This is a genomic window from Alkalinema sp. FACHB-956, assembly GCF_014697025.1.
Taxonomy (GTDB): Bacteria; Cyanobacteriota; Cyanobacteriia; order Leptolyngbyales; family Leptolyngbyaceae; genus Alkalinema.
Window position 1 is genome coordinate 1 of record NZ_JACJRC010000022.1, and the last position, 90224, is coordinate 90224.

The following is a 90224-nucleotide window of genomic DNA, read 5'->3' on the forward strand; positions in this document are numbered from 1 at the left end:
GGCGACAGTCTTTACACAGATAATTTTGTTTACCTCTTTGTTTACCGTTCTTACTGATACTAGTGGAGCCACATTCGGGACATTGCATCGGTTTTATCCTCTTTTCATATCCCTATTATGCAACGCCCAGTTTCCCAATCTGCCCCGCAACAAGCACCACCACAAACCATAATTGTTCAAGCTGCCCCCTCTGACAGAGAAGCGATAAAGGAAGTCGAAACAGAAAGAGAACCTGACAAGCCTGTTAAAAAGCCTGTTAAAAATACAGGTAATACTAATGCAACGATCGTTGGTCAGCCTGGGAGTAAGAATATTCGGTCGGGTCCAGGAACTGTATATGATTCAAAGCATATTGCTTATCCGGGCGATCGAGTCCGTGTTTTAGAGCGGAGTATTGATTCTGGTGGTTACACCTGGTACAAAGTCTATTTTCCAGAATCTGGTGCTGATGGATGGATTGCAGGTCAATTATTGAGTATTGATTAATTTAAATTGTCAATTCATTTTTAGCCCCTTTATTATCCATGGTGTGATGAACCGCCCCACAACTCGCCAGCAGAAGCCAAATTCAGGCAATCCAATTCAAACCTTTGGTATGTTTTTACAAAAACATATTAAGTTCATCCTAATTATGGTTTGTAGTGCAACAGTCATTACTGTACTTGGAATGAATGGTCTTCGTTCTGATGTGTCAAGTAGTATTCCTCAGCCAAGTTCACAAGTAACTTCTGTTACTTCTCAACAACCATTGAGAATTGAGCATAATCAGAATAGCTCTGCTCAAGCTCCGGCAGTAAGTTTCGAAAAAATGGTAAAGCCGTCTTCTCCAAAAGGGACGATCGTTCAACCATCATCACCTATTTTTCCTGTTCAGCAGGCTTCACCAGAAATTCCCGTGACTTCTCAAGTTCGAACAAAATTTGGACATTTCCCCTATCAGGAAGCCGACCCAAGTCGTCTGGTAAATGCTGGAAAGTTTGTTCGAGAAAATTATGAACGCTCGGAACTACTCGACCAAGAGGCTTATGAGGCTTTTCAACAAATGAAAGCTGCAGCAGCTTCTCAAGGAGTTTACCTAATGATTATTTCGGGATTTCGTAGCATCACAGATCAAGCTGCTCTATTTGAGAGACAAATTGCTAGAAGAGGAAGTGAATCTGAGGCGGCAAGATCGAGTGCGCCTCCTGGATATAGTGAACATCATACAGGCTATGCTTTAGATATTGCAGATCAGCAGTCAGACACTGATCTTAAAGTTGCTTTTCAAGAAACAGCTGCTTATCAATGGCTAGTTACCAATGCCTATAAGTATCAATTTGAACAGTCATTTCCACTCAATAATCGACAGGGTATAAATTTTGAGCCATGGCATTGGCGATACATCGGACCACCCAGAGCCTCACAAATCTTTGCTGCTGCTAGACAAGCTTCTTAGTACAGTAGCAAAGTGTTTAAGGGGTTGCTATAAGGAGAGAGTCTCATGTACTAGAGAGATGGTTGAAAAGCACATGGCTAGGTTTGCTGACTGACTCGCACGCCAGTTAACAAGGCCCCACATCGTCATCGAACTCTACAGATTGGCCAAAACGGCTACAACCAGATCTGCCTCTAGCCACTCCTGCGATCGACTTCTGGAGAAAATTGCCAAATATTACAGGATTGCAAAATTTTGAAATACGGTTGACAGAACCTTCGTTTGTCCGTAGGCTTGTTTCTCATAGCTGAGTACAACCGTGTTAAACACCCCGATGGAATCAGCTTAAGCTCCCGAAAATTAAGGCGCTACCCAATGTTGATTGAGGCCAACAAAGGGCAGCTAAACCCCCAAGCTGGTATAAGCAGCTGGGCGGTCTGACACGGATTGTAACATTCGATCGGGCCACCCTACTTGTCCTGCGCAAAAGGGTGGCTTTAATTTTTGGGGTTTCTTCCCGTCCCTACAATCAGGAGAAATCCCATGGTCATTAACTTTAATGGAGTCGATCGTGTAATCGATCCCGATCGTAAACCGTTGCAATTTTATCTCTTCGGCACTCGCGAAGAAGTCCAGTCTACAATCAACCAATTGCATGTCCTGCGATTTAGCGATCGAGTTCGTTGGAGTCCACCCGTTCCAGTGGTGGGTTCGGATTGGCAGTACGTCAGCATGATGGAGCGCGATCGATCGGCAGAGTAAGGGCGATCGATCAATTGTCCCGAGGGTTGTCTAAAAACCGGGATTTTTAGAAAATCCCGGTTTTTGAAGAGACACCTTTAGGTTCTAAAGCTGCAAAAAGCGCCTTGCCGCCCAACCCCGCGTTCCCCCGTAGGCCACAGGTACCCAGACTTCCCCATTGGCCGCAAACCGCTGCCCCGCCGTCACATTCACCCGTTGTCCACAGGGAACCGTCCCCAACACCCGCGTCAACCCCGCACTCTGGCGAATATTCACCACCCGAATCGGCTGGGGACACAGCACCAGCACCCCCCGCCTAGGCGTCGATTGCGCCACGATCGGCGTTGCAGAAGGAGCCGTATTCGTTACCGGCCTAGTTTCATTCTTCGCAGATTCCCCATAGGGTGGCACCGAAAAGGTAAACTTCGGCAACTCCAGATTGAGCTTGGTAAAATCAGGATGCCCCACAATCCCCCAAGCCGCAATGCCTAACAGCGTCCCATAGGCCGCTCTATCAAATCCATCCAACTTCTTCTTAGGTGTGACAGGCGGAAATAAAAGTGCGAGAATCGAGCCAATCGTTGGTAATTTCAATGCCCCCATCGTAGTTTCTCCCAATCACTCTAGCTAACTTGATCTAACGCATCCCATTTCCAGGAACCCCATCCCAACTAACCCTATCAAACCGGCCTCCTATCCTGCCTGATTGAAATCACGGAACCATGACCCTACTGCAAGTCCTCGGAGCCACCTTAATTTTTATTGTGTGTCCCTTGCTGGCCTTCCTGCCGGACTGTAACCAATTGCAAGATGGGTTTAAAATTCTACTTAAAATTATAAAAGGATTGGCGATCGTCGGTCTTTCCAAAGTCTTCTTTCCCGCCAACCCCGAATGGGACATGATCGCCCTAGCCGCCTACGCCTTTGGTCGGTACGGGCGTCAGCAGCCCACGGAACTCACCACCCTCTTAGCCGGATTGGGTCTACATCACCCGATCGCTGCTGCCTTTGTCATTCCCTTAACCTTCGTCGGGACAACCCTGTTTCGGTCTCCCCAACAAAGTCGCTGGGTGGCCTTAGCATTGATGATTGTGATGAACGCCGCCTTTCAACCGCGCAACTCTGCCCTCCTCGTGATGACGATCGTGATGGCAGGCGTAGTCAGTTGGGGCGATCAAAAACGAACCGAAACCCTCACCAAAACCGCCAAGAAAACTGAATATCGAGCCTTTCGCCCCGCAGGCACGATCGCCACCTTAGACGATGCCCTCAAACTCCCCAAAGCCGGACACCTAGCCACCGCCCTCGCCTCCCTCAAACGGGCTAGCTTACCGATCGTCTCCGGTTGGGTGCTGTATCCCGGCGACGATCCAGATCCCCTATTCCAACTACTGCAACCTTCCCGCCGAGAACCCGTTATCATCCGGGTTTCCGCCGTTGAGCAACCCAACTTAGATTACAATCTCGAAATTACTAGCATCAATGCCTTTTGGGACGCGATCGTGCAATGTTTTGAAGCCCAACGCAACAGTACCGTTGCCCTCGTCGTTCAACCCAAACTGTGGCCAATTTTTTACGGAACTGCTAGCCCAATCGCCCCAGATACCGCCACCCTAGAAGTCACCGTCTATTCCGAAGGTGCAGCGCCTACAACCCATCAACTCCAGCCCCTTGCTTCAGAAGATGCAACCACTTGGACAAGCCGTTCGATCGCCGAGGACATTCCCCCCAAGCTCTTGCAAGAAGTTGCAAGCCTCAGCGATCGCGCCTTCCAGGTATTCCATCAAGCCTCCGCCAAATTTCCCAGCAAACCCGCGATCGTAGAATGGAGTCACGATGGAGAACGGTTATGGATTACCGGAATTCGATTTGAACTTAAATCACCTTGACCATCAACCCTAACAACACTTGAATCTTCACTTTAACAACAATAGCGAAAGCACAACTGCCTCTACTCCATCAATGAATCGGGATCAAGCCCTTGCGATAGTAGATAAGCCGTAAGCTGCTCTAACTTGCGTTGGGCGGCTGCTTTCTCCTGACGTTCAGCTTGTAACTGCGATCGTAATTCATTAGCAATCATCTCAGGTGTCACTTCTGCCTGCCCCTGGATATCATACCAAGTCAAAATCTCCTGCTCAATTCCGCCAATCATCTGCCGCGATCGGCCAATCCCTAAACCCACTTCCGGCATCCAATAGGGTTCACCCATTTGCAGGTGATAGGCCCCATCAATTAATTTGTAAACCTCAAAGGGTTGATGCCCATCCCGCTGCCAAAACTCAGGATTGTAGATCAGATAATACAACACACCCAAGTTTGCATAAATCTCTCGCTTTTCGTCATATTCTCCCCCCGGACGATGCGACACCATCTGCAACACAAAGCTAGGCACCACATCATTCTCTTCCCAGGTCGCATAGCTACGGCGTGATTTACCACCCTTCTTCCGTTCCACACCCAAACTCAAAAAACCATCCGGCACGATCGGAACTTTGGGGCTAACCCCAGTCGTGTGATAGATCGCCATATCTACCCCAAAAAACCAGTCCATACGACTGGCCCAAAGATTCGTTAGTAGAAATAGAAGCAAATTCGGCAATAAATTCTGATCTTCGTTATCCACAGGGGTATCATCTGAGCAGGGTAACTCTTCGGTCGAAGGCAACGGGGATCTGTAGTTGGACGTAAGCATGGCAAACCAACTCCCGAAGTGAGATGTGATACTCCCAGCATAGAACAATGCAAAAATTCGGTACCGCCCCTCAAACAAACTCTAAAACAAACTCAGTTGCGAAGGCGTTTCGTCAGCCATTAAATTCCACGGTAATGGCGGCACTTCCAGCCCTGCCTGTTCCAACATCGCCTGAAACCGTCGCGCATTCCGGGGTGAATGATCTTCCAACGGACAATGGACAAAGAAATAGGTTTGTTTCCCCTGCGCCACCCAATTCGCAACAATATCAACCCACTCTGCAAAATAATCTAGATTATTCTCAAGAACGGGATGGCTAATGTAACGGACAAAGCTAAAGGGAGCAGTCACGATCGGATCTAGGGGAACATCCGGCTTTTTATTTTGGGAATACTGTTGCGGATTATCCGTCGCACGGTAAATTGCCCGAGTATCCAACAACACTCGCCCAACTTGATGATGGGTCAATAACTCATTCAGCCGATCGCGATAACTCGCTTGAAACCAGCCGATATGCCGTACTTCCACCGCCAACGGAGCTGCCGTCGCAGCCTGCCAGCCTTGAATGAATAACTCTAAATCTTTGTAATAGGCCGGACTATAGCTCGGTGGCAATTGCAGAAACATCACCCCTAACCGATCGCCCAATCCCTGCATCAATGCCAAAAACCGCAAGGCATCCGGCAAATGCGGCAACAAATTGCCCTCGTGCGTCACCGTTTTAGGCAACTTCGGAAAAAATAGAAATCCTTCCGGCGTCTCCGCCGCCCAGCGCTTCACCGTATCCCGATCGGGGATGGAATAAAAGGTCGTATTCCCTTCCACGATCGAAAACCGTCGGCTATACAACTTCAGAAAATCCCGCGCCGCTGCCTTCGCCGGAAACAACTCCCCCAACCACCCCTTATAGCCCCAAATTGCCAACCCCAGGGAAAAACTCATCTCTTGCCCACCCAACCTTAACTGCACCCGAGCATCTGTCCGCCAGTTTAGCGCACCCGCTTCCTCAGTCTATCAAGCACACCTCAGACACACTGTAATCCATTCGTTCATCACCCGCATCCCCTACCGATCCTCTGCCGCCCGCGATCGGCTAGCATAGACGCAGCAATCTCTGGAACCGAAGCGCATGTCACAGGCAGAACAAGAAACCAAAGCATTAATGGCAGAACTGAAAGCCCATGCTTGGATTTTGGGTGGCTTGGTCGGACTGATGTGGGCGATCGAATTTGCGGATCTGGCCCTGGGAGGCCGCCTAGAGTTATTAGGCATCCGGCCCCTGTCGCCTGCGGGCTTGCCCGGTATTTTCTTTGCCCCCTTTCTCCATGCTGGATTCCGCCACCTGATCAGCAATACCCTCCCCTTTCTGGTATTGGGCTGGTTGATTATGGCGCGGGATGTGCAGGAATTCATCGCCGTTTCGGTCATTGCAGCCCTAGCCAGCGGGATTGGGACGTGGCTCTTTGGCGTCCCAGGAACACTGCATATTGGAGCCAGTGGCGTCATTTTCGGTTACTTTGGCTATCTCATCCTCCGAGCCTGGTTTGAGCGCAGCCTCGGCTCTATCTTCATTGCGCTGGTCGTTTTCTCCCTCTTTGGCGGCATGATTTGGGGCATCTTACCCATCCAAATTGGTATTTCCTGGCAGGGGCATTTGTTTGGTCTCATCGGTGGGATTGTCGCGGCCCGCTTGATTTCCTGGATCAACGGGCAAGCCAAACCATTGTAACTAGCCCAATAACGAGCTAAAACTATCGCTGTAGCCCAGACAATTAGGACAATCTTATCTTCACGCGCCAGTCGCTAGATCCGCCTAAATCCCCCGATCTCCTTCGGAGAGGCTACGCCGAGAAAAAGGGGGCCTTTGAGTCAATCAAGCAAAAACTAGAAATTCTAGGAACTTTTCTCCGATTTCCTCCTGTTCCCCCCTTAATAAGTAGGGTGGTTTCATTTAGGGGGAGAAAAGCCATGAGTGAGTATGGAATAGACCTTGTGGAGCTGATTGGTGAGTGCACGAATGCCCTGTGGAATGGTACGGTAAGCTAATTGGCGCACAATGCTAATTACAAAACAGTTCAAGATTGCCCAGGTAATCGGAGCATTGCCCCCAGGCCGAGCAGAATCCTCTTCAAATAAGACATCTCGCACCCAATGGAGTCGATTTTCAATGCCCCAATGCTGTTGAATCTGGGTCAGAAAACGCTCTGCACTCAGGCAAAGACTGCTAATGTAGCCGCTTTGCTCGTGAAACGGTTTGCCCTCTCGCACGCCTGAGCGTTCTACCCAAATCAAACATTCTAGTCCCGCCCACTGGCGTTTCAACTGCATCGGTGCAGCGTAGACAGAGACCTGACGTTGCACTTGGCGATTGTGGGTGAGATCGACCTGATGGGCTTGAGATAAACAATTCCCCCGTTTCCGTAAGCGTTGAACTGTCCGATAAAGCGTCGGTTGATTCGCCTTGAGTCCAATTAGATAATGTTGCTGTTGCTCAGTGATGTGCTGGACTGTTTTTTTTGGCAATGGAGCGCATCTAACGTAAACATCACAGGCTGTCCAGCCAAGCTCTGAATCAACTGACGCACCACTTCAATCTCGCTGACCTGTTTATTATTCATGACCCGTAAACCCAGAACCACTCCACTTTGATGGGTGAAGGCAGCAACGGTGCAGACAAAATTCTGATACGACGCTTGGTAATCTTTTAAGGTACTTTTGATACTTTTGCCATCTAGCGCCACCCAGGTAGGTTCGCTCAGAGGAAAGGCCATCTGACTCCACTGATTAAACAAGGCCAGTAACGGTTCAAACTCGACATGCAACAAGACCCGCCGAAACGTGGAGTAGGACGGAATCCGGGTCTGACTCGGTAAGTCTAACAGCTCACAGAGGCCCGACCAGTGTTGCTGAGCAAAGTCTGCTAAGGGCCGATAGCCTCGATACCCACAGAGGGTTCCGAGCAAAATCAAGATCATGACGAGCCAGAGTTCATGGCGTTTGCCTTTATTTTTTCGGTAGTCTGGGATTTGTTTGAGTGCGTCGATGAGATTCAGGGTGGGAGGAGCAGTCATGATGAAACCTCAGGCAGCTCCTTCCAGTTTCATTTTTATACCCATAAATGAAACCACCCTACTGTTCCCCCCTTAATAAGGGGGGCTAGGGGGGATCGGATCTGTGGCATGGACGAATTAATTTGGATACCACTGTCCTAAATCCATGGGCTGTAGCAATATCCAGCCAGCAATCCACTAAACATTATTCCCTACATTACACAGCGAATTGCCTCCAGCATTGCCCTTGCTTTATTCAGCGTTTCTTCGTACTCACTTTCCGGCACAGAATCCGCAACCAGACCCGCACCCGCCTGCACGCTCACCCGATGCTGGCCATTCTCCATCGGCTGCACAATCATGGTACGAATCGCGATCGCGCTATTCAGTTGCCCCTCAAAATCGTAGTAACCATACACCCCGGAGTACACCCCCCGGCGGCAAGGCTCCAGATCATGGATAATTTGCATGGCCCGAATCTTGGGTGCACCACTCACCGTCCCCGCCGGGAAGCAAGCTTTCAGCAAATCCCACGCCGTTTTATCAGACCGTAAATCCCCAATCACATTACTCACAATGTGCATGACATGGGAATAGCGCTCAATGATCATCAATTCATCCACTTTAACGCTGCCGTTAATGCAAACGCGACCGAGATCATTGCGCCCTAAATCCACCAGCATCACATGTTCCGCAACTTCCTTCGGGTCGCTCAGTAAATCCTGTTCCAAGGCCAATTCTTCCTGGGGCGTTTTACCCCGCTTCCGCGTTCCCGCGATCGGACGTACCGTGGCAATTTTACGATCGCCCTCCGGCGCGTTTTCCGCCTTCACCATAATTTCTGGACTGGAACCAATAATCTGCCAATCGCCAAAATTAAAGTACGACATGTAGGGCGATGGATTGACCAGCCGCAACGATCGATACAAATTAAACGGATCGCCCGCATACTCCGTAGACAGCCGCTGGGAAATCACCACCTGGAAAATATCCCCCGCCTTAATATGCCCCTTAGCTTTCTCCACCGCCTGACAGAAATTTTCCTTCGTAAAATTGCTCGTAATGGCAATCTCTTGGGCGTTGCTTCTGGCGTTGTTCGGTTTCCAATCGAAACGTTTTGCTCGATCGGTAATAGGCGATTCTAATTTCCGCACCAATTCCTTCACCCGATCGCAGGCTTTGGCATAGGCTGTTTGTAAATCCGTATTCGGATCTCGCAAATCGGCATAGGCAATCGCCCACACCTTGCGCTTCACCTGATCAAAAATCAACAAGTTATCGATCTGCATCCACAACCCATCGGGCAAATCCCCTTCCTGGGGCGGATAAATCGTGACCGTGGGCTCAATCCAGTTAATTAACTCATACCCCCAAAAACCAAACAGTCCACCAATACCCGGTGGCAGTTCCGGCAACTTGACCGGGTGGAAGTCGGCCAACCCATTCGCCAAGGCAATAAACGGATCCCCGGTGAATTCATGCTGGGAGCCATCGCGATAGGTCTGCACGGTGCGATCGCCCCGCGCTTCCATAATCCACAGCGGATCGCAGCCCAAAAAGCTGTAGCGACCCACCGTTTCCCCGCCTTCCACCGATTCCAATAGAAAGTTGTAGGGGCGATCGCTACAGACCCGATACCAAGCAGAAACGGGCGTATCTAAATCCGCAACCCACTCTTGGTACACGGGAACAAAATTACCTTGCTGGGCTAACTTAGAAAACTGATTAAAGTCAGGAAAAATCATGGGGTTTCTACTCAAGATCGATGAGACGGCAGACAATGGAAACACAGATGGCTAGTTGTAGCGATAGGGCAAACTATTGGGCGGCATCCGCCCATCCCTTCCATCCGATCGTCCACAGATTCTGCATCACCCTAGTCATGATTGCTGGAGAATTCTACTCTAACGATTGTACGAGTTAACGTCCCAGTTCCCTGAAAAATCTTCCTGCTTCGCGGGATGTCCCTTGCAACCGACTCCATGCAGCAAACCCAATCCCAGCAGCAGCCCCAATCCCAACCCAGAAACCCTAATAAAACCTAATAAAAAATTGTGGAGACACCCTAAAAGAGCATCTCCACAATTATGCTGAGTCCAGCTAGTCAGGCTCTAGAAAGCAAATTACGGATCGATCGTCCGCTTGCCACTGAACTTCAGCGTAGAAGGGTTGGGGTTGGAACCGATGTTACGGGGTACATGGTTCACAATTTCCCGGCCAGCGTTCACCTTTTCAGGGAAGACGCCGTCAGCAGGGTGCAGGTATTGGATCTCACCATTGGGATAAACCCGGTAGATCTTGTAGTTGGTGATTTTAAACTTCGTCTTGAGTTGGGTCCCAAGCGCTAGGCAGTGCTCTTTGCGAGCGAGGTATACCAGGTTCTCACCCTCATGCATGGTTGCCGCACCACCCATGGGCATTTCGAACACTTGGGACTTTTTACTTTCCCAGGTGATGGCATACTTCTCTTCAACCTCAGCCTTGGTCAGCAGGCCGCCGGTGCTGCCCGGAAAGATGGGCGCTTTTCCAGTAAGCGTTTCTGACATGGTTCTCTCTCTAAGAACATTTTCCGCAATTCTACCTTTCAGACTTCCCTGGTTTAGCGAGTTCGTTGGGATCTGTAACAGTTGTTAATACCTATCCAGTTCCTAGGCCGCTTTGTCCTTCCATATAACCCTCCTAGGCCGATCGAAACCCCATTTTCCTTGGGATCCAGAGAACACTCTACAGAATGATCCTTAGGATTTATTAATCGTTTGGCAATCATCTGTAAAGGAGCCAGGTCGGGATTCAGGATCGATTGATCTGCCAGTCATCCCTAAGCGGCCCTTAGTCTTTGCTTAAACCTTCGTGACAAGGCCTATGACGAGCCCTGTGACAAGCTTTGTCATAAGCCTTGTCATCAGCTTCGGAATAGCTTCCATCAGCCTCGGTTAATAACCTCGGAGCCGCTTCACCAAGGTTTCCAGCCGATGCCGTGCTTGGGGCAATTTCTCAATGACCGTCGGACTGAGTTCCCGTGCCATGGGGATGGGCGATTCCAACGGATATTCGTTGCCATAGCCCAGCATTCCTACAGTGTTACGCATCCGATCGGCCAAAAAGAGGGCGATCGCGCGATAGAAGTGAGCAGCGAAGTCTCCATCCTCTTCCAGTTTGCGCTGCAATGACTCCCGAGGAATCGCAAAGACTAAGCTATCGCGCTCCGCAGTCACCGTCGCCATGGGGGGGCGGGCGTCTAGGAACGAGATTTCTCCCACCACATCCCCACTGGTCAGTTGAGACACCTCAATCCCTTGATGGGACTCGATCGTAACTTTGAGGAGACCGCTCAACACGATATAAAAGGCATCGACGGGGTGACCTTCTTCAATGAGCTGGGTGCCTGCTGGAAGCTGCTCCTTCCGCCCCACGTACAGCATCCAATCCATATCGCTATCACTCAATTCTCCCAACAAGAAGAATATTTTTCGCATAGGGCTGGCCGAGAAAGACAACTACGATGCGCGGCAAAAATTGCAGCAGAGGCAGAACATTATGGATCCTACCCAAGGGCTAAACCAACATCCTTCCGATGAATTTTCCGTAATCCAATGATAAATCCTCCGTACTTTTGTCCAATAGCCTTTCCCCCGTCAAGCCCCATGACTGGGTCTCTAGTTCAGAAATACCTAGTAGACAATTTGCGAGTCTTCATCCAGTATCAACAACAATCCTACGCTGCCCTAAGATAGGATCCCTAAGGTCATAAACCTATGACTTGCGACCATTGGTCTAGGACTCAGATCGGAAAGTTCGAGATCTGAAAGTTTAGGATCTGAAATTCTGAGTGGCAGCGTAGCGGGAAGCATCCAGCCCATTGATCACCCATTGATCATTAGATGATCAGTCAACTGGTGCCATCCTTGTTCTTAAAGTCTATCGAGGTTGAGACTGACGGGGGGCGATTACATAGAAAATCTTCTGATTTACTGAAAAGTCAACCCACGAGAATCCCACCCGTTCAGCCTCTGGCAAACGTCTAATGGCAAACGTCTAACCTCCATTGGCTAACGGCCCTTCGCAGTTAACGAATCGCGTAAAGATCGCTGCCACCTTTGAGGGAGAAATGTAAGGAGTGCGCTAAATCCTTGCTAGAGCGGGTTGTAAATAACAGCAACCCCAAAAGAGAAAGCCCCGCAGAAATCCCAAAAACACCACGATAGCCCACAAAATCAGCCAGTCCGCCCACTAGAGGTCCCGCCAGAAAAACCCCAAGATCAAACCCCGCAATACATAGGCTAAAAATCCGTCCCCGTTCCCCAGGATTCGATCGATCGGCCAACAGCGTGATTGTAATGGGGAGTAACGTACCTCCACCAATTCCTTCCAGGAGTCCGGCCAAGATAAACAGATCGTTCCGGGGAGCCAACCACAACATCAACATTGAAATGCAATAGCAAGCGAGTCCCAGGGTAATAAAGCGCCCTCGACCGTAGCGATCGCTATTCCTTCCGGCTAAAAATCGCATCAGGAAGCTGGTCATGGCAGCAGAGGTATAAAACGTACCTGCTGTGACCGTCAGTTGAGTTTCGCGCAGATACAAGGGCACGAAAATACTGAGAATGCCAAAGGCCATACCCACAATCAGCAGGGTCAGCGTCGGAATTCGCAGGCGATCGCTCCAGAGAATCTGCCAAAATGGTTGCCCCTGGGAAGTCGCCACAGCCCCAGCGGGATAGCCTTCGGAAATTACCGGGGCCGTCTCCAACACCGATGGTGGCACTTGAGGAGATGCCCCGGTAGGCTGAACTGACCTAGGTTGGGGCTGGGTCGCAGCAACGCCCCCAATACCCAGGCCAAAGATTAAACTCAAACCCGCGATCGCACTGGCAGCCAGAAAGCAAAGGCTATAGCCCCATTGATGCAGCAACCAATCACCCAACAACGGCCCCAACGCCATTCCAATCGGGGTCACCAAGGTCATGTAACCAATCACTTCCCCTCGGCTCTGGGGCGGGGCGATGTCCGTCACCAAGGTACTGTAGGCCGTAGTAAAGGCCGCAATACTCAGTCCATGAAACACCCGCACCAGCAAAAGGAGTTCCTTCGGCTGGGTCAGAAAATATCCCAATGGCGCGATCGTGGCCGCCACAATCCCAATGAGAAGGACTAATTTGCGGCCTCGATGATCGGCCAAATGTCCCATGTGCGGACGAAAGAGCAACAGTCCAACGGCAAATGCAGCCATCACAATACCTAGTTCTTGAGCCGTTGCCCCGTTATCACGGATGTACAACGGCAAGACGGGCAGGAGACTAGCCATGCACATCCAAAATAAAAGTCCACAGGCAAATAATGCACTCAGACTACGGCGAATAGAAGGCGAAAGCTGCGCAATAGCACCCATGGTCAAGCAATAGCACCCATCAGCAAAGGTTTCAGTCTAAAAGCTCAGAGAGTCAAGCAGTTCAGAGATTCAAACAGTTCAGAGGTTCAAACAGAAGTTCTAGGATAGCAACTTAACTTAACAGTTGACAGAATCCCGGATAAATTCGCTTGAATAGAAAAATGAGCAGCAGACTGAATCCTCGGGCAACCATCCCATGATCTGCCTAGAGGGCATGTCCAGCATGGAGGGTGTTTCTAGAAAGTCCGATGGAATGCATGGGAATCAATCAGAATCTAGACACAATTGAAGGCACGATCGAATTCGATCGCGATCGGGGATAACAATGCTGCCAGAAGCAATGCAGAAATCATATAGAAAGGATGCAGAAATAAGTCTCTCTTCAAAAGAATATTGCGATCGGCAATCCATTTCATACACCAAATTGATTCCATACAAAATAAGTCCAGGCCATGGAACCATGACCTGGACTCGGTTTTAATATTCTAGCCTTCTATAAAATACAGTTCCCGCGATACAGCTTAAGAACTGTACAGCGTAAGAACGACTTGGCCAGAGGTTTTCATCAGAAAAACTAAACTTTTTGCTATCTATTACTAGGTTAATGGGGAGAAAACGGGAATTGTTGAAATCTATACATAACTTTAGGAAAGTCGCAAATTTTCGTTACAAGTGACCAGGCTTGGCTCCCCGCTTGGCTTTGCGCTTCCAGCACCTATCTCCCCATCCCCTTAGGATTTGATTGGTACGAGAGGCCCTAAGGCCATCGTCTTGCTCCATCAATGACCCTTCTCAGCCGAGATAACCACTTTCACAATACCTTTGAAAATGTAGCCTACAATGCAATTTAGGCCGGAACGGTATCGCGAGAACAACTGCAAAGCGGAAGGTTTCGCCCCAGCGACTCTACTGATTACCCAATTCTTTGGAACGGTTAGATGCGGCGCGCACGGCTTCAATTAACGCCGATCGCAGTCCCTGTTTCTCCAACTGTGCAATTCCCGCGATCGTCGTTCCACCCGGACTCGTAACCCGATCCTTGAGTTCTCCCGGATGCAGTCCTGATTCTTGTAATAATTGCGCCGTGCCTAACACAGTTTGAATGGCTAATTGCAGCGCGATCGGTCGGGGCAATCCTGCAGCCACACCACCATCGGCCAAGGCTTCCACCACGAGGGCCACATAGCCTGGGCCAGACCCCGACAAACCCGTTACCGCATCCATGAGCGACTCTGGAATTTCAATCACACTCCCGACCGTCTCTAAAATGGTGCGAGCCCGTTCGACGTGGTGAGGTTGGCTATGCTGTCCTCGCGCGATCGCGGTGACGCCAGCACCCACCTGCGCGGGAGTATTGGGCATGGCCCGTAGGATGGGTTGCTCGGGAAAAGCGGCTTCTAATTGTGCGATCGAGGTTCCCGCTAGAATCGACAGCAGCACCGCCGATGTATGTGGCAAGGAGGCTGTCAGCTCAGTTGCAACCTGAAAAAAAATCTGGGGCTTAATCGCCAGCAAAACGACATCACTCGCGAGGGCCGCTTCGGAGTTCTTTGAAGTGACTTGAACCCCGTACTGACTTTGCAAAAAGCTGCGACGATCGCCATTCGGCTCACTGACCAAAATTTCGATCGGTTGATATACAGATTTCATAATGAGGCGGGATATGAGCGCCTCGCCCATTACCCCGCCTCCAATCATGCCTAATTTAACCAAGGTCGTTTCGCTGAATAACAACTCTAAGTAACTTCCAGAAGGAACTCCTGGCAAAGCAACTTAGCCGCTATTACTGTACCATGCGAACTTGTTCCGTAGCCCAAGTGGGAGCTGCTGTCGTTGCGGGACGAGCAGGCCGTGCCGGTTGGGGCTGAGGCACTTCATGAATCACGCCGGACTGAGTGCTCACTTGGACACAACTGGGGGTGAAGAGGAAGATGCTTTCACCAATGCGTTCTTGGTGACCATCGATCGCGTAGGTACCACCAGCCACAAAGTCTACCGCCCGTTGCGCTTGGTCAGGGTCCATAATGGTGAGATTGAGAACCACAGACTTACGTTCCCGGAGAGATTGGATCACCTGGGGCATTTCCTCAAAGGAACGGGGTTCCATCACAACCACCTCAGAGATTCCATTTGCGGCACCCGGCATACCAATTACATTACCCATAGGGACTGTTGCAGCAGAAGTAGTATTTGTCGTAGCAGATTCAGTACTGGTCAAAGAAGAACGATCGCGGAAACGACGACGAGAGCGAGCATCATCTTCTTGAGCAGAAGCTGTGTTTTCTTCTTGGTAGAGATCCTGGTACTCTTGCCCATCCATCTCGTCGTACTCGTACTCGTAATCCATGGATTCGTTAAAACCAACAAAGTCACGAAGCTTACCGAAGATACCCATTATTCACACTCCATTACAACCAGAAACCACAGGGACAACACTTCATCTATTAAATAGATGCAAAAGTCTGTATAGACAGATACATCAGAAACCAAAATTTAAGAGGGAATACCCAAAACATGGAACACACTGCATCTCAAATCAATGGCCAGACCCCAGATAATTCTTTAGATGCACACCTGACCTGATTGAGGAGTAGAGTATATCGCCGTTGAATACTTCAGATCGAGTCGTGCAGAACAAAACAACTGAGTATTTACCGTGCGTTAAAGTTATACCTTACCTCAGGGGTTTGATCAATCCGTTATATGCCCATTGACAATTTCTTGAAAACCTGAATTTTACAAGTTATCTAGAAAAGCTGATAAGCAAATTTAGGCCAATCATGGAACCAGGTCAAATCTGCGCAGTCAATTGCTTTACAAACAGCAACAAATGAGTAGCCACTTCACTCAGAGAGATGAAATGCAAGTGTACTAGCTTGGCCTCCTTGAAACAAAAAAATGAATGATAAGGTTCAACTGCATTTTTACCTTTAAGAACAACATTCAACAGCACTGTAATAATTTATTCAGAATGCCGTGAACCTTGGTCTTGCAAGGAATAGAAAGATAACGTTCAACTTACATTTACAACGTTCCTAACCCGGTTTATTGACAGGCTCATCATCTCTACCGGATAAGTGATCTGCCCATCAAGAAATCAATCTTGTTACAGCAGACGAGCTTGCAGAAACTCGAAAGCTGACGTTAAATCACTAAGCTGTGGGTTAATGATTTATTCGATCGCCGCTTGAGTAAATCATGAGGATTGTGACTTGCACAATTCCAAGGTATTGACTCAAAGGGGGAACACCAGTGCACTCCAGGAACCGGTTGGGCGTTGTGGACAACAATCTAGCACAAAAAATCTGAACGGTCTACTAGATATAGAGATTTTTTGGACTTTTTTCTGAAGAACACGCCAGGGGTAGCGCTATCAACGCAAAACGCAGGGTTAGGGCTGCTGTGATCGATTATCGAAGAGAATCCGACCAGGCCGAATCATTGTAGCGCCAGATGCGATCGCAAGTTGATAATCTTCAGACATTCCCATGGAAAGTTCCCGAAGATTGAGGCGCGGCCAAGCCTGCTGATTGATGGTGGTGGCCAAGTCACGGGCCTGTTGGAACAACCCGCACAAATCTGCTTCAGATAACCCCAGCGGCGGAATCACCATCAGTCCAGCAATATGAACCTGGTCTAGCTGGTTCAGTTGGGGCAGATCCGCCAGTAGTTGTTCCACGCTCCAGCCAGATTTATTGGGATCGGGTCGCAATTTAACTTGGAGACACAGGTGGGGGGGAGACGCTAATGCCCCCGCCAAACGATCGATCCGCTCCGCCAGCTTCAGGTTATCCACCGAATGAATCCATTGAAACCGTTCTAACGTTTTGGCCACTTTATTACTTTGCAAATGACCAATAAAATGCCAAGTCACATCCTGGAGGTCAGCCAATTCCGCTTGCTTTTGCACAGCTTCCTGTAACCGACTTTCCCCAAAGTGGCGAAGTCCTGCGGCATAGGCAGCTCGCATTTGTTCCACGGACGCTTGTTTGGTCACCGCAATGGTGGTGACATGGGCAGGAATGCTCTGCTGAAATTGGCAAATGTGATGGACAAGCAAGTCAAAGGCGATCGGCTCCATTCGGGTTGAACTATTGATTCGAGTTGAACTATTGATTCGGGTTGAACTATCTACATGACGAGGAGACGAGGAGACTGAATCGCACTCAGGGACTCAATCATAGGAGCCCTAGCGCAGCCAATCCCGGTGGAATCTTGACTGGGATGGAACGCTTCACTGAGATGGAAACTTCACTGAAAGGTTTGCCGATGAACAGCAACTAGCTGAGTATATTCTTGCGGAGTTCCTTGACGACGTAGCCATCGCATACGGTTCTCGACCAGAATTTTGGCATCTGCTCGACTGATAGAGTCAAATTGCAACCCGCCGGACCCGTTACTGACGATGAAAAAGAGTCTTTGAGCATACAAGGTCGTAAACAGTTCCTGGTGCTCTTCAATCAAACAGACTCGAAACAGCAAACCAAAGGTGGGATGGTTGAGATAGGATTCAATGCCCATTCAAGAATATTGTCGCGAAAGGATGAATACCGAGAAGACAGTTACAACCGTAACCGTTTTCGATTCGTTTTCGATTGAAAACTTAAACTTAAAAATTGTAAATAAAAAATGCGCGACTGCTCAGATAATTTCGCCGCTAGGCGGGAAATCACTGCTAGATGGGAGATCCAACACGACAACCGCACCATCACGACCCACTGCCAGCTTGCCTGCGATTACTTGAATCCCTTTAATCCATTAATCCACGGTGAGCCCAGTTTGGTGAACCCACCCGCAGAACCCATGCATCCCTCGGGGCGGCTGGAACGCGCTTGGCGCAATGATCCCCGGCTTGTTCACCAAGCTTAGTTTAACTTGTCGTAGGCGATAGCAAAAAGGCCAACAGTTCGCGATTCACCGTCTGAGGGGCTTCTTGCTGAATCCAATGGCCACAGTTAGGAACAAATTTGAGCTGGAAGGAAGCGCTTACCACTCGCCGTAAGTCCTCAGCCAACGATCGGCTTAACACCGCATCTTCATCACCCCAAAGCACCAAAGTCGGAGCGGTAATCGGCGGGGTTGCGGATCCCCAACCTTTGATCCAGGTCATCGGAGAGAGAAATTGGCGGTAATAACTGAGAGCGGCGGCGATCGCGCCGGGCTTTTGAAGGGCTGCTTCGTACATCCTCGTGTTTTCCTGCGTGAAGACCCCCTTGCGAACGGCCAGTCCTCGGAAAACATTCTGAACGAATTCCTGAAGATTATTTTGAATCACCCATTCCGGCAATCCAGGGATCTGAAAGGCAAAGAGGTACCAACTACGCTGCAACTGATCCAGATTGCGGGCCAGATAGGGCAAAAAGCGTTGGGGATGGGGAGCGCTCAATATGGCGAGGCGCTCCAGCGACTGGGGAAACTGCTGGGCAAAATTCCAGGCGATCGCGCCGCCCCAGTCATGGCCAATAACATGGGCACGGCCATATCCCAAGGTTTGAATCAATCCCTGGATATCTGCCGTTAAGGTCGCGAGATCATAACCACTGTCGGGTTTGTCCGAGTCGTTATAGCCCCGTAAATCAGGCACAACGACCCGAAAATGCTGAGCCAAGGCCGGGATTTGATATCGCCAGGAATACCAAAATTCAGGAAAGCCATGCAAAAGGACAACCAGTGGACCGTCTCCCTGTGTCACACAGTGAAGACGGATCCGATTAGTCTCAACAAATTGATGATGCCACACGAGATGATCCCAATAAACAACCCGTGCGATCGCCGTTAAGAAGACCTAAATAGCTGCTCCAATCAATTGAGGCTCGGCAGCCTGAAACGGAAACTTGATCAGGTCAGCCAATTCTTGAAGTTGGCTAATGGCTTCCGCCCCTTCCAGCTTCATAAGTTCCCGATCGTCTCGCATCTCTGTCCAAGTGATGCCATAGTCCGAAACCAGGAACCGAATTAAATGATTCTCTCCCAAGCTCACCATAAAGGAGGCACTATTCATTTCACCGCCGCAGGTATAGCAGGATGCTAGATAGCCGCGATTCTCGAGAACGATCGCCAGTGCTTGGAGGTTCATCACAAGATCCTGGACGAATTGACGATGTTGATCTGCAAGTCTTGTGAACACAGTGGGACTCCATTCACCACTAACAATTCTAAAACTTTTCTTAAGATTCTCACTCTAACCTGAGAACCAATCTATTGAACTCCGTGGATGAATAAAAGTAAGGTCAAAAATATTACAAACCCTAGTGTCCTACATCCTAACGCCATCCGGATAAAATGTGGCGTATTCAATGTAACAAACCCTCTGAAAGTCGCTCTGGATAACAACTAGAGAGATTCCAGCACCCTCCATTCTTTAGGTCAACAAGACTCGGTAGCTCTTGTCACCATCAATTCCTTCAATGAGCCCTATAGGAAATTGTGATGGGAATTGTGATGAACGATAGGGGCTGATGGAGGAGAGCGAGGCAATTATCCCAAGGCGAAAGCACCATCACGATCGAGCGTATTAGGACACCTGAAAAAGGGGTATACCGTCAAGCATACCCCCTAGGTTCTGAATTGATTACAGGATCGTGAGTAAATGACCGATTGATTACAGGATCGTGAGCTAAATAACCGTGAGCTAAATAACCGTGAGCTAAATAACCGTGAGTTCAGCTGCCTACTGCGAACCCAAAGGTTGAGGGCATTGCGCCCATTGCGCAGGACGACCAGACTAGTAACCCAACCTGCCACCAAACCAGCGACCCAACCAGACTATTGCAGACCCGTTAGCTGCCACCAACCAAAGGCTGGCCCAATAAAGCGAATCGTGACCCAACCTGCCACCAGGATCCCGATCCCGATCCAAGCACCGGTGATCGTAATCCGATTCAATTGTTCCGCTTGGGCCTTGGTTACAGGCAGCCAAGGCAAGAAGCGCTCTTCTTTCCCATAGTTTTCTCCAAGGGTTTCTTTACGTCGTTTTGAATCACCCATAGGTTTCCTTGCCATTACACTGAGGGTCTAATAGCTTTCTATTATCCCGCACTGCTTGACTTCGTCGAGTGCGGCAGAACGTTCGATCGTGCCCCCCTAAGCCCCCAGCGTGTCTTCGTCCCAAGGGGTTTCCAGGTAACTGATGCGAGCAAAGGGACTCAGAGCCGCTAACACCTGTTGCCCATAGCTACGGTGGAGAACTCGACTATCGAGCAATGCCACCAACCCTTGGGCATCTCGAATCGGGGAAATGGCCCGCTGAAGCTCCATCAGGGCCGTGGGCAGGAGATAGAGCCGAAACCAATCCTGACGATTTTTTTTGTAATAGTTAACCCGACCCGCAACCAAAGGATGTTCTAGGGAAGGAATGGGCAAGGTGGCGATCGCGATGCAGGTCGGCGTAGGTAAAGCCTGTTGATGGGTTTGCCAAAACTCCCAGCCACAAACCAAAATGCTGTATTCATCTAGGCTGGTGCGTTCGACTTGGACGCGCGAGCCAAATTCTGCGGCCAAGACCGATCCCACCTGGCTCCGCAGCGGTGTATCTCCTACAAGCACGACGGCAGGGCCTTGGGGAGCATGGCTCAGGAGGTAGCGTAATTCCTTCAGGAGGCTCGTTTGGAACTGGGGGGTGTTGGGCATTGGCATGCCGTCCGGTTGATAAAGCTGCACGATCGCATCCTGCCGATCGGGGGAGAACTTGAGGCAGGTTAAATCGCCCAAGCCTACGGTTTGACGATAGATCGTCGCTTCGGTTTCTAGATCCAGAGCGCTCCCAATTAACACCGTTGGCTGGGTCAGCCAGAGAGGATCCAAAAACGATCCCACTTCCGTAGGACTACTATGTAGAGAAAACGTCCCTTGGCTGCGGTGAATCGTGGCCCAAGTCAATCGGTGGCTCTGCTGCAATTGTTCAAACAAAAGCTGCCAGGGGGGGGGCACCATGGCTTGACTTCCTTTCGCCAGCTGATGGAGATCTTGAAGTAGCGATCGCTCCGGGTCATCCATCAAATAACACTCGTAGGGATTGGCAGGACGATGGAAAATCGCTCGAGTTAAGCCAACCCGAATATCGCGAATCGCATCCATTTGGCTGGGGATCGCTAACATTAAGCTGTCCCACTCAGTGGCCGGAAGGTGGCTAGTCAGCACTTGGCGAGTCCAGGTTTCCAAGTCATCCACCCCATCCATCACCGTGGAAATCCCTTGAGGAAATCGGCCTTCGTGGTAGAAGCGATCGCGCAACCAAGATTCTGGCGTGGTCAGCAAAATCCCCTCAAAGGTTCCCTGGGGCCAACGATCGCCGACTTGAATCGGTTTAGGTTGCGCAATCCACTGTTGCAGTCGAGGTAGCTCGACCCGCAGCAAGGGTTGATGTAAGCGTTCCGGCGTGACCAGGAGCACTGGGCCTTTCCAGAGCAGCAACGGCAACAGATAACTCAGCCGATAGGGAGCAGGAAAACCCGTCGTTGTTCCCGTTTGGATGAGGGCACTTCTCCCTAAGCGCAGGGCACGAGCAACTAACCGTGCCATCGTCAAATGATGTGCCCAGTGGGGTTCTCGCTGCTCTCGCAGAAAGGCTCGCAGTTGCTGATGAACCTCGGCTTCGATCACACAGTTGTACTTAATAGATTGAAAGAGTATTTGATCATTGTGGCACAGCGTCTAAGGAAACTACGCCATCCCACCTGAAAGCACCTCGATCGGGTCGGCCAGTTCTAACCAGTCTCCATTTCATTGGTCGGACTCATCCCATGGGCTTACCTTAACGCCGACTCCGACGGTTGCCAAAGGACGATCGCGATCGCGAAGTCCCAGATCCAAACGATCTCGATCGCTGGCTGCTGCCAAAACTACTGTCCGACCGTTTAGGTGTGGTTTGGCGGGACGGCTTCAGGTTGCTGGAACCGTAGCCGGAACCCGTTGAGCGATCGCGATTTTGCAGCGATCGATTGGGAGAACTGAAAGAATTATTGGGAGAATTGCTGCGTCCAGTACTGCGAAAAGCAGTGCGATTGCGGACAGCAACGGGATCCTGCTGATAGCGATCGCGGTAGTTGCGCACAGCATCATTGGCACTGGCTCCATAGCCCCCATACCCCGTCATTGCAATCCCCGGTTGATATTGGGGTGGCATGTAATGTTGCGGACGGAAGAGCATACTGCCGATCGCCTGCCCTGCCAAGTTACCCGCCAAGCTACCGGCAAAGGGACTCCAAAAATTCGATTCTTTTTGCACGACCACCGTTTCAGTACGCCCCGTATTGGGATTGGTTTGCTGTTCCGTCACACTGTGGATGTACTGGATTTGGAAGTCTTCCGTCAGGTAGAGCGCAGGTTGGCCATTTTCCACTTTGAGGAAACTTTTTTCACCCGCTTTCATTTGCTCATCCGTCAGCCGTGCCATGGGGACATTCTCCAGTTGCAACGCGGAGCCATACCCCTGAGGCGCATTCAGCACCATCAGTCCATAACGACCATCTACATCGTTATAGGTCGCCTGCTGCAAAGGATATTGACCATCCGGTAGCATTCGCTGGTTTTGCAGTGGGGGTTGGCTCGCGCCATTGGGATTTGCCGATCGCACTTGACTTGATTGATTCGTTGGTTGATTAGCCTGAGGCAGGGATTGGCTCGTATTAGCCTCACAACCGATCGTCATACTGCCAAACAAAACGATCAATGAGAAAAGGACAAGTCTACGAAACATGGGGTCCTCTGAAAAAGAATATGTTTAAAACAGGAAGGGCGATAGGAGATGAGATCCCTGGAACCAGCCACGTCTGCACAACTCAGAACAGTGGCAAACAGCACAAACTGATACACGCAAGCCTATGAGCACAAATTCATAGCGGAATCAATTCGGGAAATTGTTGCAAAACTTGATCTTCCGTCAGCTCATCCCCCATTTGGGCCGGTGAGAAATGAACTTGGATCGCCCGTAGACGATTCTGCTCGACTAAGTTCGTCAAACTAAGTAAGCCTTGTTTTAATGCATTCAAATCGGCGAGATCCGTTTCCAGATGCGGATCTTCCCCCTCAAAAGCGACGGTGATCATCACCACCAAATTGTGGCTAATGGGAAGGGACAAGGGGGTATCTGCGGCGGGTTCTTCTGGTGGCAAGTCACTCAAGTACCGTTGGGCTGAATCCATAAATAACTCGTTAACCAATTGTTCAGCTTCACCCTCGGACCAAAACACGTCACCCTCGTTGGCCGCAGCATACCAATAGGTCTGGTGTTGCAGTAGGCTCTGACAAATTTGGATTAAACCACTGCCTAAGGTGGCCAAATCCCCTTCTGCAAAGGCCGCATTTCGTCCTGCCTGGTTCAGTACACCCAGTAACGGGGTAACTTCTTGCCCTTTGAAGTGGATAAACAACCGACAGACCACCAGTCGATCGCGGCCAGTCAGGGAATTGAATCGATCGTGCCAGGAATTCATTGCAAAATTTACCGTACTAGTTAACGTACTGACTTAGCAGATTACTTATCGCGGATTACTTGTCGCGGATTATTTTCGATGGCCGTTGCTGCAATCAGCTTCATATCAAACTTCATATCAAACTTCATACCAGCAGTGTAGATCTCGCTTGAGGGAATGACCATAGCGGTTAAACGAACCAACCCTCTGAGCGGTTTAGCGACTCTGGGCCGGTTTCGAACTGGATTGCAGAACTGGATTGCAGAACTGGATTGAATTTTTTGTTCCAGGGTTTTAATAGCTTCCTACAAATCATGAACTTTTCTCAATGGGGTGCAAGGTTAGTGATATCTAGAGAAATACCGCCTTGAAATTGAGCCGATCGCCACTTCAGTGCTTCCTAGTCCCTTCTGGACGAACCATGGTGACATGGTGACTAACGCGAGGGGTGACGATGGCACATTTTCTTCATTCACTTCACCGACGTTCTTGGAACCTGTGTCCACTGACGCCCTACAGACTGATTTTCGATCGATGTATTCGGTGGTTGAGAGATTGATATGACGTTTTCACAGTTAAAGCGGTTGCTGGTAGGAGAATCGCTACCAACCAGTGCCCACGCAGAAGAGCGCTTAACCAAAGCCGCAGCCTTGGCAGTGCTATCTTCCGATGCCCTTTCCTCCGTGGCCTATGCGACCCAGGAAACCCTGTTGGTCTTAATGGCTGCGGGAAGCAGTCGCCACGTTTTGGGCTGGTCTCTGCCGATCGCCCTCGCGATCGTGATCTTGTTGATCATTGTCATGGTGTCCTACCGTCAAACCATTCGGGCCTACCCCAAGGGCGGGGGATCCTACATTGTGGCGCGGGAGAACTTGGGACTCTACCCCGGCCTGATTGCTGGAGCCTCATTAATGATTGACTACATTTTGACGGTGGCTGTCAGCGTCTCAGCGGGGATTGATAACTTGGTTTCCGCCTTACCTGCGCTACGGCCCCTGACCGTGGACTTATGTTTGATCTTTATTTTCCTGCTGATGATTGCCAATTTGCGGGGGGTGAAGGAGTCGGGGCGCATCTTCATGGTGCCCACCTATGCCTTTATTGGCAGTATTTTTCTGCTGCTAGGAATTGGATTTTTTAACCAACTCACTGGCAACATTACCCCCGTTCCCCCACCGGCGGAATCCATCCACCACATTGGCGAAGAATTGAGTTTATTCCTAGTCCTGCGGGCTTTCGCAGCGGGATGTACAGCCTTGACAGGGGTGGAAGCCATTTCCGACGGGGTGCTGGCCTTCAAACCACCGGAATGGAAAAATGCGCGACAAACCTTGTTGGCGCTGGGGATTATTCTCGGCATCATGTTTCTGGGCATCACCTACCTCGCAAACCTCTACCAAGTGGTTCCCGCAGACAAAGGCGAAACGGTGCTTTCCATTCTGAGTCGGCAAATTGTTGGAACCAATTTTCTGTACTACTTTATCGTCCTGTTCGCGACGCCAACCATCCTGTTACTGGCTGCCAACACCAGTTACGCAGACTTCCCTCGGCTTTGCTATTTTCTAGCACGGGACGGATTTTTGCCCCGGCAGTTGTCGCTGCTGGGCGATCGCTTGGTTTATTCCAATGGCATTTTGTTACTCAGCTTGTCGGCAGCATTATTGGTGATTATGTTTAAAGGGGATACTACTGCCATCATCCCGCTGTACGCGGTAGGGGTCTTTACATCCTTTACCCTGTCCCAGGCGGGAATGGTACGCCATTGGTTTAAGGAACAATCAAAGGGTTGGCAGGTCAGTGCTTGGATCAATGGCATTGGAACTTTGGCAACGCTGTTGGTGTTGGCGATCGTCATTTGGACGAAATTTGCCCTAGGGGCGTGGGTGGTCGTGTTTGCCATTCCCTGCCTCGTCATATTTTTTGGCAGTATCCACCGCCATTATCGTTACGTAGCAGATAAGTTAAGTTTGGCGACCCTCACCCCAAAACAATATGTCGCAAAACCAGCGACGACAGCCGTGTCCCATCCGGCGATCGTGATTGTGGGGCAAGTCCATCGCGGGACGATCGAAGCCTTGGACTACGCCCGTGGCATTGCTGACAAGATTGTGGCCGTTCACGTGGATATCGGGGGAGACAACGAGAAGTTCCAGCGGGATTGGCAAACCTTTGCACCAGATATTCCCCTTAAAGTCCTCCCTTCGCCCTATCGATCGGTCGTAGAGCCGATCGTGGACTATGTACGGGACTTTGAAGCTCGCTATCCCGGTGTTTTAACCACGATTATTATTCCGGCCTTTGTGACTCGACGCTGGTGGGAAGAGTTGTTGCACAACCAAACAACCCTGTTCTTAAAAAATGCGCTGCGAACGAAGAAGAGTCGGGTCATCACCACGGTGCGCTATTACCTGTAGTCAACCTAGTCAACCTAGTCAATCTGGTCAACCTAGTCAGCCTGGTCAGCCTGGTCAATCGATAAACCGACAGGTCAATTGTTTCAATCCTTGAACAAATGCAAACTTGAACAAATGCAAAAAAGGAGGCTATTACAGCCTCCTTACTGTTATTACGGGCTTTTAATTACGGGTGATTGAGCACCCCAGCCCAAGACTCACTGAATGACTCGCTAGATGACTAAATCTTGATCTTGCTACAGCAGATCATCCTCATCTAAGTCATCATCCTCGTCATTCCGGTTAATGCTGCTGTCGTCAATCAGTTCATCATCATCCAGAATGGGCGAAAAACCGCTGGCAAATTCACCCCCCTCTCCTTCTCCAGAGCCAAAGCTCTCGAAGCTGAAGCTGGGCCGATCTTCAAAGCTTTCTAAGCCATAGGCCCGAGCCGTACGATCGTCGAGAACGACATCCGTCAGATCCGCATCATCATCCAGCATCTCAAAGCTGAGATCGATATCCTGAGGGCCACCGGATTCTTCATAGGCGTTAAAGCCGGTACCCGCTGGAATCAGACGACCAATGATGACGTTTTCTTTCAGACCGCGCAACCAGTCAGACTTCCCTTCGATCGCCGCTTCCGTCAGAACCCGCGTGGTTTCTTGGAAGGATGCCGCCGAGATGAAGCTGTCGGTGTTCAAGGAAGCCTTGGTAATCCCCAGCAGGACAGGCGTATATTTCGCCGGAGCACCCCCGGTAATCGCCATGGCTTCATTGACCTGCTCCAGTTGGTTCAGTTCCACCAACTCACCGGGCAGCATCGTAGTATCACCGCCATCATCCACCCGCACCTTAGAGGTCATCTGCCGCACAACCACTTCAATGTGTTTGTCGGAGATGTCAATGCCTTGGGATTGGTAAACCCCTTGCACTTCCGCCACCAGGAAGGTTTGCACTTCCTGCAAGCTCTTCAAGGCAGCTTCGTGGATGCCCTGTTTTTCCGAGTTGGCCAAAAAGAGAATTTCTAGCAACTCGTGGGGATTGGTCGGGCCGTCGGTCAGGCGTTCCCCGGCTTCCACCGCTTGGCCATCAAGGACGATGACGTTTTGCCCAGGGCCGAGGGGATACTCCGTGATCAAACCATCGTGATCAACAATTTTGACTTCCACGGAATCATCCTCCGCGTAGATCACTTGGGCAGTACCCGACTGGCGCGCAATGATGCAAGCTTCCTTGGGTTTCCGGGCTTCCAACAGTTCCTCAATCCGAGGCAGACCTTGAATGATGTCCCCGGTCTTAGCCCGTTCAAAGATGAGTAGCACTAAGCTATCCCCCCGTTGCACGAGGTCGCCGTCATCAATGTGCAAGACCGCACCAGGAGACACCCGATAGGGACGGGCCAATCGAAGTTTGGCTTGTTTGCCTTCAACGGCCATTACCTGACCGGATTCTTTCAGGTGTTCACCCAGGTCATGGGAGCCACTGACCAGCAGATCACCCTTTTTCAGCTTGGCAGTTTCAGGGAGGTCGATCGCTAAGGTATCCGCATCGCGCACCACCAGAATCCGACGCACGGCTTCACTGCCATCACGAATCCCTTGAACTTCCCCCGCTTCTTTACAGAGGATTTCGGTTCGAGCGACAACAGCACCGGGTGGAATTTGCTCCCCATCCTGTACCAAAATTCGGGTATTGGTACTGCCTTGGGTGGTATCAGCGGTGATATCGCGCCGAATCACCAGCGATTCCAAAATCACCAGTTGTAACCGCAGCAGTTCCTCATCCGTTTCATCAGGAACTAACTCAATGTCGGCAGCCAGCTGAGATTCCTGATCCACTTCCAGAACGAGTTGGGTTCGCAGCAGCTCCAAGCCTTCGATCGAGCGCACCCGATCGCCATCCTTGTAGGGAATGCGCTGCACGGCCCGTAGACGAATCGATCGACCGGATTCCTGCGCACCAGAATCTTGACTCGGAACCGCAGGTTCATCCGGCACTTGGAATTCCACCACCGGTCGCAGCAGCAGGGCAGGACCTTCAGGCGTTTCTACATACTCGACATAGGCCAGTTCTTCGGCGGTCAGTCCCGGCATAATGACCTGACCGGGGTTCACCAAAACCGGCTCGCGGGTATTCACCCCATCCAAGCTGTCTAACATGTGGATCGAACCGGGCTTGATCACCACTTCCCTCAGAATGTCGTTCTTCTGAGTCACTTCAATCACACCACTGCTTTGACAGAAAATCTCCTTGACGACTTCCGTGCCCGCTTCCACGTACTGGCCGTCTTCTACCATCAACAGCGAAATATCTTTGTTGACTTCGTGGGATTCTTCTGGAATCCAGAGCAGGGTTCCCCCCTTCAGGACTTCGTAGCCCTGTTTGGCCTTACCGCGTTTACCCACTTCAACGCCAGAGTAACGCAGGATCCCACCGGTCTGCGTGTGGTAGCGATCGTCAATTAATTCCGCCACCACTTGCCCATTGGTCACCTGAGTCCCAGGGGCTGCTTTAAGGGAGAAAATTTGACCGCTGGTGGTTTCGAGTCGGTATTGATCACCCCCTTGGTGGCTTTCTACCTTGCGCACCCGAGCCTGATCCAACATGACCGAAGCAGTGATGATTTGGATTTCCCGACCGCCTTTGCCTTCGTTGGTATCCGCAAGACGAACCGTACCACCGTTTTCGGTAATCACTTTGGTTTCGGCAATGACGCCATTGGTTTCGACCCGATCACCATTCTTGACCGCAGGCTCAGCACCGGGCGGCAGGTTATACACATCCCCCGACAGCACCCACATCAAGCCACCCCGTTGGGCAATGCGGGTCGTGTTACCTTGACGGTCTTTCTTTTCTTCCGGCACCACGTCCGCAAACATGACCTCCCCAGCGAGGTGGGAGAACACGTCCATTTGGGCTTTTTCCGTCGTTTTACGACCGCGACCGGACAGGGGGATTTCTGCCAAAATTTGGCCCTGCTTAACCGATTCCCCATCCCGCACCATCAAGGTTGCCCCTTGGGCCGCAGTAAAGACTTGGTTTTTGCCGTTGCTGCCTTCGATCGTAATCTTGTTGGCAGAATCCGCCGATTCCACGGTGAGGGCATCTTCCCCGTGGCGGGTCCGGAAGGGGCGGGACTTCAACTTTTTCGGGAGCTTGACGACCCCGTCAAATTCCGCCCGTTCCTGCCGCGCCATTTCCCCGGAGAAAACGCCCCCGGTGTGGAAGGTCCGCATGGTGAGCTGGGTACCCGGTTCACCGATCGACTGGGCCGCAATAATTCCTACCGCTTCGCCAATATCAACGAGGTGCGCGTGGGCCAAACTCCAGCCGTAACAACGTTGGCACACCGATCGGGGCGATTCGCAGGTCAGGGGCGATCGCACAACCACTTCCTGCACCTTAGCTTTGCCAATTTCCTCTGCAATTTCATTGGAAATGGCATCATTGCGGGCCACAATCACTTCCCCCGTCTCGGGATGGAGGACATCCTGGGAAACGACTCGACCTAAAAGGCGATCTTTGAGCGGAATTAAGACCCGTTCCCCATCAGTCATGCTGCGAACTGGAATGCCTCGAGCAGTACCGCAATCTAGTTCACGAATGATCACATCCTGGGAGACATCCACCAGACGGCGGGTCAAATAACCGGAGTCCGCTGTCCGTAGCGCCGTATCCACCAAGCCTTTACGCGCCCCGTAGGAGGAGATGATGTATTCGGTAACCGTCAGCCCTTCCCGGAAGTTGGTCTTAATCGGGAGGTCAATAATTTCCCCCTGGGGATTCGCCATCAGACCCCGCATCCCCACCAACTGACGCACCTGGGAGATATTCCCCCGAGCGCCGGAGAAGGCCATCATGTACACCGAGTTCAGCGGGTCGTTGGAGCGGAAGTGTTTAACCACCTCATCCTTCAGTTCCTCGGAGGTTCCGTTCCAAGTGTCAATCACCTTTTGGAACCGTTCCACTTCGGTGATTTCGCCGCGCGTGTACTTTTCTTCCGTCGATCGAATGGTTTCTTCCGCACTTTCCAGAAGTGCTTTTTTCGTCGGGGGGATTTGCAAATCGTCTACGGAAATTGAGACCCCGGCTCGCGTTGCATAGCGGAAACCCAAATCCTTCACGGCATCTGCCATTTGTGCGGTTCGGGCAGTGCCGTAATGGGTAAAGGCCCAGGAAACGAGATTTTGCAGTTGTTTTTTGTTGATGACGCGGTTACGGAAAACTTGCTTGCCTTGCTCTGCCATGTCTGCCCCACCAAATGCTGATGTTGGATTGAAGTTGTAAACAAAGGGGGAAAGGTGTGGAAATTGGCCCTTACTGCCAAGAGAAGCCACACCTTGATAAACCGCGATCCATCGCACCGTTCCAATTGATTTTGTGGCTTGCAACAGTGCGATCGCGGGCGTTAGTCAGCTAACACATCGATGACGGTTTTGTTGTAAATAATCCGTCCCGGCGTCGTCTTGATGTACTGGGAAATCAAGTTCCCTTCGGGATCCTGCCGTACCCGTCGGTAGTTATAGAGGCGAGTCACATAGCCCTCTTCCGAGGTTTGTTCCTCCACCAGCGCATCATCCAAGTCCGTCTCGACCTCACCGTCAAATCGCACCCAAACGTAGGAATGGAGATCGACTTCCTTCTGCTCGTAGGCGGTGATAGCGTCATCCAGGTTGGCAAAGTAGCGACCTGCGCCCTTGGTCGCGGCGGGGTTTTCCGCAGTCAGGTAATAGCAGCCCAACACCATGTCTTGGCTCGGTGTGACGATCGGACGCCCCGTGGCTGGAGACAGAATGTTATTCGACGCCAGCATTAAGAGGCGGGCTTCGGCCTGGGCTTCCAGGGACAACGGTACGTGCACCGCCATTTGGTCTCCGTCAAAGTCCGCGTTGAAGGCCGGACAGACCAAGGGGTGGAGTTGAATGGCACGACCATCAACCAGGATCGGTTCAAAGGCTTGAATCCCCAAACGGTGCAGCGTCGGGGCCCGGTTCAGCATGACAGGGTGCCCTTCAATCACTTCATCCAAGACATCCCAGACTGTGGGGTCGTTGCGTTGGATCAACTTTTTCGCAGCCTTAATGTTGTTGACCAAGCCTTGGCGAATCAACCGGTGAATCACAAAGGGCTGGAACAGCTCGATCGCCATTTCCTTGGGCAGACCGCACTGGTGAATCTTCAGTTTGGGGCCAACCACGATCACAGAACGACCGGAGTAGTCCACCCGTTTCCCCAGCAGGTTTTGCCGGAAGCGACCCTGTTTCCCTTCGATAATGTCCGACAGGGACTTGAGGGGACGGTTGTTCGCACCCACGACGGTACGACCGCGGCGACCGTTATCGATCAGCGCATCCACCGCTTCCTGGAGCATCCGTTTTTCGTTACGGACGATAATTTCCGGCGCGAGGATTTCCTGGAGGCGGGCCAGACGGTTGTTCCGGTTAATCACCCGGCGATACAAGTCGTTCAAATCAGAGGTGGCAAAACGGCCCCCATCCAGTTGCACCATCGGGCGCAGATCCGGCGGAATGACGGGAATCACATCCAAGACCATCCAGTCTGGCTGGGAACCTGTCGCAATAAAGTTATCAATCACCCGCAGGCGTTTGATCAACTTGGCCCGCTTTTGTCCCTTGGACGCAGCAATTTCTTCCCGCAGCCGTTCCGCTTCTTCATCCAGATTGATGTCTTGCAGGAGTTGTTGCAGCGCCTCTGCCCCAATGCCTACTTCAATGCCTTCCAGCTTAGAATCTTCGCTGTACAGCTCGTCTTCAATTTCAATCCACTGATCTTCCGTCAGCAGTTGCTTATAGCTCAATCCTTCAGCGTTACCAGGATTCAGCACGACATAGGCATTGAAGTAAACGATTTGCTCAACATCCCGCAGGGGCATGTCTAGCAAAATTGCCATGTAGCTTGGAATCCCTTTGAGATACCACACGTGGGCCACAGGAGCCGCCAGCTTGATATAACCCATGCGATGCCGCCGCACGCGGGATTCCGTGACTTCTACGCCACAACGTTCACACACAATCCCCCGGTGGCGCACCCGTTTGTACTTCCCGCAGTGGCATTCCCAGTCCTTCGCAGGCCCAAAAATCCGCTCACAGAAAAGACCATCCATTTCCGGTTTCAGGGTCCGGTAGTTGATGGTTTCGGGTTTGGTGACTTCACCGACAATTTGGCCATTGGGCAGGGTACGTTCCCCCCACTGACGAATGCGTTCCGGGGATGCCAGACCAATTTTGACGTAGTCGAATCGCTGTTCAAGCTTGGGCATCGCGTTCTCTTTCCTGAAGTGATTAAGTTTTGACTAATCGGTTTGACTGATTTGGGTTAACAGGCGCGTTCTGAAAAAGTCCCATCGGAAGTCAACAACCAAGAGGGCAGATAAAGCACTTCAGTTTATCTCCCCTCCGGTGGACTGGGATCCCTTTGATCCCGTTAATTAATCGTCATCATCATCCATGGAGGCACTGCTAATCGACTCATAGGTGGGTCGAGAGGGCGCGCGACGATTGCTGACATCGGCCATGAGATCCACTTCGACATCGCGGCTGCTGCCATCTTCGCGGGTTTCCACTTTATGCACCGCCACATCCAAACACAGGGATTGCAGTTCTCGCATCAACACCTTGAAGGATTCTGGCGTCCCCGGACGGGGGATGGATTTACCTTTGACGATCGCGTTGAGGGCTTCGTTCCGACCTTGCATGTCGTCGGACTTGACCGTTAGCAACTCTTGCAATGTGTAGGCAGCGCCAAAGGCTTCCAAGGCCCACACTTCCATTTCTCCGAAGCGCTGCCCCCCCTGCTGAGCTTTTCCACCCAAGGGCTGCTGGGTGACCAAGGAGTAGGGGCCGGTGGAGCGGGCGTGGATCTTGTCGTCCACCAAGTGCACCAGCTTCAGCATGTAGGCTTTGCCGACGGTCACAGGCCGATCGAAGGGTTCTCCAGTCCGACCATCGTAGACTTGGATTTTCCCAGGGTTGCTTTCGTCGAAGACCCATTCGCCTTCCCCAGTGTGGTCAATCCGGTGCTCGCGGGCTTCATAGAGCTTGCCATGGACGCTTTCGCGGGATTTTTCTTCCCCATGCATTTCGTCAAAGGGCACAATCTTGAACCGGGCATTGAGGTTCTCTGCCGCCCAACCCAACAGACATTCGTAGACTTGGCCTACGTTCATCCGGGAAGGAACCCCCAGGGGGTTGAGGACGATGTCCATCGGGGTGCCATCGGGCAGGTAGGGCATGTCTTCGATCGGGAGAATGCGAGAGATAATCCCCTTGTTGCCGTGGCGACCGGCCATCTTGTCGCCGACTTGGATCTTCCGTTTCTGGGCCACGTAAACCCGAACCACCATGTTGGCTCCGGGGGGTAGTTCATCCCCCTGTTCGCGCGTGAAGACCCGTACATCGACAATCCGACCTTTTTCACCGTTGGGCACGCGCAGGGAGTTATCCCGCACATCCCGTGCCTTTTCCCCGAAGATCGCCCGCAGCAGTTTTTCTTCCGGCGGTTGGTCAGATTCGCCCTTAGGCGTCACTTTACCCACCAAAATGTCCCCGGACTCGACCCAAGCCCCAATCCGAATGATGCCGTTTTCATCCAAGTTACGCAGGGCATCTTCCCCAACGTTGGGAATTTCTCGGGTGATTTCCTCCGGCCCTAGCTTGGTCTGACGGGCTTCGATTTCGTACTTCTCAATGTGGATGGAGGTGTAGACATCGTCATAGACCAGCCGCTCACTAATGAGGATAGCGTCCTCGTAGTTGTAGCCTTCCCAGGGCATGTAGGCCACGAGGATGTTTTGCCCCAGGGCCAGCTCACCCTTCTCCGTTGCCGAGCCGTCGGCTAGGATTTGTCCCGCAACCACCTTTTCACCTAAGCGCACGATCGGCTTTTGGTTGAGGCAGGTATCTTGGTTCGATCGTTGATACTTCTGCAAGTGATAGTTGTAATCACGGCCTTCCGGCGACTTGACGCAAATCCGCTTGGCATCTACGTAGACCACTTCGCCATCGGTTCGGCTGACAATGACCATCCCAGAGTCGCGGGCAGCTTGGGCTTCTAAACCAGTACCGACCAAAGGCCGCTCGGGGCGCAGCAGGGGAACCGCCTGCCGTTGCATGTTGGAGCCCATGAGCGCTCGGTTTGCATCGTCATGCTCTAGGAAGGGAATCAGCGAGGTTGCCACCGAAATAATTTGCACCGGGGAGACCGCCACAAAGTCCACTTCATTGGGAGAAGCCGTGGTGAAGTCTTGGCGATAGCGCACAGTCACCTTTTCACCCAGGATCCGACCTACTTCATCGGTGGGCAAATCCCCCGCCGCAACCCGCAGATCGTCTTCTTCATCCGCAGTCATGTAGACCGGCGGCACATCGCGGCGAACCACCCCACCTTCCACGCGGGAAAAGGGCGTTTCGATGAATCCGTAGGAGTTGACGCGGGCATGGGTCGCCAGGGAACCGATCAGACCCGCGTTGGGACCTTCCGGCGTTTCCACCGGGCAGATGCGTCCATAGTGGGAGGGGTGAATATCCCGCACTGCAAAGCCAGCCCGTTCTCGGGTCAGACCGCCAGGACCGAGGGCGCTGAGACGGCGTTTGTGGGTCAGTTCCGCCAGGGGATTAGTTTGATCCATGAACTGGGAGAGCTGGGAAGACCCAAAGAATTCCTTAATCGCCGCGACCAAGGGTTTGGGGTTGACCAACGAGGCGGGCGTCAAGGTATTCGAGTCGGAGACCGTCATCCGTTCCCGAATAATCCGCTCTAAACGGTTCAGCCCGACCCGAACTTGGTTTTGCAGCAATTCCCCCACCGATCGCACCCGACGGTTCCCCAGGTGGTCAATGTCGTCAATCTGGCCGATGTCAAATTCCAGGTTGATCAGGTAGTCGATCGCCGACAGAATATCTTGAGGCGTCAAGACGCGGGTGGAATCCGGCACATTTAGGTGCAGCTTGCGGTTGAGCTTGTAGCGACCCACCTTACCCAAATCGTAGCGCTTGGGATCAAAAAAGCGGGATTCCAACAACTGCGCCCCGCCTGCCACTGTGGGAGGCTCACCCGGTCGCAGCTTGCGATACAGCTCCATCAGTGCGTCGTCTTCGCTGAATTCCCCTTCTTTTTCGATCGTCTTCAGAAAATATTCTGGGTGGCGCATGGCATCCAGAATTTCCCCCGTGGAAAGCCCCAACGCCTTGAGGAGAACTTGGGCAGACAGCTTGCGAGTTTTGTCGATCCGAACCCAAACCAAGTCATTTTTGTCGGTCTCAAACTTCAACCAAGCGCCCCGGTTAGGAATCAGGCTGGCATTGTAGGTTCGACGACCGTTCTTGTCTGTTTCAGATTTGTAATAAACCCCAGGACTGCGCACGATCTGATTGACAATGACCCGCTCCGCACCGTTGATAATAAAGGTACCGCGATCGGTCATCAGGGGTAGATCGCCAATAAACACTTCCTGTTCTGTAATTTCCCCAGTCTCTTTGTTGATGAGACGCGTGGGAACATACATTTGAACAGCATAGGTGGCATCCCGGCTCTTGGCCTCATCCACATGGTATTTCGGATGCTTCAGTTTATAATCCTTGCCAATGAAGTGAAGCTCCAATTTACCGGTGTAATCCGTAATCGGGGAGAAACTATCCAGTTCCTCAATCAGACCCTCTTCAAGAAACCAGCGGAAGCTCTCCCGCTGAATCTCAACCAAGTCTGGCAGAACGAAAGCGGGTGTGGTGTAGGTTAGCTCAGTCATGCGTCTCCTCTAAAGGTTCACGCCCAGCGCGAATCCCAGATTTTAGGCTACTTGCACAGTTATGTCAACATAAAAACATTGGCTCCCGACGGCAGGATCCAACTAATTGTGATAAATATTTGGGGTTAAAACTTTGAAGGCATGGATTGCTTGAGGGCTTGAAAGTCTTCTGAAAGGGGGAATACAGCCATTACATCAAACCAAGGGCAAATGACCATTCCCATTATTACCCACAAAGGCTCAATTGTGGCTTGACGAATCCAAGAAAATTGTGTAGGAAATCAGACTTGATGGGTTTAATGGATGAAGATCGACGAGTTCCCAGGAGCTCCTACTGTCCCAAGACCCTCTAGCGATTGATCGCAATCACCCCCTGGAAGTCAGCAAGACCGACCTCTTAAACGGATGAGGTCGCCAAGTTTGATACGATCGTTCTCGCTGCCTCCGGTCGAGTCAGCCGAAACAACCGACAGGCATTTGCCGTTGTGTGATCAGCAATTTCAGCTAAGCTCACCTGCCGCAATTGGGCTACCTGTTGAGCCACGTACTGCACGTAGGCGGGTTCATTACGCTTTTCACCCCGCTTGGGAACCGGGGCCAAAAACGGACAGTCAGTTTCAACCAAGAGACGATCCAAAGGGACAATTTTGGCAGATGCCTGGATCGGCTCTGCTTTTTTGAATGTCACGGTTCCACTAAAACTGATGTAGAAACCCAAATCCAAAAACCACTGAGTTTCCTCCGGTGATCCCCCCCAACAGTGCATCACTCCTTGAACCGCACCGATTCGCTGCCAAAACCCTTGGAGGAATTCTGCGAGCACCGAAGCGGCGTCTCGGCAGTGGAGAATGACGGGCAAATTCAACTGATGGGCAATGCGCAGTTGCGCCTCAAGGCTCTCTAACTGCTGATCAACGTTATCCGCCTTAAAGAAATCTAAGCCCGTTTCTCCGATCGCGACCACCCGATCGTCCGATTGCGCCAATGCCAAAATTTCGGCCTCTCGTGCGGGATGCCACAGTTCAGCCACATCCAAGGGATGCAACCCCACTGCAAAGGCAACCTCGGGGTAGCGATCGGCGATCGATCGAATCGCGGGAAACTCAGAAGGCTCGACACACGAATGAACCAGACGCACAACACCGGCTTCTCGCCACCGCGCAGCTACGGCATCTAAGTCTGGTTCAAACAAGTCGAAATTAATGTGGACGTGCGTGTCGATTAATTGCATGGAGGCTAATGCTTACTTCGTCGCCAAAGCCACTTTTTTCAGGGCACGGGCCAGACGAGACTTTTTGCGGGCACCGTTGTTTTGGTGCAAGACGCCGCGTTTCACCGCTTTGTCGATTTTGCTAGTCACAGCGGACATCGCAGCTTTCGCTTCCTGGAGGGTCTCTTCGGAAGGGGTTGCAGCATACTTATCAACGGCTGCAAAGTAGCTCTTCATGAGGGTTTTAACCGCAGAAGAATAGGTTTTGTTGCGCATGCGGTTGCGCTCGGCAATCTGAACTCGTTTTTCAGCAGACTTGATATTAGGCACGGTTCTCTCGGAAGTAACGCTATCTAAGGTGTTTAAGAATTTCCAGACATACTAATATAGCACCAATTTCCCCTCAACATGATCCACAAAAATCCAGTTAAGCTATAGAAACGATACTGACACTCCTAACTCCATGCTGCGAATCATTACCCAGTTGACCGAGGCGAAAGCTGAACTGCACCGGATTTGCGATCGTACCCACGACGATCAAGTATTCAATAAGGAAGCGACGGTGCGGCAAGTTTTACAAACGGTGAAGCGGCAAGGGGATAAGGCCGTCCTGGATTACACCTTGGAATTTGATGGTCAGGCCTTTACCGCCGATCAGCTTCGGGTTGCCCCCGAAGAACTCGATGCCGCCTATCAAAAAGTGGATCAGGACCTGATTAACGCCATTCGGCTGGCCAAGGAAAAAATTGAAGCCTTCCACAGAATGCGGGTGCCCCAGAGTTGGGTGCACTTTGCCGAGGATGAGGTGGTGTTGGGCAAGCGCTATACGCCGGTGGATTCTGCGGGGCTCTACGTTCCCGGTGGCCGTGCCGCTTACCCCAGCACAGTCCTGATGAACGCCGTGCCCGCTACCGTGGCCCAGGTACCCCACATTGTTATGGTGACTCCACCCGGGCCGGAAGGCGTAATCAACCCTGCAGTGCTGGTCGCAGCCCAGGAAGCTGGGATCCAGGAAATTTATCGCGTCGGTGGGGCTCAGGCCATTGCGGCCCTCGCCTACGGGACGGAAACGATTCCTAAGGTGGATGTGATTACGGGGCCTGGAAATATCTATGTGACCTTGGCCAAGAAGCAGGTCTATGGCACCGTGGGGATTGACTCCCTGGCTGGGCCTTCGGAGGTCTTGGTCATTGCCGATGGCAGCGCCAATCCGACCCATGTGGCAGCGGATTTATTAGCCCAGGCAGAGCATGACCCCATGGCCGCCGCAATTCTGATTACAACGGATAGCAATCTGGCCAACAAGGTGGTGCAAGAAGTAGAGGAGCAATTGGCGGATCACCCCCGGAAACTCCTGACGGAAAAGGCGATCGCCCACTATGGCTTGATCATTGTGGTGGACGACCTCGCAGCAGCGGCGGAACTGTCCAACGAATTTGCACCGGAGCATTTGGAACTTGAGATCGCTGAACCTTGGGATTTGCTGCCCAGCATTCGTCACGCAGGCGCGATTTTCCTGGGTAGCTCAACCCCAGAAGCCGTGGGAGATTACCTCGCTGGCCCTAACCATACCCTTCCGACTTCTGGATCCGCTCGTTATGCTTCTCCCTTGGGAGTGGAAACCTTCCTGAAGCATTCCAGTTTGATTCAATACTCTCCAACGGCCCTCCGCAAAACAGCCGCCGCGATCGAGACCCTGACCCAGGCAGAAGGATTACCCTCCCATGGCAAGTCCGTTTCCCTGCGCATGGAGCAACCCCACGCAGAATAGAGAGGCATCGCTTCTGCAACCAGGCATTTCCGGAGCGATCAAGGGAGCCAACGTTGATTTAGACAAACGTTAATTTATACGGCATGATCGTTCCGATTCTAGGAAACCCGTATTACGCTCAGAACGACAAGGGTATCGATGGGTGGAGGGTTCGCCATGTTGAAAACCGTTTTAGTGGCGTTGGATCCAGCAGATTTAAATACGTCTGTAAGGACATCGATGACTAGCCAAGTGGTGGAAGCTTTGCAGATCTTGCACTTGGATGCAAACAGTAAGATCGTGCTGTCCCACGTTGTGGCCACAGAGCATTTAGGCATGGATGTCTTGAGCGATCGGCCTCCAGTCGAGACGCAGACCATGAGCGATCTGTGGGCAGTGCAACTCTCGGCCTATCAGGAGCAACTGCCCTGCCCAAGCACCCTGGAAATTGTCACCGGTGACCCCGCAGAGGAGATTGTTCGTCTAGCAAAAATTCACCAAGCCGATCTCATTGTGATTGGCAGTCGAGGACTGACGGGTATGCAACGGATTTTGCAGCGATCGGTCAGTAGCCAGGTCTTTGATGAAGCCCCTTGCTCAGTGCTAGTGGTAAAGCCCAGTCCCGATCGCTAAGCCCCATAACTTGCTCAACCCCATTACCAAAGTGATGGGCATAATTCTCTTTTGAACCTTAACGGGGGATAACAGAGCTAGAGAGATTGCTGGATTAGGGATAGGGTATGAAACCCACGCTAAAAATGAAGCCGTTTATGGGGTTTGAGAGCGATCGGCCACGGTATCCAATGGGCCCATAGCGTCATGACATACTGGAGTGTCATGACATACTAAAGTGCCATGCCATACCGACATCGTTGTCCATACAGGCCAAGACTAAAGTCACTCTGGCGCAGGGTTTTGTCTTAGTGCTCTTGGAGACATCCAGCATAAGATCTAGATCGACTTTCCTCATCTATAGCCCTTGCCAAGTGGCTGTGGTATAAGCCATTGCAATCAACAGAACTAAGGCTAAAAACCCAGCAATTCTCATGACGAAATTAGCAGAATACGAATCGATCGGAGTGCAGGAATATTGGATCGCCGACTACGCTGGACCAGGTGACGTGCATTATCTCGGTCAGCCCAAATAGCCCATGCTATCAATCTATGCAATGGATCGTGCAGCGGCAGAATATGGTGAGCCATTGCAGTTGCGGGGAGATGCGCCAATCATCTCGCAGGTGCTGACAGGGTTATCCGTAACGGCAGAGCAAATTTTGGGCCAGATGGCTGGATAAAGAGATAGGTGATCGTATCATCCACGATCAGCTTCAGATAACCACTAAAAACCCGATCGCGCATTCAAAAAACACACGATCAGAAATTAGAAATCATTAAACTGTCAAACAGTTAACATTGCCAAACTAAAACACTGAATCTAATTCTTTTCCCTTGCCTTTGATCTCTCCATTCTCAACATCCACGATCGCCTGAGCCTGATTCAGAAAATCCATCCCTAACAATCCATCAATTTCAGTACGAGGAGGCAAATCTAAGGCTAAAACCATGAAATCTTCCAACTGAGTCCCAAGGCAATTGAACCAAGGGACTGAACAAATTGGCACTTGCAACACACCACCGGCTGCTGTTACCCGTATTGTCTGCGATGGGAAGTCAACATTTAAACCAAATCGCTTTAATAGTCGGAAAGGAAGAACCGTCCGTCTTGCACCTATCCGGCATTTTGACAAAACATTCGATCGCTAAATTCTGCCCCTGACCCAGCGAAACTGAATCGTAGACTGTATCCCGATCGGTAGAATGGGCAATCACTTCCCCTGTGATCGGCTTCAGATTGGGATCAAGCTCGGTATAAGCAATCAATACTCATTCGCCATCATAACGACGTTGATCTCATCAAAACTCAAAACTTCAGCCATCCTCCATCCTCCAACGGCAAGTTCAGACTTCATCGCTATTGTAGCAAGCCCACCCAACCCTCACCCCTAGATCTCACCCCTAGAATCGTCATTGTTCTACCTACCCACTAAAACCCGATCGCGCATTCAAAAAACACACGATCGGGAATTACTAAGTATTAAACTTTAAAACCAGGGAAACTAAAAACCTGAAACCCTTAGTCCAACGCGATCGGAAACACCCAATCTTGATACTTCGAATCACGATTTTCAGTAATCGCCGTAATCTTCTCCCGTAGCGCATCCGTAATCGGACGTTCCTTCGGTAAATGGTAAGTTTCCACCTGCTTCACAGGCGTGACCTTCGCTGCCGTCCCACTCAAGAACACCTCATCGGCAATAAACAACTCCGACTTATCCACCGGACGCTCCACCACCGGAATCCCCAAATCCCGCGCGATCGTCAGCACACTATCCCGCGTAATCCCTTCCAGGATGTCCTGCTCAAAACCCGGCGTAATAATTGCACCATTCCGCACAATAAAAACATTCATCCCCGAAGCTTCACTCACCTTGCCGCTCGAGTTCAGCAGAATCGCCTCATCAAAGCCCGACTCCACCGCCTCAGTCTTCGCCAGCGACGAGGTAATATACGCCCCACTAATCTTGCCCCGCAGCGGCAAACTCCGGTCTTCCTGACGACACCAAGAGCTAATCCGACAGCTCACACCCTCGGGAGACAGGTAATCACCCAACTCAATCCCGTAGACAAAAAAGTCCTTCTCAATCTTGTGCAGCCGGGGCGCAATCCCCAACCCAGACGTGTAGACAAAAGGCCGCAGATAAAACGACACCTTCGGCTTATTTTGCTTCACAAAATCCGTAATCACCGCCTGGATTTTGTCCGCAGGCAAATCAAAGTTCAATAACTTTGCACTATTGCTCAGTCGTTTAGCATGGAGATCGAGGCGAAACAGCAACACTTGATTCGGATTAGCCGGATCCGGAATTCCCCGTAGACCGCCAAAGGCACCGGTCCCATAGTGGAGTGCATGGGTCGCGATCGAAAGGTTCGCCTGCTCAAAGGGAATAAATTGATTTTTGAAGTAGGCGATCGGCAGAAAATTATCCATAGGAGTTAGCACTCAGATGCGATGGTCGGGTAGGTAAGTGGGCAGGGCTCTTAGCGGGGAATCGCTGTTTGAATAGCCGTCTAGCAATGATTTCACGGCTTCGCCACCCAATTCGCCACCATTAAGGATCGAGTGGTTGACACCCGTTCCGTTTACTGATGATAATGGGAGATTGTTGAAAACTCTACCATTGTTTTGAAATCCCTTGGCTAACGTAGTAGTAATTGGTGCCCAGTGGGGCGATGAAGGGAAGGGAAAGATCACCGATCTGCTGAGCAAGTCGGCGGATGTCGTCGTCCGGTATCAAGGTGGCGTGAACGCTGGGCACACAGTTGTGGTCAAGGATCAGACCTTCAAGTTACATCTCATTCCGTCTGGCATCCTGTATCCAGACACGGATTGCATTATCGGGAGTGGTACCGTAATCGATCCGAAAGTGCTGATCGAAGAGTTGGATCAGCTCGTCACCTTGGGCATTTCCGCTGAGAATCTCATGATCTCGGAAACCGCCCATATCACCATGCCCTACCACCGCATCCTCGATCGGGCGGCGGAAGAACGGCGGGGTAATCACAAAATTGGCACCACCGGGCGGGGCATTGGCCCAACCTATGCGGACAAGTCCGAACGGAGCGGTGTGCGGGTGGTTGACCTGATGGATGCGGAATCCTTCAAGGAGCAAGTGCGGTGGGCCGTCGCCAGCAAGAATGTCCTGCTGGAAAAGCTCTATGACCTGCCCCCCTTGGATCCCGAAGAAGTCATCCAGGAATATCTTGCCTACGCCGATCGCCTACGCCCCCACGTGGTCGATAGCTCCCTCACGATCTCGGAAGCCGTCCAGCAGAAGCGCAATATTCTGTTTGAAGGCGCACAGGGTACCCTTCTGGACTTGGACCACGGCACTTACCCCTACGTCACCTCCTCCAACCCGGTGGCCGGTGGCGCTTGTGTGGGTGCGGGTGTGGGGCCAACCATCATCGATCGCGTCATCGGGGTCGCCAAAGCCTACACCACCCGCGTCGGTGAAGGCCCCTTCCCCACAGAATTGGATGGCGATGTGGGTGAACTGCTCTGCGATCGCGGGGCAGAATTTGGTACCACCACGGGTCGTCGTCGCCGCTGCGGCTGGTTTGATGCGGTCATTGGCCGCTATGCCGTACGGATTAATGGCTTGGATTGTCTAGCAATTACCAAGCTAGATGTCCTGGATACGTTGGATGAAATCAAAGTTTGCGTGGCCTACGAAATTGACGGCCAGCGCTGCGACCATTTCCCCACCAACGCCAAGCAGTTTGCCCAGTGCAAACCGATTTACGAGACTGTTCCCGGTTGGAAACAGTCCACGGAAGACTGCCGTAGTCTTGAGGATTTGCCCCAGCAGGCGCTCGATTACCTCAAATTTCTGGCAGAATTGATGGCTGTGCCGATCGCGATCGTTTCCCTGGGCGCAAGTCGAGATCAAACCATTATCGTGGAAGATCCGATTCACGGGCCGAAGCGGGCACTGCTCTATGAAAATGGCGCACCTCAGTTGGAGGTTAGCGCAAGCAGCTAAGGGACTGAATGCGCAGGGCTGAATTTTTGTGTTCACGCCCGATCTATCCCTGAACAACATCCCTGAGAACAACACGAGAACCGAGTCATGGCACTGAAATTTTCGATCGAAGCAAGCAAGCGTCCTGAAGGCAGCAAACCCAATGCCCTACGTCGCGGTGGTCAAATTCCTGCAACGGTTTACGGCCACAATGGTACGGAATCCGTGCAATTGGTGGTGAACCAAAAAGAGGCTGAGTTCCTCATCCGGGATGCAGGCAGAGGCGCAACGGTAGAACTGAAGGTTCCCGACATGAACTGGACAACCGGTGCAAAAATCCAAGAAGTGCAAGCCCATCCTTGGAAAGGGAGCCTGTACCACATCAGCTTCCTCTCTGCAAAGGGCTAATAGAGCACTCCAGCGATAGCCATCCTAGTTGTGACCTGTCAATTCCTGGCGAACCGCCCTCATCCCCACCCCTTCTCCCAGTTTGGGAGAAGGGGGCCGGATTTCAAAGTCCCTCTTCCAATTTCAAAGTCCCTCTCCCAGTGTGGGAGAGGGATTTAGGGTGAGGGCGCAATGCAGGGGCAGCACGAGTTATTCAAGACTACGATCGCTAAATGCGCTGGACAACTAAATCATGCATAAGGTGAGGTAGGGGACTTCCCTACCTTTTTTGTTGCCAATCCGCTGAGATGATATCCCCTAATCCCGATCGCCTAATTTTGCAGATCGGGTCATTAGGCTTGGAATAGCAAAGTTCCGCCCCCCTGAGGGCACTCTGAACCTAGCATTTATCATCAGCGCAGGGGATGGTCGGTCATCATGTCAGGGATGGCATTCGTTTGTCTTGCTTATATTTTGGGACTATTGGCTACAGCGATTCCCTGGGGGCTCGCGATCGTCCCTGTCCTGCTGAGCTTGGCGGCCATCACCTATCCCACCTGGCGATCGCGCTGGAAACTCCACGCCTTCAGCCGCAAACACCTGATTGCCGCTGGGTGTGTTGCCCTCCTCGCCAGCTTCTGGTACCAGTTGCGCATTCCCCAACCGGGAACCCATGATATCAGCCGCTTTGTTCCCGCACTGACGGATCGATCGGTGGCCGTCCAGGGCGTGGTGGAAGCCTCGCCTCGGATGACACGGAGCGATCGGCGTCAAATTTGGCTCCAGGTGCAGGGTTTGGATCCCAAGGGCATTCAACTCAGTACCGACCCGGCCCAAGCGCGGGGTAAACTCTACGTCACCGTCGGGGCCAATTTAGGCAAAGACTTGTATCCCGGCGCAAAGGTCACATTGACCGGAAAACTCTATCTGCCCCAAGCGGCAAAGAATCCTGGAGCCTTCGATTTTCAGCAATATCTTGCCCAGGAAGGCAGTTTTGCAGGGCTACGGGGTGAAAGCATTCAAGTCCCTCCCGGCCAGCAACCCCGATGGGGCCTATGGCAAATCCGCCAACGGATTGTCCGATCGCAAACCGCTTGGTTACCCCATCCCGAAGGCGAACTGGTCAGTGCCATGGTCTTGGGGGGGAAGGCCGTAGACTTGCCCACGACGGTCAAAGAGGACTTTCGCCGTGCCGGATTGTCCCATGCGCTGGCGGCATCCGGCTTTCAAACATCCTTGATTTTGGCCGTTGTTTTGGCCTTAACCCGCCGCTTTTCCTTACGAACCCAGGTGATGGCAGGTGGGACAGCCCTGGCAATCTTTTTGGGGTTGGCGGGGGTGCAACCGGCGATCCTCCGGGCGGTCGTCATGGGGGCAGCGGTGCTGGTGGGCATGGCCTTGGAACGGCAGGTCAAACCGATCGGGTCATTGCTCCTGTCCGCCACGCTGTTACTCTTGATTAACCCGTTGTGGATCTGGGATTTAGGCTTTCAACTGAGCGTGTTAGCCACCATGGGACTATTGGTCACTGTTCCGCCCCTCACCCAATGGCTCGATTGGATCCCCAGTCAACTCATTCCTGCGATCGCCGTTCCGATCGCGGCCTATCTCTGGACAATTCCCTTACAATTACAGACCTTTGGTCTAGTTTCTCCCTACAGCATTGTCGCCAACGTTCTCACCACCGTTTTCATTTCTGTCATCAGTCTAGGCGGAATGGTAAGTGCGTTGTGTGCAGTCGTCTATCCCTTGGCCGGGAGCGCAACGGCTTGGCTCTTGCATTATCCAGTCTGGGCCTTACTGGCGATCGTGCGAGGCTTTAGTCAACTTCCCGGCAACAATATTGCGGTGGGAACGTTACCGCTAGTGCTGATGCTGGCGCTCTATGGCGCGATCGTGTTGTTATGGCTCAGACCCAATTTACGGCGCTATAGCTGGGCCTTTTTCCTCGCGGGGGTCGCCATGGTGTTTTTACCCGCATGGCAAGCCCAGGCCCAGCTCACCCAGGTCACTGCATTGGCCACCAGTCCCCAAGCCGTTTTAGTCGTCCAGGATCGGGGCAAGGTGTTACTCATCAATTCAGGGGATGCCGCTACGGCGGAAATGACCGTTGTTCCCTACCTACAAAGCCAGGGCATTAACCAAATTGACTGGGCGATCGCCCTGCAAAAGCCGAACCCAGACGCTTGGGCTGCCCTACGAAAAAACATTGCGGTGCGTAACTTGTATGTTGATTCTGCCGTTGATTCCACAATGAGCCAACAGTTAAAAACTCAGTTACAAGCTCAGTTAAAAACTCAGTTAAAAACTCAGTTAAAAACGCGATTACCCAGCGGCCAAACCCAAGTCCTTGCCCTGGCAGCGGAGGCTCGTTATACCTTTGGCCAAATGGTGATGCAATCCCAACCCACAGGATTAACCTTGACCGTGCGCAATCAACCTTGGTGGTTGGGCCGATCGCGGGTACAACCGTCAGCCCATTCAACCCCGTCTAAGGTTTTGGATCCTCCAGTGATTGCATCCAGTACTGCCAACCGTTTACCAATTCTTTGGTGGGCAGGCGGAGCGATTCCAGATGCCTGGTTAGAACAATGGAAACCGCAGGCCGCGATCGCCCACGGCAAGCGGCTAAATGCACAAGTGGAATATACCCTCAAAACCCAGAAAGTGCCTCTGCATTGGCTTCCGCAGAACGGTGCACTACGCTGGCAGCCCCAGACTGGATTCACAACTTTTTCAGGAGAAGGCTCTGAATGGTCATCGCTGTAGTATAGTAAGGAAGTTGGCTCTTCCGGGTCGCTGTTTTTGGTGCGGGCACTTAGGATCGCTGTCCAGTGCAAGTATTTCATGGAAGTACTAAGCTTCAAATCCGCAATTAACCCACGGTCAACCTAATTGAATAGGCCAATTGGAGAGGTGGCAGAGCGGTTGAATGCGGCGCACTCGAAATGCGTTTTAGGGAAACCTAACGGGGGTTCGAATCCCCCCCTCTCCGTTCAAGTAAAATTTCAACTCACAATTGATTAGATATCTAAACTCCGGTAACTGGAGAAAGTAGACACCGGAAAGCTGATTCGATCGTTTATCGATGCTGGCTACTATAGGTGAATACGATATTGATCACCAAGCAAAAACCAGCTTACATTTTCCGCCAGCTTACATTTTCTGCCAGCTTGCATTTTCTGTTAGTTCACTTTGACAAAGACTTAAGCCATCGCGACCATGGCTTAATCATCCATTTAGCCAGCGGGCACCTTGGTGCACAACTCAATCCCTCAGCCTTTCAACAGGAAGCACGCACCTTTCTCGATGAATTCGATCGCATTTATCCCGGCGCAAAACAACAGGTTAGCTATGACGATCGGCGACACATTTTAGGGCATCTTGAACAGTGGACGTCCAACCCATTTACAAAAGGCTCCTACCTCTGCTAACGCCCGGGACAACTCACGCGATTTGCAGAACTCGAAGGGCAGCCCATTCACAATCTCCTTTTTGCAGGAGAGCACACGAACTCGTTCTACGAATGGCAAGGATTCCTAGAAGGGGCAGCCCTGTCTGGTCTCGCTGCCGCTCGTCATATTCTGGTTTCAGGTAGGCTCCCAGGTACCTCCCCCAGGGCAAATCTCCGTGAGATTGACTCAAGGGATCTGCTCCTTGGAAATTCTTCTGAAATCTACACACAATTCTGTGATGTTTGATGTATATTTAGAATTCTGTGCGTCAAACCCTATTGATTAACAAGTGGGTGTTAATTTCATCTAAATTTGTCGTCCATCTGCTGGTTGGCAGCAAAAGGCTCGTTCTATGCAACAGTACGATTTTTACGGTAGACACCTCTTGCTCAACTTTTCAGGCTGCGAAGCAGACCTGAATGATCTAGAAATGATCAAGCGAGATATGACCGACGCAATTAATGTGATCGGGGCTACGATTCTTTCCCATTTGGAGCATAAGTTTACTCCAGAGGGGCTTTCGATAATCTTCTTGCTTTCAGAATCTCACGCGAGTATTCACACTTATCCTGAATACAACGCTTGTTTCCTGGATGTATTCACGTGCGGCGAGACTATTTTTGTTGAACCTTTCGGCGACATTCTGGAAGAACGATGGCGGCCCCGCTGGGTTTCGCGACAGATGCAGGAACGTTTCGATCCGGCTCGGTTCGATCCCACGAAACTGGATGCAGAAAAACTCAATTCCGTGCAACTTGATCCCTCGCAGCTCAAGTTGCCAGTACTTAGTGGTGCAGTGAGGTAACCCCCACGATCGCTAGCTAGCTCAAAACCCGTTGACGCATAGGATGGGGGATACAGGATTGTGGACAAGCTTGTCACACTGTGTCTCCCATTATTTATTGGAACGATGAACGAATTTGTAATCGACAACTCGCCGAAAAGCTACGCTTGTATGACGAGGTTCTACATCCCAGTTTGTTGTGTTTGCCTAAGGAAATTCGTCACAATTTAGCCAAGCCTGCCCGAATTCTGGAAGACAGCAAAAGGATGGCCCATGTCGAGTGCATGGTTCAACCGGTCTAGTGAATGGTGAAAAGCATTATGCGTCTAGAACAAGTTTTACCCTGGGGCCGATCGCTCAAGGAATACCGGGACATGTTTGGGCTGACCCAGGCCGAATTGGATCTCCAGATCCTGGATTGTGCAGGGGGGCCAGCGAGCTTTAATGCGGAAATGACCGCGTTGGGCAAACGGGTGGTGTCCTGCGATCCGGTATACCAATTTTCCGCCGAACAAATTGCCCAGCGGATTGATGAAGCCGTCCCGCAGATTGTCAAAAGTGTGGAGGCCAACCGCGAAAAGTTTGTCTGGACTGGGATCGATACCCTCGATGAGCTACTGCGGATTCGCCTCACGGCTATGCAAACCTTTTTAGCGGACTTTCCCCAGGGGTTACAGGCGGGACGCTATCGGCAGGATGCCTTGCCCCAACTGCCCTTTCCCGATCGGGCCTTTGATTTAGTCGTTTCCTCTCACCTGTTGTTTACCTATTCGGAACATTTGTCCTTGGATTTCCACATCGCTGCCATTACAGAAATGGGTCGGCTAGCGCCCGATGTCCGCATCTTCCCATTGTTAATGAATATGACAGGAGAACGATCGCCCTACGTGGATCCTGTGATAGAACATTTCCAAGCCCTGGGTTATACCCTCCAGATCCAAACGGTTCCCTACGAGTTCCAGCGGGGCGGCAACCAGATTTTGCGGCTTTTATCAGCACCAGCGGGCAACTAATAATTGATCCCCAGCTTGCGGCGTTACCTAGATGAATTGCAATACCCCAACCATGAACAAAACGTTATGTAACAAAACGTTTTGCTAAACGTTAACAATTGCTGCGATCGCGGGACGGCGCTGGCGTTTTTTGGAAGAATGCTTGGTACATAAAGATTTCCACGCGTTAACAAAAAGAAGGAGACACACCTTGGTTACCACAACCTTACTCGCTGTTGCTCGCTCAGTGGAATGGAGCCCCAAAGTTGCAATTGTCATGATCATTTGCAATGTTTTGGCCATTGCGATCGGGAAATACACGATTCAACAAAAAAACGTTGGTCTGGGGCTGCCCTCCGCTGACCAGTTCTTTGGTGGCATGAGCCATGGTGCAATGCTAGGCGTGACCAGCTTGGGTCATATCCTGGGAGCTGGCGCAATTCTAGGGCTATCCTACGTGGGCGCGCTGTAAGACGCCCTGGGTTTGCAGTTTCAAGTCCTCTGCTTCTGATGTCTCACGAGCTGGAGTTTATGCGCTCCAGCTTTTTTATTGAAACTGCCAACTCTGCCCCATTCGTTGGTTGTTTGCAGAGCTGTTTCTACGGCTATTTGCACCATGAAACATTTTCAATTTCCCACGCGCCGCACATTTCTGAGTTGGGCCGCTCTGGGGCTGGGAGGGTTAACCCAAGCCTGCCAAGCCTCTCCTCGATCGACCTCCCAAAACGCCGCAACCGGGGCGATCGAACTCACCGTTATGATTGGGGCCCAGGAAATCCCCACCTGGAAGCCCGTGATTGATCAATGGGAAGCCCAGCAATCCCAAATTCGCATCAAAATTATTGAAGGCCCCACAGCGACCAACTTAGTGGAAGATCTCTACACCTCAGCCTTTTTGCTCGGGAAGTCGCCCTATGATTTGATTTTCATGGATATTGTTTGGGTGCCAAAATTTGCCGCTGCGGGATGGTTGCTGGATCTCACCGATCTGCTCTCAGCGGCTGATTTAGCCGATTTCCTCCCAGCCGATGTGGCGGGGGGACGCTATGCAGGGGGGCTGTATCGGCTGCCCGCCCGTACCGATGCAGGACTGTTGTTCTATCGTCAGGACTTACTCGCAGCGGCGGGCTATCAACCACCGGAAACCACGTTGGAACTGCTCAAAATTGCCCAAGACCTCCAAAAGCAACAAAAAGTGCGGTGGGGCTATCTCTGGCAAGGGAAACAGTACGAAGGATTACCGGCCATGTTTGTCGAAATTCTGGCGGGCCATGGGGGATTTTGGGTCGATTCGGAAACCCGCACAGTGGGCCTCGATCGGCCCGAGGCGCTCAATGCCTTGCAATTTCTAGCAGAGACCCTCGCTGCAAAAATTTCACCACCTGGCGTCACGACTTACCAAGAAGAAGAAACCCGCCGCATGTTTCAAAATGGCGATGCCCTCTTCCTGCGGAACTGGCCCTACGTCTGGCCCTTGGCCAATGCCACCGACTCCCCAGTGCGCGGCAAAATTGCCTTGAAACCCATGGTGCACGCGCCGGGATTTGCCAGTGCTGGCTGCTTGGGTGGTTGGGGCTGGGGCATTGCCAAATCCACACGGCATCCCGAAGCCGCATGGCAGGCGGTGCAACATTTATGCAGTTCCATAGCGCAAAAACAAATGACCCTAGCCTACGGTTATCTGCCGACCCGCCGATCGCTCTACCAAGATCCGGAAATTTTGCAGAAATACCCGTTTTTCCCATCAATGCTGACGGTGTTGGAAGCAGCGGTATTGCGCCCCCCGATCGCCCAGTATGCCCAAGCTTCCGATATCCTCCAGCGCTACCTCAGTGCCGCTTTGAGCAAACGCCTGTCCCCGGAACAAGCCCTGCAAGCGGCAGCCACTGAAACGCGACGTTTGTTAGGAACCGGCCCATGAGTGATTCTCGATCTGTGAACGATCGCACGATCCCAACGATCGTCCAACGGGAACGGCGTACCCATTGGCTATTGCTAGCTCCCGCCCTGCTACTGCTACTCTGCGTGTTTGCTTACCCGATTCTGCGGGCGGTCTGGCAAAGTTTGTTTATCCAGAATTTAGGCACAGAACTACAACCCCAATTTTCTGGATTGGCAAACTATGGGCGAATGGCGGCGGATAGTCGATTTTGGCAAAGTTTGATGAATTCCGCTGGATTTACGATCGTCTCTGTGGCGATCGAATTAATTCTCGGTATGGGAGTCGCGCTGTTGTTAAATCAATCGTTTCGGGGTCGGGGCATTGTGCGGACGATCGCAATTTTGCCCTGGGCGTTGCCGACCGCATTAATTGCCTTGGCTTGGACGTGGATTTTTAATGATCAGTTTGGCATTGTTAATGATTTACTAATGCGGATTGGGATGATACAACAGGGCATCAATTGGCTGGGCGATCCCACCTTAGCGATGGTTGCGCTGATTGTGGCAGATGTTTGGAAAACGACACCGTTTATCAGCATTTTATTACTCGCCGGACTACAAGCAATTCCCACCGACCTTTACGAAGCCCACGCGATCGATGGCGCGAGCTCTTGGCAAAGCTTCTGGAAAATCACCTTACCGCTATTGATGCCGCAGATCATCATTGCAGCCCTCTTTCGCTTTGCCCAAGCCTTTGGCATTTTCGACTTAGTTGCCGTCATGACAGGCGGTGGCCCTGGGGGGGCAACGGAAATGGTGTCACTCTACGTTTACGCGACTATTATGCGTTACCTCGATTTTGGCTATGGTTCAGCGCTAGTCGTTGTGACTTTTCTCCTGTTAATGCTGACTGTTGCCGTGATGACGCTACTCGTGAAAAAACTCCGCAAAAACTTGGCCTAGAACTTTTGATTCACTATGATCATTTCCCATCAATTTTCCAAAGTCCTTCGATCGATCGTCATTGCGATCGTCGTTCTGTTCTGTCTTGCCCCAATCCTTTGGCAAGTGCTAACTTCCTTTAAAACCAATACAGATATTGCAGCCATTCCCAACATATTTCTACCCCGACAATTCACCCTAGGCCACTATGAAGAACTCTTTGCCCGTCGTCCTGTTTGGAATTATTTACTGAACAGTACAGGGGTCGCGAGTATCTCCACGCTTTTATCCCTGGGCTTGGGGGCACCTGCGGCCTATGTGCTAGCTCGGGCTAAGTTACCGGGAGAACGGCTGATTTTAGCAACTATTTTATTACTGACGTTATTTCCATATATTCTTCTGTTTCTGGGATTATTGGAACTCGTGCAAAACTTTGGTTTAGGCAACCAATATCTTGCCCTGATCATCCCTTACACTGCCATTAATCTGCCCCTAACGATTCTGGTATTGCGGAGTTTTTTCCAGCAGTTACCGATCGAACTTGAAGATGCGGCGCGAATCGATGGTTACAGTACCCTTGCCATGCTGGTTCAGATTGTCCTCCCGATGACGGTGCCTGCGCTGGTGACAACGGGGATTCTAGCGTTTATTTTTGCTTGGAATGAGTTTATTTTTGCCTTGACCTTTATCACCCAAGAATCCATGAAAACCATTCCCGTTGCGGCCTCCCAGCTAGGTGGAGCCTCGGTGTTTGAAATTCCCTACGGCCCGATCGCGGCAGCCACCGTCCTGGGAACATTGCCGTTAGTGGGATTAGTGTTGGCGTTTCAACGACGAATTATTAGTGGGTTAACCGCTGGTGCAGTCAAGGGATAAGTCAATGATCAGAAGATTGTCGATTTAACATAGAGCATTTTTAACATCGAGCATTGTAGAAACTGCAAAGATTAGCCATCGCTCAAGAGATTGCTGGAGGTTCATCCATGACAGCCCTAGAATTACAAAATCTGCGAAAGACTTATAGCACAACGGTCATTCCTGTACAGCAAATTAATCTAACGGTACAGGAAGGAGAATTTTTAACACTGTTGGGGCCTTCAGGCTGCGGTAAGTCTACGATTTTGCGTTTAATTGCGGGCTTGGAACAGCCTACCCAAGGCAAAATTCTGATTAATGGCCAAGATGTCACTGCGCTCAGTCCGGGCGATCGCAATATCGCCATGGTGTTTCAAAGTTATGCCCTCTATCCCCACATGACTGTGCGCGATAACATCGCCTCTGGCCTGAAACTGCGCAAAGTTCCTGCGGGTGAAATCCAGCGACGGATTCAAGAGGTTGCCCTCTTTCTGGGGTTGGAAGCGCTCATGGATCGCAAACCGGGTCAACTCTCCGGCGGGCAGCGCCAACGGGTAGCTGTGGCACGGGCATTGGTACGTCAACCCGCAGTCTTTTTGCTGGATGAACCGTTGAGTAATTTGGATGCGCTACTGCGGGAACAGGTGCGGGCAGAACTGAAGCAACTGTTTGCAGCCCAATCTGCCCCCGTAGTCTATGTCACCCACGACCAAACGGAAGCCATGACGCTCTCCACCCGAGTTGCAGTTCTGTACGACGGCGAGTTGCAACAACTGAATACACCGCAACAGATTTACGCCCATCCCGCCAATCAGTTTGTCGCAGGATTTATTGGCAGTCCGCAAATGAATTTTTGGACGCTACCCTGTAGCGATCGCACCGTTAGTCTAGGCCCTTTGCACATTCCCTTACCGTCCCAGGTGCCGAACTCCAATGCTGTCGTGTTGGGAATTCGACCTGAACAGGTGGGACTCGCCTTGGAAAACAACGATCGCTGTCTTACAGGGCGCGTTCAACTCGTCGAGCATCTGGGCATGTCATGGTTAGTCACAGTTGCAATTCCGGCATCAGATCCAGCTATAGACAATCAACCGTTGACAATACGGGCCGTTTTACCCGCCGATCGTAGTTATTCTGTGGGTGATGAAATTTCTCTGCAATGTCCGATCGAGCATCTCCATTGGTTTGATGTCACGAGTGGTCGAGCCTTTGAGTCCGATCGAACTGCGTCGAGGCTTTAAATAACCGCTAAGGACAATTTGGAAAGCGGCATGTATTTTAGCGTCATCTATCTCCCAAATCGCTACACTGACGATCATTCAATCAATCATTCAGCCCAATTATCAGCACCTCTTCCAGGGTGATGTGGAGAACTTGCTTCCATTGCTGACGACCTGTTCATAGATTGCTCACGAACTGTTCATAGAGCGCATCTTCAAATTGCTCGATCTTCTAAACTGATCGATAAATGGTTCATCAATAGCGCTATAGTCATGGGGCGACCGTTCTACCTTTTTGCCCATGGTTTACCGTTAGATTGACCGTTAATGGCTGTCCCACGGATGATTAATGGAGCTAATGCCTCGCTATCTACCGCCTTGCTGTCCCATTCTGTGTTCCTATGACTAAATTTCAGCCCTACGGATTATCTTCCAAGCAAGCTCAGCAAGATACCAAAATGGACATCGATCGCATGCGGGAAGTCGTCATCCTGCTGGAGCATTTGGCAAAACAGGAAGAAAATACCCTACGGATGATTTTAGATCGTTTGTATGATGTTGGTTCTACCCATCTGATCAATCAAAAACTGCCGCAACCTTGGCTGAATAAATTTTCTAGATCGATCGCTGGCATGTCCAAACCTGTTTTTCGGACATTTGCAGTGCGGTGGTTTCACAAAAATTGTCCTCAAATGATTGCTGATTGGCTATACACGGTAGCCACTTTTCAAACCCAGCGTACTCGCCGTCAGAACCAAACCGATTCCGATTCAGGGCAAAAGACCATGCAAGAGGCTGTCATCTTGACAGCGGCTCCTACACCCGTTTTACCCGCCGCCACCCCAAGTTTGCAACCGGCTGATTCGGGTGAAGTGCCTGCCACGATCGTGGTGCTCAATCAACTACAAGCCTCACAGCAGGAAATTCAATTTCTCAGAACTCGGATTAAGTGGATGACGGGCGTTGTGGTTGGATTAACGATCGCCGTTGGGAGCCTCACCGTGAGTCTGACAAGACCCCTGCAATGGGTTCCTACCACGAATAGTGCACCGCCTGCTCAACAGGGTTCAGCGTCTACGATCGGTCAAATGCCCTAACCCGCAATAGGTCAGTAGCTCCATGGGGGAACGCAGTGACGATGTAGGACGTTGGGAGTCTGGAACGTTGGGGCTCTAGGACTTGACAGATAGCCTCACTAGTTCAGCCCCCACTGGTTCAGCAAGTCTGCCAGCCAACTGGCCCTGCAATCGCCAAGCGAGAAATAAACAGGCTCAAGGAATAACCGGACTAATAATTATAAGAAAATTGTTAATTCTTGTAGATAATCTAGCAAAGAGTTGATTGAGGATGGGAATGCTATGGATCTAGAGTCATCCCAATCAGCGACAAGCGGTAAGACATGGTTATCTCGATCTCGGCAAATCCTAGCGTTTCTCTACATTTAGGCAATTTACTGCACCGAATTAACCACCAGATTCGGAAATCCATGGATCTGGTCACCATTCTGGATGCAACTGCCACAGAGTTACAAAGATTCTTGGAGATCGATCGCCTCAAAATTTACCAATTCCATGGCGATGGCAGTGGCAAAGTCGTGGCGGAAGCCCTGGGAGCAGAACAGCGCTTACCGACTCTGTACGGCTTAAACTTTCCAGCGGATGATATTCCACCCGAGATTCGCCAGCTTTTTATCGCAGCCAAAGTAAGAACGGTGGTCGATGTTTCATCCCGCGAAATTGGGCAAAGCTGCCTGCGCGATCCACAAACCGGGGAACTGCAAGCAGAAGATTGGCACTTTCGCCCCTTGGATCCGTGTCATGCAGAATATTTAACCGCCATGGGCGTGAAGTCTTCCCTGGTGGCTCCGATTCTGCATCAGGATCACCTCTGGGGTCTGATTGTCGCTCACCATGCTGACCCAAAACGGCTGGCCACAGAGCAGATTGAAGGGGTGCAACTGGTGGTTGACCAAGTGTCGATCGCGATCGCCCAAGCCACCTTAGTGCAACAAGCCCAGGAAAAAGCCTCGCGGGAATCGGCGCTCCGACGCATTACGAACTTTCTCTATTCCTCTACCCAGATTGAACTTCAAGCAGCCCTCGAGGAAACCATTAAGGCCTTTCAGGGAACTGGCGGACGTTTATTTATTCGACCTGGCGTGTTGACGCAGGCGTCAGATCTGGCTTCGACCCATCAGGTCATGGAAGCCATGGTCTACACTTGGGGCTTACAACCCGATCAACAATTCTCTCCCCTCTCCAATATGGAGGAATGCCATGGGCTACAACAACACTTCGCGACGGGCGAGGGGCTAGCTTGGGCAATCAATGACATCTTTCAAGTTCCTGTACTGCGAACGATTCAGCCCCTATTCCATACCACCTCCATTCGTAGTTTGTTGATTATTCCCTTAATTGCAAGACAACGGCTGCTTGGGTACTTAACCGTTTTTCGCAATAGCTTTGAAACCGAAACTCTGTGGGCCGGAGAATTTAATCCCGATCAGCGACAATTCTATCCCCGTCAGTCCTTTGAAATTTGGCGACAGTCTCGCACCAATCAAGTGCACTCCTGGACAGACAGTGATGTAGAACTATCACAAGTGATTGGCAATCAATTTTCCGCTGCGATCGAACAATATGAACTCTACCAAAAGCTACAAATCCTCAACGCAAGCCTTGAACAGCAGGTAGAACTTCGCACCGCTGAATTGCAAGAAACGACGGATGATTTACAACAGGTAACGGATCAACAACACATTCTTTTTGAAGTGGTGACTCGCATTCGTGAGTCACTGGATTTGCAAACGATGTTCCAAACCACGACTCAAGAAATCTGTCAGGCATTGCAAGCCGAACGTGTTGCCCTTTACCAGTTTCATCCAGACTGGAGTGGTCGTTTTGTGGGGGAATATGTTGTATCCGGTTGGAGAAAGTTAGTCGAACAAGACTCCGGCATCACGATCGAAGATACCTATCTCCAAGAAACCCAAGGAGGACGATATCGGAATCACGAATTTTGGGTTGTTAACAATGTTCAGCAGGTTGGGCTTGCCGACTGTCATATAGAGCTATTACAGCATTTCCAGGCTCAGTCCTTTGTCATTGTCCCAATTTTTATGGGACAAGATTTGTGGGGACTGCTGGGTGCCTATCAAAACTCGCAGCCTCGTGAATGGGAAGAGTCGGAAGTCAAATTTCTCGTTCAAATTGCAGCCCATCTAGGAGTGGCCATTCAGCAAGCAAGTCTTTTGACACAGACACAACAGCAAGCAACGGAATTAGAAAATGCCTTAGCAGAACTCAAGCAGACCCAAACCCAACTGATCCAAACCGAAAAGATGTCTAGTTTAGGGCAGTTAGTGGCGGGGGTGGCCCATGAAATCAATAATCCGGTGAATTTTATCCATGGCAATATTCGTCATGTGAGCGATTATGCAGACGATCTGCTCAATTTGTTGAAACTCTATCAACAGGAGCATCCCATTGCCAGCGATCGGATTCAGGATTGTCTTCAGTCTGTGGATTTAGATTTCCTCGTGGAGGATTTACCCAAGACCTTAAATTCCATGAAGATTGGGACAGAACGGATTCGACAAATTGTCTTGGCTCTACGCAATTTCTCACGGCTGGATCAAGCGGAAATTAAACCCGTAGATCTCCATGAAGGGTTAGAGAGTACGCTGATGATGGTGCAACATCGTCTTAAAGGCCAGTGTGATCATCTCCCTATCCAAATCGTGAAGTCCTATGGGGGCTTACCTGAGGTGGAATGCTGCGCAGGGGCCATCAATCAGGTCTTTATGCACCTGTTGAGCAATGCGATCGAGGCGATCGAGGAAAAAAGGCGGCATCTGTCGTTAGAAGAACGGGCCTTGTATTTGAGTACGATTGAAATTCGGACAGAAGTTGTGAATGACGATCGCGTCGCCATTCATATTGCTGATAATGGGCAGGGAATTGCTAAGGAAATTCAACAATTGATTTTCGATCCCTTCTTTACGACCCGTCCCGTTGGCCAAGGCACAGGTTTAGGGCTCTCCATCAGCTACCAGGTCATTACAGAACAACATGCAGGGAGTGTGACTTATACATCGGATTGGGAACGGGGCAGCGAGTTTACGATCGAATTACCCATTACCTTCCATGGGTAGGTCAACCCGATGGAGACAACGTAGTAATCTCGATAGAGACAACTCAATACAGTCAACTTCAAATACAACCCATTCCAGCAATGAGCCTACAATTAACGCATCGCTGGAATGGGTTTATCGATTCAGGGGACTCTACTCCCCCGCCCCCCGAAAGTGAATTCTCCGTCCAAGGACAGGGGATTTGTGAGGGACATTTTTGTGAGGGATATATTTGTGAGGGACATTTTTGTTTATTGAACTCACGTGATATTCACAACTGGGTCGCCACCTTCGTTCTATCCTGCTTTTTGCTGGCGTTCCTGTTGGCGTTCGCGAATTTGTTCCAGCGTGCCCACCGGAATTGCCTGGATGAGCGTTTTCGTATATTCCTGTTGGGGGGATTCGTAAATCCGATCGGCAACATCCATTTCCTCGATTCTGCCACGATTCATCACCATAATGCGATCGCTCATGAATTTGACAACGCTGAGGTCATGGGAAATAAAAACATACGTTAGGCCAAATTCCTCTTGAAGCTCTTTCAATAAATTCAACACTTGCGCTTGAACTGAGACATCCAAAGCGGAAACAGATTCATCACAGATAATAAATCGAGGATTCATCGCCAACGATCGGGCAATACAAATCCGTTGTCGCTGTCCTCCGGAAAATTGATGGGGATAGCGGGTCATGGCATCTGCCGACAAACCTACTCGGTTTAGCAGATAACTAGCACGATCGCGAAATTCACGGCTATTTTTACCACCAAAAATCTTCATCGGTTCCATAACCGCTTCCCCGATACTCATGCGTGGATCGAGGGAACTGAAAGGATTTTGGAAAATGATTTGCATTTCCTTGCGCAATTGCCGGAGCGCATTGGGCTTTAATGCCAGAATATCTTGGCCATCGAACAGAATTTTACCCGACTGTGCATTGACCAATCGCAGAAGTGTTCTTGCTAGCGTTGTTTTACCACAACCGGACTCACCCACCAATCCCAGGGTTTCCCCAGGATAGATATCAAAAGAGACATCATTGACCGCCATCATATAGTGCTGGGTTCGCCCCAACACACCTTTGATGGGATAAGCAACCCGCAAATTTTGTACCGATAGCAGCGGGGGTTGCGATCGCAGAGCCTGCAAGCGATCGTGTTTTTCCGCTGGTGTCACTTCTGGGAGGGTTTGTAAAACCTGATCCACATTGACCTGTCGGGCTTCAATGCGTCGCTCCCCGGTTTCCGTGGTCACAACTTCCATGAAATCGGAGACGGTGGGCAATACTTTGAACGAGCGATCGGGGCGAGGCCGACAGGTTAACAATCCTTGGGTGTAGGGATGGCGCGGCTGTTCAAACAGATCTGCTACAGCCCCGTATTCAACAATTTTGCCTTCATACATCACCGCAACTTGATCGGCAATTTCGCCGATGAGACCCAAATCATGGGTGATAAAAATCATGCCCATGCCCCGGCGATCGCGCAATTCCCGCAGCAATTCCAGCACCTGGGCTTGAATGGTGACATCCAGCGCCGTTGTCGGTTCATCTGCAATCAACAGCGCAGGATTACAGGAAATTGCCATGGCAATCATGACCCGCTGCAACTGTCCACCGGACATTTGGTGAGGATAGCGATTGAGCAGGGCTTCCTTTTGCCGATTCATAGCGCGATCGATTTCCCTCACCCCGTCCGTCAGCAACTGTTCCCGCAGATCATGGTCACTGGGCAGCAAGCGCACTTCCTGGAGCAGGGACACAGCTCGACGACGGGCTTCCGCTTCTCCGACCTGTTGGTGGAGTTGGATTGCTTCGGTCAGTTGGAACCCGATCGTATGAACCGGATTGAGGGAACTCATCGGTTCCTGGAAAATCATGGCAATCCGTCCACCCCGCAGGTCTCGTAGCTGCTGGGGCGCAATTTTTAATAAATCAATCTGGCGATCGCCCTCCTGAAACCAAATTTCTCCGGCTGTCACCTTTCCCGGTGGGCTGGGTACCAACCCCATCACCGCTAAGGAGGTGACCGATTTTCCGGATCCTGACTCGCCCACAATGCCCAGGGTTTGTCCCGGCAAGACCTGAAAGGAAATCCCATCCACCGCATTAATCACAGTAGGGGCATTGCCTTTGCCAGAACTGGCCTCGGTGGTGAACTGTACTTGCAGATTGCGAACATCCAGGATGGGTTGAGTCATAGCGGCTACGAAGGTGAACAACTCCAGACTAGCTTATTTGCCATCTTACAGGAGGACTCCTCTATTCAGGTGCTCTCCGGTTGCAGTGGAGAGTGAATTTATTCCAGGTAAGTTGAGTGAAGTCGCCGCCGGAGATGACTTTGGGAGTTCTGTCCTTATGCAGGGGCAGAACTCCCAAAGTCATCAAATCCTTCTATCCGCCAGTTCAAGTCTGAGTAGCTGGGTAGAACGATCGCACTACCGTAGTTAACCCCATTCATGTACCACACTTGAGTAGAGCCAGTACCAGGATTCACCCAGAAAACATCCAAAAATCCATCCCGATTAAAGTCGCGAATGCCCTGAATTTGCCAATTTCCACTGGGTGCTGGCTTCACACGATAGGACTGAACCAAATTAAAGCCGTTCATTGTCCAGATAGCTACATCTTGGGTCGAGGAATTAAACCAGAGAAGGTCTACTCGACCATCTTTGTTAAAATCACCAATTGATTCAATACGCCATGCAATATCTGCCACTGATGGTAAGTTGATGCTTTGTAGATAGCTAAATCCATTCATTTTCCAAATCGCTGTCTGCCCAGTGCGGTAATTGCGCCAGAGGATGTCAGGTTTACGATCGAGGTCAAAGTCCGCAATACCTTCAATTTGCCACGACAGATCGGCAACCGTGATCAGAGTGTGACTTCGAACATAGCGATCGCGATTCATTTCCCAAATGCCAACTTGGCCAGTAGAGCGATTTTGCCAAAGGATATCAAGATCTCCATCCCCATCGAAATCTGTCGCCCCTTGGACTTTCCAGCTTACATCGGTTACCTGAGGAATGTTAAATGTGGCAGTCACAAGCTGCGTATTGTTCATGATCCAAAAGCCACTAGATCCCGTGCGCTGATTGCGCCAGAAAATGTCAACTTTTCCATCCCCATTAAAGTCACCCGTCAATTCAGCCTTCCAACTCAAATCATCAATTCGAAAAACGTTAAATGCTTGATTAAAGGTGGAACTATCAACTGTCCAAATATAGGTTTCACCCGTTTTAGAATCTCGCCACAGGATATCAGCATTTCCATCAGTACCAAAATCACTCAAACCGGCAATCGACCAACCGCTAGGTGCATTCGGTAGCACAACCGCCACTCCATAGGCATCGCGATTCATATACCACAGTGCGACTTCCTGGGTTTGCTGATTTTGCCACAGGAGATCCGAGCTACCATCTTTATTAAAGTCTGAAATCCCCTTAATCTCCCACTGAGCTTCAGGAACCCTAAACAATTTGGTACTGCTAACGAACCGACCGTTATTCATGATCCAAATCCCATTTTCTCCAGTGCGGTAGTTGCGCCAGAGGATATCAGACTTAAGATCGCCATTGAAGTCCGCAATTCCTGCAATTTTCCAGGACAGATCCGGAACCGATAGCAAATCAACGGGTTGCAAACGAATTCCAGTCGCATCAGGGCGAATCAACCAATCGGCCATCGCCCCTGTAAGTTGATTTCGCCAAACAATATCAGTCACCTTATCGCCATCTAGATCACCGACGCTTTCAACAACCCAATCACCATTCCCAATTGTGAGCAGGCCATAACCGTTAGCGACGACAGTGCCATTCATAGCCCAGACTTGTACTGCACCCACTTGCGTTTGACGCCAAAGAATATCAACCCGTCCATCACCTGTAAAGTCTCCAATGCCTTCAATCTTCCAATTAGTATCCGCAACAGTTGGTAGAAGTACATCTTCAACATAGCTGGTTCCGTTCATTCGCCAAATCAAATTGGCTCCAGTGAAGAGGTTACGCCAGAGAATATCAGCATCTCCATCTCCATCAAAATCTGCCGTACCCTGAACTTGCCAATTGGAGTTGCCAATAGATTTGTTGAGGTTATATTGGTTGACCGAGGGAGTTTGATTGATCTGCCAAAAGACAACATCACCTGTATTGGTATTCCGCCACAAAAGATCGGTATTGCCATCAAGAGAGATATTAGTTGCCATATTAGCTGCATCATCGTTAATAATTAAACCGTTGGCAGAAGCTGTACCAATTGTTGCTCCAGAGGCATTACTTAACTGGACGGAGAAGTTCTCATCAGACTCAGTAACCGTATCTCCCTTGACATCGATCGTAATGACCTTAGAAGTCTCACCCGTAGCAAAGGTCAATGTTCCTGCTTTTTGGACATAGTCGTTATTCGCGATCGTTGCTGTCCCATCTACGGTTGTATAGTTCACCGTCACTGGAGTCGTCGCAGCCTGGGAAAGATTGACGGTAAATGTAAAGGCTTTGGTGCCGCTGTTACCTTCAGTTTGCGCCGCGTTAGTCGGTACAATGCTCAGACTGGGGGACGGGGCAACATCATCATTTTGAATAATTCCATCTTGGCTGGCGGTCCCGATCGTCACACCGACAGGATTCTTCAGTTGTACCTTAAAGGTTTCATTCGATTCGACTTTCGTATCTCCATTTACCGTAATACTAAACGTCTTTGTCGTTTCACCTGCATTAAAGGTCAGACGGCCATTACTCACTGCAAGATAGTCATTATCCGCGATCGTTGCAGTGCCATCGATCGTGTCATAGTCAACAGTCACAGTCGAAGTGGCTGCTTGGGATAAGGTTGCTGTAAACGTATAGGTCGTTGTTCCTGCATTGCCCTCATTTTGGCTAATCGCAGTCATTCCTAGGGAGACAGTGGGTAACTGTCCGTTGGTAGAGTCGTCATTAGAAATGGTTGCAAAGGCTGAAAGGACATCAATCTTAGCGTTAGTTGGGTTGCTCAAGTTCAGCGAGAAGTCCTCATCCGCTTCAACAGTATCATCTCCACGAATGGTCACATTGACGGTTTTACTCGTTTCCCCAGGTGCAAAGGTGAGAGAACCTGACACTGGCACATAATCATTGCCTACTGAAGTGGCCGTCCCATCCACCGTTTCATAGGTAACGGTCACAGGTTGTGTAGCAGCACTGGACAACGAAATTGTAAAGGTCACAGTTTTTGTGGTTCCAGTATTCCCTTCAACCACAGTATTCGGCGTGGCAATGACGGAAAGCCCGGGTAATGGGGCAGCATCATCGTTGACAATTTCACCCGTTGCTTCGGTGCTTCCCAAGAGTGCATTTTGAGGATTACTGAGTTGGAGTTTGAACGTTTCATTCGCTTCAAAACTGGGATCCCCAAACACTTCGATCGTCACGGTTTTAGTCGTTTCACCGGCAGCAAAAATTAGTGTACCGGCCTTGCCACCATAGTCTGCGGATAGACCAGCACTCACGGCTGTACCATCGACGGTGGCATATTGTACTGAGACCTGTTGCGTAGTGGGTTGATCTAGCTGGATAGTGAATTGGTAGAACTGGCTACTGCTATTACCTTCCGATTTAGAAACTAAGGTTGGAGTGACAGAAATTCTCGGGACAACGGGAGCATCATCATCGGTAATGGTTCCGGTACTCGCCAGTGTTGCAGCTCCACCCGTGAAGGTGGCGTTACTAGCACCACTGAGTTGAACTTGGAAGGTTTCATTGGCTTCCGGTGTTGTGTCTCCAGCAACTTGAACGGTAATGTTTTTACTAGTTTCGCCAGGATTGAACGTTAACGTCCCCGTATTTGCTGTGTAGTCCGATCCCGCAGTGGCTGTCCCATCCTGGGTCGTATAGTTAACAGTGACAATTTCACTGGAGGGGTTTGACAAATTGATGGTGAAGACTGCAGGTGTATTACCACTATTGCCTTCCGCTGTAGATACATTCGGCGAGGCAAAACTGATGATCGGTCGGACATCATCGTTCGTAAGCGTTGCAGTTCCGATCGTGTTGCCCGCAGTAATTGTTGCTCCAATCGCATTCGAGAGTTCTAGGGTAAAGGTTTCGTCCCCTTCAAATTTCGTATCCCCATTGACTTGGATGGTGATAGTTTTCTCCGTTTCCCCTGCAGCAAAGGTTAACGTTCCATTCGCAGCTGTGTAATCTTCACCCGCCAGCGCGGTTCCATCTTTCGTGGTGTAGTCAAGCGTAATCGGCTGCGTTGCCGCTTGGGAAAGCTTAACGGTAAATGTATAGTTGACCGTACCACTGTTCCCTTCTGCCGCGCTGAGGGTTAACGGGATTAAGCTGATTTTGGCTGTCGTATCATCATCGGTGATTGTACCCGTCGCCAATAATTCTGTAGCCCCACCTGTTAATGTTGCATTAGTTGCACCCGTTAACTTCACTTGGAAGTTTTCGTTATCCTCTGGAGTCGTATCTCCCGTAACCTGAATCGTAATATCCTTAGTGGTTTCACCAGGATTAAAGGTTAACGTTCCTGTACTAGCAGTGTAGTCTGAACCCGCGATCGCAGTGCCATCCTGCGTCGCATAGTTCACCGTAACAACTTCACTAGAGGGATTGGAGAGTTGAACTGTAAAGGTCTTAGACGTTGTCCCGCTATTGCCTTCTGGATTAGCAACGGTGGAGGCAATAAAGCTAATCGTGGGACGAAGATCATCATTGGTAATCGTTCCCGTTGCGGTGGTGTTACCAGGCGCGATCGTGGCGCTGCCCGTGGGGTTAGACAACACCAAGGTGAACGTTTCGTCCGTTTCAAACTTGGTATCTCCTTTCGCCTGAACCGTGATTGTTTTTTCCAGTTCTCCCGGCGCAAAGGTGAGGGTACCCGCCAGTGCCGTGTAATCTTCTGCGGCTAGGGCGGTTCCATCTTGGGTTGTGTAGTCCACCGTGATGGGCGTACTGGAAGGCCCAGACAGCTTCACCTTAAAGTCATAGGCTGTATTACCACTGACTCCTTCCGCTTGACTCAAGGTCAACGGCTCTAGCGTAATCACAGGGGGCAGTTCATCATTGGCAATCACACCGGTTGCGGAGGCTGCGACACTGTCAATAATGGCCCCCGAGGGGTTCAACAATTCCACCACAAAGTTTTCAGGGGATTCAAACGTGGTATCACCGTTGACCAGAACAGTAATTGTTTTAGGTGTAGTATCATTGGCCGCAAAGTTCAGCGTACCTGTAGTGGCTACAAAATCTGCCCCTGCTCCCGTGGAAATGGCCGTTCCATCGACGGTACGATAATCTACGGACACAGGAGTTAAACTCGGTTGTGATAGGCTCACCGTAAACGTATAGGCGACAGTCCCGCTATTCCCTTCCGTGATCGTTGGAGCCGATGCCACGATCGAAAACTGAGGCGTGTCATTATCCCGAATCGTACCCGTTGCCGATGGCGTTGTTGCTAAAGTTGCGTTAACTGAAGGACCACTGAGGACAACGTTGAAGGTTTCATTCCCCTCAACCAAGGTATCACCAACCACTTTGATGGAAATCCGCTGGGTGGTTGCGCCCGGAGCAAAAGTGATGGTCTGAGAAAAGGCTTGATAATCGGTTCCCTCTGTCGCAGTTCCCGCTAGGGTCGCCACATTCACGGTCACCTCTTGAGCACTTGCCCGGGACAGCACGACATCAAATTCATAGTCCGTTGTTCCCGTATCCCCTTCTGTCAGCGATGGCACAACAGGAACGATCGAAATTTCTGGTTTAGACAGAGGAACGGTTACCGCAAATTCCGACGTATCACCGCTTTGACTATCGATCGCCGTTGCACTGACTAGACCTGTGACTGCTGTTGCAGTGGTAAAGGAAATATCTGCAAAGCCATTGCTAGCGATCGTGACATTCTGGAAGCCCAGATACACCTCCCCCTCACCATTGGTCGAGGAATCAGCGGCGGTATTACTGAAAAATTCCACGCGAATCGTGCGTCCAGCAATTCCATTCAGACGACCTGTAATAATCGTTTGATTGCCTGTGAGCGTGTTCTCAGCCACCAGGGAAATCGGGAAATTTTGCAGATTATTGATACCTGTATCCGCATCCCCCAGATCATTCAACGTGACGCCATCTGCACCTAGATCAATTCCTAGTCCAGTATTGTTAACGATCGAGTTGCCAGAGATACGGTTACCTGTTCCTGAAGTCACCGCAACCCCTACCTGTCCATTAGCGGTGATGACATTACCACCTGTGGTAGCCGCTGCATCTAAACCAATGATATTGTTATTCCCTGCAATTGCAATCCCATTTCCCTTGAAGTTGGTAATTTTCAGACCTTTAACTTGGTTACCATTAGCCGCAAGGTTTAACCCATTCGCTGTGGCAGCGATCGCGGTGCCATCCAATGTGATGACAGGCGTCGTTGCAAATCCAGCTTGGCTAGTGCCATCAATCGTGACGGTATCAGTAACGTCCGAAAGGGCTGATTGTAGCGCGATCGTATGCGGCCCAGCCCCTGGGATTTGGAAGGTAATGGTATTCGCCCCAGCAAAGGCATTGGCATTTAAAATAGCCTGACGGAGCGATCCCTCACCCGCATCATTAGTGTTCGTCACTACAGTGTCGTTATCTGTAATTGAGACGGTGGCACTGGAGGCCGCACCACTGATTAAAAATCCACCATCGTCCACCAGAGCAAGATCGATCGTTTCCGTTGCTTCTGCAGGAATATCATCGATCGCGGTAACCGTTAAAATCGCTTCTTTAATATTATCGGCCAGCGTCAGCGTCACCAGTCCCGTATTGGCATCCCGAACCAGCGTAGCGCCTATCGTAGTCGTTGTAATGGTATAGTCTTGCAGCGAAGCCGTTCCCGTAACCTTTGGTGTTAACTTAATAATGAGTTCACCTGCTGGATCGGTACGACTGACCCGATAGATTCCCGTATCACCACCGGCTTCTGCTGCGGTTCCATCCTGGGTCACGATGCTAACCGTTTGCTTCAATTCAGTTCCAAAGACATCCGCAGCACGATTGAGATCATCGTCTACCAAATTACTCGCATTACTAGTAAACGCAATATAAGCAGCATTGCGGCTGAGGGTCGGATCGTTGGAAGCAGCATTCCCCGACTCAATGTCCAGGTCATCTACGCTAATCAACCGAGTACGCCCCGTGACCGTATCGCGCACAAAAACATCTTGGATATTCCCGTTTGTATCCCCTGTCACCAGATTCGAGGCGGTGCTCACAAAGGCAACATAGCGACCATCCGCACTAATGACCGGATTGACAGATCCCGATCCATTACCACTACCTGTACCAGCAGAATTGACACTCACCAGTGAAGTCTGCCCCGTTTGCATATTTCGGATAAACACATCCGGTGCATTACCATTCGTATCCGTAGTCGTAGTTAAATCACTCGCTGCACTCACAAAGGCAATAAAGTTACCATCGGCGCTGATGGTCGGCGAATAGGAACCTAGTGTGGTGAATGTTCCGGTTGTCACTCCAGCTGTTCCACTAGTATTCACACTAACCAATGCGACGGGATTAGATGCCGCTTGCAAGTCATATCGGAAAACGTCTTGGGTGCCATTCGCATCATTCGCAACAAGGTTAGTAGCGTCACTGACAAAGGCAACATAGCGGCCATCATCACTAATGACTGGATTGAAGGAATCGTCATCTCCAATGCCACTCCCTCCTGTGCTGAGGAGAGTAACCACGCCGGTTTGAGTATTAAAGGCAAAAACATCCTGGGCATTATTGGTATCCCCCGCGGTCAAATCACTGGCCGTGCTGGTAAAGACTACATACTGGCCATTCGCGCTAATCGTCGCATTCGCAGAAGCGGCATTTCCACTGCTACCAGAAACTGTCTTACTGACTAGTTGAATAGTTCCCGTTGAGCGATTCCACAGAAAAACATCCTGGGCATTATTATTGTCATTAGCAACTAAATTGCTGGCTGTGCTAGTAAAAACAACGTACTGACCATCGTTACTAATAACAGGATTTGCGGATGCTCCATTCGCTAGAGTAGCCCCAACTTTACTAACGAGTTGAATGGTACCCGTCGATCGATCGTACAAGAAAATATCCGCTTGGTTATTGGTATCGCCCGCCACCAAATTAGAGGAAGAACTGGTGAAAACGATAAAATTGCTATCACCACTAATCATCGGCGTAGAGGACGCCCCATTGCCAGCATTACCGGATGTCGTCCGACTAACCAACTGAATGGCATTGGGATTACTACTGGGTAGCGTGACATCCCGCAAAAAGATATCCGTAACCCCATTGGCGTCCCCTGACACCAGGTTATCAACTGAGCTAGTAAAGACTACATAACGACCATCGGCGCTAATTGATTTATTAGAAGTCACCTCAGAGTTTCCGTTACCCGTAATTGAAGTGCGGGTAGCTCGAGAAATGAGTGTGACTTCACTGGTGGTCAAGTCTGTGAAAAAGACATCTTCTGCGCCGTTCGTATCTTGGGGCACTAAATTCGTCGCATCACTGCTAAAGAATGCAAACTTCCCATCACCGCTAATAGCCGGATTTTGCGTACCACTATCCCCCACCGTTGGAGTCGTAACCCCTTGCCGCCGGGTTACGAGGGAGAGTACTTGAGTGTCCACGTTATAGGCAAAGGCATCAGCACGGTTGTTGGTGTCATTGGCAATTAAATTGGTTGCACTGCTGACAAAAACGATCGTTTTCCCATCATCACTTATGACAGGGCTAAGGGAGGAAGAATTGCCAGCTACTCCACCCACTTGGCTAATTAAGCGACTAGGATTGGTTGCATCCAAATCTCGCCAATAAACATCTAAAGCGCCATTGGCGTCTCCCGTAGCAACCAAGTTACTCGCTGCGCTAGTAAATGCTAAATATCGTCCATTGGCACTCAAGACTGGAGCATCAGAACTGCCATCCCCCGCTTGAGTTCCCGTGGAGCTGACACTTCCCAGAATAAAGTTACCTGATGCACGATCCCAAACATAAATATCATTGAAAATATTGGTATCGGTTGCCAATAGCCGGGAGGACGTTGCAAAAGCAATTCGTCCACCGTTAGCACTGATGGCTAACCGCCCAGAAACTGTACCGCTGCCACCTGATACGGCTGGATTAATACTAATCTGATCAAAAGTGCCACTGGTGACGCCATAGACAAAAACATCCGCTTGGGAACCATCGTTATCCCCAGGAAGCAGGTCATTGGCAGTACTGATAAAGGCAACATATTGACCATCGGCACTCACAACAGGGTTAAAGGATGAACCGTTACCACTTCCATTGAAGTTTTGGTTAATACTCACCAGTTCCAAGCCATTTGCCTTTGTCCAGACAAACACATCCAACCCAGCTAGGCCATTCCGATCGGAAACACCCAATAATCCAGAGGCCGTACTGGTAAAGGCAACAACGGAACCATCTTGGTTGATGACGGGGTTACTGGAGGTTCCAGCTTGGGTCACACCACTCAAACCACTCAGCAACGTGATATTCCCGGTACTCCGCTCCCACAGAAATACATCTTCTAAATTGTTATTATCCGTAACACCACTGACGAGATTACTGGCACTACTCACAAAGGCAACGTAGTTCCCATCACCACTAATGACAGGTTTGAGCGAAGTTCCGTTACCAGAACCCGTATTGGTTGCGTTATGACTGACTAATGTGTAGGTATTGTTAACACGATCGTAGAGAAATACATCCTCTAGACCATTACTATCCTGAGCTACCAAGCCATCAGACTTACTGGTAAAGACAACATATTGGCCATTCTGGCTCACCATACCGGGAGAGATCGAGCCTCCCACAGTGGTGCTGGACAAGGTGGTTTGAATTTCGGAGAGGAGTTGGGTGTTGAGGTTGTATCGATAGTCAGCAGGCTGGAGACTGGCAGCCGTAATATTGCCAACCTGTGCTTCCAAAACCCAATCCCCATCCAGCCCGGTCAAATCATCTGAGGCCGCAACATCCGCACCTGTGAACTGAGCTAACCCTTGCAGCAACGATCGGCCGATCGCGCCTTGCCCCACCTCACAGCCATACAGCAGGATATCTGCGTCAGCGGTTAACGCTTGGGCCCAGGATTTGAATTGCTGGGTATAGGAAGCCAGGTTCTCTTCGCCCAGCCAGGAATTACCCAGTTGGAGTTGCCCTGCCGCCCCATGGGAGAGAATGTGGACTGACTCAATCCCGGTATGTTGTAAGAGCGTTGCAGTAATTTGTCCGATCGCATCCTGGTAGGGGTTAAGGACATAGACCGCAGCATGGTCATCGACACTCTCCAGCAAAGACGTGGCATCCTGTACCCCAGCATCAATAAAGACCAGCGAAGCAGGCTTGGCTGAAGAGATTCCCTGCCAAGGGGTTAAGGGAGATGCCCCGTAGCGATCGAGGCCCAAGGAAGATGAAGGGATATTGAGTGAAGATGAATTCCAGAGGGAAGACCCAGCAAATTCCATGCTCTAAACTCCTGAGATTGGCAGGTGCGGAACAGTGACAACGCCGTTTAAACCAGTAGTTCAAACAAGCAGTTCAAACAATGAGCCTATTCCCTAATGGGCGATCGGGCTGCTACAAGATAACCGCTGAAGCGCAGTTTCGAACGTGAAACTTGCGTAAAACTTTGTCGAAGTTGGTTTATTTTGTTACCAGAGTGATACTAGATCTGAGATCCGTATAACCGTGTAAACAAAGTTAGGTTGCCCAAAAGCTCGCAGGAGATTTCACGGATTTTCCAGTCTTGATGAAATCTTGTCCGGATTTCCAGAGATTCATGAATTCCGGGGGATTGGGGAACTTTCTCGGAGCAAGCGCTAGGAACCTAGCGAGTGCATCTGAGATCCGATAAATGCCCCCTGAATACCCCCCTTAAGCTAAGGAGTCAAGCTGGGTTGGGCTACGGTTGAAGCATCGTTGAAACATCCTGGATTCGTTTTTTGGGGTACGCTGTGCTCCGTATAATGGGGGCTGACCCCATGCTAGTTCGTACAAATGTTCCCTAGTTTTTTACCCGATCGTACTGCGCAACTGACCGAAGCCACGTCCACAATGCTGGCCCAAAACATCCAACGCCAAAGCATCACCACACCGCTGAGCTTGTCTGCGATCGACACTGCCTTTGTCCACCAGGGGCAGGGCGGTACTCCGATCGTGCTCCTGCATGGGTTTGATAGCTCTGTGTTGGAATTTCGTCGATTATTGCCTTTACTGGCAGCGTCCCAGGAAACGTGGGCGATCGATCTTCTGGGCTTTGGATTTACCGATCGGGCTGTGGATCTGAGCTTTGATCCGGAAAGTATCAAAACGCACCTGTACTACACCTGGAAGACTTGCATTGGTCGGCCTATGGTGTTGGTGGGGGCGTCCATGGGGGGAGCCGCCGCGATCGACTTTGCCTTGACCTATCCCGATGCTGTGGCGCAGTTAGTTTTGCTGGATAGTGCGGGCTTTGCCAAAAGCCCGGTACTTTCGAAGTTCCTATTTCCACCTTTAGGCTATTTGGCAACAGAATTCCTGCGCCAACCGAAGGTGCGCCAACAGGTCAGCCTCAAAGCCTACTACGACCCCCGTTTTGTTACCCCCGATGCGGAACTGTGCGCAGCACTCCACTTGGAATTACCCCGCTGGAGCCAAGCCTTAATTGCCTTTACCAAGAGTGGTGGCTATGGCTTTTTGAGCGATCGCATTGCCCAAGTCTCTGTACCAACGTTAATTGTGTGGGGACGCCAGGATGGAATTTTGGGCATCCGGGACGCCGATCGTTTCCACACCACGATTCCGCAAAGCCAGCTCCTTTGGGTTGACCAATGCGGCCACGTCCCCCATTTGGAAAAACCCCAGGAAACCGCAGACCATCTCTTGAGCTTTATCCATTCTTCCTGAGCTATCTTTTTCAACAATCCGCCTAAGATCTACTTAAGCGATCGCGGGTACTTAGGGCAACTTCATGCAGCACCCGCTTGTTGGTATAGATTAGGGTTAATCTAAAACCATCAATAGGGTTAATGCAAGCAAAGGGCTGTGCAATCACAGGGCGGTTGCAACAACAGGGCTGATAAAATGGCGAAGCGGCTCGTTTACCTAACCTTGTATGAGTAACCTACAAATCATCTCTGACCCCGACTTTGAAACCGAAGTGTTGAAAGCGGACAAACCTGTGTTGGTTTATTTTTGGGCCGCTTGGTGTGGCCCCTGTCGGCTGATGGCTCCGCTGGTTGAAGCGATCGCTAATAGTTACAGCGATCGTTTGAAAGTCATCAAAATGGAAGTGGATCCCAATCCAGAAAGTGTTGCACTGTGCAAAGTGGAAGGGGTTCCGGCTCTCCGGTTTTTCCGGGGTGGAGAACTCCTCAACCAACACGAAGGCGCGATTCCTAAGCAAAAGTTGGAAGATTTGGTCAATACCTATCTCGCAGCCTAGATTCCCCTTAGACGCCCCTTGGACTGAGAGTCTCTTCCTTCCATCTTGGGCATCGTCAGAGCCAATTCAATCAGACCGGGGCCAAATCCCCAGACCCAGTCTGATGGTTGATCGCTTTCCCGATCGGCACGGTTGCGTTCCTGACGAGCCTGCTCTTGGGGCGTGAGATAGCGGGTTGTCGTGCAGTTGATTTATTTATAGAGTTCCAGGGTGGGTTTACGTTTGCACCGAGGATTGTAAATGGCGGAGTACAGAATCCCCAAGGTTTGATAGAGATCTTTTTTGCTGCTGTATTCACCGCGATATTTTTGGGACACAACTTCGATCGCTAATTGCGGCAAAATGCCCTGCTCTTCCCAGAGGACATAGCTAGGCCGCAGACCTTCACTTTTAACACTTTCTACGCCAATGCTGAGGAACCCATCGGGCACGATCGGGGGAACATCTGGGTTGTAGTAAATCCCCATATCAATCCCGAAAAACCAATCACTCCGGCCTGCCCAAATTTCCGACGAGAAGCCCTAACCAACTTCTACAATCAAAAATACGCCCCTTTTGTTGAGTTAGTTGCTATGCAATTTGCCGATCGCCTAATTCCCCTGCAAGCCAACGTTTTTGCGGATATGGATCGCGCCAAAGCCCAAGCGAGAGCGACGGGGCAAGATATTATCGATCTGTCCCTAGGATCCTCAGATTTGCCGACGAGTCCGCACATTCTGCAAGTGATTGCCGATTCGCTACAAGATCCGGCGACCCATGGCTATTTACTCTTCAATGCGACCCAGTCCTTTCGTCAGGCCGCAGCCCACTGGTATGAGCGGAAGTTTGGCATTGCTGTTGATCCAGAAACGGAGGTGTTGCCGCTGATTGGATCCCAGGAAGGCACGGCCCACTTACCCTTGGCGATCCTAAATCCGGGGGATTATGCGCTACTCCTCGATCCAGGCTATCCATCCCATGCGGGGGGCGTGTATCTCGCAGGCGGCCAGATTTATCCCATGCCGATCCGGGAGGAGAACCAGTACTTGCCCGATTTCGCTGAGATTCCCACTCACGTTCTAGCTCAGGCAAAAATGATGGTGCTGAGCTATCCCCACAACCCTACCAGCGCGATCGCGCCGTTGGAATTTTTCCAGTCTGCCGTCGCCTTTTGCCAACAGCATAATTTGGTTTTGGTGCACGACTTTCCCTATGTGGATTTGGTATTTCGGCAGGAGCCGGTGCCGTCCATTTTGCAGGCAGATCCGGAAAAAACCTGCTCGATCGAATTTTTCACGCTGTCCAAAAGCTACAACATGGGCGGATTCCGCATTGGTTACGCGATCGGCAATCGGGAATTGATTCGGGCATTGCGGCAAATTAAGGCCACGGTGGATTTCAATCAATACCTCGGCATTTTGCAGGGGGCGATCGCGGCGTTAACGGGGCCGCAGGAGACCGTTCAGCGGACGGTGGAAACCTTTCGCAAGCGGCGTGATGTTTTTGTCCAGGCGCTCCACGCGATCGGCTGGGCCGTCCCTGCACCGGAAGCTGCCATGTATGTGTGGGCGAAGCTGCCGCAACCCTACGCCCAAGATTCCATCCAATTTTGTCAAGATTTAATTGCTCAAACGGGGGTGGCCGCTTCGCCGGGGGTGGGCTTTGGGCCTGCGGGGGAGGGGTATGTGCGGTTTGCCCTGGTGCATGAGCCAGCGATCTTAACCGCTGCGGTCGATCGCATAGCGGGCTTTCTAGCGAAGAGCAAACTTGCTGGCACAGCCCCAACGTAGCGGCAACGTAAATGCCAGTCGGTTAATGCAGTAGGAGAATACCCGTGGGGAATCCGTCGTCAATGTGCCAAGAAAACGTGGAAATTTCCCAAGAAAAAAGGCTATCAGCAACGAATTGGCTGTGTCCTAGGCCAAATCCCAAAAGCTGATAACCCACTGTCACTCATCGGACAAACTTGTTTTGTGGAGTCTCCCAAGGTGGGAGCATTCTCCAGCCAGTTTTAGATCGGTACGAAGGCGATCGTAGAACTGGTTTTAATCTCTTGATAGACCTTCGTCGTAGGGCAAAAAATCTATCAGGAGCATTCTAAACTGAGCGATTCTAAGCCAAGAGATTCTAAGCCAGCAGTTTCAAGATTCAACGCACTTAGAATCAACTCCTCTAAGGTGACGTATTCTTCAGGACTCAAGCCTCCAACACAATAGGAACTGTAACAGTGACGTAGCGCCGTTCTGATCACGGCGGCTTGGACAAATCGACGAGCGGCGGCTTGGGCCAACCTTGGGGATTGATAGATTCCCCGATCGCACCACGCTTCCTGATCAGAAGACGTGCAGTGAAACGAGTAACCTTCAGGGTTGGGGATCACCTTGATGAGCCACCCGCAGTACGTATCCATCAGCATTCATTTGCCATCCAATCCAACATGAATTGATCTGGATGGATCAGCTCACCTCGCCTTCACTTTTCCACAAGAAAAGCCAAAACATGAGACAGGCACCCTTGTACAGGTTGACCCCTGTACACGTTGACAATTGATTCAATTTTCAAGCGATCGGCTGCACTGACCCAGCAGATTTAATGTATCAAACTGCCCGAGGGAAAACAGGGTGGGAAGTGGGGAGAAATCGGGGGGATTTGGTTAAGAACGCCCTTGACATCTGGCCATAGGGGGGAATTTTCATCATGGATTGCGGAAATTGCATAGTACTGGGGCGATCGGGGCGATCGGGCACCTTAGCCACGGGTCAGGGGTGCTTTGAGCCGATAGCCCATTCCATGCACTGTCTCAATAAAGTCCTCGGGGGAGCCCGCAGCTTTTAACTTTTGGCGGAGGGCTTTGATGTGGGATTTAACCGCTTCTTCGGTGGGGGATTCCGTGAGGGACCAAACTTGTTCGATGATGCCCGATCGGCTGAGGACGCGCCGCCCATTGGAGACCAGCAGTTCCAAAATGGCATATTCCTTGGGGGTCAGGCTGAGGGGCTGGTTAGCATAGGTGACTTCGTAGGTGCTGGGATCAATTTGTAACTCCCCCCAGGTCAGTTGGATGGCGGTGGGATTGCCACCCCGCCGCAGCAAGGCTCTGACCCGCGCCATCAATTCCTGCAAATCAAAAGGCTTTACCATATAGTCATCGGCCCCCGCATCCAGCCCGTGGATTTTATCGGAAATGGTGTCCCGTGCCGTTAACATCAGAACGGGGAGGCGATAGTTGCGGTTGCGCAATTGGCGACAGAGGCTGAGGCCATCCAGCTTGGGGAGGGTAACGTCTAAAACCAGTAAGTCATAGTCTGTGGCAGTGAGCCAATTCCAGGCTGTTTCGCCATCTCGCACTACATCGACGAGATAGTGATGTTCAGATAAAGCATCACTTAGGACTTCAGCGATTTGAATATCATCTTCAACCACTAAAATTCGCATAGCCTTTCTTCACTGCTGTCCCTCTTTATCGTACCGATCGGAATTGATTCTGTCAGTCATGCCAAATAAATTTGTGTGGAATAAAGGAATACGTTGGGGGAGGGGCAAAGGGTTCTCGGAACAGCAGTGGTTGGCAGCAGGATTCTCCACGGTGGCGATTTGGCTGGGGATCAGCAGCTGGGCGTCCTATCACAATACAACAGAGTTTATTGACACAACCCAAAAGTTGCTCCATTCCTATGAGGTGACGCGCACCCTGGCCACAATTTCTTCAGAGATGACGATCGCGGAATCGAGTCGGCGGGGCTATGTGTTTGTGGGCAATCGGGAGGAACTCGATCGCTATCAAGAAAGTGTGGCTCGGCTAGTATCCAGTTTGCACAGCTTGGAAGGTCAGTTAGGGCGTAATCCGACGCAGTTGGAATATTTTAACCAAATCAAGCAGTTGATTCCCCAACGACTTGCGTTATTGGAACGATCGATTCAGCGCTATCGGGTTACGAATCAAGTTGATTTGGAACAACGGCAGATTACGACGGAAAGTTTACGGTTGCGCGATCGGATTCAGTGGCTGTTGGCGGAGATGCGAATCGCAGAGGAAACGCTGTTAAGGCAGGAGTTACAGCATTCCCAGAATTTAATGCAACGTCGTATGATTTTGGAGATTTGGTTAACGTTTTCGATGTTTTTGGTGCTGTTGTTAGGATTTTTGGCAGTGTATCGCCAGGTAATGAAGCGTAAACAATTGGAAGCGATGGAAGAAAAGTGGGCACAACAGCAGGAGTTAAGTGAGTTAAAGCTGAAGTTTTTTTCGATGGTGTCCCATGAGTTTAGAACACCGTTAAGTGTAGTTTTGGGATCGAGTCAACTGTTATCGGAAAATCATAGCCAGTGGTCGGCGGAGAAGCGATCGCAGAGTCTCCAGCGGATTTACTCTTCGGCGCAGGTGATGAAGCGGCTATTGACGGATATTTTGATGTTTAGCCGTGCGGAAGCAGGGAATCTGGAGTTTGAGCCGGAGTGGATTGAGTTAGATTCCTTTTGCTTAAATTTAGTAGAGGACATGCGAATGGCTGATCCGATGCAAGATTCGATTCAGCTGATCAGTCATTTCCAGGGTCAGCGGGTTCATATTGATGAGAAGTTAGTATATTCGATTTTGAGTAATTTGCTGTTGAACTCTGTAAAGTATTCCGCTGCTAACCAGGATGTTGTTTTGATTGTGGAGGTCGATCGAGCCGATTTACTCTTTTATGTAAAAGATCATGGTATGGGCATTCCTGCGGAGGATTTGCCCCATTTGTATGAACCGTTTTACCGAGGGCGGAATGTATCTACAATCGCGGGGACGGGGTTGGGCTTGGCGGTGGTGAAGAAGTGTGTGGATCTGCATCGGGGAACGATTACGGTGGAGAGCCAGGAGGGGGCGGGAACAGTGTTTACGATCCGGTTACCTGCGGCGATCGCGGAGGCAGGACCGTAGTACCCAATCCATTTGTGGCGATCAGGGCAGTCCGATCTCGGGTTTGATGGGTTCAATTCTACCAAAGATGAAAATCTCCTCAATTATATCCACCCTGCCCCGCAGCCAACCGAGCAATTGTTGGGCATCGGTTATGAGCTATTACTATTACTATGGTGACGGTACAGACAACAGGTACTGAAACCGAAAGCAGGCCATCAACTCAAATCTTTGCTACAAAATTTACAATAAAACAACCTTGGCAATAACCTAGCTCTTTTAATAAAAATCCCACAATAAAGTATCTTGTTTTCATAACGTACTGTAGATTAGTGGCGTAGATCATTTCAGAGTGCCGGATCTAATGCTACCCGTTCGCCCCAAACAAACCCGATCGCTGCTGACCGCTGATGGCATCCGCCTAGACGCCGACATTTACACCCCCGATCGCCCCGGTGAATATCCCATCCTGTTGATGCGCCAACCCTACGGACGCGCGATCGCCTCCACCGTCGTCTATGCCCATCCCACCTGGTACGCCGCCCACGGTTACATCGTCGTCATCCAAGACGTGCGCGGACGGGGCAGTTCCGAGGGCGAATTTCGGTTATTTGCATCGGAAATCAGCGACGGAGAAGCCACCGTTCACTGGGCCGCTAACCTGCCCCAAAGCAATGGCAATGTGGGCATGTACGGCTTCTCCTACCAGGGCATGACCCAACTCTACGCAGCCGTCAACCGCCCCGCCCCCCTGAAAGCCCTCTGTCCCGCCATGCTGGCCGACGACCTCTACGCCGATTGGGCCTACGAAGGTGATGCCTTTTGCCTGCAAGCCAACCTGGGTTGGGCCATCCAACTGGCCGCAGAAACCGCCCGCAGATCGGGGGACGAAGCCGCCTTCCTGCGCCTACGCCAAGCTGCCCACAATCTCCCCCTGCAAGATCCCCTTCCCGCCAATCCCGAACTCCTGCAACACCTGGCCCCCAACTCGTTCTACCACGACTGGCTGCACCGTCCCGCCAGCGATTCCTACTGGGCCACCCTCTCCCCCAAAACCTACCACGATCGCCTCGCCCATCTTCCCATGCTGCACATTGGCGGCTGGTTCGATCCCTACCTGCGCGGCACGTTGAATTTATACCAAGCCCTGGCCGATCGGGGACAAGCCCCCCAGCACCTCATCATCGGCCCCTGGGCGCATTTACCCTGGGGACGCAAAACGGGAATCATTGATTATGGCAATGCTGCGGTCAGTCCCGTCGATCAACTACAAATTCGCTGGTTTGATTACTGGCTCAAAGGCATTGATAACGGCATCACCAACGAGAAACCTGTGCAATTGTTTGCCATGGGAAGTAACACTTGGCAATCCCTAGAACAACTACCCGCCAGCTTTACGCGACCCCCCCACCCACCCACCCACTCGCCTACTCAGCTACACCTCCACCCAACCGGCCTCGCGTCAATGCAATCCGCCCCGCTCTCCCCCCAGCCCCTAACAACACCCCCGATCGCCGATCGCCTAGTCCACGATCCCTGGCGACCCGTTCCTGCCCTTGGCGGCCATGCCAGTGCACCTGCGGGCGTCTTCGATCGAGCCAGCCTGGACGATCGCAGCGACGTACTGACCTACACCACGGAACCCTACCCGGAACCCTGGCATTTACTCGGCACCCCGATCGTCCAGCTCACCGTGAGCAGCGATGCCGTTAGTTTTGACCTCTGCGCGGTGCTCTCCCAGGTGTTGCCCAACGGTCAGGTGCACCCGATCGCCCAAGGGTATCGCCGGGTACATCCCTCGTCTGAACGATCGATCGAGGCCCCCGTTACTCTTACCATTCCCCTGCAAGCAACCTATATTCAAATTCCAGCCGATGCAGCCCTGCGATTAAGCATCAGCGCTGCCTGCTTCCCCGCCTATCCCGTCAACCCCGGCACCGGAACGTTACCCGCCGCTGCCCGTGCGATCGACGCGCAAATCATTACCCTCCAGATTCAGGCTGGCTCAGTGCAGTTCGATCGTTCGATCGCTAACGAGGAATGAAAACTCCCTAAAACTCCTCCGGTACCAACTGCCCTGCTTTAACGTAAAGAATCTGGGAAGCGTCCAGCCACTGCGCATCAAATGCCCCGAGGTGAGTCGTAGTAATAATCGTTTGAAAGCGATCCTGAATCGTTTCCAATAACTGATTTTGTCGCGTTAGATCCAATTCTGCCAACACATCGTCTAACAATAATAAAGGCGGCTCACCAATCACATCCTCAATCAATTGTAACTCCGCTAATTTCAATGCTAAAACCAATGTGCGTTGCTGACCTTGGGAACCGTACTGACGCGCTGGAGTTTGATTAATTGTAAATTCAATATCGTCCCGGTGCGGCCCCACTAGCGTTGTCCCTTGGTGGAACTCCGCCGTACTGCGCGATCGAATCTTGTCCAAAAATGCCTGTTGCAAAACCTCCGGACTGTCTTCTATCAATTCCACATTGGGCAGATAGCGCAGGGTTAACGCTTCTGTGCTGGCACTAATCGATCGGTGCCAGACTTCCGCCAAGGGAATCAAGCGCTGAATCACCCGCGCCCGACGGCGAATGACCCGTGACCCTGCTACAGCTAACTGGGCATCCCACAATGATAAACTGGAAGCCTCTAAATCACTGGCAGGATTACTAGAAGAATCACCTGTGCTAGAACTCGTAGATGCCCGATCGAACAGATTACCCGCCCGATCGTTCTCCCGTTTTAAATTCTTCAGCAAAGCATTCCGCTGCCGCAAAACCTGGTTGTACTGCTGCAACACATGGGCATAGATCGGTTCCAACTGCACTAGCAATGAATCCACCCAATGGCGACGGCACTCCGGCCCGCCCCGCACCAAATCCAAATCTAAACTGGAAAACTGCACCATATTGAGCGTGCCCAGGAAATCCACCTGCCGCCGCATCGCCACGCCATTCAACGCCACCGATCGCCGACCATTGGCCCGCAGCGTCAACGACAATTCCAAATCCCCACTGGTTTCCCGGTGTAACTGTCCGACAATCTGCGCCGCTGCCGCATCGGTCTGGATCAGATCCCGATCGCGGCTGGTGCGGTGGGATTTCAACGCCGACAGCAGTTCCACCGCTTCCAACAAATTCGATTTGCCCTGGGCATTCTGTCCCAATAGAATCGTTTTTGCCGCCGTAAACTCCACGGACTGCTCAGTGTAATTCCGAAAATGGCGTAGGTTCAGCGATCGCAGATACATACCTTCAACCAGAGCAGCAGCAGGGAACAGGGAACATTAAACGCAAAAAGCGACCTGAATGCAAGAAAAAAGCGATCTCCATCAAGGAAACCGCTTTACAAAATTAATCGTGTTTCATCTTGCGTGTTCTGGAACTGGCGGCTTAGGGGTATCAGAAATCCAGCCCCAGAGATGTTAGGATTAGCGATTTTTGATAGCTTGGCGGATCAGTTTCTCTAACTCAATCCAGACAAACATCAACATACTAACACCGACGCAAATCATGAGTTCAGTCGAATTAATGTAGTGGGTACCAAAGAAGTTACGTAATGGCTCGACGTAAATCAATGCGAGTTGCAACAGCGTCGTCAACACTACAGAACCCAAGACATAGGGGTTAGACCAAGGATTGAGCTGAATGGATAGCTGCGTATTCGATCGAATTGCCATGGCGTGCCCCATCTGCGCTAAACAGAGCGTGGTAAAGACCATCGTCTTCCAGCGATCGGCGTCTAATCCAGCGGCAGGATCGGCAGTTTGCTCGGTGTAGCCCACTGCCCAAACCATTAACGAGATCGTCAAAATGGCTAGAACAATCCCGATCCGTAACATGTAAGCCCCTAAGCCCCGTGCAAAAATGCTTTCCCGAGGATGGTTGGGGGGACGGCGCATGACATTGGGTTCTGCCGGTTCCACCGCTAAGGCCAGGGCGGGTAAACCATCGGTCACCAAGTTCATCCAGAGGATTTGCAACGGCGACAACGGTACACCCCCAATGCCCAACAACGGCGTTGCCGCGATCGTAATCACTTCCCCAATGTTGGAACCCAGGATGTACTTAATAAAGCGGCGAATATTGCTGTAGACCACCCGCCCTTCTTCCGCTGCCGCAACGATCGTGGCGAAGTTATCATCCAGCAACACCATATCGCTGGCTTCTTTACTGACATCGGTTCCGGTAATGCCCATGGCAATGCCAATGTCGGCCTGTTTCAGCGCAGGGGCATCGTTCACGCCATCCCCCGTCATCGCCGCAATTTTGCCTCGGTGCTGAATCGCTTTGACAATGCGTAGTTTATGCTCCGGTGCCACACGGGCATAAACGCTAATGTCATCCACCAATGTTTCCAAATCAGCCTGACTCATTTTCTCCAATTCACGGCCTGTCACCACCCGATCGCCCGGTTGGGAAATCCCCAAGTCCTCCGCGATCGCCTGAGCAGTCAACTGGTGGTCGCCTGTGATCATGACGGGACGAATGCCAGCGGTCAAACAGCGATCGACGGCCTCTTTCACTTCCGGGCGAGGCGCATCCAGCATGTCCACTAAGCCCAGCCAAATTAACTCCCGTTCGGTGGCTTCATCGCTGCCCTCTTGCGGGAGTGTGGCCAACGGACGATAGGCAAAGCCCAGTACCCGCAGCCCCCGCGACGCGAGGTAATTATTGCGTTGGATAATCTGATCCCGTTGAGCCGCAGACAATTCCTGCACCGTATCACCGACTTGAATTTGGGCGCAGCGCTCTAGTACCAATTCTGGCGAGCCTTTGGTGAACATCAGGTAAGGCTGGGACAGAACCCCTGTTTCCGCTTGCAGCAGTCCCGTAGCATCCTGGACAATCACGCTCATGCGTTTGCGCTCGGAGGAGAAGGGAAACTCCCCGACCCGAGGCAATTTCGCGTTCCACTGATCCGCTTCAAATCCGGCCTTAGCTGCAACCACCACCAACGCGCCTTCCGTGGGGTCACCCAGGATAGACCAATTGCCATTCTCGCTCTGGAGCACCGAGTCGTTACACAGGGTACAAGCCAACAACAAGGCCCGCAGCTCCGCAAGCTCCATGGGCTGAATCAGTTGCCCAGATTGGAAGAACTGACCTTTGGGAATGTAGCCTTCTCCGGTAATTTTGGAAGTCAGCGAAGCCGTATTGATTCCCTGCACTACCATTTTATTTTGGGTCAGGGTGCCGGTTTTGTCGGTACAGATGGTGGTGACGGAACCGAGGGTTTCCACGGCGGGCAACTTGCGGATCAGGGCGTTGCGGCGCACCATGCGCTGGGTGCCGATCGCCAGGGTCACGGTAATCACAGCGGGCAAGCCTTCGGGAACCACCGCCACAGCCATGGAGAGGGAGACGTTGACCAGTTCCTTAAAGAAGTCAATGAACGACTTATCAAAGGCAATCCGACCGCTGGTGAACCAATGGTTGCCCACTCCTACCAAAATAATCAAACCGACCAGTGCCAAGGAGCCCGTTACTAGGGCTTGGCTGAGTTGATCCATGCGCTGTTGCAGGGGCGTCGGTTCCGATTCCACCGATTGCAGCATGGTGGCAATTTTGCCCAATTCGGTGTTCATCCCGGTTTGGGTAACCACGATCGTGCCGCGACCCTGGAGAACTTCTGTACCTTGGTAGACGCTGTTGAGCCGATCGCCCAGGGGAGAATCTTCCGGCAAAACGAGGGCGGCGCGTTTATTGACGGCTTGGGCTTCTCCGGTGAGGGCAGACTCGCGAATTTGCAGGTTGGCTCCTTCCAGCAAGCGACCATCCGCTGAAATTTGTACTCCGGCTTCCACCTGCATAATGTCTCCTGGGACTAAATCCTTGGAGTCAATTTCGAGGAGTTTGCCATCCCGCAACACCCGTACTTGGGGCGAAGACAGTTGCTTGAGAGCCGCCAGCGCTTTTTCCGCGCGGCTTTCCTGGAGGTAACCTAGGACGCCGTTGAGAATGACGATCGCCATGATCGCGATCGTGTCTTTAAAGGGCACATCCCCCGGCTTGGGCGCAATGACATCCATGATGCCGGAAATGACCGCCACGCCGATCAGCATGATCAGCATGATGTTCTTAAACTGATCGAGCAGGATTTCCCAGGTACTTCTGCCTGCGGTTTCTTCCAGTTCGTTAGGGCCAAATTTAATCTGGCGATCCTGCACCTGTTGGCTGGATAGACCGCTGGCCCGATCGGTTTGCAGGAGTTCTACCGCGCGATCGGCCTCTAGCGTATGCCATGCCGACTCAAACTGGGGAGATAACTTTGCAGACATAGGAAAACTGTATCAGAGACGAATGGTATAGCACTTAATCATAGTGTTTAATGCCCCAAAACAGCACTATTTTTTAGTGTGAATTTGCAAAAAATCCGCTATTCTTGAGAACTATTAAGGCACTTAACTCAAACGCTTAACTCAGAGAAACGATTTGCAGACAACCGATGACTCAGGTTAATGACCAAGACTTTAGACGACTGGAGTGCTTGATCAATCAGCCTTAAGTCAGTTCTAGGGGTTGGGTGGTGTCTGACTAATGGATGAGTTGAATGGCTGCGTTCTACCTGATGGGTGACCTAGGAAATCTTGATGGGTGGCTACGATCGTCGTTTGGGTTAGGTGTTGCTATTGATTGCCTTGGAGAGAAATACGGACTCCCATGAACCCTTTTCTGCCCGCACAATTATTTGGTCGAGAGGATGAGTTGACGATCGTCAGTCAAATTTTGGCGGACGATGGGGATTTGTTGTTGGCGGGGGTGCCGGGAATTGGGCGGCGGCGCTTGATGCGATCGGCGGCGCAGAGATGTCGGGCCAAGGTGGTGGAAATTGACTGTCTGCGGGCGACGGATTATCGAAGATTTCTCCAGTTATTGGCGGAGGGGATTCTGGCGACGTTTAATTCAGCGATGGAGTTAAGTTTAATTCAGCGTTGGAGCCAGCAATATTCATTGATTCTCGATACAAATAGTACAGGCCAACCTAAGTTATTGTTTGATTTTACCAAGGGGGAAGAGTGGCCGCTGTTGCAAGCGTTGTTAGCGTTGCCGCAGGTGTTGGCGGAGTGCTTGGATTGTCGGGTGGTGTTGGTGTTTCAGAGTTTTCCGCACATTCGATCGTGGGATCGGCAGGGCAAGTGGGAGCATTATCTGCGGCAGGAGATTCAACTGCAAACGCGGGTGAGTTATGCGATTATTGCGACGGTGGCGGAGAAGTGGGCGGATCAGAGTGAGCTGGAGACGGTGTTGTTGGGGCCGTTGCCCGATCGGGATTTGCAGGGTTGGTTGGAACGATCGATGGCGAGTTGTCAGTTGACGCTGGATGGGGAGGCGATCGCGTTATTTTTGAGCTATGTGCAAGGACATTTTGGCGATGCGATCGCGTTGGCGAAACGGGTTTGGTTAGATCATCGTGGGGCTGGGCAGATGGTGCGGGCCCATCAGGTGTATCGCAGTGCGGTGTCGCTGATTGAGGATTTGGCGGTGACGTTTGAGTCTTTGATTTTGCTGCTGCCCAATAGTCAGGTGCGGGTGTTGGAGAGTTTGGCGCTTGATCCGACGGATAGTCCCCACGCGAAGGAGTATATCCAGAAGCACCATTTGTCGCGGGGTGGGACGTTGCAGGGGGCGTTGTCGAGTTTGGAGCAGAAGGGTTTGATTTACGGGGCGGATTACGGCTATCGGATTGCGTTGCCGATGTTGGGGTTATGGTTAAAGCATCGGTTGGGGTAGGGGGAAGAGGCCCAGATTAATTAGATTGGTTAAATCAGTCTGAAGTAAATGGATTTAGCAATGAAATTTCGCAGCCCTCAAAGTCACGGATATTACGGGTCACCAATGTTAATTGATGAACTTTAGCAGTCGCTGCAATTAACATATCAGCTTGGGTTCGAGTGTTCCCCTGCGACCGCAGCCGTCCTCGTATCTCTCCAGCGGTTTGAGCAATATCAGGCGTAACCGGAATAATTTGGCAATAGGTCGTTAAGAAATTTTGAAACCAGCTTTGAATTCGAGAGTTAGGCTTAGCGCTTAGTCCATAAATGATTTCTTCCAGTGTAATGACGCTTAACTCAAAGGATACAATGGTTGTACTCCAGGTAAGGACTCCAGGGTTTGGCTGAGGCTTGACTAATTCGCTAATAATATTGGTATCACAGAGGTAAATCATGCGGAAAAATCAGCAAAGGGGTTAGGACGATTCTGGCGAGTTGGAATATCGAAATGGTAGTCTTCTTCTACACAGATCTGGCGTAATTCCTCAAAGGCATGGGCTAATGAATGCGGTTGTTGTGCTTGCTCTGATTCACGATGAAGGATTTCTTTATCCTGTGCTGAAATGTCCTGTTTCCCAGGTTGACCTAAGCCTGCGACAGACAGTAAAAAATTTTGCCTAGAAGGAGTTGGTTCCTGAGCCTGAGCGGTTTTGTAGCGCAAGTAGTCCAGGAAATTGGCCAACTCTGCCAGAGCTTCATCAGGTAGGGTCTTGACTACTTCAACAAGATCTTGCCGTTCTACTGTTTTAGACATGGCTATGTTACTGATGACGTAGGGGATCTCTATTTTAGCTTGTTCACAAACAACATAAAGATATCCACAAACGATTAGCCAGATACGATCGAGATCAGCAGGAGTAAATCATGGACAATGCAAAACAAGAGCGTTTGATGGCAGAGGGTTGGAAGGTTGGGACGGCTGCGGATTTTCTGGATCTGACGCCAGAGGAGTCGATGATTGTTGAGATGCGATTGGCGTTGAGCCGTCGATTAAAAGAGCGACGTAAAATGCAAATGACGCAATAGGAGGAGGTGTTTTCCCCTTTACCAGGATCAGGGAACTGGAGGGAACTGGATACAAGAGAGAAGAGCTTAGGTATGATGAAGGGTGGAACTGCTGTGTGGCGAACCAATGAACGAAGCTCTCCTGGAAACCTATCAAAAAGCCTATCGAGCCTTGGATCTTTTTCCATTGGTGAAGTCAGAGGATATTGAAAAATACCGGATCGACTATGGGCGTGAGGTGTTAGTTCGCGTAAAGAGCGAGATTAATGCGTCAATGAAGGACGGGAAGGTTATCTTTACGGGGCATCGGGGCTGCGGTAAATCAACGTTGCTCAAGCGGTTGGGCATTGAGATGCAGGGGCAGCATTTTGTTGTTTTCTTCTCGATCTCAGATTTGGTGGAACCATCAGCGGTGAGTCCGATCAATATTCTGTATTCGATCGGGTTGCGGTTATTGAGTGCGGCGACGACGGCAAATGTTCCGGTACCCGAGGATATCAAAGAGGAGTTACTGGGCTGGCTCACCAAAACTCAGAAACAGAAGACGGAAACGGTTGTAAAATCTGAAATGGGTTTTGGGCTGGATAAGTTATTGCAATTGGCAACGCTTAAGCTTCAGCAAGAGAAAGCTTTTCGGGATGAGGTGGAGACCGTTTTTGCAAAGCGGGTGTCGGATTTGGTGCAGCGGCTCGATCGCTTGGCAGCAGGGATTCAGACGACTATCAAGAAGCCTGTACTTGTCATCATTGATGATCTCGATAAGCTGGAACTAGGTATGGCGGAGGCACTGTATAGCAAGAATGTGAAGTCGCTGTTTTCGCCAAAGTTTCGGATTGTCTATACGGTGCCGATCGCCGCAATCCAGGAACCCAAGGTGATGGGGGCATTAAATTCCGAGGGGGTGGTGCGGCCTTATTTGTTTCCGATCGCGAAGTTTTTCCCGAAGGATCAAACCCGAAATCCGCAGGCAAAGCCATTGGAGAAGCCCTTTCAGGCATTTTTGCAGATCCTCCAGAAACGAATTCCGGAAGCGTTGATTGAGCCGGAAACGGCTTGCAAGATGGTGTTGATGAGTGGTGGGGTGATGCGGGAACTGGTACGGATTGCGCGGGAATGCTGCACGGAAGCGATGTTTCAACTAGAAATCGATCCCGATCGCACGGAAGTCAAGATCGATGATGCAGTGTTGCAGGTGGCATTGCGGAATCTCCGGTTAGATTTTGCTCGACAGATTACGCCGGATCTCTATGGGGTGTTGGTGCGGGTGTATCAAACTCAAAAGCAGGAGGATGCAGCGGATGGTGGATTTGTGAAGCTGCTGCATGGGCTGATGGTGCTGGAGTATGAGAACGATCGACTGTGGTATGACGTGCATCCGATCGTGGTGGATTTGCTGCGGCAGGAGGGGTTGATTGAGTGAGGTAATGGCGGATCAAGAGAGGCGCGATCGGGAGAATCAACGGAATTTTCGTAAGTTGATTTTGTCGGTGCGGGCGGGGTTGGGGCGGCTGGATTTGCTGCTGGTGGTGTGTGATAACCCAAGCTATCGGGATGAGCTAATCCGACAGTATGAGCAGGAGTTGCAGGGGAAGGACATCACCTGTTTGCGGGTGCGGCTTCAGCCTGAGCAACCGAGTCTGAAGCAGGCGCTGCTGGAGCTAGGGACGCGGGAGGCGGTGCTGCATGGGGATTTGCCTGTGGTGGTGACGGTGTTGGGGGCCGATCAACTGCTGGCGGCTAGGCTGGGGGAGGAGAAGTCGGCAAGGGAGAGGCTGTTTTTTTCGTTGCAGTGGACGCGGGAAGCCCTGCGACAGTTTCAGTTTCCGCTGATCCTGTGGCTGACGGAGGAGATGACGCGGCAGCTAGCCCAGCAGGCACCGGATTTTTGGAGTTGGCGGGGCGGGGTGTTTGAGTTTGTCAGGCCGATGGTGTGGCAGACGGAAGCAGGGGGGCAGCGGCAGTGGGGACGAGAGGCGACGACCTATGCGCCAGAAGCCCTAGCGAATCCTGAAGAACTTCAGCAGCAAATCACCGAGATTCAAGCGCAGGATCCCGAGTCACCTTTGCTAGAAAGCCTCTACGAAAGTTTGGGGGAAACCTATTACAAGCGACTTCAGCAGGGACAAGCCGTCGATCGACAAAAAGAGCAGGAACTGGCGATCGTTGCTTTCCAAGAAGCAATCTCTCGCCGTGAAGCCCTAGAAGACTTGACCCCTCTCGCTGTCAGTCTGAGCTATTTGGCGTTATTGTACGATTCCATGGGGCGTTATGGGGAAGCGGAACCCTTATTTCAGCGGGCCTTGCAGATCCGTGAGGCCCAACTCGGCCCCGACCATCCCGATACCGCCACCAGCTTGAATAACTTGGCGCTATCGTACCGTTCCATGGGGCGTTATGGGGAAGCAGAACCCTTATATCAACGGGCTTTACAGATCCGTGAAGCCCAACTCGGCCCCGACCATCCCGATACCGCCACCAGCTTGAATAACATAGCGGCATTGTACGATTTCATAGGGCATTATGGGGAAGCGGAACCGTTATATCAACGGGCCTTGCAGATCCGCGAAGCTCAACTCGGTCCTGACCATGCCGATACCGCTACTAGCTTGAATAACATGGCGGTATTGTATCGTTCTACGGGGCGTTACGGAGAAGCGGAACCGTTATATCAACGGGCCTTGCAGATCCGCGAAGCCCAACTCGGCCCTGACCATCCCGATACCGCCACCAGCTTGAATAACATAGCGGAATTGTATCGTTCTATGGGGCGTTATGGGGAAGCGGAACCCTTATATCAACGGGCCTTGCAGATCCGTGAAGCCCAACTCGGCCCCGACCATCCCGATACCGCACAAAGCTTGAATAACTTGGCGGGATTGTACGATTCCATGGGGCGTTATGGGGAAGCGGAGCCCTTATATCAACGGGCCTTGCAGATCAGCGAAGCCCAACTCGGCCCCGACCATCCTTCTACCGCCACTAGCTTGAATAACATAGCGGCATTGTATCGTTCCATGGGGCATTATGGGGAAGCGGAACCGTTATATCAACGAGCCTTGCAGATCCGCGAAGCCCAACTCGGCCCCGACCATCCCTCTACTGCTACCAGCTTGAATAATTTGGCGGCATTGTACGATTCCATGGGGCGTTATGGGGAAGCGGAACCCTTGTATTTGAGGACGCTAGCAATTTTTATGAATGTTCTGGGTAAAACCCATCCCAATACCCAAACTGTTCAGAATAATTACCGTTATCTCCTGCAACAGACGCTAGCTGCTGGCAAGGCAGAGGAACTCTCGGATCATCCTATGACGCAAGCAATCCTAGAGGAATTGCGTCAGATTTAAGCCAGATCAACTCTAGTTCCGCGCTACACAACGCTTAACTCGAAAAAGAGAAACCGAAAAAATACACTCAAAGTCCCCCTTAACAAGGGGGATTTAGAGGGATTGGGAACATACGATCGACCATGAATTCCCATACAACAACCACACTTGAGAACTTCTAGAGAAGACGCTGTAATGATTACTCGATCGACACCATGCAGATCATAATCCTTAAAAAAGGAGAAACTGTACGAAGGAATAAAGAAGGAGTGGAAAATATCATTTCAACGCTCTTCTGTTGAGGAGGATTGAGATCGATCGCCCCTCATCCCCCAATATTGCAAAATATTACACGATCGCAAATTCTCGCAATAAAGTTGACAGCCTTCTAATTTATCCGTAGTCTAGTTTCTCAAGCTGAATCGATCGCGTTTCCCAAAGCCCATCGATCGGCCAATCTCCCAAAAATTAAGGCGCTACCCATTGTTGGTTCCAGCAACAAAAGGTAGCTAAACCCCCCAAGCTGACGTGACCAGCGTGGCGGTCTGACACGGATTTTAACATTCGATCGGGCCACCCTACTTGTCCTGCGCAAAGGGTGGCCTTAGTTTTTCGGGTTTTTCCCATCCCTACAATCAGGACTGGAGTTTGGACTAACAAAATGAGAAAAGGGCAGTCCTAAAACACCGGGGCTGCCGTAAGGTCAATGATGATGTATTGCATTGACCTTATGATCTTCGAACAACTGAGCCAATTTCGTCAAAGTT

General features: G+C 51.0%; 69 protein-coding genes, 1 tRNA gene and 3 pseudogenes. 35 read left to right on the plus strand and 38 right to left on the minus strand.

The features are described from left to right. Nucleotides 1-88, minus strand: an 88-nt coding sequence (locus H6G21_RS19280) for an IS1 family transposase (protein ID WP_347278042.1), incomplete at its 3' end; no start/stop codon positions are given. Nucleotides 89-117: 29 nt separating this feature from the next. Between H6G21_RS19280 and H6G21_RS19285 the strand changes: the two genes are divergently transcribed. From H6G21_RS19285 to H6G21_RS19295, 3 genes are all read left to right on the plus strand, one after another. Then, nucleotides 118-486: an SH3 domain-containing protein gene (locus H6G21_RS19285; RefSeq protein ID WP_190575046.1), complete on the plus strand. Its 369-nt coding sequence runs from the start codon at nt 118-120 to the stop codon at nt 484-486. After that, entirely contained in the window at nt 479-1435 is a 957-nt protein-coding gene (locus tag H6G21_RS19290) for a M15 family metallopeptidase (RefSeq protein WP_242041942.1), read from the plus strand. The genes H6G21_RS19285 and H6G21_RS19290 overlap by 8 nt, the downstream gene beginning before the upstream one ends. Before the next feature lie 522 nt (nt 1436-1957). Next, entirely contained in the window at nt 1958-2176 is a 219-nt protein-coding gene (locus H6G21_RS19295; RefSeq protein WP_190575047.1) for a hypothetical protein, read from the plus strand. An 84-nt stretch (nt 2177-2260) separates the two neighbouring features. Here the strand turns inward: H6G21_RS19295 and H6G21_RS19300 are convergent, their stop codons facing one another. Continuing rightward, the gene (locus H6G21_RS19300) at nt 2261-2758 is read right to left on the minus strand and encodes an SH3 domain-containing protein (RefSeq protein WP_190575048.1); all 498 of its coding nucleotides are present in this window, start codon (nt 2756-2758) and stop codon (nt 2261-2263) included. Nucleotides 2759-2877: 119 nt separating this feature from the next. Here H6G21_RS19300 and H6G21_RS19305 point away from each other — a divergent pair, with 119 nt between their 5' ends. After that, on the plus strand, nt 2878-4044 hold the full coding sequence (locus tag H6G21_RS19305; RefSeq protein WP_190575049.1) for a hypothetical protein: 1167 nt from the start codon (nt 2878-2880) through the stop codon (nt 4042-4044). Nucleotides 4045-4106: 62 nt separating this feature from the next. Here H6G21_RS19305 and H6G21_RS19310 read toward each other — a convergent pair whose 3' ends face one another. Together H6G21_RS19310 and H6G21_RS19315 are read right to left on the minus strand one after the other, a co-directional pair. Next, on the minus strand, nt 4107-4850 hold the full coding sequence (locus tag H6G21_RS19310) for a Uma2 family endonuclease (protein ID WP_190575050.1): 744 nt from the start codon (nt 4848-4850) through the stop codon (nt 4107-4109). 81 nt (nt 4851-4931) lie between these two features. Beyond that, nucleotides 4932-5792, minus strand: coding sequence for a DUF72 domain-containing protein (locus tag H6G21_RS19315; RefSeq protein WP_190575051.1), 861 nt, complete (start codon nt 5790-5792; stop codon nt 4932-4934). Nucleotides 5793-5979: 187 nt separating this feature from the next. On the opposite strand from H6G21_RS19315, the gene H6G21_RS19320 reads away from it, so the two are divergent. Further along, a complete protein-coding gene (locus H6G21_RS19320; RefSeq protein WP_190575052.1) occupies nt 5980-6579 on the plus strand; it encodes a rhomboid family intramembrane serine protease in 600 nt (199 codons plus the stop codon). 218 nt (nt 6580-6797) lie between these two features. Here the strand turns inward: H6G21_RS19320 and H6G21_RS19325 are convergent, their stop codons facing one another. The 11 genes from H6G21_RS19325 to pipX all read right to left on the minus strand — a co-directional run bounded on the left by H6G21_RS19325 (nt 6798) and on the right by pipX (nt 17810). Next, nucleotides 6798-7373, minus strand: coding sequence for an ISAs1 family transposase (locus H6G21_RS19325; protein WP_190575053.1), 576 nt, complete (start codon nt 7371-7373; stop codon nt 6798-6800). Next, a complete protein-coding gene (locus H6G21_RS19330; RefSeq protein ID WP_190575054.1) occupies nt 7322-7921 on the minus strand; it encodes an ISAs1 family transposase in 600 nt (199 codons plus the stop codon). Before H6G21_RS19330 ends, H6G21_RS19325 begins: the two co-directional genes overlap by 52 nt. 191 nt (nt 7922-8112) lie before the next feature. After that, a complete protein-coding gene (trpE, locus tag H6G21_RS19335; protein ID WP_190575055.1) occupies nt 8113-9645 on the minus strand; it encodes an anthranilate synthase component I in 1533 nt (510 codons plus the stop codon). Between the two features lie 378 nt (nt 9646-10023). Continuing rightward, on the minus strand, nt 10024-10446 hold the full coding sequence (locus H6G21_RS19340; RefSeq protein WP_190575056.1) for a photosystem I reaction center subunit II PsaD: 423 nt from the start codon (nt 10444-10446) through the stop codon (nt 10024-10026). A gap of 387 nt (nt 10447-10833) precedes the next feature. Further along, nucleotides 10834-11376 carry a cyclic nucleotide-binding domain-containing protein gene (locus tag H6G21_RS19345; protein WP_190575057.1) on the minus strand — a complete coding sequence of 181 codons (543 nt, stop codon included), beginning with the start codon at nt 11374-11376 and terminating at the stop codon, nt 10834-10836. Between the two features lie 590 nt (nt 11377-11966). Further along, nucleotides 11967-13289, minus strand: coding sequence for an MFS transporter (locus H6G21_RS19350; protein WP_190575058.1), 1323 nt, complete (start codon nt 13287-13289; stop codon nt 11967-11969). Nucleotides 13290-13564: 275 nt separating this feature from the next. Further along, entirely contained in the window at nt 13565-13723 is a 159-nt protein-coding gene (locus H6G21_RS19355) for a hypothetical protein (RefSeq protein WP_190575059.1), read from the minus strand. A 472-nt stretch (nt 13724-14195) separates the two neighbouring features. Then, nucleotides 14196-14987 (minus strand): pyrroline-5-carboxylate reductase, encoded by a 792-nt coding sequence (gene proC, locus H6G21_RS19360; protein WP_190575108.1) that lies wholly within the window; start codon nt 14985-14987, stop codon nt 14196-14198. 85 nt (nt 14988-15072) lie between these two features. After that, nucleotides 15073-15687 carry a cell division protein SepF gene (locus tag H6G21_RS19365; RefSeq protein ID WP_190575109.1) on the minus strand — a complete coding sequence of 205 codons (615 nt, stop codon included), beginning with the start codon at nt 15685-15687 and terminating at the stop codon, nt 15073-15075. A gap of 993 nt (nt 15688-16680) precedes the next feature. Continuing rightward, nucleotides 16681-17370, minus strand: coding sequence for a YggS family pyridoxal phosphate-dependent enzyme (locus H6G21_RS19370; RefSeq protein WP_190575060.1), 690 nt, complete (start codon nt 17368-17370; stop codon nt 16681-16683). Between the two features lie 170 nt (nt 17371-17540). Continuing rightward, entirely contained in the window at nt 17541-17810 is a 270-nt protein-coding gene (pipX, locus tag H6G21_RS19375; RefSeq protein WP_190575061.1) for a transcriptional coactivator PipX, read from the minus strand. 108 nt (nt 17811-17918) lie between these two features. On the opposite strand from pipX, the gene H6G21_RS19380 reads away from it, so the two are divergent. After that, on the plus strand, nt 17919-18158 hold the full coding sequence (locus H6G21_RS19380; protein WP_190575062.1) for a hypothetical protein: 240 nt from the start codon (nt 17919-17921) through the stop codon (nt 18156-18158). Between the two features lies 1 nt (nt 18159). Here H6G21_RS19380 and H6G21_RS19385 read toward each other — a convergent pair whose 3' ends face one another. The 6 genes from H6G21_RS19385 to H6G21_RS19410 all read right to left on the minus strand — a co-directional run bounded on the left by H6G21_RS19385 (nt 18160) and on the right by H6G21_RS19410 (nt 23722). Next, on the minus strand, nt 18160-19029 hold the full coding sequence (locus tag H6G21_RS19385; RefSeq protein ID WP_190575063.1) for an alpha/beta fold hydrolase: 870 nt from the start codon (nt 19027-19029) through the stop codon (nt 18160-18162). 45 nt (nt 19030-19074) lie between these two features. Next, entirely contained in the window at nt 19075-19416 is a 342-nt protein-coding gene (locus H6G21_RS19390; protein ID WP_190575064.1) for a DUF1815 family protein, read from the minus strand. A gap of 638 nt (nt 19417-20054) precedes the next feature. Then, the gene (locus H6G21_RS19395; protein WP_190575065.1) at nt 20055-20276 is read right to left on the minus strand and encodes a DUF2839 domain-containing protein; all 222 of its coding nucleotides are present in this window, start codon (nt 20274-20276) and stop codon (nt 20055-20057) included. A gap of 96 nt (nt 20277-20372) precedes the next feature. Then, entirely contained in the window at nt 20373-21890 is a 1518-nt protein-coding gene (locus tag H6G21_RS19400; RefSeq protein WP_190575066.1) for a helicase C-terminal domain-containing protein, read from the minus strand. Nucleotides 21891-22041: 151 nt separating this feature from the next. Next, entirely contained in the window at nt 22042-22938 is an 897-nt protein-coding gene (locus tag H6G21_RS19405; RefSeq protein ID WP_190575067.1) for a hypothetical protein, read from the minus strand. A gap of 184 nt (nt 22939-23122) precedes the next feature. Further along, complete coding sequence (locus H6G21_RS19410) at nt 23123-23722, minus strand: DUF1517 domain-containing protein (protein ID WP_190575068.1); 600 nt, start codon at nt 23720-23722, stop codon at nt 23123-23125. A 539-nt stretch (nt 23723-24261) separates the two neighbouring features. Between H6G21_RS19410 and H6G21_RS19415 the strand changes: the two genes are divergently transcribed. Next, a complete protein-coding gene (locus H6G21_RS19415; RefSeq protein ID WP_190575069.1) occupies nt 24262-26115 on the plus strand; it encodes an APC family permease in 1854 nt (617 codons plus the stop codon). A gap of 236 nt (nt 26116-26351) precedes the next feature. Here H6G21_RS19415 and H6G21_RS19420 read toward each other — a convergent pair whose 3' ends face one another. The 5 genes from H6G21_RS19420 to rpsT form a co-directional block, all read right to left on the minus strand. Further along, nucleotides 26352-30344 carry a DNA-directed RNA polymerase subunit beta' gene (locus H6G21_RS19420; protein ID WP_190575070.1) on the minus strand — a complete coding sequence of 1331 codons (3993 nt, stop codon included), beginning with the start codon at nt 30342-30344 and terminating at the stop codon, nt 26352-26354. A 161-nt stretch (nt 30345-30505) separates the two neighbouring features. Continuing rightward, nucleotides 30506-32377, minus strand: a complete 1872-nt coding sequence (locus H6G21_RS19425; RefSeq protein WP_190575071.1) for a DNA-directed RNA polymerase subunit gamma — start codon at nt 32375-32377, stop codon at nt 30506-30508. A 168-nt stretch (nt 32378-32545) separates the two neighbouring features. Continuing rightward, nucleotides 32546-35860, minus strand: coding sequence for a DNA-directed RNA polymerase subunit beta (gene rpoB, locus H6G21_RS19430; RefSeq protein WP_190575072.1), 3315 nt, complete (start codon nt 35858-35860; stop codon nt 32546-32548). Nucleotides 35861-36257: 397 nt separating this feature from the next. Then, a complete protein-coding gene (locus H6G21_RS19435; protein ID WP_190575073.1) occupies nt 36258-37091 on the minus strand; it encodes a TatD family hydrolase in 834 nt (277 codons plus the stop codon). Between the two features lie 12 nt (nt 37092-37103). Further along, nucleotides 37104-37400: a 30S ribosomal protein S20 gene (rpsT, locus tag H6G21_RS19440; protein ID WP_190575074.1), complete on the minus strand. Its 297-nt coding sequence runs from the start codon at nt 37398-37400 to the stop codon at nt 37104-37106. A 133-nt stretch (nt 37401-37533) separates the two neighbouring features. Here rpsT and hisD point away from each other — a divergent pair, with 133 nt between their 5' ends. After that, nucleotides 37534-38841, plus strand: coding sequence for a histidinol dehydrogenase (gene hisD, locus H6G21_RS19445; protein ID WP_190575075.1), 1308 nt, complete (start codon nt 37534-37536; stop codon nt 38839-38841). Nucleotides 38842-38997: 156 nt separating this feature from the next. Then, nucleotides 38998-39453 carry a universal stress protein gene (locus H6G21_RS19450; protein WP_190575076.1) on the plus strand — a complete coding sequence of 152 codons (456 nt, stop codon included), beginning with the start codon at nt 38998-39000 and terminating at the stop codon, nt 39451-39453. Between the two features lie 119 nt (nt 39454-39572). Here H6G21_RS19450 and H6G21_RS25790 read toward each other — a convergent pair. Further along, nucleotides 39573-39859: pseudogene (locus H6G21_RS25790) on the minus strand (hypothetical protein); the annotation flags it as partial. Nucleotides 39860-39866: 7 nt separating this feature from the next. On the opposite strand from H6G21_RS25790, the gene H6G21_RS25795 reads away from it, so the two are divergent. After that, entirely contained in the window at nt 39867-39968 is a 102-nt protein-coding gene (locus H6G21_RS25795) for a Uma2 family endonuclease (RefSeq protein WP_242041946.1), read from the plus strand. Nucleotides 39969-39989: 21 nt separating this feature from the next. Then, nucleotides 39990-40115: a hypothetical protein gene (locus H6G21_RS26090; protein WP_277875314.1), complete on the plus strand. Its 126-nt coding sequence runs from the start codon at nt 39990-39992 to the stop codon at nt 40113-40115. Between the two features lie 126 nt (nt 40116-40241). On the opposite strand, the gene H6G21_RS19455 is transcribed toward H6G21_RS26090, so the two are convergent. Together H6G21_RS19455 and H6G21_RS19460 are read right to left on the minus strand one after the other, a co-directional pair. Then, a complete protein-coding gene (locus tag H6G21_RS19455) occupies nt 40242-40568 on the minus strand; it encodes a retropepsin-like aspartic protease (RefSeq protein WP_190575077.1) in 327 nt (108 codons plus the stop codon). Between the two features lie 386 nt (nt 40569-40954). After that, entirely contained in the window at nt 40955-41869 is a 915-nt protein-coding gene (locus H6G21_RS19460; protein WP_190575078.1) for a branched-chain amino acid transaminase, read from the minus strand. Nucleotides 41870-42074: 205 nt separating this feature from the next. Here H6G21_RS19460 and H6G21_RS19465 point away from each other — a divergent pair, with 205 nt between their 5' ends. From H6G21_RS19465 to H6G21_RS19535, 15 genes and pseudogenes are all read left to right on the plus strand, one after another. After that, complete coding sequence (locus H6G21_RS19465) at nt 42075-43424, plus strand: adenylosuccinate synthase (protein WP_190575079.1); 1350 nt, start codon at nt 42075-42077, stop codon at nt 43422-43424. Nucleotides 43425-43511: 87 nt separating this feature from the next. Further along, nucleotides 43512-43811 (plus strand): 50S ribosomal protein L25, encoded by a 300-nt coding sequence (gene rplY, locus H6G21_RS19470; RefSeq protein ID WP_242041947.1) that lies wholly within the window; start codon nt 43512-43514, stop codon nt 43809-43811. Nucleotides 43812-44237: 426 nt separating this feature from the next. Then, complete coding sequence (locus H6G21_RS19475; RefSeq protein ID WP_190575080.1) at nt 44238-46559, plus strand: ComEC/Rec2 family competence protein; 2322 nt, start codon at nt 44238-44240, stop codon at nt 46557-46559. A gap of 141 nt (nt 46560-46700) precedes the next feature. Further along, nucleotides 46701-46785, plus strand: a tRNA-Ser gene (locus H6G21_RS19480). Between the two features lie 109 nt (nt 46786-46894). Continuing rightward, a complete protein-coding gene (locus H6G21_RS19485) occupies nt 46895-47224 on the plus strand; it encodes a hypothetical protein (RefSeq protein WP_190575081.1) in 330 nt (109 codons plus the stop codon). 33 nt (nt 47225-47257) lie between these two features. After that, nucleotides 47258-47491: pseudogene (locus H6G21_RS26315) on the plus strand (FAD-dependent oxidoreductase); the annotation flags it as partial. Nucleotides 47492-47597: 106 nt separating this feature from the next. Beyond that, nucleotides 47598-48050, plus strand: a complete 453-nt coding sequence (gene speD, locus H6G21_RS19495) for an adenosylmethionine decarboxylase (protein ID WP_190575082.1) — start codon at nt 47598-47600, stop codon at nt 48048-48050. Nucleotides 48051-48349: 299 nt separating this feature from the next. After that, a complete protein-coding gene (locus H6G21_RS19500) occupies nt 48350-49042 on the plus strand; it encodes a class I SAM-dependent methyltransferase (protein ID WP_199307333.1) in 693 nt (230 codons plus the stop codon). 190 nt (nt 49043-49232) lie between these two features. After that, nucleotides 49233-49493: a photosystem I reaction center subunit PsaK gene (gene psaK / locus H6G21_RS19505; RefSeq protein ID WP_190575084.1), complete on the plus strand. Its 261-nt coding sequence runs from the start codon at nt 49233-49235 to the stop codon at nt 49491-49493. Between the two features lie 144 nt (nt 49494-49637). Next, a complete protein-coding gene (locus tag H6G21_RS19510; RefSeq protein WP_190575085.1) occupies nt 49638-50942 on the plus strand; it encodes an ABC transporter substrate-binding protein in 1305 nt (434 codons plus the stop codon). Beyond that, on the plus strand, nt 50939-51865 hold the full coding sequence (locus H6G21_RS19515) for a sugar ABC transporter permease (RefSeq protein WP_190575086.1): 927 nt from the start codon (nt 50939-50941) through the stop codon (nt 51863-51865). The genes H6G21_RS19510 and H6G21_RS19515 overlap by 4 nt, the downstream gene beginning before the upstream one ends. 15 nt (nt 51866-51880) lie before the next feature. Further along, nucleotides 51881-52720: a carbohydrate ABC transporter permease gene (locus H6G21_RS19520; RefSeq protein ID WP_190575087.1), complete on the plus strand. Its 840-nt coding sequence runs from the start codon at nt 51881-51883 to the stop codon at nt 52718-52720. Nucleotides 52721-52827: 107 nt separating this feature from the next. Then, nucleotides 52828-53940 carry an ABC transporter ATP-binding protein gene (locus H6G21_RS19525; protein ID WP_190575088.1) on the plus strand — a complete coding sequence of 371 codons (1113 nt, stop codon included), beginning with the start codon at nt 52828-52830 and terminating at the stop codon, nt 53938-53940. 380 nt (nt 53941-54320) lie between these two features. Next, nucleotides 54321-55016, plus strand: a complete 696-nt coding sequence (locus tag H6G21_RS19530) for a hypothetical protein (RefSeq protein WP_190575089.1) — start codon at nt 54321-54323, stop codon at nt 55014-55016. A gap of 302 nt (nt 55017-55318) precedes the next feature. Continuing rightward, a complete protein-coding gene (locus H6G21_RS19535) occupies nt 55319-58072 on the plus strand; it encodes a GAF domain-containing protein (protein ID WP_190575090.1) in 2754 nt (917 codons plus the stop codon). Between the two features lie 275 nt (nt 58073-58347). On the opposite strand, the gene H6G21_RS19540 is transcribed toward H6G21_RS19535, so the two are convergent. After that, complete coding sequence (locus H6G21_RS19540) at nt 58348-60249, minus strand: ABC transporter ATP-binding protein (RefSeq protein WP_190575091.1); 1902 nt, start codon at nt 60247-60249, stop codon at nt 58348-58350. 155 nt (nt 60250-60404) lie between these two features. Further along, complete coding sequence (locus H6G21_RS19545; protein ID WP_190575092.1) at nt 60405-70514, minus strand: Calx-beta domain-containing protein; 10110 nt, start codon at nt 70512-70514, stop codon at nt 60405-60407. A gap of 532 nt (nt 70515-71046) precedes the next feature. Between H6G21_RS19545 and H6G21_RS19550 the strand changes: the two genes are divergently transcribed. Both H6G21_RS19550 and H6G21_RS19555 read left to right on the plus strand, forming a co-directional pair. Then, complete coding sequence (locus H6G21_RS19550) at nt 71047-71937, plus strand: alpha/beta fold hydrolase (protein WP_190575093.1); 891 nt, start codon at nt 71047-71049, stop codon at nt 71935-71937. A 208-nt stretch (nt 71938-72145) separates the two neighbouring features. After that, nucleotides 72146-72475: a thioredoxin family protein gene (locus H6G21_RS19555; protein WP_190575094.1), complete on the plus strand. Its 330-nt coding sequence runs from the start codon at nt 72146-72148 to the stop codon at nt 72473-72475. A gap of 191 nt (nt 72476-72666) precedes the next feature. Here H6G21_RS19555 and H6G21_RS19560 read toward each other — a convergent pair whose 3' ends face one another. Continuing rightward, the gene (locus H6G21_RS19560; protein WP_347278043.1) at nt 72667-72981 is read right to left on the minus strand and encodes a Uma2 family endonuclease; all 315 of its coding nucleotides are present in this window, start codon (nt 72979-72981) and stop codon (nt 72667-72669) included. A 66-nt stretch (nt 72982-73047) separates the two neighbouring features. Between H6G21_RS19560 and H6G21_RS19565 the strand changes: the two genes are divergently transcribed. Then, nucleotides 73048-74244, plus strand: coding sequence for an LL-diaminopimelate aminotransferase (locus H6G21_RS19565; protein ID WP_190575096.1), 1197 nt, complete (start codon nt 73048-73050; stop codon nt 74242-74244). A 296-nt stretch (nt 74245-74540) separates the two neighbouring features. Here H6G21_RS19565 and H6G21_RS19570 read toward each other — a convergent pair whose 3' ends face one another. Next, nucleotides 74541-74870 carry a hypothetical protein gene (locus tag H6G21_RS19570; RefSeq protein WP_190575097.1) on the minus strand — a complete coding sequence of 110 codons (330 nt, stop codon included), beginning with the start codon at nt 74868-74870 and terminating at the stop codon, nt 74541-74543. A 332-nt stretch (nt 74871-75202) separates the two neighbouring features. Then, nucleotides 75203-75889 (minus strand): response regulator transcription factor, encoded by a 687-nt coding sequence (locus tag H6G21_RS19575; protein ID WP_190575098.1) that lies wholly within the window; start codon nt 75887-75889, stop codon nt 75203-75205. Between the two features lie 58 nt (nt 75890-75947). Between H6G21_RS19575 and H6G21_RS19580 the strand changes: the two genes are divergently transcribed. Continuing rightward, nucleotides 75948-77372, plus strand: coding sequence for an ATP-binding protein (locus tag H6G21_RS19580; RefSeq protein WP_190575099.1), 1425 nt, complete (start codon nt 75948-75950; stop codon nt 77370-77372). A gap of 343 nt (nt 77373-77715) precedes the next feature. Further along, a complete protein-coding gene (locus H6G21_RS19585) occupies nt 77716-79395 on the plus strand; it encodes a CocE/NonD family hydrolase (RefSeq protein ID WP_190575100.1) in 1680 nt (559 codons plus the stop codon). Nucleotides 79396-79402: 7 nt separating this feature from the next. On the opposite strand, the gene recF is transcribed toward H6G21_RS19585, so the two are convergent. Both recF and H6G21_RS19595 read right to left on the minus strand, forming a co-directional pair. Then, on the minus strand, nt 79403-80602 hold the full coding sequence (gene recF, locus H6G21_RS19590; protein ID WP_190575101.1) for a DNA replication/repair protein RecF: 1200 nt from the start codon (nt 80600-80602) through the stop codon (nt 79403-79405). 180 nt (nt 80603-80782) lie between these two features. Further along, nucleotides 80783-83632: a cation-translocating P-type ATPase gene (locus H6G21_RS19595; protein WP_190575102.1), complete on the minus strand. Its 2850-nt coding sequence runs from the start codon at nt 83630-83632 to the stop codon at nt 80783-80785. 382 nt (nt 83633-84014) lie between these two features. Here H6G21_RS19595 and H6G21_RS19600 point away from each other — a divergent pair, with 382 nt between their 5' ends. Then, entirely contained in the window at nt 84015-85085 is a 1071-nt protein-coding gene (locus H6G21_RS19600) for an ATP-binding protein (protein ID WP_190575103.1), read from the plus strand. Between the two features lie 34 nt (nt 85086-85119). On the opposite strand, the gene H6G21_RS19605 is transcribed toward H6G21_RS19600, so the two are convergent. After that, nucleotides 85120-85521 carry a type II toxin-antitoxin system VapC family toxin gene (locus tag H6G21_RS19605; RefSeq protein ID WP_190575104.1) on the minus strand — a complete coding sequence of 134 codons (402 nt, stop codon included), beginning with the start codon at nt 85519-85521 and terminating at the stop codon, nt 85120-85122. 143 nt (nt 85522-85664) lie between these two features. After that, nucleotides 85665-85880, minus strand: a pseudogene (locus tag H6G21_RS26320) (hypothetical protein); the annotation flags it as partial. Between the two features lie 110 nt (nt 85881-85990). Between H6G21_RS26320 and H6G21_RS19615 the strand changes: the two are divergent. The 3 genes from H6G21_RS19615 (at nt 85991) to H6G21_RS19625 (ending at nt 89478) form a co-directional block, all read left to right on the plus strand. Continuing rightward, nucleotides 85991-86152 (plus strand): hypothetical protein, encoded by a 162-nt coding sequence (locus tag H6G21_RS19615; RefSeq protein ID WP_190575105.1) that lies wholly within the window; start codon nt 85991-85993, stop codon nt 86150-86152. Between the two features lie 106 nt (nt 86153-86258). Further along, nucleotides 86259-87551 carry an AAA family ATPase gene (locus H6G21_RS19620; protein ID WP_190575106.1) on the plus strand — a complete coding sequence of 431 codons (1293 nt, stop codon included), beginning with the start codon at nt 86259-86261 and terminating at the stop codon, nt 87549-87551. A 4-nt stretch (nt 87552-87555) separates the two neighbouring features. Further along, on the plus strand, nt 87556-89478 hold the full coding sequence (locus H6G21_RS19625; RefSeq protein WP_199307335.1) for a tetratricopeptide repeat protein: 1923 nt from the start codon (nt 87556-87558) through the stop codon (nt 89476-89478). Nucleotides 89479-90224 lie beyond the last annotated feature (746 nt).

Excerpts from the sequence above, each read along its gene's own strand:
- H6G21_RS19605 (WP_190575104.1), bottom strand. The coding sequence starts at position 85,521 with ATGATTTACCTCTGTGATACCAATATTATTAGCGAATTAGTCAAGCCT.
- H6G21_RS19570 (WP_190575097.1), bottom strand. The coding sequence starts at position 74,870 with ATGCTGATGGATACGTACTGCGGGTGGCTCATCAAGGTGATCCCCAAC.
- rpoB (WP_190575072.1), bottom strand. The coding sequence starts at position 35,860 with ATGACTGAGCTAACCTACACCACACCCGCTTTCGTTCTGCCAGACTTG.
- H6G21_RS19355 (WP_190575059.1), bottom strand. The coding sequence starts at position 13,723 with ATGGAATCAATTTGGTGTATGAAATGGATTGCCGATCGCAATATTCTT.
- H6G21_RS19320 (WP_190575052.1), top strand. The coding sequence starts at position 5,980 with ATGTCACAGGCAGAACAAGAAACCAAAGCATTAATGGCAGAACTGAAA.
- H6G21_RS19565 (WP_190575096.1), top strand. The coding sequence starts at position 73,048 with ATGCAATTTGCCGATCGCCTAATTCCCCTGCAAGCCAACGTTTTTGCG.
- H6G21_RS19550 (WP_190575093.1), top strand. The coding sequence starts at position 71,047 with ATGTTCCCTAGTTTTTTACCCGATCGTACTGCGCAACTGACCGAAGCC.
- H6G21_RS19300 (WP_190575048.1), bottom strand. The coding sequence starts at position 2,758 with ATGGGGGCATTGAAATTACCAACGATTGGCTCGATTCTCGCACTTTTA.
- H6G21_RS19410 (WP_190575068.1), bottom strand. The coding sequence starts at position 23,722 with ATGAATTCCTGGCACGATCGATTCAATTCCCTGACTGGCCGCGATCGA.
- H6G21_RS19625 (WP_199307335.1), top strand. The coding sequence starts at position 87,556 with ATGGCGGATCAAGAGAGGCGCGATCGGGAGAATCAACGGAATTTTCGT.
- H6G21_RS19585 (WP_190575100.1), top strand. The coding sequence starts at position 77,716 with ATGCTACCCGTTCGCCCCAAACAAACCCGATCGCTGCTGACCGCTGAT.
- trpE (WP_190575055.1), bottom strand. The coding sequence starts at position 9,645 with ATGATTTTTCCTGACTTTAATCAGTTTTCTAAGTTAGCCCAGCAAGGT.
- H6G21_RS19330 (WP_190575054.1), bottom strand. The coding sequence starts at position 7,921 with ATGACTGCTCCTCCCACCCTGAATCTCATCGACGCACTCAAACAAATC.
- H6G21_RS19415 (WP_190575069.1), top strand. The coding sequence starts at position 24,262 with ATGACGTTTTCACAGTTAAAGCGGTTGCTGGTAGGAGAATCGCTACCA.
- H6G21_RS19545 (WP_190575092.1), bottom strand. The coding sequence starts at position 70,514 with ATGGAATTTGCTGGGTCTTCCCTCTGGAATTCATCTTCACTCAATATC.
- pipX (WP_190575061.1), bottom strand. The coding sequence starts at position 17,810 with ATGGGCATTGAATCCTATCTCAACCATCCCACCTTTGGTTTGCTGTTT.
- H6G21_RS19425 (WP_190575071.1), bottom strand. The coding sequence starts at position 32,377 with ATGCCCAAGCTTGAACAGCGATTCGACTACGTCAAAATTGGTCTGGCA.
- H6G21_RS19500 (WP_199307333.1), top strand. The coding sequence starts at position 48,350 with ATGCGTCTAGAACAAGTTTTACCCTGGGGCCGATCGCTCAAGGAATAC.
- H6G21_RS19310 (WP_190575050.1), bottom strand. The coding sequence starts at position 4,850 with ATGCTTACGTCCAACTACAGATCCCCGTTGCCTTCGACCGAAGAGTTA.
- recF (WP_190575101.1), bottom strand. The coding sequence starts at position 80,602 with ATGTATCTGCGATCGCTGAACCTACGCCATTTTCGGAATTACACTGAG.
- H6G21_RS19285 (WP_190575046.1), top strand. The coding sequence starts at position 118 with ATGCAACGCCCAGTTTCCCAATCTGCCCCGCAACAAGCACCACCACAA.
- H6G21_RS19600 (WP_190575103.1), top strand. The coding sequence starts at position 84,015 with ATGAACCCTTTTCTGCCCGCACAATTATTTGGTCGAGAGGATGAGTTG.
- H6G21_RS19580 (WP_190575099.1), top strand. The coding sequence starts at position 75,948 with ATGCCAAATAAATTTGTGTGGAATAAAGGAATACGTTGGGGGAGGGGC.
- H6G21_RS19315 (WP_190575051.1), bottom strand. The coding sequence starts at position 5,792 with ATGAGTTTTTCCCTGGGGTTGGCAATTTGGGGCTATAAGGGGTGGTTG.
- rplY (WP_242041947.1), top strand. The coding sequence starts at position 43,512 with ATGGCACTGAAATTTTCGATCGAAGCAAGCAAGCGTCCTGAAGGCAGC.
- H6G21_RS19515 (WP_190575086.1), top strand. The coding sequence starts at position 50,939 with ATGAGTGATTCTCGATCTGTGAACGATCGCACGATCCCAACGATCGTC.
- H6G21_RS25795 (WP_242041946.1), top strand. The coding sequence starts at position 39,867 with ATGACGAAATTAGCAGAATACGAATCGATCGGAGTGCAGGAATATTGG.
- H6G21_RS19520 (WP_190575087.1), top strand. The coding sequence starts at position 51,881 with ATGATCATTTCCCATCAATTTTCCAAAGTCCTTCGATCGATCGTCATT.
- H6G21_RS19340 (WP_190575056.1), bottom strand. The coding sequence starts at position 10,446 with ATGTCAGAAACGCTTACTGGAAAAGCGCCCATCTTTCCGGGCAGCACC.
- H6G21_RS19525 (WP_190575088.1), top strand. The coding sequence starts at position 52,828 with ATGACAGCCCTAGAATTACAAAATCTGCGAAAGACTTATAGCACAACG.
- H6G21_RS19370 (WP_190575060.1), bottom strand. The coding sequence starts at position 17,370 with ATGGAGCCGATCGCCTTTGACTTGCTTGTCCATCACATTTGCCAATTT.
- H6G21_RS19395 (WP_190575065.1), bottom strand. The coding sequence starts at position 20,276 with ATGGGTGATTCAAAACGACGTAAAGAAACCCTTGGAGAAAACTATGGG.
- H6G21_RS19305 (WP_190575049.1), top strand. The coding sequence starts at position 2,878 with ATGACCCTACTGCAAGTCCTCGGAGCCACCTTAATTTTTATTGTGTGT.
- H6G21_RS19460 (WP_190575078.1), bottom strand. The coding sequence starts at position 41,869 with ATGGATAATTTTCTGCCGATCGCCTACTTCAAAAATCAATTTATTCCC.
- H6G21_RS19295 (WP_190575047.1), top strand. The coding sequence starts at position 1,958 with ATGGTCATTAACTTTAATGGAGTCGATCGTGTAATCGATCCCGATCGT.
- H6G21_RS19405 (WP_190575067.1), bottom strand. The coding sequence starts at position 22,938 with ATGACGATCGGTTGTGAGGCTAATACGAGCCAATCCCTGCCTCAGGCT.
- H6G21_RS19380 (WP_190575062.1), top strand. The coding sequence starts at position 17,919 with ATGCGCGACTGCTCAGATAATTTCGCCGCTAGGCGGGAAATCACTGCT.
- H6G21_RS19475 (WP_190575080.1), top strand. The coding sequence starts at position 44,238 with ATGGCATTCGTTTGTCTTGCTTATATTTTGGGACTATTGGCTACAGCG.
- H6G21_RS19350 (WP_190575058.1), bottom strand. The coding sequence starts at position 13,289 with ATGGGTGCTATTGCGCAGCTTTCGCCTTCTATTCGCCGTAGTCTGAGT.
- hisD (WP_190575075.1), top strand. The coding sequence starts at position 37,534 with ATGCTGCGAATCATTACCCAGTTGACCGAGGCGAAAGCTGAACTGCAC.
- H6G21_RS19595 (WP_190575102.1), bottom strand. The coding sequence starts at position 83,632 with ATGTCTGCAAAGTTATCTCCCCAGTTTGAGTCGGCATGGCATACGCTA.
- speD (WP_190575082.1), top strand. The coding sequence starts at position 47,598 with ATGCAACAGTACGATTTTTACGGTAGACACCTCTTGCTCAACTTTTCA.
- H6G21_RS19450 (WP_190575076.1), top strand. The coding sequence starts at position 38,998 with ATGTTGAAAACCGTTTTAGTGGCGTTGGATCCAGCAGATTTAAATACG.
- H6G21_RS19575 (WP_190575098.1), bottom strand. The coding sequence starts at position 75,889 with ATGCGAATTTTAGTGGTTGAAGATGATATTCAAATCGCTGAAGTCCTA.
- H6G21_RS19555 (WP_190575094.1), top strand. The coding sequence starts at position 72,146 with ATGAGTAACCTACAAATCATCTCTGACCCCGACTTTGAAACCGAAGTG.
- H6G21_RS19435 (WP_190575073.1), bottom strand. The coding sequence starts at position 37,091 with ATGCAATTAATCGACACGCACGTCCACATTAATTTCGACTTGTTTGAA.
- H6G21_RS19345 (WP_190575057.1), bottom strand. The coding sequence starts at position 11,376 with ATGCGAAAAATATTCTTCTTGTTGGGAGAATTGAGTGATAGCGATATG.
- H6G21_RS19535 (WP_190575090.1), top strand. The coding sequence starts at position 55,319 with ATGGTTATCTCGATCTCGGCAAATCCTAGCGTTTCTCTACATTTAGGC.
- H6G21_RS19620 (WP_190575106.1), top strand. The coding sequence starts at position 86,259 with ATGAACGAAGCTCTCCTGGAAACCTATCAAAAAGCCTATCGAGCCTTG.
- H6G21_RS19510 (WP_190575085.1), top strand. The coding sequence starts at position 49,638 with ATGAAACATTTTCAATTTCCCACGCGCCGCACATTTCTGAGTTGGGCC.
- H6G21_RS26090 (WP_277875314.1), top strand. The coding sequence starts at position 39,990 with ATGGATCGTGCAGCGGCAGAATATGGTGAGCCATTGCAGTTGCGGGGA.
- H6G21_RS19530 (WP_190575089.1), top strand. The coding sequence starts at position 54,321 with ATGACTAAATTTCAGCCCTACGGATTATCTTCCAAGCAAGCTCAGCAA.
- H6G21_RS19420 (WP_190575070.1), bottom strand. The coding sequence starts at position 30,344 with ATGGCAGAGCAAGGCAAGCAAGTTTTCCGTAACCGCGTCATCAACAAA.
- proC (WP_190575108.1), bottom strand. The coding sequence starts at position 14,987 with ATGATTGGAGGCGGGGTAATGGGCGAGGCGCTCATATCCCGCCTCATT.
- H6G21_RS19540 (WP_190575091.1), bottom strand. The coding sequence starts at position 60,249 with ATGACTCAACCCATCCTGGATGTTCGCAATCTGCAAGTACAGTTCACC.
- H6G21_RS19615 (WP_190575105.1), top strand. The coding sequence starts at position 85,991 with ATGGACAATGCAAAACAAGAGCGTTTGATGGCAGAGGGTTGGAAGGTT.